The sequence below is a fragment of the Peijinzhouia sedimentorum genome, assembly GCF_049340005.1.
Classification (GTDB): Bacteria; Bacteroidota; Bacteroidia; order Cytophagales; family Cyclobacteriaceae; genus CAXBDP01.
On sequence record NZ_JBMPIY010000003.1, the window covers coordinates 57,672 to 173,014 of the forward strand.

At 38.2% G+C, this 115,343-nt stretch carries 87 protein-coding genes, 3 tRNA genes and 2 pseudogenes (1 of these 92 only partly in view); 62 read left to right on the forward strand and 30 right to left on the reverse strand.

Annotated features, from left to right (window positions below; all coding sequences use genetic code 11):
- Window positions 1-331 precede the first annotated feature (331 nt).
- From ACOXY8_RS05865 to ACOXY8_RS05945, 17 genes and pseudogenes are all read left to right on the forward strand, one after another.
- Complete coding sequence (locus ACOXY8_RS05865; RefSeq protein ID WP_458330626.1) at window positions 332-778, forward strand: hypothetical protein; 447 nt, start codon at window positions 332-334, stop codon at window positions 776-778.
- Window positions 779-787: 9 nt separating this feature from the next.
- On the forward strand, window positions 788-1,474 hold the full coding sequence (locus ACOXY8_RS05870) for a DUF4145 domain-containing protein (RefSeq protein ID WP_458330627.1): 687 nt from the start codon (window positions 788-790) through the stop codon (window positions 1,472-1,474).
- A 162-nt stretch (window positions 1,475-1,636) separates the two neighbouring features.
- Window positions 1,637-2,632 carry a hypothetical protein gene (locus ACOXY8_RS05875; protein ID WP_458330628.1) on the forward strand — a complete coding sequence of 332 codons (996 nt, stop codon included), beginning with the start codon at window positions 1,637-1,639 and terminating at the stop codon, window positions 2,630-2,632.
- Between the two features lie 2 nt (window positions 2,633-2,634).
- Window positions 2,635-3,687 carry a DUF262 domain-containing protein gene (locus ACOXY8_RS05880; protein ID WP_458330629.1) on the forward strand — a complete coding sequence of 351 codons (1,053 nt, stop codon included), beginning with the start codon at window positions 2,635-2,637 and terminating at the stop codon, window positions 3,685-3,687.
- A gap of 603 nt (window positions 3,688-4,290) precedes the next feature.
- Entirely contained in the window at window positions 4,291-5,280 is a 990-nt protein-coding gene (gene rhuM / locus ACOXY8_RS05885; RefSeq protein WP_458330630.1) for a RhuM family protein, read from the forward strand.
- Window positions 5,281-5,887: 607 nt separating this feature from the next.
- Window positions 5,888-6,466, forward strand: coding sequence for a Crp/Fnr family transcriptional regulator (locus ACOXY8_RS05890; protein WP_458330631.1), 579 nt, complete (start codon window positions 5,888-5,890; stop codon window positions 6,464-6,466).
- A 77-nt stretch (window positions 6,467-6,543) separates the two neighbouring features.
- A complete protein-coding gene (locus tag ACOXY8_RS05895) occupies window positions 6,544-7,023 on the forward strand; it encodes a DUF4405 domain-containing protein (RefSeq protein ID WP_458330632.1) in 480 nt (159 codons plus the stop codon).
- A 427-nt stretch (window positions 7,024-7,450) separates the two neighbouring features.
- Window positions 7,451-8,446, forward strand: a complete 996-nt coding sequence (locus ACOXY8_RS05900) for an SDR family NAD(P)-dependent oxidoreductase (protein WP_458330633.1) — start codon at window positions 7,451-7,453, stop codon at window positions 8,444-8,446.
- Window positions 8,447-8,475: 29 nt separating this feature from the next.
- Window positions 8,476-9,303: a helix-turn-helix domain-containing protein gene (locus ACOXY8_RS05905; RefSeq protein WP_458330634.1), complete on the forward strand. Its 828-nt coding sequence runs from the start codon at window positions 8,476-8,478 to the stop codon at window positions 9,301-9,303.
- A 547-nt stretch (window positions 9,304-9,850) separates the two neighbouring features.
- Window positions 9,851-11,143 (forward strand): serine hydrolase domain-containing protein, encoded by a 1,293-nt coding sequence (locus ACOXY8_RS05910; protein ID WP_458330635.1) that lies wholly within the window; start codon window positions 9,851-9,853, stop codon window positions 11,141-11,143.
- Between the two features lie 633 nt (window positions 11,144-11,776).
- Complete coding sequence (locus ACOXY8_RS05915; RefSeq protein ID WP_458330636.1) at window positions 11,777-12,334, forward strand: dihydrofolate reductase family protein; 558 nt, start codon at window positions 11,777-11,779, stop codon at window positions 12,332-12,334.
- Between the two features lie 663 nt (window positions 12,335-12,997).
- On the forward strand, window positions 12,998-13,486 hold the full coding sequence (locus tag ACOXY8_RS05920) for an RNA polymerase sigma factor (RefSeq protein ID WP_458330637.1): 489 nt from the start codon (window positions 12,998-13,000) through the stop codon (window positions 13,484-13,486).
- A gap of 5 nt (window positions 13,487-13,491) precedes the next feature.
- Window positions 13,492-14,094 (forward strand): hypothetical protein, encoded by a 603-nt coding sequence (locus ACOXY8_RS05925; RefSeq protein WP_458330638.1) that lies wholly within the window; start codon window positions 13,492-13,494, stop codon window positions 14,092-14,094.
- A 708-nt stretch (window positions 14,095-14,802) separates the two neighbouring features.
- Entirely contained in the window at window positions 14,803-15,795 is a 993-nt protein-coding gene (locus ACOXY8_RS05930; protein WP_458330639.1) for a serine hydrolase domain-containing protein, read from the forward strand.
- Between the two features lie 610 nt (window positions 15,796-16,405).
- On the forward strand, window positions 16,406-18,268 hold the full coding sequence (locus tag ACOXY8_RS05935) for a M1 family metallopeptidase (protein WP_458330640.1): 1,863 nt from the start codon (window positions 16,406-16,408) through the stop codon (window positions 18,266-18,268).
- Between the two features lie 722 nt (window positions 18,269-18,990).
- Window positions 18,991-19,611 carry a dihydrofolate reductase family protein gene (locus tag ACOXY8_RS05940; protein WP_458330641.1) on the forward strand — a complete coding sequence of 207 codons (621 nt, stop codon included), beginning with the start codon at window positions 18,991-18,993 and terminating at the stop codon, window positions 19,609-19,611.
- A 57-nt stretch (window positions 19,612-19,668) separates the two neighbouring features.
- Window positions 19,669-19,944, forward strand: a pseudogene (locus ACOXY8_RS05945) (hypothetical protein); the annotation flags it as partial.
- 134 nt (window positions 19,945-20,078) lie between these two features.
- On the opposite strand, the gene ACOXY8_RS05950 reads toward ACOXY8_RS05945, so the two are convergent.
- Window positions 20,079-20,441, reverse strand: coding sequence for a MerR family transcriptional regulator (locus ACOXY8_RS05950; RefSeq protein ID WP_458330642.1), 363 nt, complete (start codon window positions 20,439-20,441; stop codon window positions 20,079-20,081).
- Window positions 20,442-20,550: 109 nt separating this feature from the next.
- On the opposite strand from ACOXY8_RS05950, the gene ACOXY8_RS05955 reads away from it, so the two are divergent.
- The 3 genes from ACOXY8_RS05955 to ACOXY8_RS05965 all read left to right on the forward strand — a co-directional run bounded on the left by ACOXY8_RS05955 (window position 20,551) and on the right by ACOXY8_RS05965 (window position 24,692).
- Complete coding sequence (locus ACOXY8_RS05955; protein WP_458330643.1) at window positions 20,551-21,450, forward strand: SDR family NAD(P)-dependent oxidoreductase; 900 nt, start codon at window positions 20,551-20,553, stop codon at window positions 21,448-21,450.
- A gap of 8 nt (window positions 21,451-21,458) precedes the next feature.
- The gene (locus tag ACOXY8_RS05960) at window positions 21,459-22,559 is read left to right on the forward strand and encodes an MBL fold metallo-hydrolase (RefSeq protein ID WP_458330644.1); all 1,101 of its coding nucleotides are present in this window, start codon (window positions 21,459-21,461) and stop codon (window positions 22,557-22,559) included.
- Window positions 22,560-23,201: 642 nt separating this feature from the next.
- On the forward strand, window positions 23,202-24,692 hold the full coding sequence (locus ACOXY8_RS05965) for a hypothetical protein (RefSeq protein WP_458330645.1): 1,491 nt from the start codon (window positions 23,202-23,204) through the stop codon (window positions 24,690-24,692).
- A 262-nt stretch (window positions 24,693-24,954) separates the two neighbouring features.
- On the opposite strand, the gene ACOXY8_RS05970 is transcribed toward ACOXY8_RS05965, so the two are convergent.
- Complete coding sequence (locus ACOXY8_RS05970) at window positions 24,955-25,932, reverse strand: AAA family ATPase (RefSeq protein WP_458330646.1); 978 nt, start codon at window positions 25,930-25,932, stop codon at window positions 24,955-24,957.
- A gap of 237 nt (window positions 25,933-26,169) precedes the next feature.
- Between ACOXY8_RS05970 and ACOXY8_RS05975 the strand changes: the two genes are divergently transcribed.
- Together ACOXY8_RS05975 and ACOXY8_RS05980 are read left to right on the forward strand one after the other, a co-directional pair.
- The gene (locus tag ACOXY8_RS05975) at window positions 26,170-27,849 is read left to right on the forward strand and encodes a S8 family peptidase (RefSeq protein ID WP_458330647.1); all 1,680 of its coding nucleotides are present in this window, start codon (window positions 26,170-26,172) and stop codon (window positions 27,847-27,849) included.
- 156 nt (window positions 27,850-28,005) lie between these two features.
- Window positions 28,006-30,354, forward strand: a complete 2,349-nt coding sequence (locus ACOXY8_RS05980) for a TonB-dependent receptor plug domain-containing protein (RefSeq protein ID WP_458330648.1) — start codon at window positions 28,006-28,008, stop codon at window positions 30,352-30,354.
- Between the two features lie 71 nt (window positions 30,355-30,425).
- On the opposite strand, the gene ACOXY8_RS05985 is transcribed toward ACOXY8_RS05980, so the two are convergent.
- From ACOXY8_RS05985 to mutS, 3 genes are all read right to left on the reverse strand, one after another.
- Window positions 30,426-30,510: transfer RNA gene (locus ACOXY8_RS05985), tRNA-Leu, on the reverse strand.
- Between the two features lie 64 nt (window positions 30,511-30,574).
- Window positions 30,575-30,647: transfer RNA gene (locus tag ACOXY8_RS05990), tRNA-Gly, on the reverse strand.
- An 83-nt stretch (window positions 30,648-30,730) separates the two neighbouring features.
- Window positions 30,731-33,340, reverse strand: coding sequence for a DNA mismatch repair protein MutS (gene mutS, locus ACOXY8_RS05995; protein ID WP_458330649.1), 2,610 nt, complete (start codon window positions 33,338-33,340; stop codon window positions 30,731-30,733).
- Window positions 33,341-33,499: 159 nt separating this feature from the next.
- On the opposite strand from mutS, the gene ACOXY8_RS06000 reads away from it, so the two are divergent.
- A complete protein-coding gene (locus ACOXY8_RS06000; protein WP_458330650.1) occupies window positions 33,500-35,908 on the forward strand; it encodes a TonB-dependent receptor domain-containing protein in 2,409 nt (802 codons plus the stop codon).
- A gap of 330 nt (window positions 35,909-36,238) precedes the next feature.
- Here ACOXY8_RS06000 and ACOXY8_RS06005 read toward each other — a convergent pair whose 3' ends face one another.
- Window positions 36,239-37,303, reverse strand: coding sequence for a hypothetical protein (locus tag ACOXY8_RS06005; protein WP_458330651.1), 1,065 nt, complete (start codon window positions 37,301-37,303; stop codon window positions 36,239-36,241).
- Window positions 37,304-37,597: 294 nt separating this feature from the next.
- Between ACOXY8_RS06005 and ACOXY8_RS06010 the strand changes: the two genes are divergently transcribed.
- The 9 genes from ACOXY8_RS06010 (at window position 37,598) to ACOXY8_RS06050 (ending at window position 47,726) form a co-directional block, all read left to right on the forward strand.
- Window positions 37,598-38,497, forward strand: coding sequence for a glycosyltransferase family 2 protein (locus ACOXY8_RS06010; RefSeq protein WP_458330652.1), 900 nt, complete (start codon window positions 37,598-37,600; stop codon window positions 38,495-38,497).
- A 5-nt stretch (window positions 38,498-38,502) separates the two neighbouring features.
- Window positions 38,503-39,387 carry a glycosyltransferase family 2 protein gene (locus ACOXY8_RS06015; RefSeq protein ID WP_458330653.1) on the forward strand — a complete coding sequence of 295 codons (885 nt, stop codon included), beginning with the start codon at window positions 38,503-38,505 and terminating at the stop codon, window positions 39,385-39,387.
- Window positions 39,388-39,417: 30 nt separating this feature from the next.
- Entirely contained in the window at window positions 39,418-40,332 is a 915-nt protein-coding gene (locus ACOXY8_RS06020) for a glycosyltransferase (protein ID WP_458330654.1), read from the forward strand.
- Window positions 40,329-41,447, forward strand: coding sequence for a glycosyltransferase (locus tag ACOXY8_RS06025; protein WP_458330655.1), 1,119 nt, complete (start codon window positions 40,329-40,331; stop codon window positions 41,445-41,447). The genes ACOXY8_RS06020 and ACOXY8_RS06025 overlap by 4 nt, the downstream gene beginning before the upstream one ends.
- Window positions 41,448-41,699: 252 nt before the next feature.
- A complete protein-coding gene (locus ACOXY8_RS06030) occupies window positions 41,700-42,086 on the forward strand; it encodes a TraR/DksA family transcriptional regulator (RefSeq protein WP_458330656.1) in 387 nt (128 codons plus the stop codon).
- The gene (scpB, locus tag ACOXY8_RS06035; RefSeq protein ID WP_458330657.1) at window positions 42,087-42,647 is read left to right on the forward strand and encodes an SMC-Scp complex subunit ScpB; all 561 of its coding nucleotides are present in this window, start codon (window positions 42,087-42,089) and stop codon (window positions 42,645-42,647) included.
- 26 nt (window positions 42,648-42,673) lie between these two features.
- Window positions 42,674-44,542, forward strand: coding sequence for a pseudouridine synthase (locus ACOXY8_RS06040; protein WP_458330658.1), 1,869 nt, complete (start codon window positions 42,674-42,676; stop codon window positions 44,540-44,542).
- 347 nt (window positions 44,543-44,889) lie between these two features.
- Window positions 44,890-46,257 carry a hypothetical protein gene (locus ACOXY8_RS06045; RefSeq protein WP_458330659.1) on the forward strand — a complete coding sequence of 456 codons (1,368 nt, stop codon included), beginning with the start codon at window positions 44,890-44,892 and terminating at the stop codon, window positions 46,255-46,257.
- Window positions 46,258-46,667: 410 nt separating this feature from the next.
- Window positions 46,668-47,726, forward strand: a complete 1,059-nt coding sequence (locus ACOXY8_RS06050) for a 6-bladed beta-propeller (protein ID WP_458330660.1) — start codon at window positions 46,668-46,670, stop codon at window positions 47,724-47,726.
- Between the two features lie 306 nt (window positions 47,727-48,032).
- Here the strand turns inward: ACOXY8_RS06050 and ACOXY8_RS06055 are convergent.
- Window positions 48,033-48,105, reverse strand: a tRNA-Phe gene (locus tag ACOXY8_RS06055).
- Window positions 48,106-48,306: 201 nt separating this feature from the next.
- Between ACOXY8_RS06055 and ACOXY8_RS06060 the strand changes: the two genes are divergently transcribed.
- The 4 genes from ACOXY8_RS06060 to ACOXY8_RS06075 are packed head-to-tail and all read left to right on the forward strand — an operon-like array spanning window position 48,307 to window position 52,941.
- The gene (locus ACOXY8_RS06060) at window positions 48,307-49,638 is read left to right on the forward strand and encodes a 4Fe-4S dicluster domain-containing protein (RefSeq protein ID WP_458330661.1); all 1,332 of its coding nucleotides are present in this window, start codon (window positions 48,307-48,309) and stop codon (window positions 49,636-49,638) included.
- 5 nt (window positions 49,639-49,643) lie between these two features.
- On the forward strand, window positions 49,644-50,441 hold the full coding sequence (locus ACOXY8_RS06065; protein ID WP_458330662.1) for a (Fe-S)-binding protein: 798 nt from the start codon (window positions 49,644-49,646) through the stop codon (window positions 50,439-50,441).
- Between the two features lie 27 nt (window positions 50,442-50,468).
- Window positions 50,469-50,954: a hypothetical protein gene (locus ACOXY8_RS06070; RefSeq protein WP_458330663.1), complete on the forward strand. Its 486-nt coding sequence runs from the start codon at window positions 50,469-50,471 to the stop codon at window positions 50,952-50,954.
- 31 nt (window positions 50,955-50,985) lie between these two features.
- Complete coding sequence (locus tag ACOXY8_RS06075; protein WP_458330664.1) at window positions 50,986-52,941, forward strand: OmpA family protein; 1,956 nt, start codon at window positions 50,986-50,988, stop codon at window positions 52,939-52,941.
- A gap of 36 nt (window positions 52,942-52,977) precedes the next feature.
- Here the strand turns inward: ACOXY8_RS06075 and ACOXY8_RS06080 are convergent, their stop codons facing one another.
- The 4 genes from ACOXY8_RS06080 to ACOXY8_RS06095 form a co-directional block, all read right to left on the reverse strand.
- A complete protein-coding gene (locus tag ACOXY8_RS06080; protein ID WP_458330665.1) occupies window positions 52,978-54,141 on the reverse strand; it encodes a hypothetical protein in 1,164 nt (387 codons plus the stop codon).
- The gene (locus ACOXY8_RS06085; RefSeq protein WP_458330666.1) at window positions 54,134-55,156 is read right to left on the reverse strand and encodes a polysaccharide deacetylase family protein; all 1,023 of its coding nucleotides are present in this window, start codon (window positions 55,154-55,156) and stop codon (window positions 54,134-54,136) included. The genes ACOXY8_RS06080 and ACOXY8_RS06085 overlap by 8 nt, the downstream gene beginning before the upstream one ends.
- 3 nt (window positions 55,157-55,159) lie before the next feature.
- The gene (locus ACOXY8_RS06090; RefSeq protein ID WP_458330667.1) at window positions 55,160-56,392 is read right to left on the reverse strand and encodes a hypothetical protein; all 1,233 of its coding nucleotides are present in this window, start codon (window positions 56,390-56,392) and stop codon (window positions 55,160-55,162) included.
- A gap of 158 nt (window positions 56,393-56,550) precedes the next feature.
- On the reverse strand, window positions 56,551-58,734 hold the full coding sequence (locus ACOXY8_RS06095) for a GH92 family glycosyl hydrolase (RefSeq protein WP_458330668.1): 2,184 nt from the start codon (window positions 58,732-58,734) through the stop codon (window positions 56,551-56,553).
- Between the two features lie 215 nt (window positions 58,735-58,949).
- Between ACOXY8_RS06095 and ACOXY8_RS06100 the strand changes: the two genes are divergently transcribed.
- Window positions 58,950-60,506 (forward strand): M28 family metallopeptidase, encoded by a 1,557-nt coding sequence (locus ACOXY8_RS06100; RefSeq protein WP_458330669.1) that lies wholly within the window; start codon window positions 58,950-58,952, stop codon window positions 60,504-60,506.
- An 80-nt stretch (window positions 60,507-60,586) separates the two neighbouring features.
- On the opposite strand, the gene ACOXY8_RS06105 is transcribed toward ACOXY8_RS06100, so the two are convergent.
- From ACOXY8_RS06105 to ACOXY8_RS06120, 4 genes are all read right to left on the reverse strand, one after another.
- Window positions 60,587-60,868, reverse strand: a complete 282-nt coding sequence (locus ACOXY8_RS06105) for a hypothetical protein (RefSeq protein WP_458330670.1) — start codon at window positions 60,866-60,868, stop codon at window positions 60,587-60,589.
- Between the two features lie 22 nt (window positions 60,869-60,890).
- Complete coding sequence (locus ACOXY8_RS06110; protein ID WP_458330671.1) at window positions 60,891-62,183, reverse strand: aminopeptidase P N-terminal domain-containing protein; 1,293 nt, start codon at window positions 62,181-62,183, stop codon at window positions 60,891-60,893.
- Window positions 62,184-62,322: 139 nt separating this feature from the next.
- Complete coding sequence (locus tag ACOXY8_RS06115) at window positions 62,323-62,667, reverse strand: YraN family protein (RefSeq protein WP_458330672.1); 345 nt, start codon at window positions 62,665-62,667, stop codon at window positions 62,323-62,325.
- Window positions 62,643-63,746 carry an AI-2E family transporter gene (locus tag ACOXY8_RS06120; RefSeq protein WP_458330673.1) on the reverse strand — a complete coding sequence of 368 codons (1,104 nt, stop codon included), beginning with the start codon at window positions 63,744-63,746 and terminating at the stop codon, window positions 62,643-62,645. The genes ACOXY8_RS06115 and ACOXY8_RS06120 overlap by 25 nt, the downstream gene beginning before the upstream one ends.
- A 187-nt stretch (window positions 63,747-63,933) precedes the next feature.
- Between ACOXY8_RS06120 and pgi the strand changes: the two genes are divergently transcribed.
- The 19 genes and pseudogenes from pgi to ACOXY8_RS06215 all read left to right on the forward strand — a co-directional run bounded on the left by pgi (window position 63,934) and on the right by ACOXY8_RS06215 (window position 89,349).
- Window positions 63,934-65,583, forward strand: a complete 1,650-nt coding sequence (gene pgi / locus ACOXY8_RS06125) for a glucose-6-phosphate isomerase (protein ID WP_458330674.1) — start codon at window positions 63,934-63,936, stop codon at window positions 65,581-65,583.
- Complete coding sequence (locus ACOXY8_RS06130; protein ID WP_458330675.1) at window positions 65,584-66,570, forward strand: type I phosphomannose isomerase catalytic subunit; 987 nt, start codon at window positions 65,584-65,586, stop codon at window positions 66,568-66,570.
- Between the two features lie 89 nt (window positions 66,571-66,659).
- Entirely contained in the window at window positions 66,660-69,452 is a 2,793-nt protein-coding gene (polA, locus tag ACOXY8_RS06135) for a DNA polymerase I (protein ID WP_458330676.1), read from the forward strand.
- A gap of 38 nt (window positions 69,453-69,490) precedes the next feature.
- The gene (locus tag ACOXY8_RS06140) at window positions 69,491-70,279 is read left to right on the forward strand and encodes an SDR family oxidoreductase (RefSeq protein WP_458330677.1); all 789 of its coding nucleotides are present in this window, start codon (window positions 69,491-69,493) and stop codon (window positions 70,277-70,279) included.
- Window positions 70,254-71,279, forward strand: coding sequence for a dipeptidase (locus tag ACOXY8_RS06145; RefSeq protein ID WP_458330678.1), 1,026 nt, complete (start codon window positions 70,254-70,256; stop codon window positions 71,277-71,279). Before ACOXY8_RS06140 ends, ACOXY8_RS06145 begins: the two co-directional genes overlap by 26 nt.
- 35 nt (window positions 71,280-71,314) lie before the next feature.
- Window positions 71,315-72,757, forward strand: coding sequence for an aldehyde dehydrogenase (locus ACOXY8_RS06150; protein ID WP_458330679.1), 1,443 nt, complete (start codon window positions 71,315-71,317; stop codon window positions 72,755-72,757).
- 16 nt (window positions 72,758-72,773) lie between these two features.
- Window positions 72,774-73,601 carry a mechanosensitive ion channel family protein gene (locus tag ACOXY8_RS06155; RefSeq protein ID WP_458330680.1) on the forward strand — a complete coding sequence of 276 codons (828 nt, stop codon included), beginning with the start codon at window positions 72,774-72,776 and terminating at the stop codon, window positions 73,599-73,601.
- Between the two features lie 227 nt (window positions 73,602-73,828).
- The gene (trxA, locus tag ACOXY8_RS06160; RefSeq protein WP_458330681.1) at window positions 73,829-74,137 is read left to right on the forward strand and encodes a thioredoxin; all 309 of its coding nucleotides are present in this window, start codon (window positions 73,829-73,831) and stop codon (window positions 74,135-74,137) included.
- Window positions 74,138-74,140: 3 nt separating this feature from the next.
- Window positions 74,141-75,199 (forward strand): SMP-30/gluconolactonase/LRE family protein, encoded by a 1,059-nt coding sequence (locus ACOXY8_RS06165; protein ID WP_458330682.1) that lies wholly within the window; start codon window positions 74,141-74,143, stop codon window positions 75,197-75,199.
- Window positions 75,200-75,319: 120 nt separating this feature from the next.
- Window positions 75,320-76,830 (forward strand): annotated as a pseudogene (locus ACOXY8_RS06170) (IS1634 family transposase).
- 342 nt (window positions 76,831-77,172) lie between these two features.
- Window positions 77,173-80,028: a TonB-dependent receptor gene (locus ACOXY8_RS06175; RefSeq protein WP_458330683.1), complete on the forward strand. Its 2,856-nt coding sequence runs from the start codon at window positions 77,173-77,175 to the stop codon at window positions 80,026-80,028.
- Window positions 80,029-80,076: 48 nt separating this feature from the next.
- Window positions 80,077-81,585: a hypothetical protein gene (locus ACOXY8_RS06180; protein ID WP_458330684.1), complete on the forward strand. Its 1,509-nt coding sequence runs from the start codon at window positions 80,077-80,079 to the stop codon at window positions 81,583-81,585.
- Between the two features lie 323 nt (window positions 81,586-81,908).
- Window positions 81,909-82,121 (forward strand): transposase, encoded by a 213-nt coding sequence (locus ACOXY8_RS06185; protein WP_458330685.1) that lies wholly within the window; start codon window positions 81,909-81,911, stop codon window positions 82,119-82,121.
- A gap of 109 nt (window positions 82,122-82,230) precedes the next feature.
- The gene (locus ACOXY8_RS06190) at window positions 82,231-82,545 is read left to right on the forward strand and encodes a hypothetical protein (protein ID WP_458330686.1); all 315 of its coding nucleotides are present in this window, start codon (window positions 82,231-82,233) and stop codon (window positions 82,543-82,545) included.
- Window positions 82,542-82,697, forward strand: a complete 156-nt coding sequence (locus ACOXY8_RS06195; RefSeq protein WP_458330687.1) for a hypothetical protein — start codon at window positions 82,542-82,544, stop codon at window positions 82,695-82,697. The genes ACOXY8_RS06190 and ACOXY8_RS06195 overlap by 4 nt, the downstream gene beginning before the upstream one ends.
- A 211-nt stretch (window positions 82,698-82,908) precedes the next feature.
- Complete coding sequence (locus ACOXY8_RS06200; protein WP_458330688.1) at window positions 82,909-83,520, forward strand: SMP-30/gluconolactonase/LRE family protein; 612 nt, start codon at window positions 82,909-82,911, stop codon at window positions 83,518-83,520.
- 296 nt (window positions 83,521-83,816) lie between these two features.
- Window positions 83,817-86,669, forward strand: coding sequence for a TonB-dependent receptor (locus ACOXY8_RS06205; RefSeq protein ID WP_458330689.1), 2,853 nt, complete (start codon window positions 83,817-83,819; stop codon window positions 86,667-86,669).
- Window positions 86,670-86,702: 33 nt separating this feature from the next.
- Window positions 86,703-88,238: a hypothetical protein gene (locus ACOXY8_RS06210; protein WP_458330690.1), complete on the forward strand. Its 1,536-nt coding sequence runs from the start codon at window positions 86,703-86,705 to the stop codon at window positions 88,236-88,238.
- Between the two features lie 10 nt (window positions 88,239-88,248).
- On the forward strand, window positions 88,249-89,349 hold the full coding sequence (locus ACOXY8_RS06215; RefSeq protein ID WP_458330691.1) for an FISUMP domain-containing protein: 1,101 nt from the start codon (window positions 88,249-88,251) through the stop codon (window positions 89,347-89,349).
- Here the strand turns inward: ACOXY8_RS06215 and ACOXY8_RS06220 are convergent.
- Window positions 89,346-89,771, reverse strand: a complete 426-nt coding sequence (locus ACOXY8_RS06220) for a RidA family protein (RefSeq protein WP_458330692.1) — start codon at window positions 89,769-89,771, stop codon at window positions 89,346-89,348. The two genes, ACOXY8_RS06215 and ACOXY8_RS06220, sit on opposite strands and share 4 nt — an antisense overlap.
- Window positions 89,772-89,786: 15 nt before the next feature.
- Complete coding sequence (cysS, locus tag ACOXY8_RS06225; RefSeq protein WP_458330693.1) at window positions 89,787-91,277, reverse strand: cysteine--tRNA ligase; 1,491 nt, start codon at window positions 91,275-91,277, stop codon at window positions 89,787-89,789.
- Between the two features lie 112 nt (window positions 91,278-91,389).
- Here cysS and ACOXY8_RS06230 point away from each other — a divergent pair, with 112 nt between their 5' ends.
- The 6 genes from ACOXY8_RS06230 (at window position 91,390) to ACOXY8_RS06255 (ending at window position 98,024) form a co-directional block, all read left to right on the forward strand.
- Window positions 91,390-91,887 carry a hypothetical protein gene (locus ACOXY8_RS06230; RefSeq protein WP_458330694.1) on the forward strand — a complete coding sequence of 166 codons (498 nt, stop codon included), beginning with the start codon at window positions 91,390-91,392 and terminating at the stop codon, window positions 91,885-91,887.
- A gap of 2 nt (window positions 91,888-91,889) precedes the next feature.
- A complete protein-coding gene (locus ACOXY8_RS06235) occupies window positions 91,890-92,807 on the forward strand; it encodes a DNA methyltransferase (RefSeq protein WP_458330695.1) in 918 nt (305 codons plus the stop codon).
- A gap of 210 nt (window positions 92,808-93,017) precedes the next feature.
- Window positions 93,018-93,491: a ribosome maturation factor RimP gene (locus ACOXY8_RS06240; protein WP_458330696.1), complete on the forward strand. Its 474-nt coding sequence runs from the start codon at window positions 93,018-93,020 to the stop codon at window positions 93,489-93,491.
- Window positions 93,492-93,495: 4 nt separating this feature from the next.
- Entirely contained in the window at window positions 93,496-94,737 is a 1,242-nt protein-coding gene (gene nusA / locus ACOXY8_RS06245) for a transcription termination factor NusA (RefSeq protein WP_458330697.1), read from the forward strand.
- A gap of 42 nt (window positions 94,738-94,779) precedes the next feature.
- A complete protein-coding gene (infB, locus tag ACOXY8_RS06250) occupies window positions 94,780-97,824 on the forward strand; it encodes a translation initiation factor IF-2 (RefSeq protein ID WP_458330698.1) in 3,045 nt (1,014 codons plus the stop codon).
- Window positions 97,825-97,838: 14 nt separating this feature from the next.
- Window positions 97,839-98,024, forward strand: a complete 186-nt coding sequence (locus ACOXY8_RS06255) for a hypothetical protein (RefSeq protein WP_458330699.1) — start codon at window positions 97,839-97,841, stop codon at window positions 98,022-98,024.
- 46 nt (window positions 98,025-98,070) lie between these two features.
- Here the strand turns inward: ACOXY8_RS06255 and ACOXY8_RS06260 are convergent, their stop codons facing one another.
- The 13 genes from ACOXY8_RS06260 to ACOXY8_RS06320 all read right to left on the reverse strand — a co-directional run.
- A complete protein-coding gene (locus ACOXY8_RS06260) occupies window positions 98,071-99,258 on the reverse strand; it encodes a THUMP-like domain-containing protein (RefSeq protein ID WP_458330700.1) in 1,188 nt (395 codons plus the stop codon).
- Window positions 99,255-100,247, reverse strand: coding sequence for an aspartate-semialdehyde dehydrogenase (locus ACOXY8_RS06265; RefSeq protein ID WP_458330701.1), 993 nt, complete (start codon window positions 100,245-100,247; stop codon window positions 99,255-99,257). Before ACOXY8_RS06265 ends, ACOXY8_RS06260 begins: the two co-directional genes overlap by 4 nt.
- Window positions 100,248-100,404: 157 nt before the next feature.
- Window positions 100,405-101,562: a formimidoylglutamase gene (locus tag ACOXY8_RS06270; protein ID WP_458330702.1), complete on the reverse strand. Its 1,158-nt coding sequence runs from the start codon at window positions 101,560-101,562 to the stop codon at window positions 100,405-100,407.
- A 144-nt stretch (window positions 101,563-101,706) separates the two neighbouring features.
- Complete coding sequence (locus ACOXY8_RS06275; RefSeq protein ID WP_458330703.1) at window positions 101,707-102,336, reverse strand: response regulator; 630 nt, start codon at window positions 102,334-102,336, stop codon at window positions 101,707-101,709.
- Window positions 102,337-102,512: 176 nt separating this feature from the next.
- Entirely contained in the window at window positions 102,513-104,429 is a 1,917-nt protein-coding gene (locus ACOXY8_RS06280) for a tetratricopeptide repeat-containing sensor histidine kinase (protein WP_458330704.1), read from the reverse strand.
- 78 nt (window positions 104,430-104,507) lie between these two features.
- Window positions 104,508-105,434 carry an alpha/beta fold hydrolase gene (locus ACOXY8_RS06285; RefSeq protein WP_458330705.1) on the reverse strand — a complete coding sequence of 309 codons (927 nt, stop codon included), beginning with the start codon at window positions 105,432-105,434 and terminating at the stop codon, window positions 104,508-104,510.
- Window positions 105,435-105,440: 6 nt separating this feature from the next.
- Window positions 105,441-106,250, reverse strand: coding sequence for a hypothetical protein (locus tag ACOXY8_RS06290; RefSeq protein ID WP_458330706.1), 810 nt, complete (start codon window positions 106,248-106,250; stop codon window positions 105,441-105,443).
- Between the two features lie 4 nt (window positions 106,251-106,254).
- Window positions 106,255-107,349, reverse strand: a complete 1,095-nt coding sequence (locus tag ACOXY8_RS06295) for a hybrid sensor histidine kinase/response regulator (RefSeq protein ID WP_458330707.1) — start codon at window positions 107,347-107,349, stop codon at window positions 106,255-106,257.
- Window positions 107,350-107,353: 4 nt separating this feature from the next.
- Window positions 107,354-111,145: a PAS domain S-box protein gene (locus ACOXY8_RS06300; protein ID WP_458330708.1), complete on the reverse strand. Its 3,792-nt coding sequence runs from the start codon at window positions 111,143-111,145 to the stop codon at window positions 107,354-107,356.
- A gap of 44 nt (window positions 111,146-111,189) precedes the next feature.
- Window positions 111,190-113,283: an ATP-dependent DNA helicase RecG gene (recG, locus tag ACOXY8_RS06305; RefSeq protein WP_458330709.1), complete on the reverse strand. Its 2,094-nt coding sequence runs from the start codon at window positions 113,281-113,283 to the stop codon at window positions 111,190-111,192.
- On the reverse strand, window positions 113,283-113,912 hold the full coding sequence (gene gldD, locus ACOXY8_RS06310) for a gliding motility lipoprotein GldD (protein WP_458330710.1): 630 nt from the start codon (window positions 113,910-113,912) through the stop codon (window positions 113,283-113,285). The genes recG and gldD overlap by 1 nt, the downstream gene beginning before the upstream one ends.
- On the reverse strand, window positions 113,872-115,221 hold the full coding sequence (gene gldE, locus ACOXY8_RS06315; RefSeq protein ID WP_458330711.1) for a gliding motility-associated protein GldE: 1,350 nt from the start codon (window positions 115,219-115,221) through the stop codon (window positions 113,872-113,874). Before gldE ends, gldD begins: the two co-directional genes overlap by 41 nt.
- 25 nt (window positions 115,222-115,246) lie before the next feature.
- On the reverse strand, window positions 115,247-115,343 hold the 3' end of the coding sequence (locus ACOXY8_RS06320; RefSeq protein ID WP_458330712.1) for a single-stranded DNA-binding protein. The gene runs 284 nt beyond the window's last position; 97 of the gene's 381 nt are visible here — the last part of the coding sequence; its start codon lies off the right edge, out of view; the stop codon is at window positions 115,247-115,249.

Genomic DNA, 115,343 nt, shown 5'->3' on the forward strand with positions numbered 1-115,343 from the left:
TTTAATATCCCTATGAACATTCGCATATCTCTTGATAATTGGAGGCAATAGCAAAATAGAATTATTAGAATGCACTCCTAATCTGCGGAGCCAGCTTCCTGGCTATTGACAAGGCATCCATTTTTCCCTAGTCTAGTATTAAATTATAAACAAATTGGATTTATAGTTTGAAAAGCATATTTTTATAAGTAAAGGATGGAAAAACTAATCATACCTTATTCAACAAAAGGGAAATACACGAAATTGTATCGTATTTACCTCCAAATTGGAGTGGTATGCGCAAGTTGGTTTCGTGAATAAACATGTTGTACAAAATTAAAAAACTACGAAAATGAATATTGACTTATCAAATTGGAACCTTATAAAAAGCGGGCAACTTGAAGGTGATTTTGAGGGTTTCGATGATGAAATGATATTTGAGTTAACAGATGGTTCTGTTTACTATCAATCAAGTTATAAATATAATTACACTTATTCCTATCGACCTAATGTCAAAATATTTTCAAGTGGGTATACAAAAATTATTGTAGTCGATGGATTAGATGATTATGCTGAAATCACTGAAACATCTGCAATTAAGGACAAAATAGTTAATGAATTCAATGGTTGGTCAGGCGATACCATTTTTGAACTCCAAAATGGGCAGATTTGGAAACAAGATAAGTATAAATACAAATATTTTTATGCGTATCGACCGACAGCATTGATTGTTAAGGTTGGAAGTCACCATGTAATGACCGTCAAAGGCAAAAGTATCAAAGTAAAAAGAATTAAATAATCCAAGAATATGGCATTCAACTGGACTTGTCCACATTGCAAGACGAAAACGACAATAAACAAAGATGATTTTTCGAAGGATGAATCAAATTTGCACTTAAAAAATATCGATGGTACAAAAAGTGCAGATATTACTTGGATTGTGTGTCCAAATACCGAATGCAAAAAACTATCATTATACGTCTCATTATATGAGTTTACTTTTAGACCACAAATTTGGGAAAGAGGAGAGTTTATAAGACAATGGACACTCTTGCCGGATTCTATAGCAATCATTTACCCTGATTATATTCCATCGGCACTTAGACAGGATTATGAAGAAGCATATTCAACTCTTGAATTAAGTCCCAAGGCCTCTGCAACACTTTCGAGAAGGTGTTTACAAGGTATGATCAGAGACTTTTGGAGAGTCAAAAAAGGTAGGCTTATAGATGAAATCAACGCTATTGAAGACAAAGTAGACCCATTAACATGGAAATCAATTGATGCCATTAGAAAGGTTGGTAACATTGGTGCACACATGGAGAAAGACATTAATTTAATGATTGATGTTGATGCGAAAGAAGCAATCCTTTTGGTACAACTAATAGAGATGTTATTTGAAGAATGGTATATTCACAGACACGAAAGAGAAAAGAAGCTTAATGCAATTGTTGACATTGCTAAAGACAAGGAAGAATTAAAGAAAACAAAATAACTGTTCCTATCAGGCGTTTGGTTCAGTGGCGGGTTCAGTGATTAATTGAACATTCTGACTCGCATCAACTTTGGTGGTGTATTAATAGTTTAGTGCTCCGAAATCCGCCACTGGGCCAAGCGTCAAACCGTTGGTAGTGATATTACGAATGAATACAGCCAAATGAAGAATATCTACATAATCTTAGGAAATGGGTTCACATTGGATTTTCTCAATAGCATTAAAAAACTTGATGAAATAAATGCAAGGAATCTGTTTAAAAATGGGGAGAAAGTTCCTTGGCCAGGCAATAACCAATCAGGATTCTTATCATACAAGTATTGTCCGAATCTCTGGAATTTGGGAGCAAGACCTAATTCAGATTCTAACCAAACAATTGAATTGATTGAAGACATAATTACCTGCGCTAACATTTTACAGAAAAATAATCGTGACGAATCAAATATATACATAAGAGCCTACCGCGAGCTTTCGACATATTTATATGCTCTTTTTGTTCATTATGATAGTCAGATTGATGTACCTAATATAAATCTTGAAAACTGGGGTTGGACATCCTATCTAAAGAAGCTCAATGATTCATCTGATATTGGAAAAGTCCATATTGTTACTTTTAACTATGATATTTGGCTTGAGAAAGTTCTTCAAAAACTTAATATTGATTTTGATATAGCTTGCTTTAATAATACCGATTCAAAATTTAAAATCTATAAACCACACGGATCAATTAGTTTTGTCCATAAAGTAAAAAAGGTTGTAGAAGATTTTAAAATTGATTATGACACAGATACAAATGATGGTAATATTTCAGAATTTGATATTAAATATACCGGCTTAGATGCTTTAAATAAAATAAATGCAATAATACCTCCCGCTGGTGATTCAAGCAGATTGGATTTTAAATGGGCAAGTGTGGTAAGAGAAAGCGCTATTGAACAAGCCAAATCGTTAACAGAATCAGACGAAGTCGTATTTTGTGGGATGTCATACTGGCATGTAGACAGACTTGAAATAGATTCGATATTAACCAATATTTCCCCAGAAATTAGTAATGTACGAGTTATAAATCCCAATCCACCAAGGATCTTAAATGCTGTTATGACAACTCTATTTAAAAATGTTATTTTTTATAATGACTCTAAATCTTTAAGTGAATAAATATGAAAATATTAGAAAGAAATAGCAATAATATTAATATTGCGACCTTTTGGGAAAATTATCAATTAGGGAAATACAATTTTGACCCTGATTATCAAAGACCATCAGATGTTTGGTCATACTCTAAGAAGTCTTTTTTAATCGATACCATTTTAAAGAATTTTCCAATGCCTCCCATTTTTCTACATCAGCATATTGATACTGAAACCGGAAAAACTATTTATGACGTAATCGATGGAAAGCAGAGGCTTACAACAATCATATCATTTATAAAAAATGAAGTAAGTATACCAGATGACTTCAGTAATGACACCTATGGAGATGAAGTTTTAAATGGTTTGTTATTTAAAGACTTCGATGAAAAAGGCCTCTCGGAATGGAAAAAAGTTTTTTGGAAATACGAATTAACAATTGAATATGTTGATACAGACCAAATTGATATAGTCAATAATATATTTGATAGATTAAATCGCAATGGAGAACCATTAACTAATCAAGAATTAAGGAATGCAAAATATCACAATTCTAACTTTTATCAACTGATAGATAGGTGCTCAAAAATTGATTTTTGGCAATACCCACTTTCTAAATTAGAGAGAAATAGGCTAGAACACCACGAATTCATCTCAGAGCTTTTATTTGTAATTTTAGAAAATCATTTATTTGCAAGCGATAGGACTGAGATTATTGACGATTTATTCTCAAAATATGCAACATCAGATTTTGAAAACACCGAAGAGATATTTAATGAGTTTGAAGAAGTGACAAAAATTATGCAAAACTTTAACCTTGATCTTGAGAAATATAGAATCTTCGGAGTTAGTCATATGTATGGACTATTTGGTCTCGCTTGGCATATGTATGAAAATGGAATAGAAATTCCTGATATAGACACACAACTAGACAGGTTCTATACTGACCTTAGAGAAAAAAATGTAAATCCTTTCGCCACTGATTATCAAATATCAATGAATGCAGGAACAAAGAGTCGTGCTCGAAGAATTAGAAGAATTAATTCTTTATTGGAATATTTAGGACAAGATAGAATTGAATAAATAAAGTACCAGTCGAGTAGGTAAAGGGGAATCTCACCCCTAAACCTCTCACAGAACCATACGTGAAGCTCGCGATTTATACTGCTTTATTATGCAGTCAGATCAATAGTCTTCTGAATTAGATTAGAAATTAGCCAAACATGGTTTTTTTTCGATAGCTAGTTTTAGCGGATAGAACTCGCTTCTTCGCCATGTGCCAAACCGTTATATACAATTTGAGAACCTCCATCTGGAAGAAGGTATCTTTTATTGAGTTGGATAAAAAAATCTGTGAAATCATTTAATCCCAGCCTGCTGCGGGCAGGTGCTTAATCAGTGGTTCAGACAATTGCACTGAAAGTTTGAGAATGATTAAATAGAAATATTCCTTATGTCAGCCCTGAAGAAGAGCCAGGCATCCCTGCATGCCTCGCAGCAAACCAGCTTGCGAATGCTTTGCTTCGAGGCATTACCCCCGCACACAAGAGACTTCATTCATGTTGTGTTAGTATTAAAAGGAATTCATGAATGCTTCGCATTTCACCCTCTGGAATAATTTAATATCTTCGATACCAGATGTCCATGCTGGGCATACACGCAACACGTTGTAGCACGTAAATCAGAATGTACCAAAATAGCGACATAGAAATATATCAAAGCCCAGATGGACAAACTCAGGTAGAAGTTACATTCGATCAAGATACTGTTTGGTTAAATCAAGAGCAACTAAGTGATTTGTTTGACCGGGATAGAACCGTTATCGGTAGACACATACGAAACATATTTACGGAAGGTGAATTAAAGGAAGGTTTGGTATGTGCAGATTTTGCACATACCACTAAACATGGTGCCATTAAAGGTAAAACTCAGACAAAAACAGCAAAATTTTATAATTTAGATGTAATTATATCGGTTGGTTATCGTGTTAAATCCCTTCGCGGAACTCAGTTTAGACAATGGGCGAGCCAACGTCTGAAAGATTATTTGATAAAAGGATATAGCGTTAATCAGCAACGTCTTGAACAAACGAATCAAGAAATTCAGATTTTAAGATCTGGAATCCAAATTTTAGGCAGGGCAATAGAAGATAAGGCTCATGAGAAGGGGGCGGAATGGTTAACTCAATTTGCTATGGGTTTAACGCTATTAGACGATTATGACCATGAGAGATTAGACTCAAAAGGATTATCCAGAGGAAAGGTGAAATTTCCGGAGAAAGAAAACTATCAACAGCTAATAAATCAAATGAAATCAGAATTTCGGTCAGATATCTTTGGCTTTGAGAAGGATAAAGGATTTGAAAGTGCTATTTCCCAAATAACAAAAGGATTCGGAGATAATGATTTTTATCCAAGCATTGAAGAAAAAGCTGCAACACTTTTATATCTGATAATTAAAAACCATGCATTCACTGATGGAAACAAAAGAATTGCAGCAGCATGTTTTTTGTTGTTTTTAAAAGAGAACAAAATGCTGACTAATAGTGATGGGACAACAATCATCAGCAATGAAGCATTAGCAAGTTTAACGTTGTTTGTGGCAGCAAGTAAGGCGGATGAAATGGAGGTTGTAAAGAATTTGGTAATCAGTATATTGAATAGAAATAAGAAATAATACGATGCTACAGTCGAGTAGCTAAAGGGGAATCCCACCCCTAAACCTCTCACAGAACCCTACGTGAACCTCTCAATTCATACGGCTCTTGGCTCAATAGACTTCTGAACTAGATTAGAAATCAGCCAAACATGGTTTTTTTTCGATAGCTAGTTTTAGCGGATATAACTCGCTTCTTCGCCATGTGCCAAATCGTTATATACAATTTGAGAACCTCCATTTGGAAGAAGGTATCTTTTATTGAGTTGGATAAAAAAATCTGTGAAATCATTTAATCCCTGCCTGCTGCAGGCAGGTGCTTAATCAGTGGTTCAGATAATTGCACTGAAAGTTTGGAAATGCTTAAATGGAAATATTCCTTACATCTGCCCCGAACTTGAAGTCCCTCTCCTCCTGGATCTGAAAAGAACTTAGCGAAGCGATATCCCGAATACCATTGAAAATAAATTAATGAGTAAAAATCGGATTGGTCAAGCGAATTAAAAAGCAAATCGATAAATTCGGTCTCACTAATGAAGACTTAGCCCTCGAAATTAGCCAGATTTAAGGGCTTTCTATTTATGTTAGTCAGAATTTTACAGACCCGACAGTGCAACAACAAAAGTAAATGTTAGACCAACTAAAAAAAAGGTTTCCACTTGACAACAACAAATGGCTTGAGTATGAAAGTTATTTTAAGCAAATTGTAGTTCCTGCCAAGACAATACTTTTACAAGAAGGAGACACAGCAAAAAAGGTATTCTTTATAGAAAAAGGCTGTATTCGTGTTTGGTTCAACAACAACGGAAAAGACATAACCTTCCAATTCTTTTTTGAGGGCGACAGAGTTTCTTCGACAGAAAGTTTTAAGAAAAATATACCCAGCATTGTATCAATAGAAACAATTGAACCCTGCGCTCTTTGGACAATCAACAAAAAAGATATGGATAAAATAATGAATGATTGTTTTGAAGTTCCGGGAATCAGACGAAAACTTATAGACGTTTTATTTGACCGAAATATTCATTACATGAAACATTGTCTTTCATTTATCAAAGACACACCACAGCAGCGCTATCTTAATTTATTAAAAGAAAAACCTCAAATAATTAAACGTGTTGCGCAACACTACATTGCTTCTTATCTTGGAATTAGCACCGTTCACCTAAGTCGGATAAAAAGCCAGTTAACTAAAGGGAAAAGCTAGCTATATTTAATAACAAATGTTATCGCAGACTGAATAGCGACCAAATAGTTTTGCATTGTATTTAAACATTGCAAAAGATGAAGTTCAATCGTGATATAGTGACGCCTTATTTGGGTATGGTTTTCGTAGTAGTTGCCTTATCTGGCATTCTCATGTTTTTTCATTTACTGGATGACTACACGAATGTAGTCCACGAGTTTTTGGGCTTAACTTTTGCTTTTTACGCCATTCTGCACATTATTACGAACTGGAAAAGCTTTGAGAACTACGGGAAAAAGAGAAAGTTATTTTTTCCAAGTATCCTTATTTTATTTATCTCCATTTCATTGGTAGTTATTGGAAAAGTGAAAGGAAATCTTGAAAGAGAACTGCTGGAACGGGTGACACAAGCACCAGTATGTTATTCGTTCAAAACGCTGGGAGTAGAATATAATCAAGCAAAAGAAACGCTACTCCAGCACAATATTGCAATAAAAGACTCTCTTCAATCCATTCAGGAAATAAGTGTCGCAAACAACAAATCGCCTGAGGAAGTCATTGAACTTATTTACAAATAACAACAGATATTAAGGCTGTAATTATTTTTGATCACCCTTAGGAATACAAGCATCGGAAAACGAGCCGCACAATCGTTCTTTCTCTGCAGCTGTTTACAAAAAAGTGAAGGAGACTATTGAAAACCAAGGCGGGGAGGTTGGAACTTTAATCCTGTAATGATCAAAGAAGACCTTGTTGCCTAGCGGATACAGCCATTTGTGGACAAACAAACCAACGACTAATTCCACCGATAAATTCGGACTCCCTAATGAAGACTTAGCCCTCGAAATTAGCCAGATTTAAGGATTTTTTATTTACGTTAGTTAGAAGTATAAAACAAGACCGCAGCTTCGAAAAAAGGACGTTTAAACAAAGTGATTTTGGACGTTTGAACAAAACAGTCCGGCAGAATACCATCTACATTTGTCTCAATAAAATAATTTAAAAATGAGACAAACGAATTACAACGGAGCTTTACAGAACCCAATAGGTTCAGTCTTCCACAGAAAATCAACTTCAACAGAAGTAATCAAAAACATTGATCTTACAGGGAAAATCGCCATTGTTACAGGTGGCAATACAGGCATTGGATTGGAAACTGTAAAAACGCTTGCTAATGTAGGTGCAACAATTGTCATTCCTGCAAGGGACATTGAAAAAGCAAAGAAAAATTTGCAAGGAATTGACAACGTAGAAATAGAAGAAATGGATTTATTAAATCATCATTCTATTAACACATTTGCTGAAAAGTTCTTGGCTTCAGGCAGACCTTTAAACTTGCTTATCAACAACGCAGGAATTATGTGGGTCCCGTTACGCAGAGACAATCGTGGCATTGAATCACAATTAGCCGTAAATTATTTGGCACAATTTCAACTCACAGCCAAATTATGGAAAGCATTAAAGAAAGCCGATGGTGCAAGAGTAATAAATGTTTCTTCACAAGGACATCAATTTGCCCCTTTCAATTTTGACGACCCGAATTTTGAACATCGGGAATATGAAACTTTGCAAGGTTACGGACAATCCAAAACTGCAGTCAATTTGTTTTCACTTGAATTGGACAATCGTGCCAAAGAATTTGGCGTAAGAGCCTATTCATTGCATCCTGGTTCTATTAGCGGGACAGAATTAGCAAGAGAAGCTCCATTAGAATTGTTTATACAAATGGGCTTTTGTGATGAAAAAGGAAATATGTTACCAGAAGTAGCGGCTTCACTCAAAACCGTTTCGCAAGGTGCATCTACAACAATTTGGTGTGCTACAAGTCCGTTACTAAATAACATTGGCGGTGTGTATTGCGAAGACAACGACATAGCCGAATTGTATTTAGCACAAGAATTTTCATCAGGTGTAAAACCTTATTCTTTGGACAAAACTAATGCAAAGCGTTTGTGGAAATTAAGCGAAGAAATGACAGGTATAACATTTCAACCTAATTGAAATTTGTAAATTTGCAACCACACAACAATATGGATTTTCAACTAAAATACATAACAGACGACATTAAACTTTCCTGCTACGAAGACAAGTTGTTTAAGACAGAAGTTGTGTTTGACCACCATATGCTTGTGTGGTTTATTTCGGGCGAAACAAAAATTATTCAAGCCGACCGAGACTATTTGTTTAAAGCAGGCGACATTTTTCTCATACCAAGAAATCAGTTAGCGACAATCATCAATTATCCAAAAGACGGACAACCGCACAAGTCAGTTGTCATGCACTTGTCTATTGACCAATTACGAAAATTTTATTCCAACCTGAATGTAAAGCCAAAAGTTTCTGCAACACAAAAAATTCGAAGTTTCAGCAAAAACCCATTATTGGAAAGTTGCCTTGCTTCACTCATCCCCTATTTTGAGGTACAGGAAAAATTTCCCGAAAATATCGCTTCACTAAAAATAACGGAAGCACTTACAATTTTAAGAACCATTGACAAAGGCATTGACAACATGTTAGCCAACTTTGAAGAACCACATAAAATTGACTTGTCAAGTTTTATGGAAAAAAACTTTATGTTCAATATGCCTTTGGAAAAGTTTAGTTATCTGACAGGTCGGAGTTTAACGACTTTCAAACGTGATTTTCAAAAGCTGTACAATGAAACACCACAACGTTGGCTGACAAAAAAACGATTAGAGTTGGCACATTATCAACTTACCCAAAAATACAGAAAGCCAATTGAAGTGTATTTGGAAATAGGTTTTGAAAACTTATCGCATTTCTCTTTTGCTTTCAAAAAACAATTTGGCTATGCACCAACAGAACTTACCGACCAAAAAATAAATACCAGCCGCTAACAATAGCTCTTCGTAATGCGAGGTGAAGTATTAAATTGAAACGTCAGTACTTCTATTTCGCTCGCAGCTAATATATCTATAAATAGAGAATAACAAATATAAAAAACGGCTCGCTACCGTTCCTGCTGATTTGAAACGTTCAGTTTTCAAGTCCCGCAATACGCATAGCTGAAGTCGTTACCTACCATTTGAAAAACTGATAAAAAACATATCACATGGAAGAAATTAATATAGCTCATATGAAAGGTGTAAATTTTAACTACTTCATGATGAAAGAGTTTCTTGACAAATTGGAGCAAGTCATTAACTTTACTGAAGATGAAGGATTTGTTTAGAAACATTCCATTTTCATTAGTTATCTCTGGAAATATCAATGCAATTATACTTTTTAATCAGGGTCAAAAACATGAAATTTTCTTATCGATATCTCATTTTAGCTACATTTCTCGCGTTCTTTTTGGTTGTCGTTGGTTGTCGTAGGGAAAATAAAACATCCGCGTCCGATAAACCTGAATGGACAGTTCCCTCGGACAGCCTGATCAGTGCAATGCTCAAGGAGCGTATGCAATACAATGGTATCGGCATGGTGGTTGGAATAATTGATGGTGAACGTCAGAGTGTTGTTACTAATGGAATAAGTGGGGCTGAAAATGGACGGGCTCTAGATGGGGAAACCATATTCCAACTTGGGTCGCTCACCAAAGTAATAACCAATCTACTACTTGCTGAAATGGTTACAAGTGGAATAGTAGGACTGGACGATCCTGTGAGTGACTTTCTACCTAACCAGATAAAATTGGTGGAAGTTGGGAGACCTATAACTCTGCGAGATTTGGCCACGCATACTTCAGGACTGCCTTCGATGCCAACTAATTTTGAAATCCACGGTGAGCCTGACCCCTATGCAGCTTATTCTGTTGACCAATTCTGGTCCTTCTTATCAAGCTATATGCCTGAGCGAGCACCGGGAAAAAAGTATGCCTATTCAAACCTTGGCGTATCACTCCTTGGATGGGCGTTGGCGCTCAGAATGAACACAACTTATGAAGATTTGGTCAAGGATCGAGTACTGGTTCCTCTGGGAATGAACAGCACTTCGATCACACTTAGTTCGGAAGAATTGGCACGGTTGGCACCAGGTCATAGTGCCTATCTTCAGCCGATTCGGACTTGGGAAATGGCTACACTTCAGGCCTCCGGTTCTCTAAGGTCTACAGCCAATGATATGCTTAGATTGCTGGGACTATATTTGGGGAAATCTAACAATTCCCATATGGTGGAAGCAGCGAAATTTCAGATGCGAGAAGGTGTCGAACTTGATGGGGTTTTTTTGCCACTCGGTCTTGGGCTTAGTTCAGATGGAATTTATCGGCATGCCGGAGGAAAGGAAGGATATCGGTCCGGATTGGCATTAAATCCAGGAACTGATATAGCGGCAGTGGTTCTATCAAATGCAAGAACCTATGAATCAGAACCTATGTTGATTGCCATGCACCTTGTAGCAGGAGAAATACTTCCTCCACCAGCACGTGCTCCTGAGAATAAGCCCCATGTAAATATCCCAACCAATGAACTGAAAAAGTTCGCAGGCGAATATCACAATAATGCAGGTGAGATATGGGAGGTTGTTGTCTACAGGGAATTTCTGCGAATCCGATATCCCAACAGCTCAATTTTCGAATTTGTCCCATCTGGACCCCATGATTTCTACTACAATGCGGGTAATGACGATATCATTTTCGAACTTGATGATAACGGAAAGGTAGTCGGTATGAGAATTTACGGGGACGGAAAATCAGAAGGAGATTATAAGTTCGCTGAACGATTCAACAAGCAATGAAAATGACAAAATCGGAAAACCAAAAACATACATTAAAAAGAAACTAAACAACAGAAAGCATAGACGGTAGGCAGTCGAGTAGACGGCCGTGAGCCATAAGCCCAAGGTGGCCTTTCACATTTATTTGCCGAAAGCATGATCACCGTAAGTACGAGAGCTACGCTCGGTAATTTCACACAATTGTTCAATACCATATACGGCGGTTCATTGGATTATAGGTTGTGCCAGCCTGCCGACATGGCAGGTTTTAAGATAATAGGAAAGCATCGATTCATATCCTTTTCTTCTTAGACGTGATAATTAATCGTTTGCCTAGAATCGGGCTTTGAGCTACTGCCCTTCCACCTTTTCTTGCTTCCCAACTTCTTTGCCTTCGATATCCAATGGACATTTCCATTACCGGAAATCCACTCAAAGCCAACTACCTTGCTACTAGATCTGAAAAGAACTTAGCGAAGTGATATCCCGAATACCATTGAAAATAAAAATAATGAGTAAAACTCGGATTGGTCAAACGAATTAAAAAACAAATCGATAAATTCGGTCTGAAAATGAAGACTTAGCCCTCGAAATCAGCCAGATTTAAGGTTTTTTTATTTACGTTAGTCAGAATTGTAAAATGACAATACGAAAATGTTAACAGACGAATTTAAACTGACAATACATATGGTTTCAAGTCTTGACGGAATTATCGCTAAAAGGGACAATAGCATTTCGTGGTTTGACACAACGGACTACTATGACAAAGGCATTGACGGGCAAGACCCAGAAGAGTTTCTAAAAACAATAGATTGCTATGTTATGGGATCAAAGACTTACGAACACGCTTTGGAACTTTCAAAATCATACGGTTGGGCTTATGGCGACAAACCGACTTTTGTATTAACAAATCGTAACTTAAAGTCAGATAGACCAAACATTGAATTTTATTCCGGCGAATTGGCGAAACTTGTAAACGAACGACTGAAACCAAAGTATAAAAGTGTATGGGTTGCAGGCGGAGCAATAATTACAAAAGACCTTATTCGACAAAAATTAGTAGACGAAATAAGAGTAAGTATTTTGCCCATTATTTTAGGTGACGGACTTTTGTTTTTTGACAACATTAGACAAGAACAAGCATTGCACCTTAAAGACACGACAGCATACAAAAATGGAATGATTGAATTATGCTACGAAATAAAAAAGTAACTGAAAAATAAAGAAAACTACGAACTGCTAGTCGAGTAGACGGCCGTGAGCCATAAGCCCACGGTGCGCCACTGCCTTGTCGGCAGTCAAGTCTCACATTTATCTGCCGAAGGCATGACCACCGTACACAGGTCTAGTATACGGCGGTTCATTGGTTTATAGGTTGTGCCAGCCTGCCGGATTGCAGGTTTTAAGATAATAGGAAAGCATCGATTCATATCCTTTTCTTCTTAGCTGTGATAATTAATCGTTTGCCTAGAATCGGGCTTTGATCTAAGCCCATCCACCTTTTCTTTCTATTACAACTGCTAGGCCTTCGATGTCCACTGATATTTTCATTACACTCAGCCATTAACAGCCAACTAGCTTCCCCCTAAATCTGAAAAGAACTTAGCGAAGCAATATCCCGAATACCATTGAAAAATAATAATAAAAAGTAAGACTCGGATTGGTCAAGCGAATTAAAAAGTAAATTGATTAATTCGAGCTGAAAATGAAGACTTATTCCTCGAAATTAGCCAGATTTAAGGGTTTTTTATTTACGTTAGTCAGAATTACAGAAAACCCCATTGCAGACAAAACTCCTTTATCCAGAAAAATAAATTCTATCTGCTGTGATTTTTTGGAAACTTTATACACTAATTGTTTGAAGTTTGATTTTCGATGGATAAAAAAGAGAGATTTATAAAAGTCATAAAAGATAATGAAGGGTTGATATTTAAAGTAGCTACCCTTTACACTAACAATCTTCAAGACAAGGAGGACTTGTGTCAGGAAATTGTCTTTCAGCTATGGAAATCCTTCGACTCGTTCAATGAAATGTCAAAATTAAGTACTTGGATGTATCGGGTGGCGATGAACACGGCTATTTACAATTTGAAGAGTAGCAAAAAGCAAGTAAACACCAGCCCAATTGATTTAACTACGTTGCGATTTGCTGATGTAACAGACCAGTTGGAAGAGGACAGATTGAAATTACTTTATGAGCATATTCAAATGTTAAACCTATTCGAAAAAGGTATTATACTGCTTTTTCTTGAGGGAAAGAGTCATCAAGAAATCGCTGAATTCATTGGTATATCGATTAGTAACGTAGGAACAAAAATTTCGAGAATCAAAGAGAAACTGAAATCACAAATCATTAAAAAATAGTAATCATGGAACTGGAAGAAATGAAGAATACTTGGCTAGAAATGAGTAGAAGATTGGAAAAACAAGAAATTCTGACGAATCAAGTCATCGAAAAAATGACAAAAGAAAGATATGTTAATAAATTTAGCAAACTACAAATTTATGAAACTATAGGTTCTGTAATATGCTATGGTAGTGCTATATTCTTAATTATTAATTTTGAAAAATTAGACTCTTGGTATTTAATATTATTCGGTATAATAACCTTGCTGTTGTTACTAGTTTTGCCAGTATTGACTTTAAGAAAAATTGGCAATATGAAAAAATTAAATATTGCCAATAGTAATTATAAAGATGTTTTAGTTGGGTTTCAGAAAGCTAAAAAAGCGTTGTTTTTCACTCAAAAAATGACACTATATTTAAGTCTTGTTTTAGCAATTATCATCTTGCCTGTCACTTCAAAAATATTTAAAAATAAAGATCTTTTTGAAGCAGCGCATATTAATAATCTTTGGATCTATATCCCTATACTTTTAATCTTCTTATTTTTTCTTTCGCGTTGGGTATTCAAAGGTTATAGGAGTGTCACGAATTCTGCAGAAAATATCTTAAAGGAAATAGATAGTTAATTTCGATAAGGTTAAGGAAAATTCTTTCCTCCATCAATAACTAACAATCAACAAAGGATTCAAATTCTTACCCGGCTGAACTATTAGTAACAGGATAGCTATGCCCAAAAACAAAAATATCATGAAAAAATTAGTAGCAATTTTATGCTTTGTATTATTCTCCTTCTCAGCATTTACTCAGGACATTGAGGGTAAATGGAACGGGAACTTGGAAGTATCATCTAATCCTGTAATCCCAAAAATCTTAATTCTGACAATTGCAGTAAAAGTTTGAGAGTGATTGAATAGAAATATTCCTTTCGTCAGCTCTGAAGAAGAGCCAGGCTTCACTGCAGCCTTGCGGCAAACCAGCTTGCGAATGCTTTGCTTCGAGGCCTTACCCCCGCACACAAGGGACTTTATTCATGTTGTATTGGTATTAGAAAGGAATTCATGAATCCTTCGCATTTCACCCTCTGGAATATCTTGGTGTCTTCGTTACTAGATGCACATGCTGGACACACACGCAACAAAAAAAATAGGGCGAAAAGTGCTAAATTTGAACGACATAACGTTTAATAAACGGCTTGCGATAAACTTGATAGGGAGGTGCTTTGAAATTCCTTACATTTCTTATTGCCAACCGTTGTGGCTAGTTTGAAACAACATCGCGCAGAAAATAAAATGACTGTAAGAAAATCAAAAAAAATAATCAGAATTTTATTATTTTTGGGAACAATAACCTCATTGTATTTTGTTCCGTGGCCTATTGTGGCAGCTTGGATAAAGCCACTCCCAAACACCGTTCAGGAACAAGTTAATAAAGCAGCGGATTATGGATTTGACGGTATTGTTGTTTGTGTAAACAAAGCAGGTAATCAATCAGAATTTTATACTTCAGGTTACAAAAACAGAGAAAATAAGATTCCAGCTGACCCAAATGCATTATTTAAAATTGCTAGTGTAAGTAAATTGTATAATGCAGTAGCTGTTACAAAACTGGTTTCCGATGGAAACCTATCTTTAGAGAAAACACTCGCAGATTATTTGCCCGAATTGAAAGGCAGGATAAAATATGCCGATAAAATCACTGTAAGAATGATGGTTCAACATCGCAGCGGTATTCCTGATTATGTTCGTACCCAAAATTATTGGCTGCATCCAAAAGAAAATAGTGATGAACAACTTGCTTTGATTCTTGATTTGCCAGCTGATTTCGAACCCGACAAAAGGTATGAATATTCCAATACAAATTATTTATTACTTAACAGAATAATGAATCGAGTTCTTGGTTATAGAACTTTCCAATACATTCAGGAAGAAATTTTAAACCCATTGAATCTAAAGCATACTTTTGGCTCAATTCAGGACGTAAATATAGATGATGTGATGAGCGGTTACTATGTGGGTTATGATACGGATTTAAAAACGGATAATATAGGCTCAATTCTAGTGACAGCAGAAGATTTGAGCATATTCATACGAGCGTTAAATGATGGTTCTGTTTTTAGAGATAAAAAGGAACAAGAAATCTATTCATCCATTTATAAGTACGAGCACACAGGTTTGATACCGGGATACCAAACTATTGCCAAATATCATAAGGATATAGATGCTGTCGTTATACAATTTACAAACACAGTAAACTTTGATGGCTATAATTGGAATATGTCAGAAATAATGTATAATCGAATTACTAATATATTGAGAAGGAAAAACTAACTACAATTGTATAAGTGTAGTGTTGTCTAATATACTGAAAATAAACGGATTGAATATTTACAAACATAAGATCAAACCGAGAGTAAAGTGCTCCTAATCCCGCACCACCCTTATATCAAAACATTAGGTTTCATTAGAAAAACAAAATGGAATTAAAGATATCAGATTTGATTGCAAATGAAATGTCTCTTTCTCCTGAAGAAATACAACCCCTTTGAGGATCATGATAAACCACCCGACATTAACCCAAAGGGGTCATTGTTTCCAAATTATGCGTAATACCCTTAAAAAAATTCTCAAACCAAGTTTTACAAGTAGTGCGAAAATTACCTAGGACAGCATTGATCTAAATTCATTGCAATTTGCTAGCTTTCGTTCACGGTGAAAAATCCTCGCGGATTTCCCGCAACCAGCCATACACAAAAACCATTGTTCTCAATTTAGAAAATTTAGTTTTATCGTGAATTTAATAAATCATAACACTTTACTTTTGGTCGTTATATTCAAAAAAGAAGGATAGGTATCTAGCAAAGGTATATGCTATTAATGATATGATTTTATACTGCTCATATACGTGTATTTTAATACTAAAATGCTAAATAATAATTGAATGATATCAATTAAATCCTTAACTATCATATTGATTCTCACTAGTCATTTTTGCTTTTCTCAAGCTAGCCTACCCATACCAACCAATTTTAAAGCTGCATATGAAAGGGACACAAGGGATAAGGCCGGCATTCCGGGTAAAAATTACTGGCAAAATGCAGCTGATTACCATCTTAAGATCAAATTCAATCCTGCCACCCGCTTACTTCAAGGCAGGGTTAGCATAGACTACGCCAACCATAGCCCGGATACCCTACATCAGGTTGTTTTTAAGTTATTTCCGAATTTATATCAGGCAGGCGCCGTCCGTAAAATGCATGTTTCACCAGAAGATGTAAGCCAAGGTGTGAAAATCCAATCAATACAAATCAATAACCAGTCACTGGCTCCGGAAAATTTCAGAATTAGAGGTACCAATATGACGGTTAGGGATGCCTTTATACTGCCGGGACAAAAAGCTCAATTTGAAATCACCTATGCTTATGAGTTAAACAAAAATTCTTTTATACGTACAGGGCAAGTGGATTCCGGAGCTTTTGTGATTGCTTACTTTTTCCCTCGCATTGCTGTGTATGACGACATAGATGGCTGGGATGACTATCCGTATACTGGCAGAGAAGAATTTTATAATGACTATGGGGATTTCAGAGCGGAAATTACTGTTCCTGACGATTACCAAATTTGGGCTACAGGTGATCTGAAAAATCCTGATTCGGTGTACGAACCTGAATTTGTACAACGCATTCATAAAGCATCTGTAAGTGATGAGATAACTGATATCATTACAACCTCGGATCTACAGAAAGGAAATATAACGCAAAAACATGGATGGAATACCTGGATATTTGAGGCCGAAAATGTAAGTGATTTTGCATTTACTGCCAGCAACCATTATATATGGAAAGCCTCCAGTGTTGCAGTTGACCTTGCTTCAAAGAGGCGTACTCGGGTGGATGCCGTTTTTAATCCCGATCATGAAGCTTACTTGCCTGTGGTAAATTATGCGCGTACATCTGTTTCGCTAATTTCTCATCAATTCCCAGGGGTACCTTTTCCATATGCTCACATAACTATTTTTGAAGGGTTGGATGCAATGGAATATCCTATGATGGTGAATAACCTCCCGTTCGAAGAAAGTGATGCAGTCATGTTTACCATCCATGAAATTTTTCATTCTATTTTCCCTTTTTATGTCGGCAGTAATGAAACGAAATATTCTTTTATGGATGAAGGTTGGGCCACTTTAACAGAGTTTCTGCTTTATCCTTTTTTTGATGTCGCTTATCCTCTTGAATACGATATGAGCGATGTGAATAATACGGCAGGCATGGATCAGGATATACCCATCATCACTCTTACCCCTCAATTATATGGCAAGGCTAGGTATGCTAATAAAGATCTTAAGCCTGCACTAGGATTTCTTTATGTGAAAGAAATGCTTGGTGACAGCCTGTTTAATACCGCTTTGAAATTTTATATAGATCAATGGAAAGGAAAACACCCTACACCTTATGATTTTTTTAATTGTTTTAATAAAGGTGCTGGGCTAGACTTAAATTGGTTTTGGAAGAATTGGTTTTTTGAGAAGAATGTCCCTGACCTGGCTATCGGTGAAGTAAAACATAACCAGTTAAGTTATACAGTAGTCATTAACAAAATTGGAGATGCAATTGTACCTGTTCATCTAACTATCATCTATAAAGATGAAACGCAGGAAGTAATTCAAAAAGATATAAGCTGTTGGGCTAAAGGGAACACATCCATACATCTAGAATTCAATGCAAAAAAATTAGTGAAAAAATTGGTTTTGGGATTAGATTATGATGTAGATGTTAACCTGGAAAACAATATGCTTAGTTTCTAGTCGCCGTGAAAAGAATAAGCATATCAAGTAGGTCGACCTGAGTCAAATAGCTCAGATTTAGGCTCTCACACCACCGTAAATACATGAGCTAAGCTCGGTAATTTCAAACATTTTTTTCATTACCATGTACGGCGGTTCGTAAAGCATAGGAATGACGCTCTTTACAACAATATGCCCTTTCCGCTAATATAAGACGGGGCTACTCTGAGGTTCCTTAACGAATTTTCAACACAATACGTCGACCCTTTACCCAAGCGTAAGAACTCCTCCTTTTCTGTAAGCTCAAATGCTACTATGACCCCTGCTGATTTCTCAACCTTTGGACGTCACTATGCTGTGCTACCTCATTAAAAAAAATCTGTGAAATCATTTAATCCCTGAAGCAATCAGGTTCTTAATCAGTGGTTCAGACAATTGCAGTGAACATTTGGGAGTGATTGAATGGAAATATTCCTTACGTCAGCTCTGAAGGATCACTATTGCTTGATTAGAAAAGAAATTAGCGAAGTGATATCACAAATACTATTGAAAATAAAAATAATGAGTAAAACTCGGATTGGTCAAGCGAATTAAAATGCAAATCGATAAATTAGGTCTGACTAATGAAGACTTAGCCCTCGGAATTAGCCAGATTTAAGAGCTTCTATTTCGTTAGAAAGAATTGAAAAAAGACACAGCACGTACTTAAGCGACTAAAATTAGAAACCAATAAAAAAATAAAAATGAGTAAAATAATCTTTGACACTGGGGTATCACTTGACGGTTTTTTCGCAGGAAACAATAGAGGGCCAAAAAATCCTATGGGTGGAGTTTCAGGACAAATACATTCGTGGATGTTTAATCAAAAAGCATTTTGGGAATACTTAGGAATTGAAGGAGGCAAAGAAGATGGGTCTGATGGGAAATTTATTAGAGAAACCATTGAAAGAACAGGTGCATTCATTATGGGAAAACGAATGTTTGAGGAAGGTGAAGTAAGTTGGCCAAATGACCTTTACAAAGCAGATGTTTATGTTTTAACACGCGAAAGGCGAAAACCTTGGGTTCAAGAAGGAACGACAACTTTTTACTTTATAAATGACGGAATAGAAAGTGCCCTTGAGAAAGCCATACAATCCGCAAAAGGAAAGGATGTAAGAATACAAGGTGGAGCAAATACCATTCAACAATTTCTCAACGCAGGACTTGTCGATGAATTTTTTATTCACATCGCACCTGTTTTCTTGGGTAGTGGTATCCGATTGTTTGATGGCATTGACAAAAACAAATATGACATTCAAATTGCAGAAGTAATACCATCTGACCTGACTACACACTTGAGATATAAATTGACAAAGAAATGAAAACAGAACCCAAATATTGATAAATAAATTGGCGACTGAGAAAATAAAAAGACTTGTGAATTTGGACACACGTTCTACAAAAGCTCTGACTGTCCGACTTGTGAGAAACTGAAAGAGCCTACCACGGGATTTTTAGCCTTATTGAGTAGCCCTGCAAGAAATGCTTTACTCCATCAGGGAATAGATACAATTCAGAAATTATCCGAACATACGGGGAAAGAAACTTTAAACCTACACGGTATTGGAAAAGCTTCATTACCTGTTTTTGAAAAATCGCTTGATGAGCAAGGGTTAACATTTAGACAGGATGAGAATAGAAAACCTGAAGAATAATTGCAGCATTAAATATAACACTTGACGGAATTTGTGAGCATACGGCAGGAATTCCAAATGAAGAAATACATCGGCATTATCCAGAATTATTGGGACAGGGAGACGCAATTTTTACGACAGAACAACAAGACAACTTAACAATCCCCATTCTCAACATCTTTTAATGACGTGACTAAAAATTTTCGGACTTGCTTCAATTCACGAATTTTTGCATCAACTTCACTAATTTTGTTTTGTACTATTTCAATCTTCTTGCTTGCCGACAGTTTATTACTAAACCAATCATTCAATGATTTTTTTATTTCTGACAAAGTGAACCCAGCTTTTTTTGCTTGAACAATCCATTCGACTTTTTCGACAAGAATCTCATCATACTGTTTGTAATTATTGGACTTGACGGAATCATCCGACCTGCCTGTTATCAATCCATAATTTTCATAATACCTCAATGTGGGTATTGACACACCTGTTCGCTTTGATAATTCACTTATTAACATACTTTCTGATTATTGTTGAAAAAATATATCAAGTATGAAGTATACTTTATACTTGTCAGTTGCAAACGTACAAAGTATCTTTGTCACTCAAAATTAATTTTAAAAAAAGGTGAAGTCAGGTAATAAAATAGAATCTCAACGAAATGAGATTGTTGTAGTAACCGGCACTTCTACAGGAATAGGTAATGCAACTGCAAAAGAGCTTGCGAGAAGTGGTTTCTATGTTCTTGCAGGTGTAAGGCGTGATACTGATGCCGATGCTATTCGTGGTAAGAATATAGAACCAGTAATGTTAGATATTACCAATGAAGCACACATAACCAATCTTGTAAAACGCATTAATGACGACCCAAAAGAACGCCCACTTCGTGCATTAGTAAACAATGCGGCTATTGAAATAAATGCTCCCTTAGAAGTATTGCCTCTTTCTGAATGGCGTAGGCAGTTTGAAGTAAATGTATTTGGACAAGTTGCAATGATACAAGCACTGTTACCTGCACTATTTGAAAGTCGTGGAACTATCGTCAATATAAGCTCTATCGGTGGTAAAGCAGCTATGGCTGGTTATGGACCATATGCAAGTACTAAATTTGCATTAGAAGGATTAAGCGATGCTTTGCGTAGAGAACTTAACCCATTTGGCGTAAACGTTATCGTGATTGAACCGGGTGGTGTAGTTTCTCCAATGAGTGCGCAGGTACGTATAAAAGCGGAAAAAATTACCAATGAAATGACACCCGAGCATCGTATCAGATACGGTGGGCTTATGCACGCAATGGTTTCTTTAGCCGAATCATATATCAAAAATGCAGTACCTGCCGAAAAAGCAGGACAAATCATTGCAGACACCATAACAAGTAAGCGCCCACGTACCCGATATATAATTGGAAGAGATGCCGCTATGGTTAGATTTATGAATTGGATTTTGCCCGATAGAATGCTTGATAAACTTATAGCACGAAGTAATAAAGCCCATTACCCAAAATCAATAGTATTAAAAAATTTATAAAAATAAGTATGATCGTATTAATAAGTATAGTTTTAATATTGACTATAGCAACTACTGCCTACATAAAACATCCAAAATTTGGAAAACCTCCAGATGCAAAGCGACTTGAACGGATAAAAAAATCACCCAATTTCAAAGATGGAAAATTTCAAAATATTCACTTTACACCATATGTATCTGAGGGATACTCTATGTCAAGTGTTGCCTATGACTTCGTTTTTACAAAATTTACACGAACAAACCCGATAGATACCATCCCTTCGATAAAAACCGATTTAAAAACTTTAGCGATAACCGAAAATGTATTGGTGTGGTTTGGGCATTCATCATATTTTATCCAGCTTAATGGCAAACGTTTTTTGATTGACCCTGTTTTTAGCGGGAATGCTTCGCCTGTTCCTATTTCAAATAAATCATTTATAGGAACCGATATTTATTCGGTTGATGATATGCCCGATATTGATTATTTACTCATTAGCCACGATCATTACGACCATTTGGATTATGAGACCGTAATAAAATTGAAGTCCAAAATCAAGCATATTGTTTGTGGTATGGGTGTCGGTTCTCATTTTGAACATTGGAAATTTGACACATCAAAAATCATTGAAAAAGACTGGGATGAAAAAGTAGTAATTGATGATAATATTACATTGTATACAGCTACTGCCCGACATTTTTCAGGTCGTGGTTTTACAAGGAACAATACACTTTGGCTTTCTTATGTTTTAGAAACACCCAATTTCAAATTGTATCTTGGTGGTGATAGTGGTTACGATACACACTTTGCAGAAATAGGAGAAAAATTTGGTGGCTTTGACTTGGCAATACTTGAAAATGGACAATACAACAAAGCTTGGCACGAAATACACATGTTACCCGAAGAAGTGTTAAAAGCAACACAAGACCTAAAAGCAAAACGACTATTTCCTGTTCATTCCTCTAAATTCAAATTGGCTTTTCACCCTTGGGACGAACCTCTAATTCACTTAACAGAGTACAATAAAAACAAATATCATTTGCCTTTAGTAACACCTAGAATTGGAGAAATAGTTTATCTAAATGATACCTCACAAGAGTTTGAACAATGGTGGAAAGAACTGAACTAAAACAGCCAGCCCCCAATCGAGTAGGTAAAGGGAAATCCCACCCCTAAACCTCTCACATAACCGTATGTGAAGCTCTCGCTTCATACGACTCCTTCTATGCAGTTAGATCAATAGTCTTCTGAATTAGATTAGAAATTAGTCAAATTTGAGAGCCTATGATTTCAACGATGGGCTATGATTATTTTGCTCCCATAGAGTTAAGAACAATCCATAAATAGGATCGACTGAAAATTCTAAAATTCAGTGAATTCCCTCAACATAGATCCGCCAGGCTGATTTAGACAATCTCGGAGGCTGTGGGTGTTTTATTTGCTTTGTATTGACTGTCAAATCCTATATATCTACTGTTCGACATTACAAATACCGAGCAGTTAGTGATAGGTAAAACATCTTATATGACAGAACCTCATCATATAAGAAACATAAAACTAAACTATAGCGAGTCTAGCTTTCATCAGTTTGTAACTAAAATTTTCTACAAAGAAAACTTATTCTTATTAAGAACCCTCTTAAATGCATTATTGGATTTACAACGCTCAAGAATGGGAATAACCTCAAAGATTTTCAATAGAAGCTTGTTTATTGATTTAAACGAATCCAAAAAAAAGACTGTAATCGTATTATTCACAAAAAATAACCCTAATGAAGAAAATAATTTTGCTTTTGCTATTAGCCCCAATCTCCATTTTTGCTCAAAATAGTGTTAGTTATAAAATCAATTACGGCCGTGACTTAGAAAATGATGGATTGAAGATTCAGTTGCTTTATGAAAAAGTGGAAGCTTCTGACTCCACAATATTCTTCTACAATAACAATTCATGGGGAGAAACAGATTTATTTAATAGCATACAAGTACGCAATGAAGATAACCAAAACTACTCTTTTAAACTTAATAAGGATGAACATCAGATCATTATATATCATCCAAAAACTAAGCATGTCTCATTTACATATCGTATAAAACAAGATTTCCCGGAACCAGACTACAAAACTACATTTAGGCCAATAATTCATAATCAATACTTTCATATACTAGGCTATTCCTTATTTGTTGTACCGGAATACTTTGTAAATGATGACTTTAATGAGAAAATGGATGTTACAATTGAATGGGTAGGTTTTCCGGAAGATTTTAAGATTCATAATACTTATGACTCTGAAACTAAGATTCAAAAATTGAATGTAAGATTATGGGAAGAGTTATTTCATTCAGTCTTTGTGGGTGGTGACTATAGAATTTATCGTTTCGATCACCATAATAAACCAATATATTTTGCAGTAAGGGATACTTGGATGAATGGCTTTACGGATGATTTTTTAGTGTCTAATTTTAAGAAAGCAATTATCTCACAAAGAGATTTTTGGAAAGACTATAGCCAAGACTATTTCACGGCAATTCTCACCCCGACAGTTACCCAAGAGGATAGCCTCTTCAAAGGAAATAATTTAGCAGGAAGTGCTGTGAAAAATGGATTTACGCTACAAGCAACAAACAATCCATTCAATAATAAACAGATCTATATTTACACTTTACATCATGAACTAATGCATCATTGGATAGGTGGGAAAATTCAGAACAAATATAAAGAACTCAATTATTGGTTTAGCGAAGGCTTTACCGATTACTATACGCATAAAAATAGGCTTAGAATAAAGGATATTACTATTCAAGAATGGGTTGATTTTTTTAATAATGAAATAATGGCTGTCCATTGGAACAATTCAAAGAGAAACATCCCAAACTATGAAATAGCAGAGGGATTTTGGAAAAGCAGAGATATTTCGAATGTACCTTATAAGCGAGGAGCTATATTTGCCTTTTGGCTTGATAATCAAATCCTAATAAAGAGTAATGGAACCAAATCATTAGATGACTTAATGAATGACCTTTTAGAGAAGTGTATCAAAGAAAACGTGAAATTTTCTGATGAATTATTGATCGACTTAGCAACAAACTATTTAGACATTAATATCTTTCCCTTCTTCCAAAAGCACATCATTAATGGAGAAGATGTAGATCTATTAAATGAAAAATGGATAGAGGGATTTGAATTTTCATTAATTGACTCAATTCCACAACTAAAATTAACAAGCACAGAATCAATAAATTACATAGTCGAAACTGCTAAGTAAGATTCAATTTCAACTTTTCCTGATCGGTGCCTAGTCAAAAATGAGTACAACAAATGACTATCTCCTAACTTCACAAGTTTAGTTCACCATAAATTGACTCGGTTTGAAATAGCTATTACAAATAAAAATTACCCATAAAAAACCTCCCGCCTTTTTCATAAAAAAGAAACCCGCAAGGTTTTTGAAACCTTGCGGGTTTTACTAAATCATATTTCTTAAAAAAGCGAAAACTTGGACTATACTTTATAATCAGTATGATAAACTATTGCCCTATAGGCACCTTCTTCAAAATACTATTAATAATATCTTTGGTAGTAACGCCATCTGCCTCGGCTTCATAGTTTAAGATTATCCTATGGTTCATTACATCATGCGCCACATCTTTGATATCCTCCGGCAATACATAATCTCTGTCGTCGAAGAAGGCTAGAGCCTTTGCAGCCAAATTCAAATTAATCGTAGCACGCGGCGAAGCACCAAATAATATATAATCCTTTTCCTTTGTCAAGCCAAACTCAGCTGGATTACGAGAAGCAAACACCAGTTCTACAATATACTTTTCCAACGACTCAGAAATACGCACATTATTGATCTCATCGCGAATATTGAAAATATCCTGCTTGCTCAACACTGTATTCAAGTCACTTTTGAATTGAATATTGGACATCCTACGCATAATTTCCAACTCGTCTTCTCTCGTTGGATAGTCCACATGTACCTTCAGCATAAATCTATCAACCTGTGCTTCGGGTAGAGGATAAGTACCTTCTTGATCTACCGGGTTTTGCGTGGCCAATACGAGGAATGGACGATCCAAGGCAAAGGTGGTCTCCCCGATAGTCACTTGCTTTTCTTGCATCGCCTCAAGTAGGGCAGACTGGACTTTGGCTGGAGAGCGGTTTACCTCATCAGCTAATATTATATTGGCGAAGATCGGTCCTTTTTTAACTTCAAACTGCGAAGTATTCTGATTGTAGATCATCGTACCGATCAAATCCGCAGGCAATAGATCAGGCGTAAATTGAATTCTATGGAAATCTAAGTGAAGAACCTTAGCAAGGGTATTGACAGTAAGCGTTTTGGCGAGACCTGGTACCCCTTCGAGGAGAATGTGGCCGTTGGTAAACAAACCAATCATCAAACGATTGACCATATACTCTTGTCCTACTACTACTTTGGATACTTCGTGAAATACCTCTTTTACTTTTTGCTGGTATTCTCTTTTTATTTCAACTGACATTCTGGGTGCGTTTTTTGATTCTAGAGCAAATATTTGCCCTTAAACTGTAAAATTAAAATTATATTCAAAATTGATTGCATATTTCGTACTGGCGGAAACATACATTGCCTTTCGGCTAATTTTCAACTATTACGAAATTTGATTCTTCACGTTCAATTTAGTTTTTTACCTTTCAAGCTGTTAATACAACGCAATTTGCAGCTATTTAATAAGTTTGTATTTAAAACATTCAGGAAAATGAATATTATCATCCCATTTTTAAGCAGAAGAGCCATTGCAAGTTTGCTGGTACTCTTTATTTTTTCATTACAGCCAATTGCTTTTCAGGGCTACTCACAAAGTGCAGGACCAAAACCAGCCAAAAACTGGTTTCACCTCGACCCTGAAGTTAACGGTCCTAAAGGCATAAGTACCCAAAAAGCCTATGAATTTGTAAGCGATAGAGGAAGTAGAAAAATTATTGTCGCAGTAATAGACTCCGGTATTGATACCAACCATCCAGACTTAAATAGTAAAATCTGGACAAACGATGGCGAAGAAGCTGGAACCAAGCAAGACAATGATGGCAATGGTTATGTTGACGATATTCATGGGTGGAGTTTTCTCGGCAATCCTAGCGGCGAAAATATCGATAAGGAAACCATGGAAGTAACACGCGAGTACAGAAGATTAGATTTGAAATTTGGAAGTAGGGACGAGTTCAGCATCACTGCCGGTGAACGAGACGAATGGGCTTACTTCCAAGAAGTGAGAAACCAATATTTCGAAGAAAAAGAAGAATACGAGGCACAGTTTGCTCAAATAAGCCAAATATATAATTCTTACATGACTGCCGAGGACACCATCAAAAGCACCTTTGGTTTAAAGGAAATAAATTTATCTGCATTGGATGCATTGGATATGAAAGACAATCCTGCACTACTGCAAGCAAGAGCTTACTTGAAACTGATAGACGATAATGGTATAGCCAAAAGTGATTTGGTAGATGCTTATGAGCAAATTGATGGAATTTTGAATTATGGTTTTAACACTGAATTTAATCCTAGAAATATTGTGGAGAGCAATTACTACAACTTCGAAAATACAACTTACGGAAATTCAGATGTTCAAGGACCTGACGCAAGACATGGTACGCATGTGGCCGGCATAATTGGCGCAGTGCGCGATAATAATACAGACCTCCAAGGCGTAGCAGACAATGTGGAAATAATGGTAATAAGAGCCGTACCCGATGGCGATGAATATGATAAGGACGTAGCAAATGCTATTCGCTATGCGGTAGATAATGGCGCACACATTATCAATATGAGTTTTGGTAAAAGTCTGAGCCCACAAAAATTCTTGGTAGATGAAGCCGTAAAATACGCAGAGAAAAATGGAGTACTTCTAATCCATGCTGCTGGAAATGATGGAGTAAATATAGACACCACAGAAAACTACCCTACAAGCCAATATTCACATACGAGTAAAGTCGCCAAAAACTGGATCGAAGTAGGTGCATCTTCCTATGGAGGAGCAGATAATTTTGTAGGCAACTTCTCAAATTACGGTAAAAAGCGAGTGGATATATTTGCACCAGGAGTGGATATCTACTCAAGCACTCCAGATGGGCAATACGAATACCTAAACGGTACAAGTATGGCAGCTCCAGTCGTAACAGGCGTGGCTGCAATGCTGATGGCCTATTTCCCAAAAATGAAGGCTAAGCATGTGAAAAAAGTGATTATGGAATCTTCTATGAAATATCCTGATCAACGGATAAAAAGACCTGGCTCAGAGGAAACGGATCCAATGATTGAATTCTCAGAATTGAGTGTTTCCGGTGGTATCATCAATGCCTTTGAAGCTGTGAAAATGGCAAATAAGAAATGGGGCAAAAGAGGTAGAATTCCATTGGATGAAAAAACCCTGAACTAAGCCGCACAGCAAAACGAAATTTAATTCATTTCAGTAATATCATAAAAGGGCTTTAAACGAGCCCTTTTTATTTGTCTCATTTTATTTTTAGGTTTGTCTAAAATATTTATTTGTTATATTTTATTATAAAATTAAATGCCTTAAATTTACAGCTATATGGCATTAATTAAATACTTAGCATTGAGCATACTATCAGTAGTTTTTGCATTGAATGTGGTCGCTCAATCTCCACAACAGAAAGTAGAGTTACAAGGAATTATAAAGTCCGAAGGGAAAGTACTCGGAGATGTTTGGGTGCAAGCACAAAATGCTAAAGGAGTGTTTTCAGATAATAAAGGAGCCTTTTCAATCTCGGTAGATAAGCTCCCAATTCAGTTGAATTTTAATAAAATAGGCTACCTCCCGCTTTCTTTAATCATTGAAAAAAATCAAATGATTGAAATTGAGCTACTGGCTTCTGATCTATCGCTGAGCGAGGTGGTAATTTCCGGAAGTCGGCGCGAGCAGGATAGAATGGAAAGCCCAATTGGTGTGCAATTAATCAATAGAGATGCATTACGTTTTTCCAACTCCAACGATCTCGCCGAAGGACTTCGATTCAAACCCGGTCTTCGTATCGAAAATAATTGTTCTAATTGTGGATTCACCCAATTGCGCCTCAACGGGCTAGATGGACCTTACACGCAGATCTTGATCAATAGCCGACCTGTATTTAGTGCATTGGCTGGTGTATATGGTTTGGAGCAGATCAACCCGGAGATGATCGAAAATGTCGAAATCGTGAGAGGTGGCGGCTCCGCTCTATTTGGCGCCAATGCCATCGCTGGAACGGTAAATATCATCACCCGCAAACCAAACCGAAATATGCTGGAAATTGCGTCACAATTATCCGTTATGCCGGGTGGTGCTACGGAGCAGAATTACAACTTTACAAGCAGTCTTATTTCGAACAAAAACAACAAAAGTGGAGCATTCCTTTTTGCTAGCTATCGAAACCGCGAAGCATGGGATAAGGATCGAGACGGCTATTCGGAACTGCCCCAAATCGAAACACTAAACCTAGGCACTCAGGGTTTTTGGAAAGCCCAAAAAGGCTGGGATATTGATTGGAGTACACTTCTGATTAATGAATCTCGCAGAGGTGGTAGCCACCTAAACCTCCCGCCACAAAAAGCCGATTTGGCTGAGCAGCTCGACCATAAAATAATCGGTGGCAGTATTTCAGTAAGCAAATTTTTTGCAGATCAGCATTTCAAATTAAGCACATTCACCGCTTGGCAATATGTAGATCGAGCGAGCTATTATGGCTCAGGCGGCAATGAAAACGTGCTGAGAAAGGAGGGATTATCAGAAATAGAAATAGCGGAATCTATCGCCGATGCAGATAATTTCTTTGGAAACACCTACGATCTATCAGGCCAAATTGGCGTGCAGGGACTATATGATAAAGGTAAAAACTCCCTCATTACCGGTTTAGAATGGCAACTCAATAAAGTAAATGATCGAATGCCCGGCTATGAAAGAAGGATAAATCAGCAAATAAATGGCGCAGCTGCCTTTAGCCAATGGGAGTACCGAATTACACCAAAACTCACCTCGGTAATTGGCGGGAGGTTAGATTATCTCCAAATCGATGGTGGGTACGATCTTGGAGCATCAAGCTTGGAAACCGAACAAAACATTTGGACTTTCAATCCAAGAGCCAATATGGCCTACAAACCAGATGAAGATCAAATATGGCGTGTAGGTTATGGTCGAGGTTTTCGTCCTCCACAAGCTTTTGATGAAGATCTGCATATAGAATTGGTTGGCGGTGAAGCTTTGTTCATTAGACTTTCTGAGGATCTGACGCCAGAGTATTCTCAATCGCTAAACTTCAGCTACGACCGTGCAAAAGAACGCCATAGCTGGAATGCAGAGCTATTTTACACCGAACTTCAACATCCATTTATCAATGTATTAGTAGAAGAAAATGGCCGAAATATACTGCAAAAAGAAAATGCCGATGTCAATGGAAAAGTATTCGGCCTCAATACAGAATTGAATGTATTGCTTAACAGCCAATTTACGCTGCAAGGTGGTTTCACTTTGCAAGGAGCTAATTACAGCAAAGCCATATTGGTAGCGGATGAGGTAGGTTTATTTACCGATAAATTTCTACGAACACCCAATACCTACGGCTTCTTCACCACTATTTGGAGACCTAGCACTCTTCACAACATCCGTACAAGCCTCAATTACACTGGGCCAATGGATGTACTGTATCAAGGTATACAGCGGGAAATTAGTATAGACAGAACCAAGTCATTTCTGGAATGGGATATTTTTATGACACGTAGCATTCCGATACATAATCAGCTGTATATGGAATTGAGTGCAGGTGTTCGCAATATCCTCAATGCCTATCAGAGCGATTTCGAAAGCGGGAGGGAAAGAGACGCCAGCTATATTTATGGACCTATTCGTCCGCGCACCATTAGTTTTGGATTAAAAGTCGGATTCTAACAATTCACTGAACCCCACCAAAAGAAAAAAGCCCTTGAAAATTGATCAATTTTCAAGGGCTTTTGCATAAGTACCAGGAGTGGGACTTGAACCCACACGACCATAATGGTCACAAGATTTTAAGTCTTGCGTGTCTACCAATTCCACCATCCCGGCTGGAAGAATTTTCTAAAAAACTCCTCAAACAAAAAATGAGCGAGAAGACCCACTCATTCTTTAGAGCGAAAGACGAGATTCGAACTCGCGACCCCAACCTTGGCAAGGTTGTGCTCTACCAGCTGAGCTACTTTCGCATTATTTGATTCCATCTGCTTCTCAAATGGATTGCAAATTTAAGTGAGTGTTTTACATATCCAAAACGCTTTCGCAAAAATTTTCATTCATCACCTAAAATATTTCGTAATTCATTGAGCTTCAATAAGGCTTCGACAGGAGAAATTGTGTTGATATCTAACTTTCCGAGCTTTTCCTGTATCATTTTGAAGCGCGGATCGCTTTGGAAGAGCGCCATTTGATAACTTGCCTTAGGAACCTTGCTCATTTTGTCTTTGGTTTTGGCGCTTACTTTCTCCCTTTCCATGTGCTGCATGATCTCATGCGAGCGGATCACCACGGGATTAGGCATGCCTGCCATTTGCGCCACATGGATACCAAAACTATGCTCACTTCCGCCTTCTTTAAGTTTCCGAAGAAATATCACCTTATTGCCTACTTCCTTTACCGACACATTGTAATTCTTGATCCTCGACAAATCCTGCGCAAGTTCGTTCAGCTCATGATAGTGGGTTGCAAATAGCGTTTTGGCTTTGAACTTTGGATGGTTGTGCAAAAACTCCACAATCGCCCAAGCAATGGAAATTCCATCGTAAGTACTCGTGCCTCTGCCAATCTCATCCATTATCACCAAACTTCGGTCACTCAGGTTATTGAGAATACTCGCCGTTTCGATCATCTCCACCATAAAAGTAGATTCGCCTCTGCTTAAGTTATCGCTAGCACCTACTCTAGTGAAAATCTTATCTACAATGCCCACTCTGGCATATTCTGCCGGCACAAACGATCCAATTTGAGCCATTAGCACAATCAGAGCAGTTTGTCTTAATAGGGCAGATTTACCCGCCATATTCGGCCCGGTGATGATGATAATTTGCTGGGTACTTTGGTCGAGAAATACATCATTCGGCACATAAGGTTCATCTGGTGGTAATTGCTTTTCGATAACCGGATGGCGACCTTCCTTGATGTCCAACACATGTTTATTGTCGAGTATGGGTCTCACATAACGATTATGCAGGGCAATTTTAGCAAAAGAGATAAGACAATCCAAAGAGGCAAGTGCTCGTGCATTCATTTGAATTGGATTCACATAATCAGATGCACTAATGATCAACTCTTGATAAATCCTCGATTCGATATCCACCATTCGATCTTCAGCATTGAGGATTTTCTCCTCATATACTTTCAACTCTTCGGTAATATAGCGTTCTGCATTTACAAGGGTTTGCTTGCGAATCCACTCTGTGGGTACTTTATCCTTATGCGCGTTTGTTACTTCTAGATAATAGCCAAATACTTTGTTAAAAGCGATTTTGAGAGAGGTAATGCCTGTATTTTGAACCTCGCGCTGTTGTATTTGCAAAAGGATATCCTTGCCATGATAGGCGATTTTCCTCAGCTCATCCAACTCCTCATTCACGCCATCATTTACCAAATTTCCCTGATTACTATGTATCGGCGGATCTTCCTTTATTTCCTTTTCAATTCTTTCAAACAAATCCTCACAAGGATTTATTTGATCAGCCAACTTCCTCAATTGAGGCACTTCACTTTGCTTAAGTTTTTGCTTGATTGGTAAACAATATTTCAAAGCCCTTTTCAATTGCTGTATTTCTCTCGGATTGATTCTGCCGACGGCTACTTTGGAGATAAGCCTTTCCAAATCGCCAATTTGCTTGAGTGAAAGTAAAACCTCACCCATCATGTCTTCATTCTGCACGAAACTATCCACCACTTGCAATCTCTCTTCGATTTGCGCCTTTTCCTTTAGCGGGAGGACAATCCAACGCTTGAGCAATCTGGAGCCCATGGGCGTCACCGTTTCGTCCAGCACATTGATCAGCGGCACGCCATTTTCCTGCTGCGCATTTACTAGTTCCAAATTGCGCACAGTGAATCGATCCAGCCACATATATTTATCCTCCTCCAATCGGGCAATGGACGATATATGACTGATTTCCTTATGCTCTGTTTCTTTCAGGTAAAATAAAATCGCACCTGCGGCAACAATGGCTTCAGGCAAATCTTCAATGCCAAAACCCTTGAGAGAAGTAGTGTTGAAGTGCTTTATCAAGCTCTCATAGGCATATTCATAGGCATACACCCAATCTTCCAAACAGAAAGTATTGAAGCGATCTTGAAAATGCTTTTCGAAAATGCCTCGTTTGCCTTTGCTGTAAATTACCTCCGATGGCTTAAAACTTTGCAGCAATTTATCAATATAGGCGATGCCACCTTTGGCTGTCCAAAACTCTCCAGTTGACAAATCGAGGAAAGCAATTCCGATTAAATCATCGCTGAATTGGATGGAAGCCAAGTAATTATTGCTGCGTTGATCCAGCACATTGTCGTTCATAGACAAGCCCGGTGTCACAAGTTCCGTTACACCGCGCTTCACAATTCCCTTCACCGATTTGGGATCTTCCAGCTGATCACATATGGCGACTCTATTACCTGCTCTTACCAATTTCGGCAAGTAATTATCCAAAGAATGATGAGGAAAACCTGCCAATTCAATGTGCGAAGCAGAACCATTTGCTCGCTTGGTAAGGACTATATTCAATATTTTGGAAGCCTTTATGGCATCCTCACCAAAAGTTTCATAGAAATCGCCCACTCTGAATAAAAGCAATGCGCCAGGATGCTTTGCTTTTATTGCATTGTACTGCTTCATCAATGGGGTTTCTTCTCCTGATTTACTTTTGGCCATTTTTCTCAAATTCTACTTAGCCTCAAATGTAAAAATTATCAGCCAAAGAACTGAAATAAAGCAACTGCTAAAAAGGTGAAAAATATTTTACTATTCTTATTTGGATTAAATCTAAATAGAGATAAACTTTGCGGCCTTATTCAACACAAACCATCAGTAATGACTCATAAATATTTATTTCTGTTCTTGTTTTTAGCCATCACTAGGCTAAGTTTTGCCTCAAATCCAGATGCGGGAGGGAATATCAAAGGTACCATAAAAACGGGCGATGGCTTAGCCGTTGTTTATGCCAATATCCTATTAGAAGGACCAAACAAAAGTACTTTCACCAATGATTTGGGTGAGTTTTCCTTTAATAATATTCCAGCTGGAGATTATGTAATCAAGATTTCTTCTGTAGGTTTTGTCAGTATTCGTCAGAGTATAGAAGTAGTAGCTGGTGAAGTGATCAACCTAGATTTGACATTCGAAGAGGATATAACTGCCATGCCTCAAATCACCATATTATCGAGCAAGGATCGTCTATTTACAAAAACGCCGGGCTCAGTTGGCTATATCAACAACAGTGAGCTAAAACTGCTTAACCCAATCAGTGGCAATGAAGCACTCAGGAGAGTAAGCGGCCTGCATGTAGTAGACGAAGAAGGTGCCGGTATGCGGGTGAATGTGGGAATTAGAGGCTTGAATCCTGACAGAAGCAGAAGCGTATTAATGCTCGAAGATGGCGTACCAGTAGCGCTCAATCCATATGGTGAGCCTGAAATGTATTATTCACCTGCTATTGACCGTATGGCAGGTGTAGAAGTACTCAAAGGAAGTGGCCAAATACTATACGGCCCGCAAACTATCGGAGGCGTGATCAATTACATCACTGCTGATCCTCCCGCTGAAGAAGAATTTGGCGCAAGGATAATCGGTGGCCAAAGCGGCTATTTCTCAGGCTTATTGAGCTATGGAAATACGGTAGGTAAAAGCGGCGTTCAAGTTAATTTCCTTCGTAAGCAAGCCGACAACCTGGGGCCAACAGAATTTAGAATCAATGATTTTAGCTCTAAATTCAAGTTCAACTTTAATGACAGATCTACCTTAGGGGTGAAGATAGGTGCCTATCAAGAACGTAGTAATTCTACCTATGTAGGCTTAACTCAACCAATGTACGAAGCAGGAGATCAAGATTATGTCCGCATTGCACCAAACGATGAATTGGCTGTAAATCGCTACTCTATCAGTTTCCACCATGATTATAAATTAAGCGAAAATACAACACTTAAATCACTGGCATTTGCCTACACAACGACACGTAACTGGCGCAGACAAGATTTTAGCAATGATGCTTCTGCAAGTCGCCAAACAGGTGTAATCTGGGGCGATAGGGAAATACCTGGTGGTGCCATTTTTATGCGCGAAGGTACTGGCAATCGTAACAGACAGTTCGAAGTTGCCGGTTTCGAGCAAAAAATTATCAGTCGCTACAGCATTGGCAATCTACCAAATGAATTGACGGCAGGCTACCGCTATATGCACGAAAAAGCCTTTGAACAAAGAGTGAATGGTACAAAAGCAGATGCTAAATCAGGTGCATTGGTTTCTGATGAAATACGTACAGGAAATGCTATTAGCTTATTTGCTCAAAACAAATTTATCATCAGTGACAAGTTCTCTGTAAATGCAGGTCTTCGTGGCGAAATATTCAATTATGAAAGAGATATTCTCCGCAATGCTTTCTCGGGTGTAGTAAAAGACACCAGCATAGTGGCAGATAACAATGTCTCTCAATTGATTCCAGGACTAGGTTTTACTTACCAAGCAAGTGAGCAATTGGCCGTATTTGGTGGTGCTCACAGAGGCTTCGCTCCTCCACGTGTGAAAGATGCAATTACAGCTACTGGATCAGTAATTGAACTCGATGCAGAACTTAGCTGGAATTATGAGTTAGGCTTCCGATCTACCCTTATTCCCGGGACTTTCCTTGAGTTGACAGGTTTCTACATGGACTTCTCTAACCAGATTATCCCAGTGGCTGAATCAGCGGGAGGCACAGGTGCAGGTTTGGTAAATGCAGGCAGAACTTTGCACGCAGGTGTTGAAACTGCCCTAAGTGTAGATATCAGTAATTTGCTAAATACATCTCATACATTCACCTACGACATCAATGCTACCTTTGTAGCTACTGAGTATACTGAAGACAGATTTAAATCAGTAAGCGGTGAGCAAATAAATATCAAAGGTAATAGATTGCCGTATGCACCTTCATTTATCTTCTCTTCTGGCTTCACTTGGCAAGCTCCTGCTGGCTATGGTTTGCGCTTTACAGGCACATATGTAGGCCAGCAATTTACAGACGAAATCAATTCTGTAATTCCTTCTGCTGATGGCAGAACAGGCGAGTTGCCTAGCTATTTTGTATTAGACGCTACAGCTCAATATAAAATACCTAATAGCCAAGCAACCATCCAAGTTTCAGCAAAAAACCTGCTTGACCAAAGATATATAAGCACAAGAAGACCGCAGGGAATAAGAGTAGGCTTACCTCGATTTATTACTGCAGGAGTAGATATCAAATTCTAAAGAATAGGGGGTTTCTATTTTAGGTTAAAGAAGGCGGCTTTAGGGTCGTCTTTTTTTGTTTTTTAACACAATCAAAATTGTTTATTGAAGAGCATCATTCTAAATTCTTAAAACAGGAAAGGTTTATCATTACTATCACAGCCCATTAAACTACCTTATTTGCTACTGGAGGTTATATAACCAAAAACTAATGGAGGCTAATTACCTTGGTTTGTAAGTAGGAACATGAATTTGTACCCTTTTTGCCAAAGCTGGATATAGAGTATAATATCCACTTTAAAGTAGATTCTTCAATGTTAACTGAAATGCTACTATGCAGAACAATCTGTTTTATGGTCGTATATATCCTTCTTCTTCCCTACTCCATTCGTTATCCATAAATCTTAAATTAAAATTTGTAAGCTCTTCTTGATCAACGAAGTCATTCAAATCCAAATTGAAAGTCCGAATGGTATTTCTTTTTAATCTTATTTGAGTATTAAAAAGAAATACTGTTTGATTTTCATTGTCGGTATAGCGCACAAAAAGACTATGAAGAGGTTCATTAATTGATTGATCATATTGAAAATGATCAGTAATAACGAAACTCGAAGTATTATTTGCGAAAAGTCTTGTGACAGTACTACTCTCTGGCAAGAGAGAAAATTTTATAAAATCAGCTGTACCTGCTGGATAATTTGCAGATGGCCATTCTGATAAGAATTCTTGTCCTATAGCAAACTCTAAATGACCAAAATTAAAGTTTTCTGCTTTGATTTCAACTCCATAAGTTCCACGAAATAAATCAACTTCAAAGTTTGAACTCGTTTTAGGAGTGAAGTTTAATGCCCCAATAAAATAATCTATTTGTGGATTAAGATGATGTAAGGCATTTCCTCTACCTGCTGGAGGACTATATCGTAAATAAGGGGAAGGCCAAAATTTCACTTTTAATTCTGATTCGCCAACAGGGTATTGTAAAAAATGCTCTATATCAGCAAAAGAATCAATTTCTCTGTAACCACTGCCAGTTGTCTCATAAAAAGGATCAAGCAATTGGTGCTGATTTTCAAAGTCCTTACCCAATAATTTCTGTGCAACTATCTCAATTCTATATTCAAAATTCTTATTTACTTTAATCTTAAGTGTATCCATCACGGAGGTTACGCCTTCCGCATGTACCAATTCATTTGATGCAGTCGTATTAATTACTTTAAAAATGTAAAGCCATTCGCCATTCTCTTCTAACCTATTCATTGGTCTTTCTTGAGCAGCTAACCACTCTGATCCTATTAAATTGAAAGAGATATCTAACAATTCATCTTCAGACGATTCTGGAATAAGATCTGTTTCAGTTATACAACTATTAAATAATAAAATAGTTGAAAAAAGACTAACTAAAATATATTTTTTCATGTCAACAGATTTGGTTCTATTTTTCTAAACTAAACAACAGGCACTATAATTAATGTTTTAAAAGAATAGCACTTCAATTATAAAAATATTAAAAATGCAACTCTGTACAATAATTTAATTCTTTTATTACAAATAAAAAGAAAATACCTGTTTAAACAAAGTAGAAATAACCTTAGTATGATCATATCTGTATTCTTTGGCTTTTTTGTATTAGAGGAACTGCTTATAGACTAAATTCAACATTCGTCCATATAAGATTTATTTTTTACGAGCCAATATGCCTAAATTCCCAACATGGGAAAGGTTTCTGTTATCATTCCAGTATTTAATCAAGCGCTGTATTTGCAAGAAGCAGTAAATTCGGCTAAGCAAACTGAGGTAGGTGAAATATTAATCATCGATGATGGCAGCACAGACAATTCTCTTTCAATTGCCAAAAAGCTTGAAGCCAAAATCTCTATTGTAAAAGTCTTTTCCCACCCCAACAACCAAAATAGAGGAGTAAGCGCGAGCAGAAATTTAGGCATCACCAATGCGCGCTTTCCATATATTGCCTTTCTCGATGCAGATGATATGTACCTCCCACATCGTTTTGAGGAACAGCTAAGCATTTTGGAAAATGACCTAAGTTGCCAAGCAGTATATGGTTGGGCAGAAGAATGGAATCAGGATTTTACACAGGCCATTCGTAAACTGGGAGTGGAGTCAGAAGTACTTTCTACCGATATATTCGAGGAATTGCTTTTAGGTCGTAAAGGCCATTTTCATACGCCTACAGTTCTTATTCGTACTTGTGCTTTCGATACCGCTGGTGGTTTTGACGAAAACCTCAAACTCCACCAAGATACCGAACTTTGGCTACGTATGACTTTTCATGGCTCATGGGTATCTTCGGGTACTCAAACTCTCGCCTACATTAGGAAGCATGGTCAAAATAATAGTAGAAACCGATCCACCCAGAGCACTCAGCAATTATGGAAAAGGGTATTGTTTTACTTTGAAAACAAGGCGGTTTCACCTCGGCAATATAATTTGATGATGTTGCGATTGGCTACGGCAATCTACCAACCTCCCGCCAAAAAAGAATGGCTGGCTCTTTTTCCATTTTTAATCCAATATCCACGCTATTTTTGGGTTTTGATTAAAAAATCAATCTTTGGAAACAATTCCAAACACTCACATACCGAAAGCTGATTTTCATGCCATCTGCGTCTCAAACATATTTTTCTATAATTGTGCCTGCCTACAATCGAGCCGATACGATTATGAAAACCATCGACTCGCTATTGGGGCAAACATACCCGTATTTCGAGGTTATCATTGCAGACGATGGCTCAAGCGATCATACAGCTGAGCTTTTTCAGGTGGTGGAAGATGATCGAATTCGCTATTTCTACCAAGAAAATGCGGGCGTATCAGCCGCTCGGAATTTCGGTGCATCGAAATCCCAGTATGATTGGCTTACATTTTTGGATAGTGATGATACCGTGAGTCCTCATTGGCTAGCTGATTTTGCGAAGGAAATTGAAACCAGCAAAGTAGATATCATTTTCTGTGGAATGCGCCAAATCAACAAAAAATTCGAGGTGAATAAAGTAGTAGATCCGCTAGATCCTTATAAAGATGGACAAACCAAAGGCTTGTATAATGCAGGCACCTTTGCCCTGAAAAAAAGTGTTTTCGATACAGTAGAAGGATATGATAGTCAAATACGTTTTGGCGAAAATACCGAACTATCAATTCGACTAAAGCAGCTTAACCTTTCCGCCGCATACATTTCCAGCCCCAACCTTACCTACGAGGTGGCTGAAGCGGGAGGAGCCCGCAACCTCGCCAATGTAATCGAATCCAACCTTTATACTTTGCAAAAGCATAAGAGTTATTTCGACAATATTCCAAGGGTAAAGCAACTTTACTTGCAAACAACAGCCATTGCTCAAATAAGAATGGGGCGAATAAAGGACGGAAGAACAAACCTATGGAAAGCCTATTTTGCAAAGCCGAGCAATGGAAAAAGCTTTTTGAGGGCAATCCTGGCAAGTATTCCTACATTAGCAAAGCAAATATGGAAGCCAAATTTTTAATTTCAATTTCATCTACCTGTATTCAATAATTTGAAATACGCAGCTTTCATAATGACCTACAAGCGGGAGGAAATCCTGCAGAAAACTATTGAGAAATTGCTTGCTCAAAGTTTCCCTCCAAGCAAAATTCTCATTGTAGATAATGATCCGGATTGCTCGGCCAAGCTTGTTTGGCAGCAATTGGCCAATCTACAAATTGCCTATCATTCGGTGGGTTATAATTCCGGCCCGGCAGGTGCTGCATTTCATGGGTTGAACATTCTATTCAAAGAAGGCTGGGAATGGGTACTTTGGATGGACGATGACGATCCGCCTGTATTTAAGGACAGCATGGAGGAGTTATTCAACATTCCACAGCAATACTCCGAACCAACAAAAATCGGAATGCTGGGAGCTGTGGGCGTGTTATTCGATGCGGCACAAGCAAAAACTATCCGTTTATCCGATGATCAGCTTCAGGGAATTATTGAAGTAGATAATATAGCAGGATCGCAATTACCATTGATTCATCGCCGAGTGTGGGAAGCAGGCATTTTGCCTAGTCCAGAGTTATTTTTTGGCTTCGAGGAGTTAGACTTTAGCTTGGCTATTAAACGAGCCGGATTCAATATTTTAGTTTCGGGAGAAAATCTCCATCGCCACCGCGAATATGCCAATCGCTTGAATTTCAGCAGAGGGTTATATGCCAAAAAAGACATCCAAAAACTGTGGCGCGAATATTACACATTGAGAAATCTCATCCACATTCTGATCAAAAAAGAAAAAAATTGGCTGGGTGTTTTCCGTCTTTGGTTTAAAGGAATTTTTAAATCAATCTATGGATTTCGATATGGCTTTGCCTACGGTTGGCGTAATCTTCAGTACCTTCATCTTGGCTTTTGGCATGGCTTCACTGGAAAGCTTGGCAACACTATAATGCCTCCAAACTCAAATAGCAAGAAATGAAAGTCCTATTCACCATGGATGCGCTAATCAATGCCGGTACCGAGCGAAGTGTGCTGGATCTGGCAAAGCATTTCTCTTCTGATGTAGAAGTGCATTTGGCTTATTTCTACCCTCGCCATGATTTAAAAGTCGATTATGAAGAAGTTGGTATTCAGCTACATTTTATGGATTTGCCAGGCAAATATTCCTTTATCCAAGGCATCAGCAAGCTCAATCGACTAATCAAAAAAGAGAAACCACAGTTGATTGTTTCTTCCCTAATGCGAGCAAATTTGATCAGCAGAATTGCAGCAAAAATAAATGGCGTTCCAATAATCGGCACCTTTGTAAACGATAGCTATGGCGAATTGCGGATCGCTGAACACAAACAAAAATCATATTGGAAGTTTAAGGTCTTCTGGTGGCTCGATAAGTGGACTTCGGGAATTCCGGTAAGCTATGTCGCCAATGCCCAAAGTATTGCCAAAAGTAATTCTCAAGCCTTAGGCATTCACCCGAGTAAAGTGAAAGTAATTTATCGCGGGAGGGAAATAAGTAATTTTCCACAATGGACGCCTCCTGATTCGGAAGATAATTTCAACTTTACGGCCATTGGAAGATTATTGGAGCGAAAAGGCTATCGAGAATTGATTGATGCTTTCGCAAGAATAAATGCTGAGTACCCTCATACTCGATTGCATATATATGGCGAAGGCGCTTTTCGGAATAAACTAGAGAAGCAAATAAAAGCGGGAGAATTATCGAATGTGGTGCAATTGCATGGAGCAGTACCGAACGCTTGGAAAGAATTATACAATTCGAATTGCTTTGTATTTCCTAGCTGGTACGAGGGCTTTAGCGGTGCATTGGTAGAAGCGATGATGGTAGGCTTACCCATTATTGCCTCAGATATTCCTATGAATTTAGAAGCCATTGAACACGACAAAACTGCGCTAGTTCACCAAGTAAAAAACGTAGATGACCTCTATGCAAAAATGAAATTGGCCATTGGTGATTATCCTGCAGTTTGCCAACTCGGCCAAACCTCCCGCTTTTTTGCTTTCCAGCAGTTTGATATCAAAAACATCGCAAAAGAATATGAAGCTGAATTGAAAAAATTTGCGCTTTATAAATAGAATTTTCTACAAACCAACTAACTGCACTCTGATTACGTAAGAATTTTTGCTTAGTATTTAGAATACATCAAGTGCAGATTATCTTTCGATTATCAATTTGTAATAAAACTTAAGATTAGATGAATAATCCAAATTTTATTGCGAGTAATCTAGCTTAGGTTTTTTAATTAAGATGCATAACTCTATTTTAGCACAATTTTTCAAAGCAGGCATTCAATCAGCCTTATTAATAAGGCCAAAACAGATCAAATTATGAGTCAGGAAGAAAAAACAAGGTATACCGCAGAGGAATTAAAAGAGTTTGACCAAATAATTTCATCCAAACTCGAAGCTGCAAAGTCGGAGCTCAAATCACTGAAGGAATCTCTGAGTCGAAAAAACGATCCAGGAACGGACAATACTGCCGGCCAAGTGAAACCGCTTGAAGATGGTGCAGATACCATGGAGAAAGAAAGCATTACACAGCTTGCCGCTCGTCAACAAAAGTTCATTAACCAATTGGAAAACGCAGCTATTCGCATCAAAAATGGCACTTACGGTGTATGTATCGATACCGGCAAATTGATTCCAAAGGAGCGCTTGAGAGCCGTACCACATACGATGCATTCCATTGAGGCCAAACTAAAGAAGACTCAGTAATTGGATTTTCTTTCCCGGCACATAGAAGCATTGATATTTTGCTCTGCCAAGCCAATCGGTTTGGCAGAATTAAAAGCTTGTATGGAAGAAATGTTTGCTGCAGAATTACAAAATTCGGCAATTGAAGGCGCTTTGAATGAGCTACTTCAAAAATACGAAGCTGATGAATACGCATTTGCTTTGTACAAAACGGGAGGTGGCTATCAGTTTTTGACCAAACCAGCCTACCAAAGTTCCATTGGCATATTGCTCAAGCAACAGAGCAAAAAAAGACTTTCGGCATCGGCGCTCGAAACCCTCTCTATAGTGGCTTATAAGCAGCCAGTTACCAAAACAGAGATGGAACAAATACGTGGTGTCAATTGCGATTACACTATCCAAAAACTCCTCGAAAAAGAATTAGTAGAAATAAAGGGAAAAGCTGAAACTATTGGCCGACCTTTGTTGTATGGTACTACTGAGAAATTTATGGAGTACTTCGGTATTAACTCCTTAAAAGACCTTCCTACATTGAAAGACATCTCTGAAGAAGAAAATAGCATAGGAGAAGGACAAGAATAACAATAAGCCCAAAACGGGCCACAATTATGAATAAAAGGGAAAACCCAAGGAAATCGAACGCCGGGAGGGCGTCAGATTCCAACCAAAGATCCAATTCACCATCATCTTACGGAAAAAGCTACGGAAACAAGCCAGAGAGAAAATCATCTTATGGCAACGAACGTGGTGGAAATGAAGGCTCCAGTTCTGGAGGTTTCAGAAAAGATAATGAAAGAGGTGGCCGTTCAAGCGGCGCTGGTGGAGGAAAAAGAATCAACTTTCAAGAGAGAGACAAGAGATCGGATAGCCGTCGTGATGACAATAGGGCGGGAGGATTTGGCAATTCAAGGCCAGACAACCGTGGCGAAGGCAGGTCATCTTCAGGTAGTTCATTTGGCAATAGAGACAATAGAAGTTTCGATGGCGACAAAAGACCTGCAAGGAATTTTGGAGACAGACCAAACCCAAGAAGAGACGACAATCGCTCAGGCGACTTCCGAAAATCTGACGACAATAGAAGCGGAGAACGCTCTTATGGAAAAAGCTATGGTAATAGCGACTCTAGAGGAGGAGGCGATCGCAAATACGATAATAAAAGAAGCGGCAGTGGATTCGGTAGACGCGATGGTGACAGCCGTTCAGGCGGTGATGACAGAAGAGAAGGAGGCAGACCTTCCGGTGGAGGATTCAGCAGACGTGATGGCGACAGCCGTTCTGGTGGCGATGAAAGAAGAAGTGGAAGCAGACCGTACAGTGGTGGTGGATTCGCAAGACGTGATGGTGATAACCGCTCAGGTGGCGACGAAAGAAGAAATGATAGCAGACCTGCTGGCGGTGGATTCGGCAGACGCGACAATGACGACCGATCAAATAGTAGAGAAAGATCAACGGGTGATGGCTCAAGAAGTCGATTCGAAAAACGTGATGGCGAAGGTCGTTCAAGTGGAGAAAGATCGAACTACTCTAGCGAAAGAAGATCTTCAGACAGCAGATCTGGTGAAAGAGGAAGTTCATTTAATCGCAGAGATAATGAAGATAGACGCGACTCACGTCGTGACAGCAAACCATCATTCGGCACCAAGCGCTCTTATGGCAAACCCGACAATAAGCCTGGTAAACGCTCAAGTTTTGGTGGCTATGCCGGCAAAGGCCGAGCCGTTCCGCCGGATTATGAATTAAGAGATTTAAAGAAACATTCAGATACGGATGTAATTCGCCTAAACAAGTATATTTCCAATGCTGGTATTTGCTCTAGAAGAGAAGCTGATAAACACATTGAGCATGGAATGATAAGCGTAAATGGCAAAGTGGTAACAGAACTTGGCTATAAAGTACAGCGAGGTGATACGGTGAAAATGGGTAGCAAGCTATTGAAACCTGAGCCAAATGTATATGTACTTTTAAACAAGCCAAAAGACTTTATCACCACTACTGAGGATCCTCAAGAACGCAAAACAGTAATGACCCTTGTGGCCAATGCTTGCCAAGAGAGAATCTATCCTGTAGGCCGTTTAGATCGTAATACAACTGGCTTATTGCTATTTACTAATGATGGAGAACTTGCAGAAAAGCTTGCTCACCCTTCTAATAGCATGAAAAAAATCTACCAGGTATCATTGGATAGACCATTGAGCAAAGATGATTTTGAGAAAATCGCCAAAGGGCTAAGATTAGAGGATGGCGTAGCCAAAGTTGACGATCTTGCTTTTGTATCAGATGATAAAACAGTAGTAGGCATAGAAATACATAGTGGTAGAAATAGAATCGTAAGACGAATTTTTGAACATGTAGGCTACAAAGTAATGTACCTAGATAGAGTTATGTATGCCGGCCTCACCAAAAAAGATCTACCAAGAGGAACTTGGCGATATTTGGATGAAAAAGAAGTAGTGCAATTAAAGCACATGAAAAACTAAGCAAAAGCCCTTCAGCAATGGAGGGCTTTTTTTTGTGCAATTATCGGGATTAGCCTGCCTGCCTCTGGTAGGGATTTTTAGGATGGGTTTTTCAGGACGGGACATTTTATTCATAAAAAGTATCCTCTGTTAGAATAATCAGGGTCTTTTAATTTCCACTTCTTTCACATGCCAAACTGAAGCCGCTATTATTTGTATTTATTGTTAACAAGTACCGACAATCATTTTCATTGCTCATTCGTATGAAATGTATACTTACTCTCAAACAATTATGGTATTGTTGGGTTAATAACTGACGTTCAACCTTGATCTTAAGGATACGATCAACGTGAATTACCCATAAATAAATGAGAAAATTCCCCCTTTTATTGATTCTGACATTCTTTTCCTTTAATCCTCCTGCAATTAGTCAAACATTAATTGATAATTCCAATCCTCCCAATAAACTCCGGGTATTTATCGATGGCTGTGAACAGAGAGATGGAGGCTGTGATATGGATTTTATTAGAACGGAAATTACGGCTGTTGACTTCTACAGGAATAATGAAGCGGCAGATGTCTTTCTCCTCATCAACAATAATAGATCTGGCGGGGGTGGACGACAATATCAACTAATTTTCATAGGTCAACAAAACCTTCATGCTGGAAGAACAGACACCCTCTATGTAAATAACAAACAGACGGATACCGACTTTGAAGTGCGTGAAAAACTTACTCGGTTTATCAAACTAGGTTTAGCTCCCTTTGTTGCGAAGACCAAAGCAGGTGAAGGGATTAACATCAACATGAAGACAGACCTTAGCGATCAGGAAGATATTGGACAAGAAAGCCTTGATCCATGGGACTACTGGGTTTTCAATGTTGGTAGTAATGCAAATTTTGAAATAGAGGAATTGAGCAGGCAAATCAATTTTGGTGGAGACATCAATATTAACCGTATCACGGATAAATGGAAAATTTCCATATCCGGGAGAATAAATGAAAGGCTGAGAACAACGATTCAAAAGGAACCAAGAGTTGATGAGAATGGAGATCCCGTTCTTGATGAAAACGGCAACCAGATCATCGATGAAATTGAGAATAATTTTGATGTATCAGAATTTGGATTTGGTCACCAGTTGGTAAAGTCCATTTCCCCACACTGGTCTTATGGATATGATATTGAAGGTCGTCAGAACACTCGCTTTAATTACAAGTTTCAATTCAGCTTCAGGCCAGCTTTAGAGTACAATTTTTTTCCGGAATCAGAGCAGAACTCTAGGTTTCTGCGAGTGAACTATGGGATTGAAGTCAGGAACAATAGTTATGTCGAGGAAACGATTTACGGTGAAGTTCAAGAAACCAGGGCTCTCCAAAGTCTGAGAGCCAGTCTAGGACTAAATCAACGATGGGGTAACCTGCAAGTTGGATATCGTATGAGAAATTATCTAGATGATTTTAGTTTTTGGACCACTGGTTTGAGTGTAAGTGCAGAGGTTCGCGTGACAGGGAACTTTTCTTTTTTTGTAAGAGCAGAAGGCAACTACGTAAAGGACCAAATTTACCTGGCATCAGGAGATTTCACCGAACAGGATATTTTGAGCGGGAGAGTAACCCTACCCTCAGCATATACCATCGATACCAGGTTTGGGTTTAATTACCGGTTTGGTTCCAATCTCAATAACTTCGTGAATCAACGATTTTTTGGAAGGGCCAATTTTGTTGGAAATGATTAACGTATCATTCTTGGGGATCATAGGGTTAAACAAATTGAAATGCTAAACGAATTATAACTGGAAAATATTCATTTAGATTCCGTTTGCAAAGAGTGCTTTTACCAACTCAAACAGAAAAATCACGGTTCAGACAAAAAAAATGGGTCAATATAGATTTGAGTCCGCTTTTGCAATAGCTTGATGGTTGTCTGAACTGTGGTTATAAATTTTGCTTAAATAAGAATTCCTATTGGTAAATTGCTTAAGAAAAATTCAACTATTCTAAATTGGTAGTTTATTGGACATCATTATTTTTAAGCAATAAATTCTAAAATGTGAAATATTCTATTCTTCTATGCCTGCTTTGTTTCATAGCTTGTAGTAGCGATAACCAACAATTAGAAAACTCCCCCAAATATGAATTTGTCCTAGTGGACTCCATTCAAATAAATATTCCCATCGAACCACACTTTGTGGAACAAAAACCTTCCAATGATAAAGTTCTTCTCTTCTCAAGGTTCAATTCCACATTTTATGTCATAGATAAACAAGGAAATGCTCTCCTTGAACTTAAGAGAGTTGGAGAGGGTCCTGGTTATTTTAATAGTTCCGTTTATCAAGCTGGCTTACATAATGAGCATTTGGTTATACAAGATCTAAAGAAAATTTATACCTATGATCTAGAAGGACAATTTGTCAAAGATCAATCCTATCGACCTACCCACTACTATACAAGTGGAGGAAACATTGGCAATGGACTTAAGTTTCTGCAGGATAGTTTGATTATATATCGTCTAGGTTTTAGAGGAGTTGTTACCTTCAGCCCTAACAAGGTGGCTACTATCGATACTATCAAGACAGTTGAAATCATCAATGCGAATAATGGGCAAATCTATGATTCCCTTTTGGCTATTCGTTTTGAAAAGGAATCCATCTATAAACAAGGCTTAATCTATCCCACTTTTCGGCCCTCAATTGAGCTTTCTACAAAAAATACTTTGCTGATTGCCTATCCAAATGAAGAACTATTGTATGAGTATGTAATAACAAATAATCGACTTGAACTAAAGAAAAAAATTGAATTTAAACTTGATCAATTTAAGTCGCCAAGAGGCCTAAAAGAAGAAGACATGATAGGACCAATTGATCCAAATCTTAATAACAATGCTAGGCTTAACAGCATTATTAGAACCATATTTACCACAGAGAATGATGAAGTATTAATACTTTATACAACCGGGATACCAGATAAATATGCTTCAGAAGAGGCTTTAGGTGAATATACCAAAGAATCAAAACTCCTTGGAGGCATTATTAAGGATGGGAAGCTAATTTCATCCGGTATTGAAATCCCAAATAATGGTTTTGAATATATGAACGTCCAACAGATAATCTACTGGGGCGATAATCAATGGGCTTTTCTTCAGGACAATGAAATAGAGCTCGATTACTACCGACTTTATATCTATGAGCTATTGCCAGTGAACTAATCGAAATCTTTAATGATAAGAATAATAATTTTGGCAAATGGTCAATAAATAGCAGAGATCATTTTAAAAATGATTTATACCTATCCAAATCTTTTCAATACTATAGAGCATTCGAAACCAAACAAAGACCCTTCAGCAACGAAGGGCTTATTTTCTTCTACCAAAAAACACTAAACTCTCCGTTTAATTTTATTACTCTGCATGCATACTATTTTGTATATTTGCTTTGAATGAAAACAGATGCAAGGCAATTAGAATACATATTAGGGCAAAAAAAAGAAGCCCAACCGAAAGGTCAGGCTTCTGTGGTGATGAGTGGATTCGAACCACCGACTCACGGATTTTCAGTCCGATGCTCTACCAACTGAGCTACATCACCGAAATGAGAGTGCAAATGTATACAAAAAACCAAATGGCGCAAAAGATTTTGAAGAAAAAGCAATTATTTAGTACTTCGTCAAAAATAGCTGACGCATTTTGCCCTTCCCTTCGATGGAATTCCATTATTTTGTTTGAAAATGTCTTCTCAAATTGGCTTGGCTCTGAAAACATTTACCCTACACAAGAAAATTAACCTATTATGCCATATATAGCTCAAATAGCATTCTTATTGATCGTAGCCATTGCAGCAGGCTTCCTAACCAAACGCATAAGCCAGATAAGGAAAAATATCATGCTCGGTAGGCCTGAGATTCGAAACGACCAAAAAGATATGCGCTGGCGTACGATGCTTTTGGTAGCCTTTGGTCAGCAGAAGATGTTCAAAAGGCTATTTCCAGCATTTATGCACTTATTTATTTATATGGGCTTTTTGGTGATCAACCTTGAAGTGCTCGAGTTTGTATTGGATGGCATTTTAGGAACACACCGTTTATTTGCCCCGGCATTAGGCAGTGCCTACACTGTTGCCATCAATATGTTTGAGTTTTTGGCCTTCTTGGTATTATTCTCCTGCGTTGCTTTTTTATTACGCCGCAATGTGGCCAAAGTAAAAAGATTCTCAGGCTCAGAAATGAAATCATGGCCAACGCTAGATGCCAATCTCATTCTTGTAATCGAAATCATTTTGATGTTTGCCATCCTTACGATGAATGCAACTGATCAATTATTAGCTGCAAGAGGTGAAGAGAAATATATACAATTAGGAAGCTTATTTTTCAGCAGTATGCTAATGCCGCTGTTCGAAGGAATGAGCACATCTGCGCTAATCTTTGTAGAGCGTTTTGCTTGGTGGTTTCACATCATAGGTATTTTAAGCTTTGCAGTGTATGTAACCTATTCAAAGCACCTACATATTTTCTTGGCCTTCCCGAATACTTGGTATTCCAACTTGAAGCCGAGAGGCGAAATAAAAAATATGCCTGAGGTTACCACAGAAGTAAAAATGATGCTTGGAATGCCTACAGAAGGCACTAATGAACCTCCCGCAGAAATTGCCCGCTTTGGAGCAAAGGATGTAAATGACCTATCATGGATTAATATTCTAAATGCGTATTCCTGCACTGAATGTGGACGATGTACATCCGAATGTCCTGCAAACATAACGGGCAAAAAACTTTCCCCCCGCAAAATAATGATGGATGTACGCGATAGAGCTGAAGAGGTGGGGAATAGCATCGCCAAAGGAGGCAAAGGACTGGAAGATGGCAAAACCTTATTAGGCGATTACATTACCAAGGAAGAAATAAATGCTTGTACTACTTGCAATGCCTGCGTAGAAGCTTGCCCTGTAAATATTGATCCACTTTCCATTATCTTACAAATGCGCAGATATGTGGCAATGGAAGAGTCTGCATCTCCAGCATCATGGAATGCCATGTTCCAAAATATGGAAACCTCATTTGCCCCTTGGAAATTTCCTCCAACAGACCGTTTCAAATGGGCAGATGATCTTAAAACTGAAAAACCTTAATCTCAATGAGCAACGAACATAATCCTGTACCAACTATGGCCGAAATGGCCGCAAAGGGTGAAGCACCCGAAATTCTTTTCTGGGTGGGCTGTGCGGGCTCATTCGACGAACGCTACCGCAACGTCACCAAAGCATTTGTGAAAATTCTAAACAAAGTAGGTATCAGTTTCGCCGTGTTGGGCGAGGAAGAAACCTGTACTGGAGATCCTGCTCGTAGGGCAGGAAATGAATTTCTATTTCAAATGCAAGCGGTAGCAAATATTCAGGTATTAGATGCCTACCAAGTCAAGAAAATAGTGACCGCCTGCCCACATTGCTTCAATACGATCAAAAATGAATACCCTGAATTGGGTGGCAATTATGAAGTAGTGCATCATGCTACATTCCTACAGCAGCTTATCAATGAAGGTAAAATAGCGTTGAAAGGTGGTGGAGAATTTAAAGGTAAAAAAATCACCTACCATGATTCATGCTATTTGGGCAGAATCAATAATGTATATGAAGCCCCGAGAGAAGTGCTCCAAGCATTGGATGCCGAACTGATAGAAATGAAACGCTGCCGCACCAAGGGACTTTGCTGTGGAGCGGGAGGAGCTCAGATGTTCAAAGATGCTGAGCCTGGTAATAAAGAAGTGAACATCGAACGTACCGAGGAAGCTTTGGAAACGGGTGCAGAAATAATCGCGGCTGCTTGCCCATTTTGTATGACAATGATGAGCGATGGGGTGAAAAACAAAGAGAAAGAGGATAAAGTGAAAGTGCTAGATTTGGCAGAACTTATTGCCCGAAACGAAGGTTTATAACATCGATTCACTTTAAGAGAAAATACTATGTACGTACCTTTCAATGAACTTGCTCCCAGCTCCAAAGTTTGGATTTATCAATCGGACAGGCCCTTTGGTGAACTCGAAAAAAAACAAATAGAGGAAAAGCTAATTGCCTTTGCAAACCGTTGGGCAGCACATCAAAAAGACTTGAAAGCATCTGTAAATATTGCCCATAATCAATTCGTAATATTGGCAGTAGATGAATCTCAACACGCTGCCTCAGGTTGCTCAATCGATAGCTCTGTTCATTTCATGAAAGATTTGGAAATTGAATTTGGACTTAATTTCTTTGACAGAAGCAAGGTGCCTTTTTTGGTGAACGACGGACTAGAGCTGATGCCAATGAAAGAATTGAAAGAAAAAATTGCGCAAGGCCAAATCAAAAAAGACACTCCTACGTTTAATAATTTTGTTCAGTCCAAAGGCGAACTAGATGAAAAGTGGCTCGTGAATGCTGAAAATAGCTGGATGAGTAGATACTTCGCCTAAATTGAGCTTAATTTACCGAGAGATTAAATTGATGAAAATACGCCCAATACTCTTTCTTCTTATAATCGCCATTGTAGGTTTATCCTCCTGCAATGTGCTGATGGGGCCGGTTGCCCAAGCTGATAAGCATTTCCAATTGGGTGAATACAATTCCGCCATACAAGATTATCAGAGAGCCTTAGATAAAGGCAAAAATACCGGAAAAGTAAATTTCCGAATGGCCGAAAGCTATCGTCTCTCCAACAGAATTCATAATTCACTGCCTTTTTATCAAGAAGCAGTTACCCTCGAATTTGAAGATGAGACTTTGCCATTTTACCTCGGCCAATCTTATAAAGCCAATGAGCAATACGATCCTGCATTAAGTCAATTTAGACAATATCTGGCCAATGGAGAGGATAGAGCATTACTTGCCCTAGCTCGTACCGAAAGTAGAAATTTAAGTCTGATTCCCGAAATACCACAAAAAGACGAGGCAATACAACTCAGCAATTTGGCTGAAATCAATAGCCCAAACCCTGACTATGGCATCCTCTTTTTCGATGACGAAGTTTATCTTAGCTCTACCAGAGATGGCGGAACCGAATACAAAACTACAGGACTACCATTCAGCAATATTTATAAAGCCAAATTCAATGGTTTCCCATTAGACAGCGCAAATTTCGAAGTATTGGCAGGCATTGCAGACACACCTGAAATCAATGAAGGCGCCCTTGCTATCCATCCAAATGGCGATATGATGGTTTTTGCTAGAGGCAATACAGGCAAAAGAAAAGGAGCTAAGGATGTAAACCTATATGTCACCTATTTGAGAGAAGGTGTTTGGACTGCTCCTGAAATATTTAGCATTAGCGATCCGGAAGCATGGGATTCTACTCCAGTATTCTCTGCAGACGGCAATACTATTTATTTCGCTTCCAATAGAGCAGGAGGAATCGGCGGCATTGATTTATATTCTGCGCAATTAGACTCACGTGGCAATTGGACGGCAGTTCGCAATATGGGCAGCACGATCAATACCCCTGGCAACGAAATGTTCCCTTACGTGGGACCGGATGAAAAACTTTACTTTTCATCAGATGGACATCCGGGATATGGCGGATTAGATATTTTCGTAGCAGAGAGAACTGAAGATGAAATAATAATCGAAAGTATGGGTAGTCCATACAATAGCAATTATGATGATTTCGGTCTGCAATTCATAAACTTCCCCTACGAAGGCGTTTTCGTTTCGAACAGGCCTGGCGGTATGGGAGATGATGATGTTTATTTCTTTAGCGACAAAACGGATGAAGTCAAAGTCATCAATTACATTATCGCAGGTAAAACCTTCCAATTGGACGATGAGGAAAACCAAATTCCATTAGCCTCCGCACAAGTGAAGCTGTTGGATTCTCTTGGAAATGTAATTCAAGAAACTGTTTCCGGAAACGATGGCACATATAGCTTTGTGGTTGAACCGGAGAAAGATTATACACTATTAGCCGAGAAACCAAGCTATTTTGCCAAAAGAGAGCCTTTTACACTTATTGGCAAATCGGTTGATCCTAGCACCATTGAGGAACTGCAAAGCAATGTAGCCTTTGATGTGAATTTGGTATTAACCCCAATCGTAATCGACAAAGCTATTGTACTTGAAAACATCTATTACGATTTCGATAAAGCTGAAATTAGAGATGATGCTGCCGTAGAATTGAATAAGCTAGTAGAAATTCTGAAAGAAAATCCACAGATAAAAATCGAGCTTAGCGCGCACACTGATAATCGTGGTACAAATGCATATAACGAAAGGCTATCGCAAGAGAGGGCACAAGCAGCGGTTGATTACATCATTTCGCAAGGGATAGATCGAGATAGACTTACTGCTAAAGGCTATGGAGCATCACAGCCAATCGCTCCAAATACTAACCCGGATGGCACAGATAATCCGGAAGGTCGTCAGCTAAACAGACGCACGGAGTTTAAGGTAATTTCGGTAGAAGATTGATGCTTAGAAAATAAAAGATATAAAATGAGAAGGTAATCAAATGGTTGCCTTCTTTTGTTTTAGCCAAATAGCCAGTATTCCTACGAACAAAATCGGCATAAACATCGCCTTCTCCCTATCAATAAGCCCAAGATTAGAAAGTGCTTGGCTAAAAATGAAAGTGCCTACCATAAAATAAAGCGTGGCCATGATGGACCATGCTTTGCGAGGAAATGATCTCCGTTGAAACCAGCGATATAGACTAACAATGATCACTATAAAAATAAAGATGTTTTGAGCCATTAATCCATAGCCGAGCATATTTTGTGAGTCGCCAAGCATGGGTCGAAACATGAAAGTAAAATAGCGGGAAGGAATGCTCATTTCCCGCAAATCAAGTCCATGATTAGTATCAGCGAATCGATGTTGCATTTCGCTCAAACTTTGGGCTATTGCACTAAATGAAACCTCAAAGACATCTACTTTTGGCAATAACCAAGGCAAGGAAATAATGCTAAGTGCAATTGCTCCAAGCAAAATAGCCCATTCTCGCAACTTGATATTACCTTGGATAAAACGCTCCAGAAAATATCCTCCCGCCATTGCTCCCAGGCACAATGCCGCCATGTGCGCCCGAATATGCAGTAGCAATACCAAGGCGATAATTAACCCAAACCATCTTTTTTTAGGCATTAATGCTGAATAGAAAAACAGCATTACCGCAAATACTGCTGGACCATCTTTACCAACCGCAGCTGTCCAAAAGTGCATGGATGGCCAAAAAAGGAATATCAAGAATAGTAGAAAGCTAATGCTTTTCTCAACCTTGAGTTGAAACAAGTCTTCACAAATGCCTATGAAATAATAAATTCCCCAAAGACCTATTAGCGAGAAAAGATAAAAAACCACTACATAACTAAGTCCCAAAAATTGCGATAGTGGATAAACCAAAAAGAATATAAAGCTAATACCGCTGCCATAAAGCCCGAGCCAAGTATCTGCATTGCCACGGAATGTTGGATCATGATAATATTCCCAAGCATCGGATGAATTATGGAAAGTGTACCAAAAATAAAATGCGGTGAATAGCAAGTGCCAAATCCACAAGACAAATGGCAACGTAATGGGAAAATGGCTATATTCCTTCCAATACTTTTGCAGAAGGATTAAAAAAACTGCACTTATTGCCAATAGTAGTCCAATATCAATAGCACTAATCATTGTATTGTGGCTTGTAAACCCAGCTTTTCAAGTTTGCCATATTTAGACTTTGCATGCCGTAAGATTCTCTCTGTAGGGCAAAGCAATTTAGGATCCGCTTGAGGTTATCCAGATTTTGCTCGGTGTGGAATCCAAAATTGTGCGGATGCCACCAAAGATGATAGCAGGCATTCTGCCTCGCTGCAAACTCAATATCTTTGCAAATCCTATCTATTTTCTGCGATTCGAGACCTTTGAGTTTGGCTTGGTATGGTCTTAAAAATCTACTTGCTTGTGCATTGAGTATAGCTCCATTTTGGAGATCCTCTGGTGCATATCCATTATGGCCATACAAATTGAAATAGCTGTCGGCAAGTCTTACAATTCTTTTGCGCTTTCCTTCGCTCGATCGACTATCAGGTTTCCATATCCAAGCATTCTCATTGCCACGTACCACTTCTATTCCGGCTTGCTCACATATTTGGAGGTAACTCTCATTGTATTGATTGCGCGGAAAAACGAGTGATTTAAACTCAAATCCTAATCTCCCTCCCGCTTTTTTGGCTGCCATCAAATCTTCATAAAAATCAGCTGGTTGCTGCCCTGCTTCCAAACAATAATAATGTGAAAAGGTATGTGTGGCTATTTCCTGCCCTTGTACTTTGGCGATCTCCTTAATCAAAGATGGCGCAAAATGAAATGGATCCTCTTCCTCGGATTTTCCAAGAGTATGCTTTTCCAGATAATGATAGGCACTCAGGTTTGTAGCTTTGTAATTAGGTTTACGAGCAGGCAAGGATGCTTCTAATTCATCTTTGCCATCGCAAAAAAGCATGCCTACAGTTGCCCAAGTTACTTCTATACCATAGGTTTTGAATAAGGAAAGCATTGCTGGAATTGCGTTTTCCCTAGTATTGATAAAGTAGGCTTTTCTGGAATTGAGCTCGTATTTATCCAATACTCCCCAATAGAGTTCGAAATCGAGCGAGATCACGAATGCACCTTTATGGGAAGTAGTATTTGGGTTTGCCTCCATAAGCTAGGCAACTACTGGTTCTTTTTTCTTTTTATTGAGCTTCAATTGGCGGCTATATCGTTTCCATCTGCTCATTCTTATTCGCCACTGCTTCTGATCCATAAAGCGTAAAACCACAAATAGGAAAAGCAGCATGACCATACTTTTCATTCTAATAGCGATGCCGAAGTTACCTGAAATTTGTGCTAAGGCTACAGCTGATCCGAAAAAGGCAATGAATGCTGTTTTGGTAACAAAATCAGTGTTGAAAAAGAATTTGATAAAGCCCGATCTGATAAGCTGGAAAGAGATCAGGAGATAAAATAGATTTTCGAATGATACAAAGAAGCCAAGAATGCCATTTGCATTAAAGAAAATCGGAAAATACAGAAACACAAAAATTTTCTGAAATAAGTTGAAATTGCTTATATCCACTCCGGAATCAGCTCTGGTGCTCAATTTATTAGCCAAATGGGACGTCATTTCATAGCCTTCATCTATCAGTCCTCCTTCGCCTTCGATGCCCACATACTGAAATACCGATTGGTACAAAAATCCTAGCGTGATGGTAGAAACTAAAAACAACGCCACCTTTTGCTTTGCCTTAAGATCTTTGTTACCAAGCAATAAGGCAATACCAATGGAGGCCAAAAAGATAAAGGCAATATGCGGACGAACGTAATAAATTATAGGTAAGGAAAGGATAGCCAAAGGCCATCTATTGGAAGGCTTGGAAAGGAAAAAGAAAAACATTCCGATTCCCATTAAAATCAAAGAACCCTTGCCCAAGGAACCGGACCAGAAATGTAAGTTCGGAAGAAAAAACACTAAAGGCATAAGTGCTGCGCCCAACCAATAATGCTTAAACCGTATATGCTCTTTGAAGAAAACATAAAAGAATGCTAGACCTACATAACCAAAAAAAGCAAAAAGCAGCATAAGGCTCTCATACTGCAAATTGAAAACTTGAATAAAAGGCCAAGCCACAAATTCGATAAAGGGTGTGCCGGTGGCAAAATAATCAACCCATGATTCACCTCTTACTTGCATCAATACTTTATTGAAATAAGCGTGGCTATCCGAATTATTGCTCAATGCATATAAATAATAGCCAAATGAGACTAGAAGGTGAAAAAGAAACAACAAATCCAGAACAATAACTTGAACTATAGGGAATTGCCATTTCAGTATGCGGTTGAGTACAAAACCAGCAGCAATTATTATGATGAAAAAGAAAATGTCAATTAGACCCTCCATTGAGACCTCAAGTTAGATAATTCTAAATAATCTTAGAGCGTAACGATAAATTCTTGTAGAATTATTTATGAAAGTAAAAACTCTCATTGTGTTAGGTAATAATTCTGAGAAATAAATTGCCATTTATAAATCAAATCTAAAGAAAAGCGGGAGGAATTTTATTTCATCCAAAACTCAAGCTTACCTCCCGCCATTATTTCCGAATGCTCAAGGTAAGTTCTATTGAGCTCTTCGCCATTCAATATCACCTTATCTACTTCATATTTACTTTCATCCCAATTATGACTTACAATTTGGAAGCTATTATTATTTGCAAGTGGAATAGTAATTTTCTCGAATGCCGGTGTCCCCAAAATATAATTACCTGAAGCTGGATTTACCGGATACATTCCCATTGCACTCCAAATATACCAAGCTGACATTTGTCCACAATCCTCATTTCCACTTAGGCCAGCAGGAGCATTTTGGTATTGTGTGTTCATGATTTCGTGAATTCGAGCTTGGGTTTTTATTGGCTCACCAGCCATCGCATATAAATATGCAATATGATGACTCGGTTCATTCCCATGAGCATACTGACCTATCAATCCCGATATATCTGGAGAAGCCTCAGCACCCTCCACTTGAGGCTGTAGCCAAAGTGAATCCAGCTTTTGCAAAAAGGCATTGCGATTGGGGAATAGATCTATAAGTCCATCAACATCATGCGGCACAAACCAAGTGTATTGCCAAGCTGTGCCTTCAGTGTATTCATCATTTCTGTGACTCGAGAATAGTGGATTGAAGTCTTCTACCCATTGACCATCCGCATTTTTGCCTCGCATAAATTGTGTGCTTGTATCGAAATGATACTGATAAGCCAAAGCACGTTTCTCAAAATGTGAGGCAATAGAATCCTTACCAAGCATTTTGGCCATCTCCGCAATACACCAATCATCAAAAGCATATTCTAAGGTTTTGCTCACAGATTCATTTTCCATATCTGCAGGCACAAAGCCATATTCCTGCAAATAGCCAATCCCAAATTTATCTTGGGTAGCGCTGGCAATCATTGCGTCCAATGCTCTTTCACCATCGAATCCTCTTATACCTTTCTTCCAAGCCTCCACAATTACGGGTACAGCATGGTAGCCAATCATGGTGTTGGTTTCTTGACCTTCCAGCGCCCAAACAGGCAATACGCCATATTGATCTGCATGCAAAAGCATAGATTGAATCATGTCTGGTAGTCGCTCTCTTTGAGTAATGGTATATAAAGGGTGCAAAGCACGAAAAGTATCCCAAAGCGAGAAAAGTGTGTAGAATTTGAAATTTTCTGAGGAATTTACTTCACGGTCAGGACCCATAAATTCGCCATTTTGATCCTGAAAAATGGTGGGAGTAATTACTGTATGATAAAGCGCTGTGTAGAAAATACTTAATTTATCTTTATTAGTGCTTTTCACCTCGATCTTAGCAAGCTCAGTTCGCCACTTGGCTTCTGCTTCATTTTTTACTCTTTCAAAATCCCAATGAGGAACTTCTATTTGCATGTTCTCCTCTGCATTGACCACACTTACTGGAGAGATAGCAACTTTTACTAATAAGGGTTCTTCGGATTGCGCAAAAGTAAAAGCAGCCTTCACTCCCGTCCCGTTTCCATTATTGATTTCAAGTTCTTCTCTTTCTACTTTTTCAAAGTCTTGATTGAACTCCAAAACAAAGTATACACGCTGATCGCTTGCCCAACCCTTAGAATATCGGTAGCCAATAGCCTTTCGTTTATCAATAAATTCCAAATGAGTTTCTGTTGGCGAATCCCAATTCATACCATGTACAAGATCCAAAATCACATTGCGTTGAGTTGTAGTGTCTGGAAAGTGATATTTGTGAAAGCCTACTCTCTCGCTTGAAGTTAGTTCTACATTGATATTATAATCAGTGAGCAATACCTGATAATAACCTGGCGAGGCAAATTCATTCTCATGAGAAAAGGAGGAAATATAGCCAGAAGAAGTATTACTGGCATCACCACGGTGGAATTGTGCTTGGCCAATAGTCGGCATTAGCAATATATCGTATAAGTCGCCAATTCCCGTCCCGCTTAAATGCTTATGCGAAAAGCCAAAGATTGTACTATCAGAATAGTGGTAGCCCGAACATCTTTCCCACCCGCCTATTCCAGTATCTGGACTAAGCTGCACCATACCAAATGGAACTGTGGCACCAGGGAAGGTATGACCTTGATCGCCCGTACCAATAAAAGGATTCACATACTCCAATAAATCTGGCTGGGAGGCTAGCTTTTCTTTATCAGCGCAAGAAACCATTAATACTAAACATAGCCATAAAAGCTGCTTCATAACAATATTCTGATTATCCTTATCTATTCAACAATTTACCAAAGTAGAAAAAGATTATCGATTTTTTAAGGTATAATATTTCGTTTTTAGACTAATTATTTGACTTCAAAAACCACAAGTAAGGCGAAGCGCGCTTTTTCTCTTTTAATTACAAATTGAAATTACTAGCTTTCTCCACTGAAAACCACAAATTTTTACATTTAACCAATTAAGAAATGAAGAAAATTAATCTATTTGCATTGCTGCTATTAGGGCTATTTATTTTCCCTGCGGCATTGCAAGAAATCACTGAACCGGTGGATTATGAAATGGTCCACCGAATTAAGAAGGAGGGCTTAGAAAACTCTCAGATAATGGACATCGCTTGGAACTTAACCGATAGAATTGGGCCTCGCTTATCTGGCTCTACCGGACTAAAAAATGCCTATGATTGGACTAGTAGTACATTTAGAGAATGGGGATTGTCTAATGTAAAAGTTGATCCTTGGGGTGAATTTGGCCGTGGATGGGAAGTAGAAAAATCCTATATAGCGATGAAGGAGCCTTATTATCAAGCATTAATCGGCATTCCGAAAGCATGGACAAACGGCACAAATGGCCTTGTAGAAGCTGAAGCAATTTATGTGAATATTACTAACGACCGTGATTTTGAAACCTATAAAGGCAAAATCAAAGGCAAGTTTGTACTTACTCCAGTAACTATTGAAGCTCGCACTACTTTTCAAGCTGATGCACAACGCCATACAGACGAAGGCTTAGAAGCTATGAAAGAAATGCCAATCGGCGTAGGTGGAGGTCAACAATTCAGCGCAGAAAGAATTGCAGAATTCCGTCAAGCACAAGAGTTAAGACGTAAGGCTCAGCAGTTTTTTATAGATGAAGGTGCATTAGCGATTATCCATACTCATAGAGGTGGTGGTCATGGTACATTTTTCACTACCAATGGTGCTTCATATGCAGTAGATGCGCCAGAAGTGTTGCCAGAAATGGAAATCGCAGTGGAGCATTACAACAGAATGGTGCGCTTGCTAGAAAAGGGCGTTCCTGTGAAAGTAGAAATGGATACAAAAACGAAATTTCTAGATGATGATTTGAATGGATATAATGTATTGGCTGAAATCCCAGGTACGGATCCACAATTGAAAGACGAAATCGTAATGCTTGGCGCTCACCTTGATAGCTGGTTTGCCGGCACAGGTGCTACTGATAATGCTGCAGGCTCATCAGTAATGATGGAAGCAATGCGCATTTTGAAAACCCTAGGCGTACAACCAAGAAGAACAATCCGTGTAGCACTTTGGGGTTCTGAAGAACAAGGCTTGTATGGATCGAGAAATTATGTGCGCAAGAACTTTACTCAAGATGGGCTGAATGTTCCGAATGCAATGCACGAAAAATTCTCAGCGTATTATAACATAGATAATGGCACAGGAAAGATTCGTGGTATTTATACCCAAGGAAATGATGCTGTAAAACCTATCTTTGAAGAGTGGTTTAAGCCTTTCCATGACATGGGAGCAGAAACTATTACTATCAGAAATACAGGTGGTACTGACCACCAAGCTTTTGATGGCGTAGGCTTACCAGGATTCCAGTTTATACAAGACCCAATCGATTACAGCACAAGAACACACCATACTAATATGGATGTGTATGAAAGACTACAAGAAGGTGACTTGAAGCAAATGGCTGTAATTGTAGCTTCTATGGTGTACCATACAGCTATGAGAGACGAAAAAATGCCAAGAAAACCAAGAGTATCCGCTAACTAATAATTAGCCTCAACAAGAAAAAAATCGCCAGGCAGAACAATTCTACCTGGCGATTTTTTTTAAAGTCGGTTCAAGCAAAACTATGAAGGCATCCACATAGAGCTTGCCGTTATTTTTTCGAGGCGACTTGGGATACTCAATTGACTATTAGATTTGGCATAAAACACCAAGCCCTTGTAGCTTGTAAGATACTTATAGCTAGTAGAGAAAAATTTCACCGTAGTCTCTACTACAATGCCATCATCCATTTTACTTATCATCCTCGAAAACTCTTCGGGGTGGATGCGTATCAAACTTCCACTTGCCTTTATTGCCTGACTAATTGCCGCCGCTGCCGCGGCTCCTCCAGCTGCTGCACTCATGAAATTTATATTTAAGGTTCAGTTATTTGCTATTCATCAAGTCTTCTATCTCTTCTGCTTCTATGGGAATATTCTTCATCAAATCAAGATATCCATTTTCCTGAATTACAATATCATTCTCCAGTCTGATCCCAATATTCTCCTCTCTAATATAGATCCCTGGCTCCACCGTAAAGACCATTCCTGGCTCAATTTTGCGATATATATTTCCGACATCATGAACATCCAATCCAATATGATGCGATGTGCCATGCATGAAATACTTCTTGTAAAGTGGCTGATCAGGATGCTGATTTTTTACATCAGTTTTATCTAATAGACCAAGTTCTATGAGTTTGCCTTCCATAAAATCACCAACTTCCTTATGATACTGAGGTATGGTAGTTCCCGGTCTCAAAATACTTTTTGCATAATTTTTTACGCTTAGCACTGCATCGTAAACCTCCCGCTGTCTTTTGGTGTATCGGCCATTTACTGGGATAGTTCTTGTCATATCTCCATTGTAATTGGCATACTCTGCTCCCACATCCATTAGCAACAAATCTCCATCATTACAAGGCAAGCTATTATCGATATAATGTAGCACACACGCATTTGCTCCTGATGCAATTATGGGCTGATACGCAAAACCCTTTGACCTGTTTCTCAAAAACTCATGCGCATATTCTGCTTCTATTTCATACTCTTGAACTCCCGGCTTCACAAAATTGAGCACACGCCTAAAGCCTAGTTCCGTTATGCGACATGCTTCTTGTAAGGCATCAATTTCATATTGTGACTTTACTGCTCGCAAGTTTTGCATTATTGGTGCTGACCTCTCAAATGTATGTAGAGGATATTTTGCCATACACCATTTTACAAATCTCGCATCACGTGTTTCCACTTCTACGACCGCACGCAAATGCTCATTGGTATTCAAAAATACCTTTTTAGCAAAAGGCATAAGTGTATTGAATACGCTCTCGAACTGATGCCTCCAATAAATATTTTGAATTCCGGACGCTGCCTCAGCTTCTTCTTTGGTGTACTTATGACCTTCCCAAATAGCAATATGTTCATTGGTTTCTCTTAGAAACAAGATTTCACGTTGCTTTTCGTCTGGATGATCTGGAAAAATCACTAAGATACTCTCTTCTTGATCTATACCTGTGAGGTATAGCAAATCATTATTTTGTCTAAATGACATTGTACCATCTGCATTTGTGGGCATTATATCGTTGCTATTGAAAACAGCGATAGCGCTTGATGGTAATTGCTTTGTGAAGTTTTTTCTATTCGTTTGATAAAGGGATTTATCTAGTGCTGTATATCTCATGATTTATATGAATTGTAAAGAATTTAAAGTTGCATCTATAATGGCATAATAGCAAAAAATTAGACACTAGCGAGGGCAAATGTGGCGGGAGGTAAATGGGTTATTCTTTAGGTTTTTTGCTCTTTTACATGCTCTCCAATTAGAAGATAGCATCCTCGAAATGCCGAATTTGCTCACCCAATATGGCCACAATATCGAAGCGAATGGGTCCATTGTGTTCTTGCTCTTCTTGAAATGCTTTGGCAGTTTCCATCAACAAGTTCCATTGGTTTTCTCTCACCATTTGCTCAGGAAAGCCAAAGTGCGACCCACTTCGAAGTTTCACTTCTACAAATACGAGCAAATCCTCCCGCTTTACTATTAGGTCAATTTCACCACGACGATGCCGATAGTTTTGCGCAACTAATTCATAGCCTTTCTTTTGCAAGAATGCTAATGCCAATTGCTCTCCAACTCTACCTATTTCTTTCCTATCCTTATCCATCTAGTCTTTTTCTCTTCTTCAGCTCCCATCAGGTATGCATAAGGTTCTGTGGCAGGAGAAAGCTCAAATAGTTTTTTTAGAATCGCAATGGTTGGTATAATCAAAATCATCCCGATAACACCCCAAATTGCTGCACCAACTAATAAAGCAAAGAAGGTAATAAATGGGTTGAGGCTTACATTGGAACCTACAATTTTGGGAGTGAGGAAATTACCTTCAAGTGCCTGAATAACTGTAAAAGCTATAACCACGCCGAATGGATACCATAAACTATCTTTTGTAATTAGTGCAAAGGTAAATGGTAAAATGGCGGCCAATAAAGGTCCAACGTATGGAATCAGATTCATCAATCCAGCGAATACTCCAAAAAATACCGCATGTTTTATCCCCAATCCCAGTAATGCAGCTGTACACAATACAGCCAATATCAACATTACCTTACCTATACCAGCCAAATATTGCTGAATGATAACACGCACCGACGCAAGCGTTTCATTTACCTTTTTAGGGTCATGATTGTGAAAAATCTTGATAAGAAATTGTCTGAAGTGATTTCTGTAATACAAAAAGAGAAATATAAATACAGGTATCAATAAAACTCCACCAAAGCTACCAACAGTAGTCATTACAGCAGTAGTAATGTTTTTACTATTGTTTTTGATCAACTCTACTATCTCTTCCTTTTGTAAGATCACCGAAATGTCTGATTGCACACCTGTGATACTTTGGATATTGGAATTAAGGCTTTTAATCAATCCATCAATTCGCTCTTGGATGTTAGACAAATCATCTACAAAAGATGTAAGCTGGATAAAGAAAAATGTAAAAACGCCAAGGATTACAATAATGGCCACACTCAAGGAGGTTAAAGTAGCTAAGCTTCGAGGGAACTTCCACTTTTCCAGCTTATTGTTAAATGGCACTAAAAGCATGGAAGTATAAGCTGCAAAGAGCATTGGCACAAGTATACTACGGCCAAAAATCATAATGACAACCAACATTATCATCAAAAAGCCTATAAATACAGCCTTTACATAAGGTGGAAAATTCATATTATTCATGGTGTTCGTATTGCTCATATTCTTATGGTAAGTTAAGTGGTACTAATATCCTTAAAAAATAATTAACCCAATGTTATCCTTCTCATAATATCTTCATCAACTCTGTATCCAAATTTACATTGTGTATTAAATAAAAAATTCAACTTAAGGAATCTTCCAAATATTCAGCTAAAAAAGCCTTCTTTTTAGTAATTTGCTGTCCAATATGCTTCCAAAAAAGAATTTGACCAGAACTGCCACTTGGAAAAAAATCAAAAGGCATCACAAGGAAATAAAAGACCTCCAAATGAGGACTTTATTTGCAAATGACCCTCAGAGATTCCAAAAGTTCTCCATTCAGTTTGAAGATATTCTTCTTGATTATTCGAAAAACCGAATTACAGAAGATACTATGCAGTTCCTTTTTCAACTAGCAAAGCAAGCTGGTATAGAAAAAGGGATAAAAGCTATGTTTTCTGGGAAGACTATTAACGAAACAGAAAATCGTGCGGTGCTACATGTGGCTCTACGCAATTTGGATGGCGACCCGATAATGGTAAATAGGCAAAATGTAATGCCCGATATAATCGCCGTACTCGACCAAATGAAGGAATTTTCTGAACAGATAATCAATGGTCATTGGAAAGGATTTAATGGCAAACCCATCCAAAACATTGTAAATATTGGCATTGGCGGCTCGGATTTAGGCCCGGTTATGGTGACCGAAGCTTTGAAACCTTACAAGATAAAGCATATTGAAAGCCACTTTGTGTCGAATGTGGATGGAAGTCAAATTACGGAAACCCTCAAAAAAGTAGATGCAGAAAACACGCTTTTTATGATTTCCTCAAAAACCTTCACCACCCAAGAAACTATGGCCAATGCACACACAGCTAGAAAATGGTTTCTCGAGAACGGCGGGAGGGAAGAAGATATCACTAAACATTTTGTAGCCATTTCTACCAACGAAGAAGCCGCCATAGCATTCGGTATTGATCCTGATTATATTTTTACATTTTGGGATTGGGTTGGTGGTCGCTATTCTTTATGGTCTGCAATCGGCTTGTCCATCGCGTGTTCATTGGGCTTCGACGTTTTCTACGAATTGCTCGAAGGCGCACGAGCTATGGATTTGCATTTCAGAGATGAAAAACCAGAATCTAATATCCCAGTGATACTTGCTGTATTGGGTATATGGTACAACAATTTCTTCGATGCAGAGTCACAAGCCATACTGCCCTACAATCAATACTTGCATAGATTTCCAGCTTATCTGCAACAAGCCGATATGGAAAGCAATGGCAAATCAGTAGATAGAAAAGGCAATAAACTTGATTATCAAAGTGGCTCAATTATTTGGGGCGAGCCGGGCACCAATGGTCAACATGCCTTTTATCAATTGATTCATCAAGGCACCAAACTCATTCCTTGCGACTTTATAGCTACCGCCAATATTCATCACAAATTGGGCGATCAGCATAATATATTGATGGCAAACTTCTTTGCACAAACCGAAGCACTAATGAATGGAAAATCTCGGGAAGAGGTAGAAGCAGAACTAAAAGCTCAAGGTGCTGATGAGAATGAAATTGCCCAAATAGCTCCTTTCAAATGCTTTGTTGGCAACAAGCCTAGCAATAGTATTCTTTGCAAAAAACTAACTCCATATACATTAGGTAGTCTTATCGCTATGTACGAGCACAAAATATTCGTTCAAGGCTTAATTTGGAACGTTTTCAGTTACGACCAATTTGGAGTAGAATTAGGCAAGCAACTCGCTGGTAAAATATTACCTGAACTTAAAAATGATATCGAGATAAAAAGCCATGATAGCTCTACCAATGGTTTAATCAATGCATTCAAGAATTTTCGATAAATGACACCAAACTATCCGCTTAAATTTGATCCCATTTATAAAGAAAAATTGTGGGGAGGAGATAAACTCCGCAGCTATTTAGGCAAGGATTTCTCGCCGTTACCAAGCTGTGGCGAAAGCTGGGAGCTATCTGGCGTGGAAGGGAATATCTCGAAAGTAGCCAATGGCCCATTACAAGGAAAGTTGCTATCCGATTTACTTCAATCAAATGGAGAAGATATTCTTGGGCAAAAAGCCTTCAAGAAATTTGGTGCAAATTTTCCCCTGCTGGTTAAATTCCTAGATGCAAATAAGGACTTAAGCATACAAGTGCATCCTAATGACGAACTAGCTAAAACTCGCCACAATGGATTTGGAAAAACTGAAATGTGGTACGTATTGCAGGCCGACCCTAATACCACTTTGATTAGCGGTTTCAACCGCGAAATGAATAAAGAAAGCTATTTACAACACTTCAAAAACCAAACATTAGAAACTACACTCAACCGCGAAAAAGTATATGCTGGCGACGTGTTTTTCATTCCGGCAGGTCGAGTGCATACTATTGGCGCAGGTTTGCTAATCGCCGAAATTCAGCAAACATCAGATATCACTTATAGAATTTACGATTTCAATAGAGTAGATGCTGATGGCAACAAACGTGAACTTCATGTAGAGCAAGCAGTTGATGCCATCGATTATAAATATTACGATCAGTATAAGTCGCCAATAAATAAGACCGCTATTGGCAAACAAGAAATTGTACGCTGCGAATACTTCATTACGAATTATCATCATTACACCGACAATCAGGAAACTGTTATCCATCCAAATGGAGATTTTAGAATCATAACGGTGGTAGCTGGTGATGGTAATCTGGACTATGCGGGAGGAAAAATGGCCACCAAGGCTGGTGAAGTTTGGCTTATCCCGGCAAACTTAGATTATTGCCGAATCGCAACCAAAAACGAAATCAGCTTCCTTGAAACCTATATTGAGTTGAGTTAAATGGGGTTTAAAATCCTCCAAAATGAGAAAGAAAAGCCAATTCTCTAAAATCATCGGCTTTATTGCCTAATCTACATTATCTTTAAACCATGAGTAAGTCAGATAAAAAACTCTTTCTGCTGGATGCCATGGCTTTAATCTATAGAGCCCATTTTGCCTTCAGCAAAAACCCAAGAATCAATTCGAAAGGCATGAGTACAGGAGCCGTATTAGGATTTACTAATACGCTCGTAGAAATATTGAGCAAGGAAAAACCTAGCCACATAGCTGTAGCTTTTGACACCTCTGCACCTACTTTCCGTCACAAGGAATTTGTGACCTATAAAGCCAATCGCCAAGAGCAACCAGAGGATATCCAAGTAGCCATCCCATGGGTAAAAAAACTCGTGAAAGCTTTTGATATCCCTTGCCTGGAATTAGACGGCTGGGAAGCTGATGACATTATTGGCACCATTGCCAAAAAAGCTGCAAGAGAAAGCTTCACCGTTTATATGATGACCCCTGATAAGGATTTTGGTCAACTAGTCGAAGAAAAGGTATTCCTTTACAAACCCGCCTTTATGGGCAATGGCGTTGACGTAATGGGAGTACCCGAAGTACTCAAAAAATGGGATATCGAACGTATCGATCAGGTGGTAGATATGCTCGGGCTTATGGGCGATGCGGTAGACAATATACCGGGTATTCCGGGTGTGGGCGAAAAAACAGCCGTGAAATTCCTCAAAGAATATGGCTCCATCGAAAACCTTATTGAGCATACGCATGAGCTCAAAGGCAAAATGAAGGAAAAGGTGATCGAAAATGCTGAATTAGCACTGCTTTCAAAAAAACTTGCCACTATTGATATTGATACGCCCGTAGAGTTTAACGAAGAAGCTTTGGTTTTCAACGGGCCAAATGTAGACGAAGTAAAAGCCATATTCGATGAATTGGAATTCCGAACCTTGTCCAAACGGATGTTTGGAACCGAAACTGCAAGCCCTACTGTAGAGCTTTCGGGTGAGCAGTTGGATATGTTTGCCACAGCTGCAAAAGAAGAAGAGCCAGAAGCAATTATCCCATCTGGAAAAGGCAGTATTGCCAATATTCCGCACGATTATATTCTGATAAATACGCCTGAGCTAATCAAAAGCTTAATTCATTATTTATCCATCCAAAAAGCATTTTGCTTTGATACTGAAACCACCGATTTGGATGCCATAGAAGCACAATTGGTAGGACTATCCTTTTCATACATTACCCATGAGGCATATTATGTCCCTGTGCCAGAAAAGCGGGAGGATGCCCAAAAGCTGCTTAGTCAATTCAAAGAAGTCCTCGAAAATCCGAGTATTCTGAAAATCGGACAAAACCTGAAATACGATATGTTGGTGCTCCGCAAGTACGATATCGATGTAAGCGGTCCGATTTACGACACCATGCTGGCGCATTACCTTATCGATCCGGAAACGAGACATGGTATGGATTATTTGGCAGAAACCTACTTGAATTATACACCAGTTTCCATCACCAAACTAATTGGTAAGAAAGGCAAAAACCAAGGCAATATGCGTGATGTCGCGCTGAAGGAAATCACAGAATACGCTGCCGAAGATGCCGATATCACACTGCAGTTGCATAAAGTGCTTGCGCCATTAGTTAAAAAAGACAATCAAGAAAAATTACTCAATGATGTGGAATTTCCTTTGGTGGAAGTGCTGGCTGCAATGGAATTTGAAGGCATTCGAGTGGATAAGGAAAACTTAGCCGAATTCTCTAAAGAACTGGAAGCTGAAATCGAAGCACTAGAAAAGGAGATTTACGAACTTGCTGGAGAGGAGTTTAATATTTCAAGTCCAAAGCAATTGGGTGAAATATTATTTGATAAACTCAAAATAGAAGAGAAGCCAAAAAAAACCAAAACAGGTCAATATGCTACAGGGGAGGAGATTTTAAGCAGGTTGGCCATTATCCACCCGCTTCCTTCCAAGATTCTCGATATCCGTGAACTACAAAAATTGAAATCTACCTATGTTGATGCTTTGCCCAAATTGATTAGTCCAAGTGATGGTAGAGTGCATACTTCTTTCAATCAAGCCGTAGCTGCAACGGGTCGCTTAAGCTCTACCAATCCCAATTTGCAAAACATCCCAATTCGTACCGATCGTGGCCGTCTTATTCGCAAGGCTTTCGTTGCTAGAGATGAAAATTACGTGCTCCTAGCTGCTGATTATTCACAAATAGAATTGCGTTTGATGGCCGCATTTTCAAAGGACGAAACTATGGTGCAGGCTTTCAAAGAAGGGAAAGATATTCATGCCGCTACCGCAGCCAAAATCTTCAAAGTGCCATTGGAAGAAGTGGATGGCTCAATGAGAAGGAAGGCTAAAACAGCCAACTTTGGAATCATTTATGGTATTTCTGCATTCGGACTTTCACAGCGATTAGCTATTCCTAGAAAAGAAGCTGCTGAAATTATAGAAGCTTATTTTAGAGAATTTCCGGGCGTGAAACGCTATATGGACGATTGTATAGAAAAAGCGCGGGAGGTAGAGTATGTAGAAACAATTCTAGGCCGTCGCAGATATTTGCGAGACATAAACTCCCGCAATATGACCATGCGAGGATTTGCCGAGCGAAATGCCATCAACGCGCCATTGCAAGGTAGCGCCGCCGATTTGATAAAAATTGCGATGATAAACATCCACAAATGGATGAAGCAGGAAAAGCTAAAAAGCAAAATGATATTGCAAGTGCATGATGAATTGATCTTCGATGCGCATAAAGATGAAGTAGAGATATTGAAAAAGCATATTCCAAAACTGATGTCGGAGGCAATCAAACTAGAAATCCCTATATTGGTAGAGGCTGGTATTGGAAATAATTGGTTGGAAGCTCATTAAACTCAACCATGCAAAAAGCGGAAAAAAATTGAATTAAGATGGATTTAGACCTAAAAGGAAAACGAGCATTAGTTGGTGGATCTAGCCAGGGCATTGGCAAGGCAATAGCCATTGCATTGGCAAAATTGGGTGCTGATATTACCCTAATTGCCCGAAATGAAGACTCTCTAAAAACTGTTTTGAAAGAGCTTGATAGCCGAAATGGACAAAGGCATGATTATCTAGTTGCAGATTTCTTTCAACCAGAACAGGTGAAAAATGTTGTAAATGATTATCTAAATTCGGGAAAAGAAATCCATATCCTAATCAATAATACGGGTGGACCAAAAGCAGGCCAAGCAATTGATGCCTCTTTAGAGGAATTTAAGCAGGCATTTGACGCACACGTTATTTGCAATCAGATACTGACGCAAGCCGTGGTGCCAGGAATGAAAAAGGCTGGCTTTGGTCGAATAATTAATGTGATTTCTACTTCGGTGAAAATACCGATACAAGGCTTAGGTGTATCCAATACCATCAGAGGTGCGGTCGCAAGCTGGTCCAAAACAATGGCCAATGAATTAGGCGCTTTCGGAATCACGGTAAACAATGTGCTACCGGGCTTCACCAAAACCTCCCGCTTGGATTCATTAATTGAGGGCAAGTCTAAAAAGCTATCTGCAAGTATTGAAGCTGTAGAAGAAAATATGAAAAGCAGCATTCCGGCCGGCCGCTTTGGCAGTGCAGAAGAGGTCGCAAATGTGGCTGCATTTTTAGCTTCACCTGCCGCCAGTTATGTTAATGGAGTAAATATTCCAGTAGATGGAGGGCGCACAGGCTCAATGTAATATGGAAAAAAGCCCATTTCCTATATTCGACCTTCATTGTGATTTGCTCAGCTATCTTGCTCATCGTCCCGATCCTGATGCTTTTACTCCAGATCTTGGTTGTAGCATTCCCAATTTACGTCGTGGTAAAGTCCGATTTCAGGTGATGGCTATTTACAATAATGTATATGCAGAATCCGCAAAAATGGGCTTGAGACAAGCAGAAATTTTTAGGGATTTAGCCACTTTACATCCTGATTTTTTCTATCTGCCAAAAAACACTGACCAAATTCAAAAAGAACTTGATCTGCATCAAACAGCCATCGTTGCTGCCATAGAAAATGCTGCGGGAATTGCCACAGAGGAAATACCCATTGAGCAGGCTTTTCAAAACTTGGAAAAAATCCTCCTTGCCACTCGTCGAATACTTTATATCAGCATGACTCACCATGGCGAAAATAGATTTGGTGGAGGCAATTATACCAAAGCTGGACTTAAAGAAGATGGCAAAAAACTGCTAGACTATATCAATGGCAAGCATATTTGCATCGATTTGTCACATACAAGTGATGCACTGGCCGATGATATACTCAATTATATCCATCAAAAAAGACTCAACATTATCCCTATTGCGAGTCATTCCAATTTCAGGGAAGTATGGGATCATCCCAGAAACCTCCGCGATGAAACTGCCAAGGAGATTTATGCCATGGGCGGACTCATTGGGATTAATTTTGTGCGTGCATTTGTGGACAATGACAAGGCTGATACCCTCCTCGATCATATTGAATATGGGCTCAAATTGGGTGGAGAAAGTAAATTGACTTTTGGAGCAGATTTCTTCTATACAGCCGACCATCCAGATCCAAAACGGGTACCTTTTTATCATCAGGAGCACGAGGATGCTTCGAAGTATCAAGGCATTTTAGCACAACTTACCGAGCGAGGAATTTCGAAAGAGCAATTAGAAAAATTGGCTTATAAAAACGTTTTTTCTTTTATTGATAAATTATGGGTGTAAAACCCATCATTCGTTATTGAGAACCAAGGCAAGCAATGCAAAAAATCGAAAACTATATAAACGGAGAGCTCAAAGCTCCAAAAAATGGCCAATATCTAAATAATATTCAGCCTGCCACAGGCGAAGTTTATAGCCTAATTCCCGATAGCGATGAGCAAGATGTTGCTGAAGCGGTGGATGCGGCCAAGAATGTATTTTCATTATGGTCAACCATGCCCGTGCAAAAGCGGGTGGATATTTTAATGCGAATTGCTTCACTTATTGAGCAGAACTTAGATGAACTTGCAATGGCCGAAAGTATCGATAATGGCAAAGCACTATGGCTAGCCAAGTCGGTAGATATTCCTAGAGCTGTAAGCAATTTTGAATATTATGCTACTGGCATTTTGCATTTCAATAGCGAGGCGCACTTTACAGACCAATCAGCCATCAATTACACGCAAAGAGTGCCATTGGGTGTAGTCGCTTGCATTAGCCCTTGGAACCTCCCGCTATATTTGTTCACTTGGAAAATAGCTCCTGCCTTGGCTTCTGGCAATACAGTGGTAGCAAAACCCTCTGAACTTACTCCGATGACGGCCTATTTGCTTAGCAAAATTTGCATAGAGGCCGGTTTGCCAGCAGGCGTTTTGAATATCATACATGGCTTAGGACCAAAAGCTGGTGAGCCTATGATTTCTCATCCCGATGTCAAAGCCATTTCATTTACTGGTGGCACACAAACGGGCAAACGCATAGCCGCTATTGCTGCTCCAGAATTTAAGAAACTATCTCTCGAACTGGGCGGCAAAAATCCGAATATCATCTTTGCAGATGCAGATTTTGATGAAGCCGTAATGGGCACTTTGAAGGCTGGGTTTAGCAACCAAGGACAGATTTGCTTGTGTGGCTCACGAGTGTATATACATTCTAGTATATATGAGAAATTTAAAAATGCTTTAGTAGAAAAAGTGGCTAGAATGAAAGTGGGAGATCCGATGGATGATAAAACCAGAGTGGGCGCTTTGGTATCGGAATCGCATATGCAAAAAGTACTTTCATACATCCAATTGGCGCATGAAGAAGGCGGGAGGATATTGTGTGGTGGCGACAGAGTGATTTTGGATGGCAAACTTTCAGGTGGTTATTTTGTAGCTCCTACGATTGTAGAAGGCCTTGATATCGACTGCCGCACTAACCAAGAAGAAATATTCGGGCCAGTAGTAACCATTCAATCTTTTGAAACAGATGAGGAGGTATTGAGTTATGCAAATAAGAGTTCGTATGGATTATCCGCCACCATTTGGACTCAGAACCTAAAAAGAGCACACAACATTGCTCACAAACTCGATAGCGGCATAGTGTGGGTAAATACCTGGCTATTACGAGATCTACGAACGCCATTCGGCGGGATGAAACAATCAGGAGTAGGGCGTGAAGGCGGAATGGAAGCCTTCAAATTTTTTACTGAAGAGAAAAATATTTGTATCAAATTATAAATTAAAATTATCGACTATGGATTTAGGATCATTCGACCCTCAAAAAATTAATGAATTAATATTAGAGTTTATTATAGACTTTGGCCCGAAGTTGTTAGGTGCCATTCTTATCCTATTAATTGGTACATGGCTAATAGGAAAAATTGGCAACCTTATTAGAAAAGGTTTAGATAAAGGCTCATTCGAGCCCTCACTAAAATCATTTTTGACTAGCCTAACTAGGTTTGCCTTGTATGTAATGTTGTTTATTACTGTATTGGGCACAGTTGGAATTCCTATGACTTCCTTCTTGACTATTCTAGGCGCCGCAGGTTTGGCTATTGGTTTAGCCTTGCAGGGCAGTTTAAGTAATTTTGCGGGTGGAGTGTTGATTTTGGCTTTTAAGCCATTTAGAATTGGCGATGTAATTGAAGCCCAAGGTGAGATTGGTACAGTTGAAAAAATAGATATACTACATACTAGACTCAATACCGCCGACAATAGAGAAATTATAATGCCCAATGGCTCATTGGCCAATTCCAATATCATTAACATTACAGCTCATCCAACGCGTAGAGTGGCATTCCCGGTTGGGATCTCCTATGATTCTGATATTAAGCAAGCACGAAAAATAATTGTAGACACTCTTTCCAAAGACCCAAGGGTATTGCCAGAACAAGGTGTACAAGTTGTGTTGACTGAGCTAGCAGATAGCTCCTTAAACTTAAGTGTAAGAGTTTGGGTAAATGCAGAAGATTTCTGGTCGATGACATTCGAAGGGTTAGAAGATATAAAAGAAGCATTAGATGCTGCCAATATCGAAATCCCATTCCCACAAAGAGATGTTCATATGAAACAACAATAGATTTTAAAAGAGTCTATTTTTGGATTAAAAGTTTGGCTTGTCGCTATTTGCAGTGACAAGCCTTTTCTTTTCCTCCCCCTTGACCAATTACAATAAATCTATAAATTGAAATTTCATTCCCTGAAATCAGATTTTCGAGAAATTTACTTCAATTAGAATTTAATAATTACTTTGCTCGTTTAGAGAAAATGGAAAATTTGGTATAGATACTGATAACAACAATTTATATGGAACCAAAGAAATCATTCAACGAGTTAATTGCGAATCCTAATTTGCCTGTATTGGTAGATTTTCACGCAACTTGGTGTGGGCCTTGCCAAGCATTGGCGCCGGTAATAAGTGATGTCGCTAAGGAATTTGGCGAAAAGCTGAAAGTGATCAAAATAGATGTGGACAAAAACCCTGCGGTGAGCCAGCAATTTCGGGTACGTGGTGTGCCAACTCTTATATTATTTAAAGGTGGTGAAATCAAATGGCAACAATCAGGCATGATGACAAAAAGAGACCTTTCTGCTATATTGACCAAATTTTTGTAGATCATGAAAAAAAGACTGCTGTTACTAATTGCAGTAATATTCGGAATTATCATTCTATTGATTGTAAAAGTATTGTATGATTTTGGAGCGTTCAGAAATCCTGCAAATAGCTACACAAGCAGCCTGACAATAGAAGGCGTAAAGGGCCCCGAGGATATCACCATAGATTACGATCGTAGTTTATTATTTATTTCATCGGACGATCGAAGAGCTCGGATGCTGGGCAAGGAAGTTAAAGGTGGCATTTATTCAATTGATCTGAAAAGTGAATCGCTCATACCAAAGAAAATCAGTCCCTCTTTAGATTTTGAATTCAACCCACATGGCATCTCCCTGTACAAAGGAGCACTTGGAATCACCAGACTATTTGTAATCAATCATCGAAGTTCTGGACATTTTATTGAAATATTTGATTATAAAAATGGCCAATTACGTCATTTGGAAAGTTTAACGGGTCCAGAACTAAAAAGTCCAAACGATTTAGTAGCAGTTGGAATTAGAGCATTTTACTTCACCAATGATCACGGTATAGAGCAGGGTGTTAAAAGATTGATGGCAGACTTGCTAAAACAAGGAACAGCTTCTGTTGGCTATTTCGACGGCAAATCTTACCGTATAGTTGCAGACCAACTTGATTATGCCAACGGCATCAACACTAGTCAAGATGGAGATATTGTATTTGTATCAGAAACTACTGGAAAAAAAATCTCTGCATTCCAGCGTAGCTATACAAACGGCACATTGGAATTGCTTCATAGTATGAACTTGAACACAGGAGCAGATAATATCGAAATAAACAAAGACGGAACTTTACTTGTAGCAGCACATCCAAATATGCTAGCGTTTATGCGACATGCTAAGAATCAAAAAAAGCATTCCCCTTCACAAATTCTACACTTCTCTTATAGCTCAATTGACGGCTTTTTAAACGTGAATGAAATCCTCACCGACGATGGAAAGAACCTATCGGGAAGCAGCACTGCTGCATATCATGGCGGGAGGCTGTTTATCAGCAATGTGTTCGATCCAAAAATATTAGTGGTAACGATGAACTTGGAGTGATCTGTCTATTCTTTTCCTGTTTTGTGCGCGACGTCATCGCTTCAAATTATATATATTGATTATCAGTCACTTATGTTGCATAAATTTTGATTTTGGGTCACGCGGGTTTATTTTTGGGTTATGTTCGTTCGCAAAAACACCAATAAGAGTGGTTCAGTAAGCATTCAAATTGCCCATAAGATTAACCGGAAGAATAAGGTGATTAAGACGGTAGGTATAGCCTATACTAAGCGAGAGGAGGATTTACTTATTTTACTGGCAAACAACGAGATAGATTGAAAGGGCTTTCTTCTCTCTTTATTGAGCATGATGATTTAGTTGTAGAAAGCTTTTTAGAAGGTGTCTCTAATGAGCATATCCAGTATGTGGGAGCAACGCTTATTTTAGTCGAAATTTACCGAAAAATAGGCTTCCCAGAAGGTGGGTCACGCGATTACTTTAAAAATCTGGTATTGTGCAGGTTAGTCTATCCAGGAAGCAAACTAAAGACGATTGAGTACTTCAAGAAGCATTTAGATTTAGATGTGAGCGTATATTCCCTTTATCGCTTTCTTGATGAGGTAGATCAAAGCCTAAAGCCCACGATAGAACAAATCACCTTTGACTACACGCGAAAGCTTTTAGGTAGTCACATTGGTGTGGTATTTTATGATATGACCACGTTATATTTTGAAGCGTCAGAGCCTGATGATTATCGCATTCCAGGCTTCAACAAGGATGGCAAGCACCAACACCCACAAATTATGATTGGGCTTCTTGTGAGCAATCATGGCTATCCAATTGGGTACCAAATTTTTGAAGGTAACACTTCTGAAACAAAGACATTAATACCCGTCTTGGAGAGTTTTCAACAAAAATTTTCTATCGATAAACCCATCATCGTGGCAGATGCGGCGCTATTATCACAAACTAATATCAATGCATTAGTGCAATATGACTACGAATATATCCTTGGTGGAAGGGTGAAAAATGAAAGCCAAGAGATAAAACAACAGATTATCACACTCAACATACAAGAAGGAGAGCCCAGAGAGGTCAAATCTAAAAAGGGGAGGTTGATTGTTAGCTATTCATCAAGTAGGGCAAAAAAGGATCGAATAAACCGAGAAAAGGGCTTAAAACGACTAGAAAACAAAGTAAGAAACGGCAAGCTCAACAAGGATCATATCAATAATCGAGGGTATAATAAATATCTCAAACTAGAAGGCGAAGCCAAAGTGAGTATTGACTATAAACAATATCAAGCTGATAAGGTGTGGGATGGCTTGAAAGGGTATATAACTAATACCAAGCTAAGAAAAGAAGAAGTTATAGGGCAATACTCTCAGTTATGGCAGATAGAGAAGGCTTTTAGAATATCAAAAACAGACTTAAGAATAAGACCCGTTTATCACCGTCTAAAAAAGCGGATTGAAGCGCACATTTGTCTTTGCTTTGCCGCATATACAGTCTACAAGGAACTAGAAAGGTTATTGGTGCTAAACCAAATTAAGCTATCACCAGAAAAGGCTATCCAAGAAATAAAGGATATAAAACAACTCAAGTATACCCTGCCAAAATCAAAAGAAACAAAAACCAAAATCCTAAAGCCCTCACTGGTGCAGCAATCGCTATTGAATATGAAAATTTAATTTTGGGTCACGCGTTGCACAAAACAGGAGCACTGCTGCATATCATGGCGGGAGGCTGTTTATCAGCAATGTGTTCGATCCAAAAATATTAGTGGTAACGATGAACTTGGAGTGATCTGTCTATTCTTTTAATAAATGCTACCAACCAATATTTATTATACCACTTAAATTAACCTAATAAATAGATTATTACCTAGTTTACATAAATTCTAGTGAGATTGCATATATACATTAATATAATTTCATTGAAATAAGCTAACTTTTCTACTTTAATGAATTGATACATTTATCAGTTTATTATTTGGTATTCATAGTTCCTTCATCTTTTCTAAGACAATAATTTTGAAATACCCATTAAACAAGCCTAGAATTCAGACTGTCTTTGTTTTCATTTTGGCTATATTATTTTATTCGTTTAGTCTTCAGGCTCAGGAAGTAAATGATGTTTTTGGTAAAGTGATAAATAGCTTTACTGGCACGGGAATCGAAGGCGTAAATATCACCATCAAGGAATCTATTGGAACCTCCCGTACATTAGGATTCACAACTAATAAACAAGGTGAATTTTCATTTTTCTCAAATTATCCAAGGCCTTTTACCTTAGTAGTAACTTCCGTTGGGTATAAATCTAAAGAGCTTACTGTAACTGAACAAACTACGAAAAATTTATTTATCCAACTTGAGCCAACCGAAATTCAATTAGACGAGATCGTTACTATTGGGCAAAAAGTAGAACAATCAAAGCTTATCGCACCGATGGTTGTAGAGAGGCTTGGGGCTTTGGAAATAATGCAAACAGCTTCAATTTCTGTATTTGACGCCATTGGAAATTTGAGAGGAGTGGATGTCACGACCCAAAGCATGGTATTAAGTACAGTAAATACTCGTGGGTTTAACTCTACTGCAAATACACGATTTATTCAATTATCAGATGGAATTGACAATCAGGCACCAGGGCTAAACTTCTCTTTGGGTAATGTTGCAGGTATTCCTGATATTGATATTGAATCAGTAGAGCTCATTCCAGGTCCAAATTCAGCAATGTATGGTTCTGGCAATTTTAATGGGGTTTTAAATACAAACAGCAAAAACCCATTTGATTATCAAGGATTTAGCCTCTCGCTAAAAAATGGAATAAGTGGAATGGAATCTGGTGGTGATCATATGTTTGATTTTGGAGGATACCCTTTGAGGGAAGGCGCTTTTAGATATGCAAAAGCACTAAATGATAAATTAGCCTTCAAACTTACAGGTAGCATTCTCAGTTCTACTGACTTTAGCGCACAAGACTATTCCAATATTGGTGTTGGCTTGCATTATGAAACACTCCGTGAAAATCCAGGATACAATGGATTAAATACCTATGGTGATGAAATCTCCAGTTTACTGCCCATTGGCCCAAATGATTCTCTCGTTGTAGTGAACCGAACGGGCTATAAAGAGGAAGATCTGGTAGACTACGATATTGATAATGTTAGAGTTTTGGGTTCAATACATTATAAATTCACTACCAAAACCACCTTGATACTACAGGGTAATTATGGCTCTATCAATACGATGCTCACCGGTGATAACCGTATTTCATTACGAGATTTTTCCATAGCGCAAGGGAAGGCTGAGCTAAAGGGAGAAAAATTTAACCTAAAAGGATATTTCACCAGTCAAAATGCTGGCAACTCCTTTGATGCAGGTTTACTTGCTGCAAATATTTTACGCGCTTCCAAGCCAGATGACGCCTGGTTCGAGCATTTCACCTATGGAATGAGGAATACATTCATTGGAGGGTCCTACATCCAAGCAAGACAAGTTGCTAATTCAGCTTATGGCCCATATGCTAACTATGAACAACAATTTGACGCTGGCACAGCAGGTTTCGATTCAGTCAAAAGTGTAATAGCAAATTCTGCGGAACCTGGGTTTGGTGCTAAGATCATTGACCGATCAAAACTATATAATGTGGATGGCACTTACCTTTTTGATAAACTGACAGATATTGCTGAAATAACTGTAGGAAGTAATTTTAGGTATTATCAACCAACTTCAGAAGGAACAATTTTTACTGATACTACTGGCAATGATTTGAGTATTTATGAATATGGTGGATTTATCCAAGCATTTAAAAACATCCCTTCTAACAACTTATACTTAACTGCCTCCTTGAGATATGATAAAAATGAAAACTTTAAGGGGCAATTTAACCCAAGACTATCAATCGTTCATTCCTACAAAAGCATCCATAATCTTCGATTAAGTTTCGCCTCAGGAGTTCGATTCCCTTCTGTAAGAGAGCAGTTCTACAACCAAGATCTTCGCGACAAACGATTAGTTGGAGGGCTTGAAAATGTTATCACCCCGTTCGGGTTGCCTAATAATGCCTTTTCTGAGCAAGGAGTCACAGCATTTAATGAAGCAGTACTAAATGACATTACGCTCCATCCAAATTTCAATCCCGAGCCAATAAGTCAGCGACAGGCATATCTTAAGAACTTGCCGCTACTAGAAGGCTCCATCGTAAGACAAGATGCCTTGAATGGATTGAAGCCAGAAAAAATTAACACAATAGAATTAGGCTACAAAAGTTTATTTGAAAATAGACGATATATTGACATTACTATTTATAGAAACTATTATTCCAGCTTTATCGGTGTAATGAGATTGGTGAAAACGAGGACAAGCCCTGAAGTAGATCTTTACGCATCTGCATTTCAGGTTAATAGTGGAACAGCCAATGATAGATATTTTGTGTTTGCTAATAGTAACTCTAACATAACTAGCCAAGGAATTGAAGCAACCTATGATGTTACGTCAAAAGAAGGATTTAATTTTGGTATCAACGCAACATACACAGAACTGATCAAGTCAAATGAAGACGACCCAATTGTGCCTTCATTCAATACGCCTAAATTCAAAACAAATGTGACTTTAGGGCATAGAAGAGTCACTGATGAATTAGGGTTCAGTTTTGTTTTTAGAATAAGATCAGAATTCTTGTGGGAAAGTGCATTTGCAGATGGAATCGTTCCTGATTTTAAGACGCTAGATTTACAAGTAACTTACAAGCTTCCAAAGATTCGATCTGCTTTAAAAGCGGGAGGAATGAATGTATTTAACGAACGATTTGTAAATGCTTATGGTGGGCCTCAGGTCGCTTCTATCTGGCATATAACTTACACTTTTGATCCATATTTTTATAGATAAGCAATGAAAGACATGTGGATTATAAGCAAAAAAACACAGAACTCTATAATGGTAGTTTTAGCAAGTCTTTCAACATTGGCTTGTTCTTATCAGTTTCCTGAAAAGCCAGAAATTGAACCAGTAAGTTCCGTTCAGGCCGATTTCAGCAATACCATATTTATTGGCTCTTCCATACTTTCGGGCTATATGGATGGGGCGTTATATACAGAAAGCGAGTCATTTGGTATAAGCAATTTAATCGCAAATCAGATTAACTTAGGGTCAAATCGCGAATTCAATTTTCCTAAAATTGAGAGCGAATATGGATTAAATACCTTTCTTACATCTGGAACTTCTAATGTTGGCAGATTTGAACTAGGTTACCTAGATTCTCAGTCGCAGAGAGTAACAAAGCTTCTAAGATATAATCAAGGCGGAGGTTTACCGCAAAGCAACGAATCATTAGCGTCATCTCCAGCATTAAATATACCTCGGTTTAGATCTGTCCATTTTAATGACCCCGGCATATTCAATAACCATTATGCAAATCGTTTTGGCCAAAGCTTAAGCAATAGTAGTCTAGTTGATTTTGCCATCAGCCAAAACCCTACTTTCATAGTTTTTGATCCTGGATATGAGGATGCTTTGGGCTATGCAATGGCGGGTGGTGAAGGATCACTTAATCCCTCCGGAGCCATCGAAGCTTACACTAATGCTGATGCGACCCCAGCCAATGTATTTGAAGCTAAGTTACAAAGCTCTTTGCAAAAATTATTTAGCACTGTAAACACCAAAGGGATAATACTTACCATTCCTGATTTTATCGATTTTCCGTATTTTCAATACTATGGGTACGACATCACACCGTTTGTAAGTAATTCTCAGCTCTCTCGCAATAGATCCTATGCTGCCGCATTTAATGACGTAATTCTTGCCTATAATCAATTGCCAAGTACACCAGTAAATGCCCGAAGACCTACACTAGATTTCGCTGAAGATCGCAGAGGAAATTGGGGTGTAGTAATTACGGATAATTCCCTCCCACTTATTCGAAATGTATCCATGACAATTAATGGAAAAGATACGGTAGTAAGTGTACCTTCAATTCGCCATATGACATTCGAGGATTACCTTATTTGGGATATTGACGTCCAATTAGGTTCAGGCGATTCGGGCCTTCCTTTGAATCCTATTCCAGCTAATAAAATTCTTACCAAAACAGAAACCTTATTGGTGAATGAACGCATTACAGCCTATAATGAAATTATTTTCCGTTTAGCCAATTCCTATCAAAACGTAAGAGTAGTAGATTTCTACCAAGCTTCAAAAAACTTTCATGCTGGAAGAAACAGATTTTTGGAAATTGAACCTACTGGCGAAACCATTAATGGGGTCATCATTAATTCAACAGTGGTAGAAAATGGAGCTTTTTCTGCTGATGGGATACACTTTAACCCAAGAGGAAATGCATGGATTAGTAATTTTATTATTTCAAATATCAACTCAATGTATGGCTCAAATATCCAGCCCTTGGATGTAAATATCTATCGAAGCAATTATTTTTCTTTGGAATTTTAAGTAACCCTATTCGCTGAACAAATAGCTATTTTGTCGCTCCCTTAAAAATCATTTAAGCAATTATAAACCAGTGAAATAAAGTTGATTTTCTTGTTAAAATAATGTGGGTTTTTGTATTTTAGAGTAGTAACCCCTGCAACTTATTTTAATGAAAGCAAAGCGTATATAATCAAAGCAGTTTATTCTTCAGTTTTGAAGAGACCCTCAACCAGAAACATCCTCTCTATATTCTTTCAACACCATTGATTGGCAGGCATTTGAAAAGGCTACCCCCTTAGTAGGAATAAAGGTCGTCCTGCATAGCCTCGTTTAATGGTGGGTTATTGATTATTAAACATATTCGCAATATTTCTGACGAAAGTGTTGTGGAACAATGGAGCGAAAATATCTATTACCAATACGTTTGTGGCGAGACCTCTTTTGTGGCAGGCGCACCTTGTGAAGCCAGCGAACTGGTTCATTTTCGTCATCGCATAGGAGGAGAAGGCATTGAATTAATTCTAAAAAGAGAGTATTCGTCTCATTGGAGACGATAGCCATGATGCCAACATTAATATTGATTCGACTGTCCAGAAGAAAAACATTACCTTTTCTATCGATGCAAAATTATACAAAAGTATCATTAAAAAGTGTAATGAAATAGCTGTGGAAGAACAGCTACCTGTGCCAAACCTCTACCCGAATATTAAAGAGCTTGCTAGGGATCAATACTTTAGAAACCATCCTAAAAATAAGGCAAATGTATACAAGAAAATAAAAAACATCACAGGAAGATTGGTCAGAGAACTGGAAAGAAACCTTCCGTCCAATTCAGGGCATCAAGCCGATTTAGCTTTGTACAAACACGTATTGGCACAAGAGAAGTGTTCCAAAGTAAGATTGACTCCCTTCACGAACCCCAAACGGATTGCATCTCCAATGGCAAAAAAAATGAGTTTGGGAACAAGGCATCGTTTGTGAAAACCGATACAGGTGTAATCGTTGGCGCAAAGGGTTTTCACGATGAATATGATGCAAATACGCTAGAACAAGTAGAAGGATTAACAGGAAAAGCACCTAAAATAGCAAAGGCAGAGGGTTTCGAGGGAAAAAACAACGCGGAGAAACGGTAATTTTACTTCCTGCTCCACCCAAGAAAAACATGAGTTATTACCAATGAAAAAAGTTAAGCGAAACACATAAAAAACGAGCAGCCATAGAACCGATTATTGGGCATTTGAAAGCAGGTCACATACTCAATCGCAACTTTTACAAGGAAATCGTGGGCGATAACATCAATGTGATGCTAGCAGCAGGTTTTAACTTCAAAAGGATAATGAACAAATGGAAAGTTTAACGAGTCCAGAACTAAAAATTCCAAACGATTTAGTAGCAGTTGGAATTAGAGCATTTTACTTCACCAATGATCACGGTATAGAGCAGGGTGTTAAAAACTTGCTAAAACAAGGAACAGCTTCTGTTGGCTATTTCGACGGCAAATCTTACCGTATAGTTGCAGACCAACTTGATTATGCCAACGGCATCAACACTAGTCAAGATGGAGATATTGTATTTGTATCAGAAACTACTGGAAAAAAAATCTCTGCATTCCAGCGTAGCTATACAAACGGCACATTGGAATTGCTTCATAGTATGAACTTGAACACAGGAGCAGATAATATCGAAATAAACAAAGACGGAACTTTACTTGTAGCAGCACATCCAAATATGCTAGCGTTTATGCGACATGCTAAGAATCAAAAAAAGCATTCACCTTCACAAATTCTACACTTCTCTTATAGCACAATTGACGGCTTTTTAAACGTGAATGAAATCCTCACCGACGATGGAACGAACCTATCGGGAAGCAGCACTGCTGCATATCATAGCGGGAGACTGTTTATCAGCAATGTGTTCGATCCAAAAATATTGGTGGTGGATTTAGAGCTGGAGTGAGGATAAAAAAATAACTCTTAACTTAAGAAAGCTCATTTGATTAAATCCATTTGAAGGAATAGCTAAAGGTTCGCCATCAACCTAATAATTTAATAACATTCGATCAGAAAATTCACCTTCCAGCAGAATAAAAAGCCGTTAAAATAACATTATATATTTTGAGTAATAAAGCCGTAATATTATTTCTAAAATAAATTACCTTAACGAAGGGTTTTAGAAGAAATTATTTATGATTTAGAAGCAATGCGGGGCTCCTTACCTCTACTCTCTAGCAAATCTTCAACTAATATTACTAAATGCGATTTTCACAATTTAAGATTAAGGGAACACTTACTTTTTCAGTGTTTCTTGTTTTCCTTCTCAATAGCAATTTAGTTTTTGGACAGGAAACTTCTGGAGTATTCGGAAAAGTTACTGATTACTATACTTTAAAGAGCCTTGAGGGAGCAAATATTACCATCAAAGAATCACTCAACTCAGAGAAGGTGGTTGGGTTCACAACAAACAGACAAGGTGGGTTTTCATTTTTCACAAGATACCCATTACCATTCACCTTACAAGTGACTATGGTTGGTTATGAAGCTAAAGAAATACAGATTACGGAAACAACTACAGAAAATCTAGATATACGATTAACTCCTACTGACTTCGTACTAGATGAATTTATTGTAAGCGGAAGTAAAGTTGAACAAGAAAGGCTAACATCTCCGCTTCTAGTTGAAAAATTAGGTATTATTGAGTTAATGCAAACTGCCTCCATAAGCGTATTTGATGCAATAGGGAATATTAGAGGTGTTGATGTAGTAACGCAAAGTATGGTATTAAATACTGTTAATACTAGAGGATTCAATTCTACTGCAAACACCCGATTTGTACAATTTTCCGATGGAATGGATGCCCAAGCACCAGGATTAAATTTTTCTTTAGGAAATGTTGCTGGTATTCCTGATATAGATGTTGAATCAGTTGAATTGATTCCTGGACCTACTTCTGCCCTCTATGGGCCTGGTGCATTCAATGGAGTATTAACCATACAAAGTAAAAATCCCTTCGATTATCAAGGGTTAAGCTTGACAGCTAAAACAGGCATTAATGGTATGGAGTCAGGAGGAACTAGCTTAGTTGATTTTGGTGGCAGCCCCGTACGAGAAGCTTCAATCAGATATGCAAAAGCATTTAACAATAAATTTGCATTCAAATTAACAGGTAGTTTTCTAAAAGCGACAGACTTTCAAGCAGACAACTATTCTAATATTGGCGTTGGCCTTCCATTTGAAACATTTGCTGATAACCCAGGGATAGACGGACTAAATATTTATGGTGACGAAATTACTAACAGACTCCCAATTGGAGGGAATGATTCATTAGTCGTAGTTAATAGAACTGGGTATCGAGAAGAAGATTTAGTCGATTACAAGATTGAAAACACAAGAACTTTAGCCTCGCTACATTACAAATTCTCCCCCAAAACGGAACTTATCTTACAAGGCAATTACGGAACTATCACCACAATGCTCACTGGAGATAACAGAATTTTCCTTCGAGATTTTTCAATTTATCAGACAAAGGCCGAAATCAAAGGCGAAAAATTAAATTTGAAAGGGTATATGACTGGCCAAAATTCTGGAGATTCATATGATGCTGGTTTATTAGCTGCTAATATGATTAGGGTTGCTAAACCCGATGAATTTTGGTTTCAACACTTCTTAACTGGAATGAGGATGTCAAATGGAGGTAGTTACTCAAGAGCTAGAGATTTTGCTGATTCAGGGTTTGGTATGGGTCAAAATTTTGAGTCAAGATATGCTCCAGGAACTCCTGGTTTTGACTCACTAAAGTTGGCAATTCAAAATTCATCCGAACCAGGATATGGAGCTAAGATTATTGATCGATCCAAGCTTTATAATGTAGACGGGTCTTACATCCTTGATGAAATTTCTGATTTTGCCAAATTCACAGTTGGTGGTAATTATAGGTTCTATACACCAGTTTCGGATGGAACTATTTTCACCGATTCCGCAAATAACGAACTAAGTGTCTATGAATATGGAGCCTTTGTTCAAGCGACTAAGGATATTTTAGACAAAGATTTATACTTTACGGCATCTATTAGATATGATAAAAATGAAAATTTCAAAGGTCAATTCAACCCAAGAATTTCGGTAGTTCATACTGTCAAAAAAGTTCATAATCTGCGTATGAGCTTTACTACTGGCGTACGTTTTCCTTCAGTAAGAGAACAATTTTTTAATCAAAATCTTGGGGACACAAGACTAGTAGGTGGTTTGCCTCAAGTCGTAAGTCAATTTGACTTAGGTAATAATGCTTTTACAGAACAAGGACTTGAAAAATTTAATGAAGCTGTTATAAAAGACATTACACTTGATCCAATTAATAATCCAGATCCATTAGGGCAAAATCAAGCATATTTAAGACATCTTAATATTCTTGAACAATCTGTCATAAAACCAAATCAATTAAATGGAATTAGACCTGAAAGAGTAACTACCATAGAATTCGGTTACAAAAACGTATTTGAAAAAAGGAGATATGTAGATGTTACTGTTTATCGAAATTATTACAATGATTTTATTGGGGTAATAAGACTAATAAAACCAAAAACTAGCCCAGGTACAGATTTATTCGCCGCCGCACTTCAAGCTAATAATAGTCCAGAAAGTGATAATGTTTTTATATTTGGAAATAGCAATGCTCAAATAATTACCCAAGGCATTGAGGGAACTTATGATGTAACATCCCCCGAAGGCATCAACTTCGCTATAAATGCCACTTATGCCCAATTATTAAAGACAGATGAAAATGATCCTATAATTCCTTCCTTCAACACTCCATTAATGAAAACTAATTTAAGTATTGGACATAGAAGAGCAACGGAAAATTTTGGATTCAACCTCGTATGGAGATTTAGATCAGAATTTTTATGGGAAAGTGCTTTTGCAGATGGAATTGTTGATGACTACAATACATTTGATGTACAGTTAACTTATCGTTTACCAAAGATAAATTCTAGTATTAGAGCGGGAGGAATGAATATCTTCAATGAAAAATTTGTAAATGCTTACGGAGGACCAGGAATATCTTCAATATGGCATCTAACATATACTTTTGATCCTTTCTTCTTCAACTAACTCCAAATGATCAAGAAAATAAAATTTTTATTAATGAAGCATAAGTTACTCTTTAGCCTGTTTTTTCTATCCATTATGATAGTAGTAGGTTGTAAATATGAATTTCCAGAACCTATTGTAATCCAAGAACCAACATCAGATCAAGCTGATTTTTCTAACCTAATTATTATAGGCTCTTCAAATCAAGCTGGCTACATGGATGGAGCGTTATATAACGATGGCGAATCAAACTCCGTAGGCAAACTACTTGGTCAACAGTTTTATATGGCTTCTGACAAACCGTTCAATGTCCCATTAATAAATTCTAGATATGGGTTTAATACCCAAATCACACCAAACGAAAACAATAGAGGAAGATATGAACTTTGGTTTAATCAAAACAACTCTTTAACGCCAGACAGGTTAAGCGTTCCTGGAGAACCAATAAGTGTGTTCAATGGATCGTTGTCAGAAATTCAAAACCTAAGCATTCCAGGTTTTAGATTAGCCCACTTCAATCAAACCAGTACATTTGACTTGCCTTTGGCTACTCGATTTGGACAGCAGCTAAATTCAAAATCTTTAATTGATTATGCCAATGATCAAGATGCAAGCTTCTATGTAATTGACCCTGGACTTGATGATATCCTCGGATATGCTTTAGCGGGAGGTTCTGGGACTTTAAACCCAACTGGAATGGTTACTGATTATCAGGTTAATGATGCCACTGCTACAAGTTTATTTGCAAATGAACTTACTTCAATAATCAGTAACTTGGGGCTAAGTGGTTCAAGTAGCACTAAAAATGCAGTTATTGCAAACATTCCTGATATTACAGACTTCCCATATTTCCACTCAGCTTACTATGATATAACACCATATATTGACAATTCTCAACTTTCAAGAAACAGGGCTTATGTAGCTTTATTTAATGAAATTTTACTTCAATATAACAACCAACCAAATCTAGAAGAAGCTAAGAAAAGGCCTTTTTTAGATTTTGCAGAAGATCGAAGAGGAAACTGGGGTATAGTGATAGTTGACCCTGAACTAGAACCGATAGTAAATTTTCAAGCTAGAATTGCAGGACGTGATACTTTAGTAATTCTTCCTTCTATCCGACACATGACGCCTAATGAGTTAGTTACATATGAAGTTACTGAATTACTTGGCATTGGTGACTATGGGTTGCCACTCAACCCTGTTCCGAATAACCAAAGCCTAACATTATCCCAAATTAATAACATCAAACAAAGAACTCAGGAGTTCAATCAAATCATTAGTGCATTAGTTACTTCTCAAGATAATTTGGCCTTGGCTGACATATATTTAGAATCTAAAATATTACATGAGGGAAGAAATAGATTCCTTAAATTTCCACCACCTGGAATTTTAATTAATGGACTAATATTAAGACCAAACACAGTTGAAAATGGCGCATTTTCAGCTGACGGAATTCATTTTAACCCAAGAGGAAATGCTTGGTTTGCCAATATTATCTTAAAATCAATTAATGATAAATTTGAAGGAAACCTACCTCTATTAAATACTAATACATTTAGAGGTAATTTCTTTGAAAATAATTTCTAACCTAATGAAAATGCGATTTCTTAGTGCTCTATCTTTATCAATCTTGCTTTTTTTTTCATGTGAGGAAGAACAAAACTGCCCAGCATTACCTGAAATATTTGCAGGGAATGATATGCTTGAATTGGTAGAACCATCGATAAGACTTGATGGCACTGAAAATATCGACGGAGTTGAGGCAATATGGGAAGTGGTACAAGGAGAAGGGGGCGAAATTAATCGTCCTCTAAAATCAAATACCATGTTTAAAGGTATTCCAGGTGAAGTTTATACATTAAGATATACTTTTTCTAACGAATGTTCCAAGGTTTCTGATGAAGTCATAATTTCATTCTGTCAAGTTCCTGAACAAGCCTATGCAGGATCCGATAAAATTGTGGGACAAGGGAATACAACAACTTTGAATGCTGAAACACCTGAACAAGGCAATGGATATTGGGAAATTATCTCTGGCGTGGGAGGGCAAATTGCAAGTATTACAAATCCAAAATCTCAATTTACGGGTCAATCAGGTAATTCTTATCAATTGAGATGGACTGTAGAGCTTGGCTGTGGAACAAAATCTGATCATGTTAATATCAGATTCTTTACTCAAGGTTCATTTACTGATAACCGTGATGGTAAAATATACGGAACAGTAAAAATTGGAAAATATACCTGGTTTTCAAGAAACCTTGATTATGATGCTCCTGGGTCATTTGCTGCTATTAACCCACTGTTTCAATTTGAAGGCAGATTTTATTCTTGGGCAGCGGCGATGAATCTTCCTCTCAGCTTTAATTCACAACCATATAGTGGAGATGAAGTTCAAGGTGTTGCCCCAGAGGGTTGGAGAATCCCTTCAGTAGAAGAAATTCAAGACCTTATTGATAATCTAGACAAAGGGCAAGATGGCTATACTCAAATATTAAATGGAGGCAACTCTGGTTTTAATTTACTTTTGGCTGGGTTTGGCGTAAATGGTTCAATTTCTCGATCACAGCAGGCAGGCTTTTATAGTAGAAACGCTGAAGTAAATACTGCTCAATATGGATTTTTGTTTCCAAATAATTCATTGCAAATTGTATCTTTTGATAAATCAAGAGCTTGGAATGTAAGACCTGTAAGAGATTAATTTCTTATACAAGCGACACATTTCAACTCAATTGCGATAGGAGTAGGTAGTGAGCTTATCTCCACGGTTGTTCGGCAAGGCTGATTATCCTTAAAATATTCAGCGTAGATTCTATTATAGATTTTGAAGTCAGCGTGCATATTAGTAAGAAATACCGTTACATCAACAAGATCATTCCAGGCGGCGCCAGAATCTTCCAGAATGATTTTTATATTTCTAAATACTGAATGGCATTGAGCTTCAATATCATAGCTCAAAATCTTACCATCCTCATCGAGCTCAACTCCAGGAATTTTTTTGGTGCCACGTTCTCTTGGCCCTACTCCTGACAAAAACAGCAAATTTCCCACTCGCCTCGCATGCGGGTAAAGCCCAACAGGTTCTGGAGCTTTCGATGACTCTATTTTATCGTTTTGTGCCAAAGTTGTATGATTTAATTATTCCTCGTATGCCCATGAAATCCCTGTTTTCATGTCCTTTACAGTAACACCCACATTTTTTAAACTAGCGCGAATTTGATCTACCAAGTCGTAGTTTTTATCTGCTTTAGCTTGCGCATAAATTTCCAGAAGCGATTGAATGACAGTTTCTACCTCAGTGACTTTTTCCTCCCGCAATCCTAATATATCAACCACAAAAGTACGGTACGTTTTGGCTAGCAAATCAAACGCCTCCTGACCAATGGCTGATGGATTCAGCTGAGCTGTTTGCATGCTATTGATCTTTTTCAAAATGTTGAACAGATGAGCTACCACTTTTGCAGTATTCAAATCATCATTTATAGCGCGGTAGCAATTGTCAGCCAATTGATTTATTTGCTCTACTTGTTTCTCATCTATAGCCACTTCTGGATCTGGTACAAATTCTAATTCATTCAATACTCTCAAGCCATTCATTAGCTTCTTATATCCTTTGGCCGCAGCAAGAAGAGCTTCATTAGAAAAATCAAGTGTGCTACGATAATGAGCTTGAAGTATGAAAAAACGAACCGTCATTGGGCTGTATGGGCGATCGAGCAACTTATGCGAACCTGTAAACAGCTCTTGCAAATTGATAAAATTACCCAATGACTTGCCCATTTTCTGGCCATTGATGGTAATCATATTATTATGCATCCAGTACTTAGCTGGGTCGTGTCCGTGACTAACTTTAGATTGAGCAATTTCACATTCGTGATGCGGGAATAGCAAGTCCATTCCTCCGCCATGAATATCGAAAGTTTCACCGAGATATTTCGCACTCATGGCCGAGCACTCCACATGCCAACCTGGAAAGCCATCGCTCCATGGAGATTGCCATCTCATAATATGCTCAGGTGATGCTTTTTTCCATAAGGCAAAATCCAAAGGGCTACGCTTATCTGTTTGGCCATCCAATTCTCTTGTACCTGCCATCAAGTCTTCTATCACTCTGCCCGAAAGTTTGCCATAATGCTCACTCTCAGCATATTTCATTACATCAAAATAAATTGACCCTTCTGCCTCATAAGCCAATCCTTTTTCCACAATCTGCTTCACCATTTCTATTTGGTCAGGAATATGGCCGGATGCCTGTGGTTCAATGCTAGGCGGGAGGGTATTGAGCAAAGCCATATCTCTATGGTAGGAATTAGTATGCTGCTGTGCCACTTCCATAGGCTCCAATTGCTCTAATCTAGCCTTTTTGGCAATTTTATCTTCACCTGAATCCGCATCTTGCTCCAAATGACCTACATCTGTAATGTTGCGCACATAACGCACTTTGTAGCCCAGGTGGTTGAGGTAGCGAAATAGTAAATCGAAAGTAATTGCAGGACGAGCATGACCCAAATGAGCATCTCCATACACAGTCGGCCCACAAACATACATCCCTACAAATGGTGGATTTATTGGTTGAAATTCTTCTTTTTGGCGAGAGAGTGTGTTGTATACACTTAGTTGGCTTTGCATCTTACAAAAATAGCGAATTATGGGTTTGACTAATCAATTTGATGTAATAGAATACAAATTTCATTAAATTAGCTAGTAGCCCAACGGAAATTCTGATTTTTATATAAAAGCCATGAAAATCCAATACTCGGAAAAATGCTTTGAACATGCCCTTGAGGAGCAAAAAAACCGTGCTCCACATATGCTCACAAAAATAGCAAATACCGAGGCTAGAAGAGCTGGGCAAATTAGAGGCTTAGTGATCGAACATCATGTATCGGCATGGTTTCGAAAGTTCTACCCTTTCCAATATTTAGAGGCCGACAATTTCCAACAATGGACAATACCTTGTGCGCATGATTTCAAACTGAAAATATCCTCCCGCATTTTACGAGTAGATGTAGCAGGCCCACGAAAAGATGGAAGCTTTGGTTCTTATCGTCAAAAACCAAGATCGGACGTGGATTTCCATATTTTATGCAAAGCAATAGGTTTTGAAAGCTGGGATCAAATTGATTTCCTCCAAGGGTTTGAAATTATTGGTGTAGTGAAATCTTGTGATTTTGTCATGAAAATTTCACCTAAAAATATTATTCCCTTTTCTGATTGGCTCAAAATGATACATCTTTGACCATGGATCAATTGCTAGTAGAATTGCTACCAGAAAACTTACGCGAGAAATATCTCAAGCGATTGGCTAGATATGCAAATAAGTATGGTTCAGAAAAGCTCCCGAAGTATATCAAAAAGTTGAACCTCGAAATACAGCGGGAGGAATTGAAGGCTAAACTATCCGAAAAGCTCATTGCTTCTATCAAGCCTCAATACTTGGAAAGTGCCCTATTTGAACTTGAAAATGGCAAATATTTAGATTGGTACTTGAAAGACCAAACCGAGCCATTTGAAAAAATGCTGGCTCATTTCTCTCAACTCAAATCTTACAGCCCGACTTTACTACATAGTGATTTTCGAGAAGCAAGTATTGAGGATAATTCTATCGATTTGATAGTGACGGATCCCCCATATCCAAAAGAGTTTCTGCATTTGTATAAAGATTTGGCTCAATTCGCTGCCAGAGTTTTGAAGCCTGGAGGTTCACTCGTGGCTATGGCGGGTCAATCCTATTTACCAGAAATTTTCGATCTGATGAAAGTAGATGGCTTGCAATATAATTGGACAATTAGCTATTTGACTCCTGGCGGACAAGCTCCCCAACTATGGCAACGTAAGGTCAATGCATTTTGGAAGCCCGTGCTTTGGTACACAAAAGGGAAAAACCAGCGCTGGGTAGGTGATGTGGTAAAAAGCGCTGTAAATGATAATGACAAACGATTTCATTTTTGGGGGCAATCAGAATCTGGAATGGGCAATCTTATAAGCAAAGTGAGTTCCGTTGGCGATACTATTTTAGATCCATTTATGGGTGGTGGCACTACAGGCTTGGTTAGCCTTCAATTGCATCGCAAGTTTATTGGAATCGAGATTGATGCCGATTCATTCCATAATGCCAATGAACGTATTGAGGAATTGATGAAAGGAATCCGTAGCTAATATTTTGGGAAATATCTGTTAAAACCTAGTTAAGGAGAGCTAGACCCTGACGAATACCTATAATACTTATTATCTGCATGCTAGATAATGCCTCTGCTTGCTCTTAATAATGTTTGATAATTGTTTTATCAAATTCAACTCATTATCTTTGTGGTGATTTTAAGATGCGGAAGGGGACTTGAGTCCCCTTTTTCATTTTTCCCAACTGATATGGAACTGGAACAAAAAATTGCAGATAAGGTAAATGAACTTCTTGAGGATGAATCTCACTTTTTAGTGGAGGTAAGCCTTAGTAACAACCGCATTGGCACCAAACTGCTAGTGCTACTTGATGGTGATGAAGGCATTAGCATCGAAAGTTGTGCAAGAGTGAGTAGAGGTTTAGGCCGCTGGATTGAAGAAGAAGAGCTAATTGAAAGTTCCTATCAGCTTGAAGTATCGTCTCCTGGTATTGATAGACCTTTACAAGGGTTGAGACAATATAGGAAAAACATTGGTCGGATGTTGAAATTGACTAGTCCTTCAGATATTACTCGCAAGGGTTTACTGATGGAAGTAGCTGAAGATGGCATTCGCATTGAAGAAGAAGTAAAACAAGAAGGCAAGAAAAAAACTGTGAAACAGGAAGTATTTGTCCCTTTTGTTGAAATAAAAAAATGTACCGTTTTAGTATCATTTAAATAAAGCTATGGATAGTGGCAATTTAATAGAATCCTTTGCAGAATTTGCCCGACAAAAAAATGTCGATCGGCCTACAATGATTCGCATCCTAGAAGATGTGTTTCGTACAATGATTCGCAAAAAATATGAAACTGATGATAACTTCGATATCATTATCAATGCTGATAAAGGCGATTTAGAAATTTGGAGATCGCGTGAGATTGTTGATGACAACTCAGAAGATATTTGGGATCATGATAAAATCTGTCTTACTGATGCACGCAAAATTGAACCTGACTTTGAAGTAGGTGAAGAAGTAGCTGAAGAAGTAAGTATTGAGCATTTTGGCCGTAGAGCAGTAATGACAGCTCGCCAAACATTGATTCAGAAAATCAAGGATCTTGAGAAAGATATTCTATTCCAAAAGTATAAAGATATCGTTGGCGAAATAATCGTAGCCGAAGTTTATCAGATACTAGGCCGTGAGGTATTATTGATGGATTCAGACGGAAATGAACTATCTATTCCGAAGGATCAGCAAATTGGAAAAGACAGATATAGAAAAGGTGAAAGCGTAAGAGCTATTGTTCACAGGGTAGAAATGGTAAATGGTAATCCAAAAATCATTCTTTCTAGAACTTCACCAGTATTCCTTGAGCGCTTGTTCGAAAACGAAGTCCCTGAAGTTTATGATGGCCTAATCACCATCAAAAAGGTAGTTCGCGAACCAGGTGAAAGAGCAAAAGTTGCTGTAGAATCTTATGATGATAGAATCGATCCTGTAGGTGCATGTGTGGGGATGAAGGGTTCGAGAATTCACGCCATCGTACGCGAGTTGCAAAATGAAAACATCGATGTAATTAACTACACTGATAATTTGGAGCTTTACATCCAAAGATCATTGAGCCCGGCTAAAGTTTCATCTATCAAAGTAAATAATGAAGATGGTAGAGTGGCTGTGTACTTAAAGCCTGATCAGGTATCATTAGCAATAGGTAAAGGTGGTTTGAACATTAAACTAGCTAGCAGATTAGTAGGCCTTGAGATAGATGTATTTAGAGAGATTTCTGACTTTGAAGAGGAGGATGTGGATCTTGACGAATTCTCTGATGAAATCGAAAGCTGGGTGATTGACGAATTGAAGAAAATTGGATTGGATTCGGCCAAAAGTGTGTTGGCTAGAACAAAAGAAGATTTGCTCAGGCTTACAGATTTAGAGGAAGATACAATCGAAAGCGTACTTCAGGTTCTTAGAGAGGAATTTGAATAAAGAACAATTAATTAATTTTGAATTTTTAGGGGGTAATTATTTATGTCAGAAGAAAAGATGATGCGATTAAACCAAGCTGCAAGGAAGCTCAATGTAGGATGGCAGACCTGTGTTGAATTTCTTGGCAAGAAAGGTTTTGTGATAGATCCCAATCCTAATGCGAAGGTTACGATGGAGCAGTTCAATCTGCTATCCAAAGAGTACGCCGATTCCGCTATGGAGAAGGAAGAAGCTTCGCATCTCACTATAGGTAAAAAACACAACGAAAATGTTGTAATTGATACCGCAGGAGAAGAAGTTGAGAAGAGGAAAGACGATGATGAGGAAATCTTCATAAAAAGTGTAGGTCAATCTACATCTGTTCCTGAAAACAAGCCAGCAAATACCCCTGCTGCTAGTTCTGAGGAAAAGAAAACAGAAGAAGCTCCAAAAGAAGAAGAAAAACCTTCTACTAAAATTGAATCTCCGAGACTGCCAGGCACCAAGGTTATTGGTAAAATAGATCTTGACAAGCCAAAAGCGAAAACAACTCCAGCTGAAGTGGAAAAGCCAGCTGAGAAACCTGCTGAGCCAAAAGTTGAGGCTAAGAAAGAGGAAACTCCAGAAGTAAAACCTGTTGAAAAACCTGCAGCTGAAGCTCCAGTGGAAAAGGTAGTTGAAAAACCAAAGGAGGAAGTTAAAGAAACTCCTAAGGTGCCTGCTGAAGCTAAAAAGGAGGAGCCTAAAGTTGAAAAACCTGCTGAAACAAAAGTGGACGCCAAAAAAGAAGAGCCTAAAGTAGATATAAAACCTAAAAAGGAAGAGCCTAAGCCAGAAGATAAAAAAGAAGCTCCTCAAAAAATAGAATTGAAACCTGAGGTAAAAGATGTCGAAAACGAATCAGGCCCAGTTATTAGAGCAGAAGCTGAAAAACTAAGAGGTCTGAATGTATTAGGAAAAATTGAGCTTCCTGATAAGAATAAGAAGAAAAAAGTAACCTCTAGTGATTCAGCTGGTGCAGACAGACGTGGTAAGAAGAGAAGAAAGCGTAAAGTAGTAAGCAAGGAAGTAGATGTTAAAAAGGACGGTACCGCTGCTCCAAGAGCTGGTAGTCCTGGAGGAACATCTTCAGATACTAGACCAAGAAGAGGTAAGGCAGCACCACAAACTGCCCGAAGACCACAAAAAGAGGAGCCTTCGGATAAGGAAATCCAAGAAAAAATTAAGGCTACTTTAGCTCGCCTAAGTGGCAATACTAAAGGTGGTTCTCCTTCCAGATCCAAATATAGAAGAGATAAACGATCTGCAGCAGCCGATGCTGAAGAAGAAAGAGCTAGATCGGAACAGGATAACTTACAGACTTTAAAAGTTACAGAGTTTATTTCTGCAAATGACCTAGCATCATTGATGGACGTAAATGTAAATGACATTATTGCCAAAGGATTAGGCCTTGGAATGTTCATTTCCATCAACCAAAGGCTTGATGCAGAGAGCATCACTTTCCTTGCTGATGAATTTGGGTATGCAGTTGAATTTATCTCTACTGAAGATGAAGAATTAATTGATGTAGATGATGATGAACCGGAAGATTTAGAACCAAGAGCTCCAATTGTCACTATCATGGGTCACGTTGATCATGGTAAAACTTCACTTTTGGATTATATCCGCTCGTCAAAAGTAACTGCCGGAGAAGCGGGAGGTATTACTCAGCACATTGGCGCGTATGATGTAACTACAGATGATGGTCGCCGAATAGCGTTCCTTGATACTCCAGGTCACGAAGCCTTTACCGCTATGCGTGCTCGTGGTGCCAAAATTACGGATGTGGCAATTATCGTAGTAGCAGCGGATGACGCGGTGATGCCTCAAACGAAAGAAGCAATCAACCACGCCCAAGTTGCAGGTGTACCAATTGTAATTGCTATCAACAAGATTGATAGACCAAACGCAAACCCTGAAAAAATTAAAGAACAACTTTCTGCTATCAATATATTGGTGGAAGATTGGGGTGGTAAATACCAGTGCCAACATATCTCGGCAAAAACTGGACAAGGCATTGATGACCTTTTGGAAAAAGTACTTCTAGAAGCAGAATTGCTTGAACTAAAAGCCAACCCAGATAAGCTTGGCTCAGGAACAGTAGTAGAAGCTTCGCTAGATAAAGGTAGAGGTTATGTATCTACTGTAATGGTGCAAAATGGCTCCATGTCAGTTGGTGATGTAATTATCGCCGGCTCTCATTATGGTAAAGTCAAAGCGATGTTCAACCATAAGGGAGATAAAGTGAAGAAAGCTGGCCCAGCTACTCCGGTATTAGTACTTGGCCTGGGTGGAGCTCCTCAAGCTGGTGATAAATTCAACATAATGGGCAGTGAAAGAGAAGCCCGTGAAATTGCCAACAAACGTGAGCAAATACAGCGTGAGCAAAGTATGCGTACCAAGAAGCATATTACATTGGATGAAATCGGACGTCGTTTGGCGATTGGTTCATTCAAGGAGCTTAATTTGATTGTGAAAGGTGACGTGGATGGTTCCATCGAGGCGCTTTCGGACTCATTGCTGAAACTTTCTAATGAAGAAGTTAAAGTAAATATCATCCATAAAGGTGTTGGTCAAATTTCTGAATCAGACGTGTTGCTTGCTTCTGCATCAGATGCAATCATTATGGCCTTTCAAGTTCGCCCATCAGCATCAGCTAGGAAATTGGCAGAGCAGGAGGAAATCGAGATCAGAATGTTCTCTATTATCTACGATGCAATCAACGTAATTAAAGATGCAATAGAAGGCATGCTTTCTCCAGATGTGGAAGAGGTAATTACTGGTACGGCGGAAATTAGAGAAGTATTCAAAATCTCTAAAGTAGGTACTGTTGCAGGTTGTATGGTTCAAGAAGGGTTCATCAATCGTAAGAATAAAATCCGCTTGATCAGAGATGGTATTGTAATTTATACTGGTGATTTGGGCGCATTGAAGCGATTCAAAGATGATGTGAATGAGGTGAAAAAAGGATACGAATGTGGTATGAGCATTCAGAACTTTAATAACCTCGAAGAAGGTGATTCTATTGAAGGCTTCACTATGAAGGAAACAAAAAGAACGCTTAAATAAGCTTATTTCAAATATTGAACATAAAAGTAGATTGGCTCTTTCGTCAATCTACTTTTGTTTTAGAGCTTTATGATTTCAGCATTGCTTCAATTCTTACTAATCTTCAATTACCTAAGCACCTTCCTTTTGGCAATGGGACTGGTTCGTCCTTGGTGGGTATTGTGGTTTATGGATACAATAAACCGGGCACGGGTAATTAAAATCTATGGAAGTATTGCCCTTATCGGATGGCTTGTATGGCTTAGCCTAAGTTTTCTTGCAAAGTAGAAATACGGGTTTTCTATCTAACAGTGTTGTAGCAAAAATGTAGATATCTCCTCCATCTTTTATCTTTGTTCTTCTTCGAACTGCGGCCACAGTTTCAGGAAAATTCCTTGTCGTAATATTAGCCTTTCCTTCAGGCAGCAATTCCATCAATTTTCTACTATATGGATGCTCTGTAGCCATAAGCTCAAAGCTCCTCCCAGGAAAGCCTTCAATGAAAGAGTATGAAGTGTACAAATGGCTATTAGGATGGAGTTTTTTTAAATCGTAACGAATGGCAATGGAGCGAAACCCTCCCGCTTTCAATATGGCTGCATTGGGCTCATAGAGATATTTATTGGGCATGGATAGTCCAATAGCTGATGCTGCCTCTTCCGATTTGGTGAATGTGAAATAGTTAGTTTCTGCTGGACTCTTAATATCTACCGCTTCAATAATAGGCTCTTCCAACCAGCCTTTTTCCATCAATATGAGCAATTCTTTGCATTCATTTTCAACAGCAACTACCCATATCTTTTTGACGCCATTTAGCTTCATTGTAGCAGCATTCACATCCAACATGGGAGCTGCTTTCAGCAAAATTTGCTTACACTTTTTGAATAAGGCATTTTGGATTAAAGTGATATCTGGTTGGCAATCCATCAATCTAAACACCTTATTCTTTTTATCATCTCTTCTAGCTGGATCCAAGTAAATTAGATCAATATCAGCTTGATTATCAGAAAGAAAATCTAGTCCATCGTTCGAGTGCACTTCAATATTATCTGCTCCTAAAACTTGGAAATTATGCTTGGCAAGATCACATAAATGCCCTTGTCGCTCAATAAATTGAACCTTCTCAAAATGCTTGCTGAAATAAAAACTATCGACTCCGGTACCTCCAGTCAAATCCACTAACGTTTTCCCCGAAAACAATTGAGCTTTGAACAATGCTGTAAGTTCTGATGAACATTGCTCCATTGATATGGAAGGAGGAAAAATTATTCCTTCAGTCGAGTACCATTCAGGTAGCTTTTGTTTAGCCTTTTGTCGAGCTGCAATTTGTGCTACAGCTTCTTTTAAAGGAAAATCCTGCCCTACAGATGCGTTGAGCATCAATTGAGCAGGATTTTCACTTTCATTATTTTTAATAAAATCCTTTACATCTGTTTTTTGAAGTAAGTCTATCAAAACGCTAATGAATGTTCTACGAGATACTTGGCTATTTGTACAGCATTAGTTGCTGCACCTTTTCTTAAATTATCAGCTACTATCCACATATTCAACGTGTTTGGCTGAGACTCATCTCTTCGTAAACGACCGACAAATACATCGTCCTTACCTTGAGCCATATTTGGCATAGGATACTCATTATTTGCTGGATTATCCACTATCGTGATTCCGCTAGTTTTGCTCAAAAGCTTTCTTACCTCATCCAAATCAAAGTCCTTATGAAACTCTACATTCACAGCCTCCGCATGGCCACCAATTACTGGAATCCGAACGGTAGTAGATGTTAAAGCTATGGAATCATCTCCCATAATCTTCTTAGTTTCATTTACCATTTTCATTTCCTCTTTGGTGTAGCCATTTTCCAGAAACACATCAATATGAGGTATCACATTCAAATCAATTGGATGTGGATACACTTTGTTTCCTTCACGGCCGGCTCTCTCGTCCATTAGCTGATCCACAGCCTCTTTGCCTGTACCAGTTACAGACTGATAAGTGCTAACAACTACCCTCTTCACACCATATTTTTTGTGAAGCGGGTTAAGTGCTAATACCATTTGAATGGTAGAGCAGTTTGGATTAGCAATAATCCGATCGTCGATCCTTAGGGTGGAAGCATTGATTTCAGGAACAATCAACTTGTGGCGTGGGCTCATTCTCCAAGCTGAAGAATTATCTACCACTATTGTTCCCGCTTCTTCGAACAGTGGTGCAAATTGTAATGAAACGCTACCTCCCGCCGAAAATATTGCAATGTTGGGTTTTCGTGAAATAGCTTCTTCCATAGAAATGATGTCGTGATCCACACCTTTGTAGTTTATTTTTTTACCTACAGAACGTACCGATGCTACAAGCATCAATTCATCATATTGGAAACTGTGCTCTGCCAAAACGGTCAGAATCTCTTGGCCAACTAATCCCGTGGCGCCAACAATAGCTAATTTCATTAAACTTTAATTTTGAATAAATAAGATGACCCAAATTGCAATGCACAAAATTGATAGAATTTAGCTGCAATTCAAACTGAAACAACAATCATATCGATCATAATTCAGATTTCAGAATAAACAAAGTCAATATATTATGAAAAAAAGTGGGAGTATACTAAAAATATTTAGCCGTAGAATTTAGATATCGCTCTGGAAATTCGCCATTTGTGGCTTTTTCATAATCTGCATGGCTGCATGGTATAATGCTTTTATTTGGGAATGGTCGTTGCAAATCATTTGAAACTTCCATCCACCATTTATCGGTAAACTTGCTTTTATAAAACACAAGTCCATCCTTTTCTCGTGGCATTTCCACTGTGAATTTCACATAATCACTTCCTTTGAAATCACTTTCGCTTCGACGGTGATAGAATCCCTCTACGAAATACCAAATCATCGTAGCAACCACAGAGGCAGTTTGCATATGAGGATTATCTAGATCAGGATTATATTCGTAAAATCCTGCAGAGCTCAATTTATTATTGAGGCCAGCATACCAGCAAATTTGACAAGCTTCTTCGCCTGTAAGGCCAAAAGGCTGAGCATTGGCATTGCCTGGTGCGTCGCCCATTCGTACAGCTGAAATATCAAAACTGATTAAATCCGCATCTCTAATAAATGGCTCTGTTTCCCGCACATTAGATCGAACCTGACCAAGGCGCATCATATCGAAATACAACTTCTCCATCACCTCCAAAGATTCGCGGGAGGTAAGGTAGCTCTGATGCCCAATTTGGGTGTAATGCAGTAGGAAGTTCGGATTGTGAAGCAATATTTTGTTGATATGGCCTTTAGATGGCCCTTGACTTTCGTCGAACTCCAGATCCAAAAAAGCATCGACATTCACCATTGTTACCAGTTTGCCAATTTCTTCATAAGCTTGAAATTGCGCAACATCTATGTCATGCGAACCGCCAATTATTAATGGCAATACATTTTCGCTCAGCAAAACACGACAAATTTCTTTCACTCGAAATCCAGTATCCTCCGCATTTCTGCCTGAAACAAGATTTCCTAAATCGATAATTCTATACTTTCCATGTCCTTTTTTGAGACGGTAAAGCTTTTTACGAATTTCATCCGCTGCTCTACAAACCCCCTCATTATTGATGGTTCCACGATTTTCGATGATACCAATTATCGCAATATCCATATCCTTAATATCCGGAAACTCGAAACCATGCACATGAATATTTTCATAAAATGAATGAAAATCATCAATCTCCTGATATAGGTTTTCATCTACCGGTGTAAAGAATATTTTAAGATTCATGCTCCTATTCTATTTATTTGATGCTCTTCTCTAAAACTGATTCAAACATTTAAGTTGAGATTTTCAGCTTCTGACTAAATGAAGCTTTGAAATTGAGGAAAAATAACGAAGAATCAATCAAAATTAAAAAATGATTGAAATAGGCTAAGAAAGTAATTGATTGGCGTAAGCAAATTTGATTAGCCCAACAATTGAATTCGTTTTCGTTTTGCGGAAAATATTCTTGCGGTGAGTCTCTACTGTCCGCTCAGAGATAAAAAGCCTTTCAGCAATTACCTTATTAGGACATTCTTGTGCAATAAGTGCCAAGATTTCACGCTCACGACTTGTCAATAGCTGAGGTCCATCTGGCTTCGATAAATCTTGCATGAGCAAACCCGTGATATCTTCACTCACATACCGCTTACCATCTCTTACTTTGTACAAAGCTTTAATTAAATCCTCATTAGTTGATCCTTTTAGAATATAGCCTTCTACACCTTCTTTGAGGACATCTTTTACCAAATGAGGTTCATCATGCATGCTAAGTACCACAATTTTGAGATCGGGATATCTGCTTTTGGCTTCTTTGATAAGTTGTAGTCCTGACATGTCGGGCAAATTGAGATCAGAAACCATGATATCGTAAGTGCCTCTGCTCAAGAAAACCAATGCCTCTGCGGCTCTGCTTGCAACAGCTTTTACTTGAAATTGCTCCTCTCCTTGCAATAAGGCCTTTACACCCTCTTGCATTATTGGATGATCATCTACTAGTATAAGCTTAAGTGGCTCCATAGTCCTAATCCGAAATATTTTCTGAAAATAGCGGAGAAGATTTATAGGAACAACATTATGAGCCTGCATTTTTTTAACTGAAATTACTTTTGGTAAATAAACAGTTTAAAAATATCGCTACAATAACTCAAATACTATCCCATATTTAAGGTAATTCACTAGGTGTCAGTGGGTATTTATGCAGCGATTACTGACTCAGCTTTTGGCGATAATGGAACATTTATTATGTAAGTACTCCCTCCAACTCCAGGTGAAGAATCTATTTCAATTTCTCCTTTGATAAGGTTCAACCTAGATCGGATGTTCTTCCATCCATTACCTTCACTTTGTTCAAGTTTGCTCACATCGAAACCTTGTCCATTATCCTCTATGGTGACAACAAGCTCATCGTCGTGTCTTACAAACTGTACATCCACTTGGCTCGCCATTGCATATTTCACGATATTGTTCATTATCTCTTGCACAATTCTGTAAAGAGAAATTTCCTTCAAATCGCTCAACTTCTCATCTAGCTCATAGGCATGCACTTGAAAGAAAACTTTCCCGCTATTATTGAATCGATCTGCTAATTGTTCCACAGCAGATACAAGTCCTTTTTTCACTAACACAGTTGGCATTAGGTTAAAGGCGATATTGCGAACCTCGCCATACATTTCGTTGATGATATTGACGGAGCTATCGAACATTGCTTGGCGATCTTCGATAGTTATCGGCTTTGGGTTATTAGCATCCAATCGGTTTATGTTCAATTTGAGTGCGGAAATCAATTGACCAAATCCATCATGCAAATCTTCTGCAAAACGCTTTCTCTCTGTTTCTTGTGATGAAATTACAGCTAATAATTGCTCTTCTTTCAGACGTACTTTCACCTTTTCCAATTCCTCCCGCTGCTTCGCATGACGACGACTTTGCCAAAGCATTCCAAATATTATAAGCAGCACCAAACTTACACCAAGCCCTGCTTGTACTACTCTATTTCGTTGAATAGTAAGTTCTTTTAATTCGCGATCCGCTTCTAGTGCAAGAATTTGATTCTCCTTTTTTTCATTCTCATATAGCGCCTCCAATTCAGCAATTTTTTGAAGATTTTCTTCGCTTATAATTTCTTGATTTAAAATATCTGATTCTTCTTTCAAGTCATAGGCTAATTGATAATTACCTAAGTTATAATTGGCCTTCGCTTGGTTAGTTAAAGCTCGTACTTCAAAATATTTATCTGATACTTCCCTACTGAGATCGAGTGCTTTTTGCGAATATGGAAAAGTCTGAAGATTTTGATCAGAGTTAAGATATGAAACAGCCAAATTGAAATTAACTTCCATTGCAAGTCTGGGATTATCCAAACTCTCGCTGATAGCTAAGGCTTTCAAATAATAGATTCTAGCCTGCTCATTGTCTCCCTGATCTGAATAGATGGTGCCCACATTTATGGCATTGTTCGCCATGCCTAGGAGGTTTCCTCGTTGCTCGAATATTTCGAATGCAAGGTTCAAATTCTCAGTTGCCTGCTCATATTTTCCTGCTGCAGACAGAATAGATCCAAAATTTTGATAGGCACTGGCTAGCTCCATAGTATCCCCAGATAATTTGCTGTATTCCACATATTTCTCCATAGCAGGAATAGCCTCCTCAATTCTGTCCTGATAATAATAAACCGAGCCAATCATATTTTGCACAATTGCCATCCCTTTGTAGTCTTTGGTTTGGTCAAAAACTCGAGCTGCCTCCAGTGAAAATTCTATGGTCTTGTCATAATTGCCAAGGTTCCGATGTGCCATTCCAATGTTCACCAAATTTTTGGCCAATGCATTTTCATTATTCAATCCTCTATTAATTTCTGCTGCCTTTTGGTAATAAAAAATGGCACTATCAATTGCTGATTTCCTAAAATGTAAGCTTCCCAAAAAATTATACGCATCCGCTTTGTGTTGCTCACTGCCATCTTTTTCGGCCATATCTCGAAGCTGGTACATCTCCGGCTCTAACTCTTGCCATTTAGCAGTTAAGTTTTCGCGCAAATAGATTACGAGCTCATCCATTGATTTCTCTTGGGAATGAGACACTAATGGTGATACCAAAAGTATGGTAATCATAAATATTATAGGCTTTGGCAGAATAAAGAATTTCATCTCAGTTTGATTTTCAATATTTGGTGTGTAGAGAACTATGGACTAGTAAGTTAGAAAATTCTTTGCATCCAAGGCAGATTCCGTTGGGATTTCTTCCATTGGTACGTGACCGGCATTTTCATAAATAATGAGCTGAGAGTTTTGAATTAGCTTTTTGAATTCGAAAGCATCAGTGTATGGAATCCATTGGTCGTGTCTGCCCCACATTATCAGGGTAGGAATGCCCAACTCGGCTAGCTTTTGGGCGGGAGGTAGGGGGTAATTCCTCCCGCTTTTCACAATAAATGCTTCTCGATTGCCTTTCCTTCTTAAGAGATAATAATACCTATCGATAAGTTCATTGGTCATTTTGCTTTTATCGAAATATACCTGCTCCATATTCATTTTGAATAGTGGGCGCGGAGTAAATTTTGACAATGCTTTTCCAAAGGTTTTATTAGATGCCAAATCAAATATCCAAGGTCTATCTCTGCTCTGTTTTGGGATGCCGGATGCATTTAATAAAATCATTTTATCAACTCTATCAGGATAATTTACTGCTGTACTCCAAGTAATAAGTCCTCCAAGAGAATTGCCTGCCATGTAGCATGAGGAAATTTGGAGATGATCTAATAAGGCAATCACCAAGCGAGAATAGGCTTCAGGTGAATAATCGTGATTGGGATGTGGCCCAGATAATCCAAAGCCTAGTAAATCCATGCGGATAATTGTGAAATCGTTTTGCAGTTTCGCAGCCCATTCATCCCAAGTATGCAATGATGAAAATGTACCATGAATGAGGACAAGTGGAGGCCCATTGCCTTCTACGCTATAGTGAACTTTCATTCCTTCCCAATCAAGCCAAGCGGAACTGGGCAAAAAGTAGCTTTCTTGAAGTTTTTCAACTTCAATATTAGGCCTATAAAGCAGTATTGCCGCCAATCCTAAAATTGACAGCAATACAATACTTAAAATCTTGAGTACTTTCATCGAAGGCTATTTGGCTCCAAAACTACTGAAATCAACAGGTGCAAAATCAGTATAAACTGAGGCGGGCAATTCATCAAAAATCATGATGTCCGTAATTTGTCTTTCACCTCGATTGCCTGAAAGCATAATATCTCCATGCTTGGTCCAATCTGCCCAAGGCATTACAAATCGAGGAATGCTATCCGTTGCATTTGGGAAATATGCCCATTGATTTACTAAATTAGTTTCATCGCTTACCCAAACCTGATACTTGTTTTGAGGGGTAACGCCCACTCCATCAAATGTGAGTGTTAGTAACTCAGAGTCTTCACCTAATTGAGTCGTGTCTTCGCCAACATATTTAAGCGTAACGCCAGAATCTTTTAATTTGAAAGGCATTAGCAGCCAATAGGAGTCATTGACCCAGGCGCTGTATGCACTATTCATCATCTGCTGCAAGGTGTCTGCATCTGTAATTTCTCTACCAGCCTTCATCACTCTTCCCGTTCTGTCGTTAATGTTGAAAAGCATTATTAATTCTTGGGAAGGCGTTTCTATACGAACATCACCTGTATACTTGTTCCAAGTATGTTGCCTAGATCCAAAGAAATTCCAGTGAATATGTTGGGTTAAATCCCAATTTTTTCTGCCTCCAAGAGCCCTCATTACTTCGTCGGCCATTTCTATAGCTTTTTCATCTGAAGCAGCTAAATTAAAACCTTCGGCAGGAGGATTGCCATAATCCTCTTCAACAATTGTAGTTTCATTATTTGGTGTATTACAGCCAAATACGATTAAAAGACCAATAAATACTGGCAAAATCTTTTTAATTATCATAATTTTAGTTGGTTGAGGGAATCCATAGACTTACTGATGTTCCATTAATTTCGTCACTTTCGATATTGAATTTTCCGCCATGCATATTCAATATTTTATTCACCAAGAACAAACCCAATCCTCTGCCTTGTTGCTCATTGGTAGTTCTATCGAATTGCATAAAAGGCCCGATACTATCCAAAAACTCCTTTTTTATTCCAAAACCCTTATCTAAAAAAGTGACTCTGTAAAAGTTCTCCTCTGTCTCGCTAATAATAGATATAGGAGAGCCTTCTCTTGAAAATTTTATTGCATTGTTAAGTATTTCTGTACAGATATACTCGAAATTTTCATGCGACATCTGCAAATTACCTTCAGTGAGATTAAGACTGATGTCTTTGCTTCTAGACAAGTCGCTACCCAAATCTTGAGCAACTTCTTTGATTATTAATTCAGCATTTTTTATCCTCCCGCCTATAAAAGTTTTTATGGATTCAGGATCTTTCTCTATCTGAGTCAATTTACTATAAAGCAAGTCTTGCTCAAGTGTATGTTGTAATCTAATGGCCGACTGGTAAATTGCTTTTACCAAATCCTTGTGTTCATATCGAGTAAGTTCGTCGTAATAGTCTAGCAGCATTTTGCTACTCCCAACTATGCCATATAATGGCGTATTAAATTCGTGATTAGCAGTCCGATTGATTAAATCTCGGGTTTCGTTGGCTTTTAGAGAAATCATCTCTCGTATGGCTGTTTGCTTTTTCAGTCTAATCTTCACTGCATCTAATAATTCCTTAAGGTCGAAGGGCTTAGTAAGATAGTCGTCTGCACCTATGGACATTGCATCGCGAAAATTCTTCTTTTCCACTTTGGCTGTAAGAAAAATAAATGGAGTGTTTGAAATTGAGTCATGCTCACGTACATTGTTTAGGACTTCAATGCCATCCATTTCGGGCATCATAATATCACAAACTATCAAATCTGGTTTAGTTTGAATGGCTTGCATAAGACCTTCTAGTCCGTTGTTGGCCGTGTTTGTGGAATACCCGTTTATTTCTAAAAACTCAGAGATATTTTCTCTTACGGTATTATCGTCTTCAATTATGAGGATTTTGGACATTGAATTATTTGCGATTTGGTATTTCTATTGTAAATATAGTGCCTTCTCCCAACACGCTATCAACGAAGATTTTTCCTTTGTGAAGATCCACTAATTGCTTGACTATCACAAGACCTAGACCTGTGCCTTGAATATTCGTAACGTTTCGAGCTCTAAAAAATGACTTGTACAATTGACTTAATTCATCAGAAGGAATCCCTATCCCAAAGTCCTGTACTTTAATTATCAAATTGTCCTCATCTACATGAACTTCCAATCTTGGAGCTGGTTTGTTCTTTGAATATTTAAGTGCATTTGAAACTAGATTTGAAATTACTGGATTCATCAACTCTGGATCTATCCAGAATGATTTGCATGCCCCCCCAATGCTAAATTCTACCTTTCTGTCTGCTTCTTGATTCTCATACAATTCCAAAACCTGATAACAAAGCTCTTCAATATTTACATCTTCCGGCTCGAACGGAGTTTTACCAGCTTCAGCTTTGCCTAAGATCAAAATATCGTTCATCAAAGAAGTAAGCCGTTTCGTTTCTTTGATAATTTTTTCATAGTGCCTCATCAGTTTTTCTCGAACTGCTAACTCCGTATTTTCAGAGTATATGCTCAACAATTCTATACTAGATCTAATGGCAGTAAGTGGCGTTCTAAACTCATGGGATGCCATTGTTACAAATCTAGACTTAAGTTCATTAAGCTCCTTTTCTTTGTCCAAAGCCTTTTTCATTTCCCTTTCGGCTTCTACAAAATTCATCACATTTCTACTCACAGTTTGTATGCCTACTAATTCCATTTCCAAATTAAATACAGGCTTTGATACGGTTTCAAACCATAAGGATTGACCAGTTTTAGTTTTGAATTTGAGCCTTTGGGAAATCATCTCCTTTTGAAGTAAGAAAGCAGGATCAATAGCATCTAAATATTTCTTTTCATCCTTCCCAACTAATAAGCCATATGGCATTTTTCCTTCCCATTCTTCAGGATCATAACCTAGCAATTCTACCATTGATGGTGAAATGTATGTAAACTCTCCTTCTGGATTGTGAATACAAACCATATCAGAGATATTCTCAGATATCATTCTATATTTTTCTTCACTTTCTCTTAGTAGCGATTCGGCTTTTTTGCGATCAGAAATATCGTAGAAAACCATAATATGACATGGTTTGCCTTCATATTGGATAGGGCGTACGAATACGCTAACCCAACGGACATTGCCAAGCTTGTCTACTGTTTGGTATTCTGCCCCGTTAAGTGACCCTCCATTGGCAATAAGTGCCTTATGCTCTCGCAATTCCTTTTTGTATTTAAAGAACTTTAGAAGAGGCTTACCATAAAGTTCTTTTTGGCTTTTGTACTGGTAATGCCCAATTAATGCCTGGTTCACATAAACGATTTGGTTATCGCCGCTTTCAGTAATCATTACAGGAATGGGCAATGTTTCTGCTATTGTTCGGAATCTATTTTCACTTTCCTCTAAGTCTTGCCTTATTTTGATCCGATCGGTAATATCTCTTGCCGAAACCTGAATCTGAATTACTTCTCCTAATTTGTTGGTAACTGGGTGCAGAAGGGTTTCGTACCAGCGTGTATCCTTGCCCTTTTTAAGAAACTTTACTTCGGCGAGCGATTTGATATTGGCCTTAATTGCATTTTCAAATTTCAGTTTAAAGGATTCGACGGAATCCTTTTGAACCAAGTCAAAAATAGTTTTCTCCTTTAGCTCAATAGACGAAAAGCCTAGATTTTTGATAGAGGGAGATACATACAGGAACTTTCCATCTGTATCAAGTAATAGTAAGATATCATTCAAATTTTCGGATAGAAACCTAAATTTTTTCTCGCTTTCAATAAGCTTTTGATTAGCCTGAAGTTTATCATGAATATCTACTATCGAACCAAAATAGCTATGTTCACCATCCTCATTTGATTGCTGTAGAAATAGCTCTACCCACCTGAAATTATTGGTTTTATGTTTTAATCTGAGTTCACCGTTAATAGTTTCTCCTTCTTTCTTTTGTGTATTATTCCAAAGCTCCAAGGCAATATCAAGATCTTCCTCATATACAAAATCGAAGAAGTTTTTACCTCCCGCTGTTTCACTTTTGTAGCCAGTAAGCTTCTTCCAAGCAGGATTTGTAAAGATGATTTTTCCTTTATCATCAAATTTTATAATTGCTTCAGATAGGGAAGTAACTACCTTTCTATATTCCTTCTCTTGCTCAATTAATGCAAGTTCCGCACGCTTCATTGCCGTAATGTCAGCCACAGTACCATCAATCCTATGCACTTCTTTGGAGCTTAGATGTGATATTCGGCTTCGAACGCGAATCCATCGAACATCTCCATTTTTCTTCACGATTCTGTAAACAACTTCGCTAGCAGGTGTGCCTTTGATTGTATTTTCTGCTGTGGCCTTAGCTATTTTTCTATCATCGGGATGCGCAATTTGATACCATAAGTTTGGTGCCTCAATGAATTCCTTCTCCTTGTAACCAAATATCCTTTCGAGTGAATTTCCAAAAAAGGTGCTTTCCTTTGTGATCACATTATAGGACCAAACAACATCATCAATTGAGCTTAGAACCTCATCTCGTTTCTTTTCGCTTTCTTGTAATGCCAGTTGTGCATAGCGCTGTTCTGAAATATTCTTAATACTTCCATAAGTCCCTTTCGGAGCTCTACTTTCTTCATCTATTTCGGGTCGGATAAATAACTCTACCCAAATTACTTTACCCTCCCTAGTAACCATCCGTACTTGCTGAAACTCCATTTTTCGGACACCAGAAATGATCTCCTTCACAATTCCAGATTTGTTCTCAGCCTCTGTTGGGTGGAAATATCCCACCAAATCTTCCCCTAAAGAATTCTCCTCATTATATCCCATCAATTGTTTCCAAAATGGATTGAGTAGAGTAAATCTTCCGTAAATATCAGTCTTGAATATCACTTCTTGCAAGCTGTTAATCAGGTTACTATACTCTCTTTCTTTAGCGGCAACAATTTGTTCTGCGAGCTTTTTCTCTGTTATATCTCTATTGAAACCAATAAAGCGATATGGATTATTTTCCTTATTGAAAAGCACTTCACCTCTTCCGTGAATCCACTTATAGCTTCCATCTTTTTGTCTCAAGCGAAATTCAACATCATACTCGAGAGTTTCCCTTGTGATGTAGGAATTGATTGTGCGAATTACTCTAAAATAATCTTCGGGATGCAACTGGTCATAAAAACTTTGCAATGTGGCAGGAAGATCGTTTGGACTATATCCAAGCATTTCGAACCACTGGGATGAATAAAAAGCTTCATTAGTTTCGAGATTCCAATCCCACAATCCGTTTCGAGTACCTTTAATAGCCAATTCATATTGGCGGTTTTTCCGCTCCAAACTTTCCATTAATTCCTTCTCAATTTCATTTGGTTGAGCAAACAAAATCAAAGAAAGCGGGAGGGTAATGGCTTCAGCCTGAAAAGCAGGAATGAGTGTAATCTTGCAAGTAATATTGCGGCCTTCGGCATTTTTAATTTCAACCAACATTTCGAAGCTACTTCGTGATTGCAACTTCTCCATAATTTGATTGCTACTTATGGAATCAAACAATTCAGCTAGAAAATCATCTTCGCATATTTCACTGTTGTGAAGTCCAGTTAGTTCTCGAAAAGCTGCATTGGCAAATTTGACTTTGCCATTTTCTGCAACTATCAATGCTCCTTGCTGTAGTTTATCCAAACTATTTATGGAAGATTGCTCCAATCCATTTTCGGATTTTTGACTTATTTCACTTTTCGGATTGTCCATTTCCTATAATTCAGATTGAAAAGATAAGAAATATTCGGAATATACTAGCTTACTCGACTCCAATTCACTTCTGAATTTTTTTGTCTTTCTATTTGATCAAATATTCCTCTGTGTTGGGGCAATTCTAGTTGCGGGTCATTTTGAAGCACTTCTATTGCAGTGGCTCTAGCTTCTTGCAGTATTTTACCATCCTTAGACAAATCGGCAACGAGAAGGTCAAGTATTCCACTCTGCTGTGTTCCTTGTATATCGCCAGGGCCACGAAGCTCCAAATCCTTCTCAGCAATCTCAAATCCATTATTAGTTCTTACCATTGTTTCGAGCCTTACTTTTGCCTCCTTGCTCAACTTTACACTTGACATCAATATGCAGTAAGATTGTGAAGCTCCTCTACCAACTCTACCTCTAAGCTGATGCAACTGAGCCAAGCCAAATCGCTCTGCATTTTCTATTACCATCACCGAGGCATTGGGCACATTTACACCTACTTCAATCACGGTTGTCGCCACCATAATTTTGGTTTCTCCACGAACAAATCTATCCATCTCAAAATCCTTATCCTCTGGTCGCATTCGACCATGCAAAATGCCCACAGGCACTCCTGGAAATGCTCTCTCTACTGACTCAAATCCATCCATTAGATCTTTCAAATCCAATTTCTCTGATTCCTCGATAAGAGGATATACAATGTAAATCTGTCTACCTTCATTTATTTGCTGGCGAATAAATCCAAAGACATTAAGTCGATGACTGTCGAATCTATGGCTAGTAATAATGGGCTTACGGCCTTTGGGCAATTCGTCAATAACAGAAACTTCCAAATCTCCATAAAGCGTCATTGCTAAAGTGCGTGGAATAGGTGTGGCGGTCATTACCAGAATGTGAGGTGGAGTGCTTTTGTTTTTCTCCCAAAGTCGAGCCCTTTGTGCCACGCCAAATCTATGCTGCTCGTCAATTACGGCAATTCCCATTTTATTGAAGACAACTTTCTCTTCAATTATAGCGTGTGTACCAACCAAAATTTGTAGCTCACCACTTTGGAGTTCATCAAATATTTTCCTTCTGTTTTTGCCTTTCACTGAGCCTGTAAGCAAAGCGATTTTTACACCAATCAAATCTGCAAATTCACTTAAACCAATATAATGTTGATTGGCCAATATTTCTGTTGGCGCCATCAGACAGGCTTGGGTCCCATTGCTTATTGCAATAAGCATAGACAGAAATGCTACAATCGTTTTTCCGCTACCAACATCTCCTTGCAAGAGCCTATTCATTTGCTCACCACTTTTCATATCGGAGTGGATTTCCCTCACCACCCGCTTTTGAGCTTCTGTAAGCTCAAAAGGAAGATGATCTTGATAAAAATTTTTGAGCAAGCTTACATCCAAAAATACTTGTCCTTTCAATTTCTCCAGCCTACCCAACTTCATTTTCAATATTCTTAGCTGTATGTAAAACAGCTCTTCGAATACCAGTCTAGCCTTGGCCTTTTGCAGCATTTCGGCTGAAGATGGAAAATGATAATGACGGATTGCCCTTGCTTTTTCGATAAGCCTATATTTCTCTGTGATATACTCAGGCAGCGTTTCTCTAATTTGTGGGAGGGCGACTCGCAGCAAGTCCTTAATGATTTTAGAAAGTGCTCGGCTATCTAGAAACCTGCTTTTTAGCTTTTCGGTGGTTGAGTATACTGGTTGCAAATAGGCTTGTTTTTGATTGTTTTCTGTAAGCAATTCCATTTCAGGATGCGCAATACTATAGTTCGATCCATATTTTGCAGGCTTGCCAAAAACAATGTAAGCAGCACCGGGTTTTACCACCCGCAATATAGCTTGCTGCCCTTTGAACCAGACCAATTCAAGACTACCTGTTCCATCTTGAAAAATAGCTGTCAACCGCTTTTTCTTTCCTTCTCCTTGCCAGCCAATCGCAAATATTTTTCCTTTAATTTGCACAAAAGGCATGTGCTCATTTATTTCAGAAATTGTATAAAATTTGGTGCGATCCTCATGTCTAAATGGGTAATGTTGTATAAGGTCACCGCAAGTAAAAATGGAAAGTTCCTTATTAATTAAGGCTGCTTTTTGAGGCCCAACTCCCTTCAGATATTCAATTTTGGTATCGAAAAACCCAGCCATTACTCATTTTTCCACTCAAGGGTATTAAGCATATGAATCATATCTTGCTTCAGATAATCGATAACAGGTGCAAGTGAATCGTTTTTGGTAGCAGTGTTGAAATACAAAGCTGCTCGCAAAAAATGACTGCTCGAATCTGTAGAAAAAAACTGAAAGGGTGTTGGTACTTCTCCACTAAGTTCAGCTATTACTCCAGTCTTATTATTAGGTGTTAGCACAATCGATTCCTCAATTGCATAGGCTCTTACTTGATGTTTGGAGGTCAAATTAAATGCATCAGTCAGATATTCCTCCAGCTCTTTCTGTCTGTTGAATAAAGGCTTATAAGTGACTTGGATACTTGCATCAAAATCAGGATAATCGATATCGAGCCAATATTTTTCTGATAAATAACCCGTATCAGGTTTTACAATTGCCAGGGTATTTACTTCGAATCGATATGGCAGACTATCGCCTATACTTTGATAAGTAAAATGCGGGAGGATTATTTTATTGTAGCCATAAGGCTTTGGCAAATAGGGAGTATCACACGCTGAGATTAGACAAATAAAAATTATTCCAAGTGGCAGTATTTGCTTTGGGATTACTTTAATCTGTGAAATCAGAACTTGACTTGGTACTTTCTGCATTGATAAAAACTCTAACCCTTTTTATTCTCTTATTATCAACTGCAATAACGGTAAAAATAAACTTGCCGTATTGAATTTTCTCACCTGCTCGTGGAATTTTGGCCAATAGTTCAAGTAATAAGCCACCAAGCGATTCGCTATCACCCTTCACTTCTTCGAATATTTCTGGGTCTTCATCTATGACTTTACAGAAGTCGTTGAGCGAAACTTTTCCTTCAAAAATAAACGTATTTACATCAAGCTTTTGATGGACAATCTGCTCATCATCAAACTCATCGTTGATTTCACCAACAATTTCTTCAATAATATCCTCAAGTGTGATAAGGCCTTGGATTCCTCCGTATTCATCTACCACTAGCGCCATATGTACGCGCTTTTGCTGAAAATCGCCTAAGAGGGTTTCTACTCTTTTATTTTCGGGTACAAAGAATGAAGGTCTGAGCATTTCTTGCCATTGAAAGTGTTCATCCTTATCGATATGTGGCAAAAAATCTTTGATGTATAAAATGCCTTCGATTTTATCAATGGTCTCCTTGTAAACGGGTACCCGACTAAATCCAGTCTTATTGATCTTGTCCATCAACTCATGGAAATCCAGTTCATAATCGAAAGCAGTAATATCCATCCGAGATGTCATTATTTGCTTTACTGTGAGGGATCCAAAATTTACAATTCCTTTGAGAATTTCCTTTTCTTCTTTGGTGGAGCTACCAGAGTCGGTGAGCTCCAAGGCATGAGTTAGTTCATCTACCGAAATATCATAACCCTTTGTTTCCACCCGCTTTTCTATCATGTCTCCCATGGAAATAAGGAACCATGATAATGGCCTAAAAATGAAATTTGCAACATTTAAAAAAGGAGCAGTAAAAACTGCAAACTGCATTTTATTTTGATTTGCATATATTTTTGGTGTTACCTCGCCGAAAAAAACGATAGCAAAAGTGATAACTGCTGTAAGAATGGCTACCACAGTACCCTCTGCAGTTTCTAGTCCATAAAGCTTCCAAGTGAAAAAAGTGGAAATGGTGACAATAGCAACATTTACCAGATTATTAAGAATAAGTATTGTTGCCAATAGCAATTTGGGTCTGCTTAGTAGACGTGGAATTCTTCCTTTTCCATTTGATGGATTGGCTTGGCAATATTTGATTTCTTCTTGGCTAAGTGCGAAGAAGGCAACTTCAGAGCCTGAAATCAATGCGGATAGTGCTAGCAAAAACACTAACACTATCACATTGAATAGTATGAATGTTGTTGTAGGCTCTTGTATAACCTGTAATAATAGAAAACTCGAATCGGGGTCTTCCAAAGTATTTTGTTAATTTTTCTGCAATTTAGAAAGGAAGATCGTCTTCTTCACTATTTGCACCCGAAGGTTGTCCTGAATTTCTTGGAGTTAGCATTTCTAAGGAAGTTACACGCACTTTTGTC

Excerpts from the sequence above, each read along its gene's own strand:
- ACOXY8_RS05865 (WP_458330626.1), top strand. The coding sequence starts at position 332 with ATGAATATTGACTTATCAAATTGGAACCTTATAAAAAGCGGGCAACTT.
- ACOXY8_RS05870 (WP_458330627.1), top strand. The coding sequence starts at position 788 with ATGGCATTCAACTGGACTTGTCCACATTGCAAGACGAAAACGACAATA.
- ACOXY8_RS05875 (WP_458330628.1), top strand. The coding sequence starts at position 1,637 with ATGAAGAATATCTACATAATCTTAGGAAATGGGTTCACATTGGATTTT.
- ACOXY8_RS05880 (WP_458330629.1), top strand. The coding sequence starts at position 2,635 with ATGAAAATATTAGAAAGAAATAGCAATAATATTAATATTGCGACCTTT.
- rhuM (WP_458330630.1), top strand. The coding sequence starts at position 4,291 with ATGTACCAAAATAGCGACATAGAAATATATCAAAGCCCAGATGGACAA.
- ACOXY8_RS05890 (WP_458330631.1), top strand. The coding sequence starts at position 5,888 with ATGTTAGACCAACTAAAAAAAAGGTTTCCACTTGACAACAACAAATGG.
- ACOXY8_RS05895 (WP_458330632.1), top strand. The coding sequence starts at position 6,544 with ATGAAGTTCAATCGTGATATAGTGACGCCTTATTTGGGTATGGTTTTC.
- ACOXY8_RS05900 (WP_458330633.1), top strand. The coding sequence starts at position 7,451 with ATGAGACAAACGAATTACAACGGAGCTTTACAGAACCCAATAGGTTCA.
- ACOXY8_RS05905 (WP_458330634.1), top strand. The coding sequence starts at position 8,476 with ATGGATTTTCAACTAAAATACATAACAGACGACATTAAACTTTCCTGC.
- ACOXY8_RS05910 (WP_458330635.1), top strand. The coding sequence starts at position 9,851 with ATGCTCAAGGAGCGTATGCAATACAATGGTATCGGCATGGTGGTTGGA.
- ACOXY8_RS05915 (WP_458330636.1), top strand. The coding sequence starts at position 11,777 with ATGTTAACAGACGAATTTAAACTGACAATACATATGGTTTCAAGTCTT.
- ACOXY8_RS05920 (WP_458330637.1), top strand. The coding sequence starts at position 12,998 with ATGGATAAAAAAGAGAGATTTATAAAAGTCATAAAAGATAATGAAGGG.
- ACOXY8_RS05925 (WP_458330638.1), top strand. The coding sequence starts at position 13,492 with ATGGAACTGGAAGAAATGAAGAATACTTGGCTAGAAATGAGTAGAAGA.
- ACOXY8_RS05935 (WP_458330640.1), top strand. The coding sequence starts at position 16,406 with ATGATATCAATTAAATCCTTAACTATCATATTGATTCTCACTAGTCAT.
- ACOXY8_RS05940 (WP_458330641.1), top strand. The coding sequence starts at position 18,991 with ATGAGTAAAATAATCTTTGACACTGGGGTATCACTTGACGGTTTTTTC.
- ACOXY8_RS05950 (WP_458330642.1), bottom strand. The coding sequence starts at position 20,441 with ATGTTAATAAGTGAATTATCAAAGCGAACAGGTGTGTCAATACCCACA.
- ACOXY8_RS05960 (WP_458330644.1), top strand. The coding sequence starts at position 21,459 with ATGATCGTATTAATAAGTATAGTTTTAATATTGACTATAGCAACTACT.
- ACOXY8_RS05965 (WP_458330645.1), top strand. The coding sequence starts at position 23,202 with ATGAAGAAAATAATTTTGCTTTTGCTATTAGCCCCAATCTCCATTTTT.
- ACOXY8_RS05970 (WP_458330646.1), bottom strand. The coding sequence starts at position 25,932 with ATGTCAGTTGAAATAAAAAGAGAATACCAGCAAAAAGTAAAAGAGGTA.
- ACOXY8_RS05975 (WP_458330647.1), top strand. The coding sequence starts at position 26,170 with ATGAATATTATCATCCCATTTTTAAGCAGAAGAGCCATTGCAAGTTTG.
- ACOXY8_RS05980 (WP_458330648.1), top strand. The coding sequence starts at position 28,006 with ATGGCATTAATTAAATACTTAGCATTGAGCATACTATCAGTAGTTTTT.
- mutS (WP_458330649.1), bottom strand. The coding sequence starts at position 33,340 with ATGGCCAAAAGTAAATCAGGAGAAGAAACCCCATTGATGAAGCAGTAC.
- ACOXY8_RS06000 (WP_458330650.1), top strand. The coding sequence starts at position 33,500 with ATGACTCATAAATATTTATTTCTGTTCTTGTTTTTAGCCATCACTAGG.
- ACOXY8_RS06005 (WP_458330651.1), bottom strand. The coding sequence starts at position 37,303 with ATGAAAAAATATATTTTAGTTAGTCTTTTTTCAACTATTTTATTATTT.
- ACOXY8_RS06010 (WP_458330652.1), top strand. The coding sequence starts at position 37,598 with ATGGGAAAGGTTTCTGTTATCATTCCAGTATTTAATCAAGCGCTGTAT.
- ACOXY8_RS06015 (WP_458330653.1), top strand. The coding sequence starts at position 38,503 with ATGCCATCTGCGTCTCAAACATATTTTTCTATAATTGTGCCTGCCTAC.
- ACOXY8_RS06025 (WP_458330655.1), top strand. The coding sequence starts at position 40,329 with ATGAAAGTCCTATTCACCATGGATGCGCTAATCAATGCCGGTACCGAG.
- ACOXY8_RS06030 (WP_458330656.1), top strand. The coding sequence starts at position 41,700 with ATGAGTCAGGAAGAAAAAACAAGGTATACCGCAGAGGAATTAAAAGAG.
- ACOXY8_RS06040 (WP_458330658.1), top strand. The coding sequence starts at position 42,674 with ATGAATAAAAGGGAAAACCCAAGGAAATCGAACGCCGGGAGGGCGTCA.
- ACOXY8_RS06045 (WP_458330659.1), top strand. The coding sequence starts at position 44,890 with ATGAGAAAATTCCCCCTTTTATTGATTCTGACATTCTTTTCCTTTAAT.
- ACOXY8_RS06060 (WP_458330661.1), top strand. The coding sequence starts at position 48,307 with ATGCCATATATAGCTCAAATAGCATTCTTATTGATCGTAGCCATTGCA.
- ACOXY8_RS06065 (WP_458330662.1), top strand. The coding sequence starts at position 49,644 with ATGAGCAACGAACATAATCCTGTACCAACTATGGCCGAAATGGCCGCA.
- ACOXY8_RS06070 (WP_458330663.1), top strand. The coding sequence starts at position 50,469 with ATGTACGTACCTTTCAATGAACTTGCTCCCAGCTCCAAAGTTTGGATT.
- ACOXY8_RS06075 (WP_458330664.1), top strand. The coding sequence starts at position 50,986 with ATGAAAATACGCCCAATACTCTTTCTTCTTATAATCGCCATTGTAGGT.
- ACOXY8_RS06080 (WP_458330665.1), bottom strand. The coding sequence starts at position 54,141 with ATGATTAGTGCTATTGATATTGGACTACTATTGGCAATAAGTGCAGTT.
- ACOXY8_RS06085 (WP_458330666.1), bottom strand. The coding sequence starts at position 55,156 with ATGGAGGCAAACCCAAATACTACTTCCCATAAAGGTGCATTCGTGATC.
- ACOXY8_RS06090 (WP_458330667.1), bottom strand. The coding sequence starts at position 56,392 with ATGGAGGGTCTAATTGACATTTTCTTTTTCATCATAATAATTGCTGCT.
- ACOXY8_RS06095 (WP_458330668.1), bottom strand. The coding sequence starts at position 58,734 with ATGAAGCAGCTTTTATGGCTATGTTTAGTATTAATGGTTTCTTGCGCT.
- ACOXY8_RS06100 (WP_458330669.1), top strand. The coding sequence starts at position 58,950 with ATGAAGAAAATTAATCTATTTGCATTGCTGCTATTAGGGCTATTTATT.
- ACOXY8_RS06105 (WP_458330670.1), bottom strand. The coding sequence starts at position 60,868 with ATGAGTGCAGCAGCTGGAGGAGCCGCGGCAGCGGCGGCAATTAGTCAG.
- ACOXY8_RS06110 (WP_458330671.1), bottom strand. The coding sequence starts at position 62,183 with ATGAGATATACAGCACTAGATAAATCCCTTTATCAAACGAATAGAAAA.
- ACOXY8_RS06115 (WP_458330672.1), bottom strand. The coding sequence starts at position 62,667 with ATGGATAAGGATAGGAAAGAAATAGGTAGAGTTGGAGAGCAATTGGCA.
- ACOXY8_RS06120 (WP_458330673.1), bottom strand. The coding sequence starts at position 63,746 with ATGAGCAATACGAACACCATGAATAATATGAATTTTCCACCTTATGTA.
- pgi (WP_458330674.1), top strand. The coding sequence starts at position 63,934 with ATGCTTCCAAAAAAGAATTTGACCAGAACTGCCACTTGGAAAAAAATC.
- ACOXY8_RS06130 (WP_458330675.1), top strand. The coding sequence starts at position 65,584 with ATGACACCAAACTATCCGCTTAAATTTGATCCCATTTATAAAGAAAAA.
- polA (WP_458330676.1), top strand. The coding sequence starts at position 66,660 with ATGAGTAAGTCAGATAAAAAACTCTTTCTGCTGGATGCCATGGCTTTA.
- ACOXY8_RS06140 (WP_458330677.1), top strand. The coding sequence starts at position 69,491 with ATGGATTTAGACCTAAAAGGAAAACGAGCATTAGTTGGTGGATCTAGC.
- ACOXY8_RS06145 (WP_458330678.1), top strand. The coding sequence starts at position 70,254 with ATGGAGGGCGCACAGGCTCAATGTAATATGGAAAAAAGCCCATTTCCT.
- ACOXY8_RS06150 (WP_458330679.1), top strand. The coding sequence starts at position 71,315 with ATGCAAAAAATCGAAAACTATATAAACGGAGAGCTCAAAGCTCCAAAA.
- ACOXY8_RS06155 (WP_458330680.1), top strand. The coding sequence starts at position 72,774 with ATGGATTTAGGATCATTCGACCCTCAAAAAATTAATGAATTAATATTA.
- trxA (WP_458330681.1), top strand. The coding sequence starts at position 73,829 with ATGGAACCAAAGAAATCATTCAACGAGTTAATTGCGAATCCTAATTTG.
- ACOXY8_RS06165 (WP_458330682.1), top strand. The coding sequence starts at position 74,141 with ATGAAAAAAAGACTGCTGTTACTAATTGCAGTAATATTCGGAATTATC.
- ACOXY8_RS06180 (WP_458330684.1), top strand. The coding sequence starts at position 80,077 with ATGGTAGTTTTAGCAAGTCTTTCAACATTGGCTTGTTCTTATCAGTTT.
- ACOXY8_RS06200 (WP_458330688.1), top strand. The coding sequence starts at position 82,909 with ATGGAAAGTTTAACGAGTCCAGAACTAAAAATTCCAAACGATTTAGTA.
- ACOXY8_RS06205 (WP_458330689.1), top strand. The coding sequence starts at position 83,817 with ATGCGATTTTCACAATTTAAGATTAAGGGAACACTTACTTTTTCAGTG.
- ACOXY8_RS06210 (WP_458330690.1), top strand. The coding sequence starts at position 86,703 with ATGAAGCATAAGTTACTCTTTAGCCTGTTTTTTCTATCCATTATGATA.
- ACOXY8_RS06215 (WP_458330691.1), top strand. The coding sequence starts at position 88,249 with ATGCGATTTCTTAGTGCTCTATCTTTATCAATCTTGCTTTTTTTTTCA.
- cysS (WP_458330693.1), bottom strand. The coding sequence starts at position 91,277 with ATGCAAAGCCAACTAAGTGTATACAACACACTCTCTCGCCAAAAAGAA.
- ACOXY8_RS06230 (WP_458330694.1), top strand. The coding sequence starts at position 91,390 with ATGAAAATCCAATACTCGGAAAAATGCTTTGAACATGCCCTTGAGGAG.
- ACOXY8_RS06235 (WP_458330695.1), top strand. The coding sequence starts at position 91,890 with ATGGATCAATTGCTAGTAGAATTGCTACCAGAAAACTTACGCGAGAAA.
- ACOXY8_RS06240 (WP_458330696.1), top strand. The coding sequence starts at position 93,018 with ATGGAACTGGAACAAAAAATTGCAGATAAGGTAAATGAACTTCTTGAG.
- nusA (WP_458330697.1), top strand. The coding sequence starts at position 93,496 with ATGGATAGTGGCAATTTAATAGAATCCTTTGCAGAATTTGCCCGACAA.
- infB (WP_458330698.1), top strand. The coding sequence starts at position 94,780 with ATGTCAGAAGAAAAGATGATGCGATTAAACCAAGCTGCAAGGAAGCTC.
- ACOXY8_RS06265 (WP_458330701.1), bottom strand. The coding sequence starts at position 100,247 with ATGAAATTAGCTATTGTTGGCGCCACGGGATTAGTTGGCCAAGAGATT.
- ACOXY8_RS06270 (WP_458330702.1), bottom strand. The coding sequence starts at position 101,562 with ATGAATCTTAAAATATTCTTTACACCGGTAGATGAAAACCTATATCAG.
- ACOXY8_RS06275 (WP_458330703.1), bottom strand. The coding sequence starts at position 102,336 with ATGGAGCCACTTAAGCTTATACTAGTAGATGATCATCCAATAATGCAA.
- ACOXY8_RS06280 (WP_458330704.1), bottom strand. The coding sequence starts at position 104,429 with ATGATTACCATACTTTTGGTATCACCATTAGTGTCTCATTCCCAAGAG.
- ACOXY8_RS06285 (WP_458330705.1), bottom strand. The coding sequence starts at position 105,434 with ATGAAAGTACTCAAGATTTTAAGTATTGTATTGCTGTCAATTTTAGGA.
- ACOXY8_RS06290 (WP_458330706.1), bottom strand. The coding sequence starts at position 106,250 with ATGATAATTAAAAAGATTTTGCCAGTATTTATTGGTCTTTTAATCGTA.
- ACOXY8_RS06295 (WP_458330707.1), bottom strand. The coding sequence starts at position 107,349 with ATGTCCAAAATCCTCATAATTGAAGACGATAATACCGTAAGAGAAAAT.
- ACOXY8_RS06300 (WP_458330708.1), bottom strand. The coding sequence starts at position 111,145 with ATGGACAATCCGAAAAGTGAAATAAGTCAAAAATCCGAAAATGGATTG.
- recG (WP_458330709.1), bottom strand. The coding sequence starts at position 113,283 with ATGGCTGGGTTTTTCGATACCAAAATTGAATATCTGAAGGGAGTTGGG.
- gldD (WP_458330710.1), bottom strand. The coding sequence starts at position 113,912 with ATGCAGAAAGTACCAAGTCAAGTTCTGATTTCACAGATTAAAGTAATC.